Origin of the sequence: Bacteroides sp. LFL-34, from assembly GCF_027257075.1 — a bacterium.
Taxonomy (GTDB): Bacteria; Bacteroidota; Bacteroidia; order Bacteroidales; family Bacteroidaceae; genus Bacteroides; species Bacteroides ovatus.
This window is the reverse complement of sequence record NZ_JAPQKZ010000002.1, coordinates 344,849-460,191: the sequence shown is the minus strand read 5'-3', so window position 1 is coordinate 460,191 and position 115,343 is coordinate 344,849. Positions and strand designations below refer to the sequence as shown.

Sequence of the window (115,343 nt, the reverse complement as noted above, 5' to 3'; positions counted from 1 at the left end):
GGAGGAGGAAGAGCAGAAAACAGATATCCGTTTGAATATTCTCGTGGATGCAACTCCCGATGCCACCATGCGAATCATTATGGACCCTATTGCCGGAGATTATATCAGCGGAAAAGGTACGGGAAATATCCGGACGGAATTTTATAATAAGGGCGATGTGAAAATGTTTGGTAATTACCGGATCAATCAAGGAGTATATAAATTTAGTTTGCAGGAAGTGATTCGTAAAGACTTTATTATCAAAGATGGAAGTACAATAACGTTCAATGGTGCACCTTTGGATGCTAACATGGACATACAAGCTTCATATACAGTGAACTCTGCCTCTTTGAATGATTTGATACCGGATGCTTCGGCTATTATACAACAACCCAATGTGCGTGTAAATTGTATCATGAATCTAAGTGGTATGCTGGTACGACCGACTATCAAACTGGGTATTGAGCTTCCGAATGAAAGAGATGAAATACAAACATTGGTACGTAATTATATCAGTACGGAAGAGCAAATGAATATGCAGATTCTTTATTTGCTGGGTATTGGCAAGTTCTATACGGAAGATGCCCGTAATAATAATCAGAATTCGAATGTGATGTCATCGGTGCTCTCATCTACTCTCTCCGGCCAGTTGAACAATGCACTTTCACAGGTCTTTGAAACGAATAACTGGAATATCGGTACGAATTTGAGTACGGGTGATAAGGGTTGGACAGACATGGAAGTAGAAGGTATTTTGTCGGGACAATTATTGAATAACCGTTTATTGATAAACGGAAACTTCGGTTATCGGGATAATCCGATGGCTAATACTAACTTTGTAGGAGACTTTGAAGCAGAATGGCTGATTACCCGTTCGGGAGATATTCGTTTGAAGGCTTATAATGAGACAAATGACCGTTATTACACAAAAACAAACTTGACTACACAAGGTGTAGGTATCATGTATAAAAAGGATTTCAATAAATGGAGTGATCTATATTTCTGGAATAAATGGCGGTTACGCAATAAGCGGAAACGGGAAGAAGCTGAAAAGGTGAAACCGCAACAAACGGACAGCATCACTGATAAAACTGCTAAATCGGCAGTGAAAAGAAAACGTGTACAGGAGCAGTAAAAAATAATAAACGATGACATATCCCCCAGGAATTATGTCATCGTTTGTTGTTTGTGAGAATTATGTTTCAGAATTATGCACTTTGACCTATGAAAGGACAGTACCGTTCTCGCCTATGTTTACTACTTTATCTACATCCCCCTTCTCAAGTTCAATTCGATAATATATGCTACCATCTGCTTTTTCAATATACTCCGCTTCGTCAAAACGATATTCTCCATATTGATTATTGAGAGTATTGTTTACTGCTTCAGGCAATTCATTCTGACGTATTTCCCATGAAGTAGAATACCAATTTCCAGTCTGGTTGAACAATACATCTTTTGAGATTCCATTATGAATGATATCTACCTCTGTAAATCCAAAATCCCAATCATTTCTATCATCTTCAACGTCTACTTCCATGATTCTTGCATTCGGATACTTTTCATTGATGAAGTTTTTCATAGCTTCAGTCAATTGTACAGGAAGATGTTCGCTGTTATCATCATCAGTGTCTACAATGCTTTTAATCAGAGTTCCATCAGCAGAATAATACAAATCGACCTCCTGATTCTGCTTTTCGACTTCAATTACGAAAACAGTTTCAACGCCTGTCCGTTCCAGTTTGTCTATATCATCCCGCTTCCATGAGGCATATTCGCTGTTCTCAAAAGACATTTTTACTGCTTGTGGTAATGCATTGTAAGGAATGTCCGTTTCTGTCATTTGCCATTTACCATCTTGGGTGAACCATGCAGATGCTTCATATCCGTCATAGAAATCTGCTACATAATATCCAGACTTAGTTTCCCACTTCACATTTGCAGCATTAGGGAATTTGGATGAAAATGCACTTTGAAGTTCGGCAGGAACAGCTATTGAACCATCGTCATCGTTGTCACAACTTTGCAGACTCCATGTGACGCTTAGTGCCAGTAAAAGTGTATAAATCTTTAGTTTCATCTTTGTTCAATTTAAATAGGTTTAGAAATCAATATCAATCAAATTAAATTTCAGGTCAAACTTCAGTTCCGTACGGTTGGACAGTTTTACTTCATAATCTTTCTTATCTCTCTCAATTTTTAGAATTTTAGCATCAGGGTAATTGGTCGTTACGTATTTCTGAATAGCTGCCGGAATAATTGCTGTAGGTACAGAACTATATTTGCAGTTCACTTCTTCCCAGTTGCCTTTGTTGTCAAACTCCACTTTATCGCCATTCGTGAAAATCACTTCATAACTTTTATAAAAGAAATCACTCTCCATTTTGGCTAATGCTACTTTGCTGTCGGCAAAATGCTGTTTGATAAACTGCTGTGCCGGTTGTGGCATTTGAGTTACCTGGATTGGTTTGTCGTCATCTGCACGAGCTACTGTTTGCAAAGTGAAAAGACACACTAATAAGAATACTAACTTTTTCATAATCGTTGTTTTTTAATATTGGTTTTTACTATTATTATTAATTTGATAATGCAAAGATGAGAGGAGAATCTGAAAAGATTTGGGAATTTTGAGAATTTCCGAAAAAAAAATCGAAAAAATATAGTGACGTTATCCGGTTAACATAGCGTCACTATACATAAAGGATACCGTCACCATCCTATAGAGATAGTGTCACTATAATTTCTTCTTGAAATTAGATTCTTTAGGATTCTTTTAAAACTACTAATAGATACATCGTTTATTTTTGCACACACAAATTTGACAATATTCATATTAAACAACCATAAGAACTTTTGTATGACTATGAGAACAAATTATTTTTTATTATTAGCTATTCTATTGGGGATGATCCCTATGAGTTACACGCACGCCAATGATTCAATACCTAAGAGCGTGATTCTGTACACACCTTACACAAAAATCTCCGTATCTCCCGGAGCGTCAATTGACTACAGTATTGATCTTATCAACAACACAGACCAGTTGACGAATGCGAATCTTTCTGTCAGCGGATTGTCCTCCAGTTGGAAACACGAGATGAAATCCGGTGGCTGGAGCCTTAGCCAACTATCGGTACTTCCCAAAGAGAAAAAGACTTTCAATTTAAAAGTCGAAGTCCCATTAAAAGTGAATAAAGGTAATTATCACTTTGTGGTATATGCCGGAAACGCCAAACTTCCATTGGATGTAGTGGTTGCTCAAAAAGGAACATACCAGACTGAATTTACTACCGACCAACCCAACATGCAGGGAAATTCCAAATCAACCTTCACTTTCAGTGCCACTTTAAAGAATCAGACTGCCGACCAGCAGCTATATGCTTTGATGGCTAATGCACCCAGAGGTTGGAATGTAGTTTTTAAACCTAACTATAAGCAAGCCACTTCTGCACAAGTGGAAGCCAACAGCACTCAAAATGTAAGTATAGATATTACTCCTCCTGCCAATGTAGAAGCCGGCAGTTACAAAATTCCGGTACGCGCCGCTACAGGTACCACTTCTGCCGAATTGGAACTGGAAGTGGTTGTTACCGGCTCTTATCAAATGGAACTGACTACTCCCCGTGGGTTATTGAGTACAGATGTCACAGCAGGTGATATAAAGAAAATAGAACTGGAAGTCAGAAATACAGGTTCTTCATTACTGAAAGATATTCAGCTGTCTGCTAATAAACCTGCTGACTGGGAAGTAACTTTCGAACCTTCAAAAATCGATGCACTAAAAGCCGGAGAGACATCAACGGTTATGGCTACTTTGAAAGCTTCTAAAAAAGCATTGCCAGGCGACTATGTGACTACCATCATGGCAAAAACTCCTGAAGTAAATGCAGATGCGCAGTTCAGAGTTGCAGTAAAAACTCCGATGATATGGGGATGGGTAGGCGTTCTTATCATTATTGCCACCATCGGCGTGGTTTACTATCTGTTCCGTAAATATGGAAGGAGGTAAATTATGGGCGAACAAGTGATCGTACTTACCGATTTGACCAAACAATACGGTAATTTCACTGCTGTAGATCATATTCGCCTGAATATCCGGAAAGGAGAAATCTTCGGATTACTGGGACCGAATGGTGCTGGAAAATCAACTACTATCTTAATGATGTTGGGATTGACAGAGCCTACTTCGGGAACAGTTGAAATTTGTGGAATCAATTCTACTACACACCCCATTGAAGTAAAAAGGAAAATTGGGTATTTGCCAGAAGATGTAGGATTCTATGATGATATGACAGGACCGGAGAATTTGATCTATACAGCGCGATTAAATGGTATTTCTGATAAAGAGGCAAAAACCAAGGCTATGGAACTGATGAAGCGGGTAGGCCTTGAAGATCAGTTAGCCAAAAAGACAGGGAAATACTCTCGTGGTATGAGACAGCGGTTGGGATTGGCTGATGTACTTATTAAAAATCCGGAGATTATTATTCTCGATGAGCCGACTTCAGGGATTGACCCTGCAGGTGTTCAGGAATTTATCGAACTGATTCGCTGGTTGAGTAAAGAAGAAGGACTGACAGTGCTTTTCTCTTCCCATCATCTGGATCAGGTACAGAAAGTGTGCGACCGGGTAGGTTTGTTCAGTAATGGCCAATTACTTGCTTTGATTGATATGGCAGAATTGAAAGATAAGAAGCAGGAATTGTCTGATATTTATAACCATTATTTTGAGGAAGGAGGAGAAAGACATGAATAAAGTCAATCATCCTTTTTGGGTTATCGTCAACAAGGAAATTTCCGATCATGTCAAAAGTTGGCGTTTTATTATACTAATAGGTATTATAGCACTTACCTGTATGGGGTCGCTATATACAGCACTCACCAATATTAGTGAAGCCATCAAACCTAATGATCCGGACGGTTCGTTTCTTTTCTTGAAGTTGTTTACGGTTTCAGATGGGACTCTCCCCTCTTTTGTGCTGTTTATTAACTTCTTAGGTCCCCTATTGGGAATCGCTTTGGGATTTGATGCAGTCAATTCCGAACAAAATAAAGGAACATTGAGCCGTATGCTGTCCCAGCCTATTCATCGCGATTGCATTATCAATGCGAAGTTTGTGGCTGCTTTGATTGTGATAGGTATCATGTTGTTTGTATTGGGCTTTCTGGTGATGGGATGTGGGCTGATTGCTATTGGTATTCCTCCTACGGCAGAAGAGTTTTGGAGAATTGTTTTCTTCATCATTACCAGTATCTTTTATGTAGCATTCTGGTTGAATCTGGCTATTCTGTTCTCACTCCGTTTCCGTCAGGCAGCGACTTCTGCCTTAGCATCTGTGGCTGTTTGGCTGTTTTTTAGTGTATTCTATACCATGATTGTTAATTTGGTGGCAAAAGGGTTGAGTCCGTCACAGATGGCATCACCTTATCAGATTATCAGTTATCAGAAGTTTATTCTAGGGTTGATGCGTTTGGCACCGAGTGAACTGTTTAATGAAGCTACCACCACACTATTGATGCCTTCTGTCAGAAGTTTGGGGCCATTGACTATGGAACAGGTACAGGGAGCTATCCCTAGTCCGCTCCCATTGGGACAAAGTCTTTTAGTTGTATGGCCACAGTTGACCGGATTGATTGCGGCAACGGTTATTTGCTTCGCTATTTCTTATATCATGTTTATGAGGAGAGAAATACGATCCCGATAACCTGCTCACTATAAAAGACGCAGAGGACACGGAGAAACAGGTGAATGGATATACCTGACAAATTGGTTTTATGATAACCGACAGGTCGTTCACTTAAAATCCGTGTCCTCTGTGTTTTTCAGATGAATCTTATGATTGGGAAATCTCGAAGCAATGTTCATTCTGCTCGAAGTAATATTTTATATTCAGATGTTGCAAACGACAGATGGAATCGGCTATAGCTAATCCCAGCCCTGTAGATCCTTCTTTTTTGCTACCCTGATAGAAACGTTCGAAGATATGTTCCTTGTTCAGCGGATGTTCCACTCCCGAATTTCGGAAAGTAATACCGTTCTTAGTAACGGTGATTCGGATATGTCCTCCATCAATATTATGTACAAATGCATTTTTCAGGAGGTTAGTGAGCAAAGCAACAGCCAGGGATTCGTTCATTGTCACCTTGAAAACGCCTTGTTCATCTATCGTGACTTCTATGTTGCGATAATCATAAACTTCTTCGTAATCTTGCAGATATTGTTTGAGAAGTACATTGAGTTCCAATTCTTTGGTATCCGTAAACTGACCATTATCAATCTTGGAAAGCAATAATAGGGATTTGTTTAATTTAGTAATGTATTCTAAAGTCTGATGCGTTTTCATCAGTTCTTCCAGTTGTTTTTCTGATAGCGAATCATCTTCCATCAACATTTCCAATCGATTACGGCAGATAGCAAGTGGAGTTTGTATCTCGTGTGAAGCATTTCCGATAAACTGTTTTTGTTGTTCGAACATCTGCTCCGTACGTTCCACATAACGAATGGCAGCCTCATTTAATTTCCGGAATTCCGTGATTTGAGTATCGTTACTCAAAGGTTTATTTCTTTTTCCTGTTTGATAACCGTCCAGCCAGTGTAGAAGTACATAGAGCGGTCGCATATTCCGGTAAAATACCCATACGGAAATGATAATAATGCAGAATAATAAAGCTACATATAGAAATATAATCCACATTTGGATGGCATCTCTCAAATCATCTTTTTCAATGCTGGGGGTCGATACTGTCAGTTCGTGGTATCGTCCTTCATCATCTTTAAAGATAGTAGTAAGAATACGTGCCGGCTCGGTCTCTCCTTTTTCTTCAATGTATACCATAGAGTCTTTATACTGAATATCCTCCCGGCTTTCCGCATACTCTTTGCTTACTTCCATCATATAATATTGATTGTTGGAGCCATTGGTTTTAGAAGGTAGCTCCTCTCCTGCCAATGCCCGGATAATGATGGTTTCCGAATAATCTTCCAAAGCATCATCCACTTCATCGTTGACTTCATCGATCATCGTAACATAAAAGAAGATAGCCCAGACCGTCAGTATGAGAGTCAGAGCAAGGGTAATACGAAGAATGATGTAATATATTAATTTCATGGACAATAATCTCTTTCCTTTTTATTCTACTATCATTTTATACCCAAATCCATAGACTGCTTTAATTTCAATAGTTGCACCCGAATCCTTGAGCTTTTTGCGAAGATTCTTGATTTGTGCATATATGAAGTCAAAATTATCGACCTGATCGATATGGTCTCCCCACACTGATTCGGCCAAAGTGTTTTTATTGATTAATCTCCCAGGGCGATTGATAAAATATAACAGGATATCATATTCTTTTCTATTTAGTTCCACTTCCTGCTCGTTGACAAATACACGATATTTATCCGGTTCTATCCGTACGTTGCCTTGGCGGATATCAATCTCTCCATCATGCTGATGGCGACGAATCACGCTTTTAATTCGTGCATTTAGTTCAACCAAATGAAATGGCTTTGGCAAATAATCGTCCGCTCCCAGTTCTAATCCCAAAACTTTGTCTTCCAGAGAGTCTTTCGCGGAAATAATAATCACGTTCTCCCGCTTATGGAGAGCTTTCAGTCGTTCAAGAAGATCAAGTCCGCTTCCGTCCGGTAGCATGATGTCCAATAAGATACAATCATAGTCGTAATCTTCAATTTTGCGTAGAGCAGAATTGAAGTCACTGGCTGTTTCTACAACGTAACGTTCTTTTTCAAGTGAACATTGAATCAGTTCTCTCAAAGAGGGTTCGTCTTCTACAATCAATATCTTCATAATTTTGTCTCCTTTCTTTTTTACATACTACAAAGAAAAGGGATATTTCTGAAATAAAACTGAAATGGATTGAAAAAAGAGCTTGAAATAACTATTGAATGTCTAATGAACTGTTAGGACAGGCCATAAATAATATAATATGGAAGGAAAAAAAGAAAAGGATGAAAGCGATTGAGCCGTTTCCATCCTTTTTATAATTATGTGCGAATTTTGTTTAATAAGAACGTGCAAATATCACGCGGCAAGCAGATGGTTTACCTGTTACCATACATTTACCAGGTTCTTTGTCTCCCGGAACAAATGACTCGAACGGAATACAACGAATGGTTGCTTTAGTTTCTTCCTTAATTTTTTCTTCGGTTTCAGTAGTTCCATCCCAATGAGCCAGAATAAATCCGCCTTCTTCGATTTTTTCTTTAAATTCGTCATAGGTGTCTACTGTTGTAATCTTGGAGTTACGGTAGTCCAATGCTTTCTTGTAGATATTAGCTTGCATTTCTTCAAGCAAATTCTGAACGTATGTTTCAATGCCTTCACAAGTAACCGTTTCTTTTTCCAGTGTATCACGGCGCATCACTTCCATAGTGTTGTTTTCAAGATCGCGACCACCCATAACCAAACGAACAGGTACACCCTTCAATTCATAATCAGCGAATTTGAAGCCCGGGCGTTTGTTATCTGCATTATCATATTTCACAGAGATACCCAATGCTTTCAACTTAGCTACAATGCCTTCTACTTTAGCGTCAATTTGTTTCAGTTGTTCGTCATTCTTATAGATAGGAACGATTACTACCTGAATCGGAGCCAAATGTGGAGGTAATACCAATCCGTTGTCATCCGAGTGAGTCATAATCAATGCACCCATCAAACGAGTAGAAACACCCCATGAAGTAGCCCAAACATACTCCAACTTGTTTTCCTTGTTAACGAACTGAACATCGAATGCCTTTGCAAAGTTTTGTCCCAGGAAGTGGGAAGTACCACTTTGCAATGCTTTTCCGTCCTGCATCATGGCTTCTATTGTGTAAGTGTCAAGTGCACCTGCAAAACGTTCATTGGCTGATTTCACTCCCTTTACAACGGGAACAGCCATATATTTTTCTGCAAATTCACCATATACATTCAACATTCTGATTGCTTCTTCCTCTGCTTCTTCACGGGTAGCATGAGCGGTATGTCCCTCTTGCCACAGGAATTCGGCAGTACGCAGGAAAAGACGGGTACGCATTTCCCAACGGAAAACATTCGCCCATTGGTTGCAGAGAATAGGCAGGTCACGGTATGACTGAATCCAGTTCTTATAAGTATTCCAGATGATTGTTTCTGATGTCGGACGGATAATCAATTCCTCTTCCAATTTAGCTGCAGGATCTACTACAACTCCTGAACCGTCTTCCGCATTCTTCAAACGATAATGTGTTACTACGGCACACTCTTTCGCAAACCCTTCTACGTGTTCTGCTTCGCGGCTTAAGAATGATTTCGGGATTAATAGCGGGAAGTATGCATTTACGTGTCCTGTTTCCTTGAACATGTCGTCCAATTGACGTTGCATTTTCTCCCAGATAGCGTATCCGTAAGGCTTAATCACCATACATCCGCGCACAGCAGACTGTTCTGCCAAATCAGCTTTTACCACCAAATCGTTATACCACTGTGAGTAGTTTTCACTACGTTTGGTAAGGTCTTTCAGTTCTTTTGCCATTATATTTTTCTATTTAAAGTTTTCTTGAGTGTTAAAACAGGGTGCAAAAATACGAAAAATGCATGAACTGCCCTATTCTTCATGCATTAATTTTCTAAAGTCATGTACTTCTATATTACATATCTCATTTTTCATATTCGTTATATAGTTGCATCCGCGACTGTGCTTGTTCAGCATAGCGCTTTTTTGAGAACTAAAGGCACTATGATCCGATGAAAAAGTTTTACGCAAAAGAAATAAGCCTTTCCTACCCAATTATGGTATTTTACTAATGTGGTAACCTCAATCATTTGTTTTCCTGTTTCCAATGGCGTAATGAAAATATCGACATAAAACAATAAATGTTTATCGTCTTTTCTCATAATTGCTTCTTGCTTGTCTTCCTCTATAATAAGTTCTTCACTTTCAATAGCTTTAGTTTCTATACCGAAAGGTTTGACTAAACAGACCCTTATTGCATACAACATTCGGAGCCAAGCGGGGTTATGAGCAAAGACTTTTAAAATAATATCTTTAGGAGACAAACGATTTTCTGTAACTTCTATGGAAAAACTGTCACTGTAATCTACGGGGAGATATTTCTCTATTTTCTTAGCCATATTGGTTATTCAATTAGGGTTATTCTACAATATGTTCAGTTTAGGTTTCGTCCGATAATAGATAAAACCATAGAAAAGGGGGCTTGAAAAATAAAAAATCAGGCAGTTTTTTTTAAGATAACCACCTGATTTTCAAAAGAGCGGTAAACGAGGCTCGAACTCGCGACCCCCAGCTTGGGAAGCTAGTGCTCTACCAACTGAGCTATTACCGCATATTTACTGCATTTCTCGACTCAAAAGCCTTATGAAATGGTGATGCAAAGGTAAACATAATTTTTATATCTCAAATAAAATCGCAGAAATTTTAATGCAAGAAAAAAGAGAAATTAAAGCCTCTTCAATTCTTTTGTTTTGATGAAAAACAACCGGATATGAAAAAACGCATATTAGTAGCCCGTATAATTAAAAAATATACAGATTGGCGATAGTCGCTATAGAAAAAATTCCAGGATTTCCGGTTAATAAGATTCAGATATAAACTATTTTAGTGAATAATCTATCACTAGGTTCTAAATAGAGAATGAATATTGAATATGTGAGAACAAAGTTGCTTATATTATTTCAAATTAACAGATTTAGTTTCTAGCAAAATAAATAAGATTTAGAGACAAACTGGTACTTTATGGGCTGTTTGGTAGCTTTCTTTTAAAGGGAGAACACGCTTCTCACCGACCAACGGTTGGTTCCATTTAAAGGAACAGAGCTTTTCCTTTAAAGAAACAACTCCAATATGCATTTATATTTTGTATAATCAAGTAGTTTATATCCATTAATAACACGCTTATTGCATATACTTGCATTATTTTATGCATCATTTTTTCTATCTGATAGAAATGATACAAACGTGATTCAAAGAGAAGATGAAAAATAGAACATCTTATAAAAAAGCGTTGAAACCTTCTTTTGTTGTATTGCTATATTCTTTCTGATGAACAAACCTCTCTTTTCATCTGTTAGAATATCTCAAATTCAGATATAACCTAACCAGTATGAAAAAAAATAAGCGACTTTGTATACTATTGACTTTGTATTTTTCCATCGGTCAGATAGATGCACAGATACCATTAAGTTTCGAAGAATCACTGCATCTGTTGAATCAAGGAAATCAGAGTCTGAAAATAGCGGATAAGAGTATTGAGATTGCGAAGGCTGAACGTGATAAGTTGAATGCTTTTTGGTATCCCAGTCTTCAGTCTACAGGTGCGTTTGTACACATGTCGGAGAAGATCGAAGTTAAACAGCCTTTATCGCAGTTTACCGATCCGGCTAAAGACTTTGTACATTCCATTATTCCGGATGACCAAATCATTTCGTCTATACTGGATCAAATTGGGGCAAATACCCTTATATTTCCTTTGACTCCAAGAAATTTGACAACTGTTGATTTATCAGCCGAGTGGGTACTCTTTTCCGGTGGTAAGCGTTTTCATGCCACCAACATCGGAAGAACGATGGTTGATCTGGCACGGGAAAGTCGGGCACAGGCATCGGCCAATCAGCAAAGTTTATTGGTTGAAAGCTATTACGGGCTTCGACTGGCACAACAAATTGTGACGGTTCGTGAAGAAACCTACAACGGATTGAAGAAACATTATGAAAATGCCTTGAAGTTAGAGGCAGCAGGAATGATTGACAAAGCAGGAAGGCTTTTTGCCCAGGTAAATATGGATGAAGCCAAACGTGCATTGGAAGCTGCGCGAAAAGAAGAAACAGTAGTGCAAAGTGCCTTAAAGGTTTTGCTGAATAAAAAGGATGCAGATGCCAATATCATTCCTACCTCTCCCCTTTTTATGAATGATTCATTGCCACCTAAAATGCTATTTGATCTTTCGGTAAACAGTGGGAACTATACACTCAACCAATTACAGCTGCAGCAGCATATTGCCAAACAAGAAGTGCGGATTGCTCAAAGCGGCTATTTGCCGAATATAGCCCTTTTTGGAAAACAGACCTTATATTCGCATGGTATTCAGAGTAATTTATTACCGCGTACCATGGTAGGCATTGGTTTTACATGGAACCTCTTTGACGGACTGGATCGTGAAAAAAGAGTGCGGCAATCGAAATTAACGGAACAAACTCTGGCTTTAGGGCAGATGAAAGCCCGTGATGATCTGGCTGTTGGGGTAGATAAGCTTTATACGCAGCTGGAAAAGGCACAGGATAATGTAAAAGCTTTAAATGCAACGATTGCCTTAAGTGAAGAATTGGTACGCATCCGAAAGAAATCATTTACAGAAGGGATGGCAACTTCTACCGAAGTTATTGATGCTGAAACCATGCTTGCCAGTGTAAAAGTGGCTCGCCTGGCAGCATATTATGAATATGATGTGGCACTAATGAATCTACTCTCGCTTTGTGGCACACCGGAACAATTTGCAAACTATCAACCTAAACCGTAACAAACAATGAAACCAACTAGTAAAACCCTATCATGGGCTTTTGTCATCATTCTTCTGGCTGTCGGTATTTTCACCGGCTTGGGAGTTATATTAATGCATAAACAGCCGCTGGTCTTGCAAGGACAAGCTGAAGCAACAGAAATCCGTATCAGTGGGAAACTTCCCGGCCGTATCGACACTTTCTTCGTTCAGGAGGGAGACTGGGTACACCGGGGAGATACTCTTGTCGTCATTAATAGCCCTGAAGTACATGCCAAGTATCAACAAGTGAATGCCTTGGAACAGGTGGCAGTACAACAGAACAAGAAAATAGATGCCGGAACCCGTCGTCAGATCGTGGCTACTGCACTGCAATTATGGAATAAAACGAAGAGCGATCTTACTCTCGCCCAGACAACTTACAACCGTATTCTTACTTTATATAAGGACAGTGTCATTACTTCTCAAAGAAAGGATGAAGTAGAAGCTATGTATAAAGCGGCTGTAGCAGCCGAACGTGCTGCCTATGAACAGTATCAGATGGCTGTAGATGGTGCACAAAAAGAAGATAAAGCGTCTGCTGCCAGCATGGTGGATGCTGCTCGAAGCACAGTGGATGAAGTCTCGGCTTTGCTGGTCGATGCTCGGTTGACCGCTCCGGAAAACGGTCAGATAGCAACAATCTTCCCTAAACGTGGAGAGTTGGTTGCACCGGGAACTCCCATTATGAATTTGGTGGTGGTGGATGATATACATGTTGTTCTTAACGTGCGGGAAGATCTGATGCCGCAATTTAAAATGGACGAAACATTTGTTGCGGATGTGCCCGCTATCGGTAAAAAAAATATTGAATTCAAAATCTATTATATTAGTCCGCTAGGCAGTTTTGCTACCTGGAAATCAACCAAGCAAACCGGAAGTTATGACTTACGTACCTTTGAGATTCATGCCCGTCCAACCCAAAAGGTGGATGACTTGCGTCCCGGCATGTCCGTGTTATTGACTTTAGATTAATCGACATCAAATAAACCAGAGAATGGATGAATCACAAACATATTCCCCTTTTCGTTCCGTACTGCTCAGAGAGTGGTGGCGAATGACTTCACGGCGCCTTTATTTTGGTGTCTGCATTGTCTTGCCATTGTTCACCCTTTTCTTTATGGCTACGATCTTTGGTAACGGACAGATGGAAAACATTCCTATTGGTATTGTCGATCAGGATAATACTGCTACTTCCCGGACGATAGTCAGGAATATTTCTGCCGTACCAACTTTTAAAGTGACAAAGCATTTTGTAAATGAAGCAGCTGCCCGTGAATCTGTGCAAAAGAAAGAGATTTATGGATATCTTTCCATACCTCCCCAATTTGAACAGAATGCGATTACCGGAAAGAATGCAACACTCTCCTACTATTATCATTATGCATTAATGTCGGTAGGTGGTGAGTTGATGGCGGCATTCGAAACTTCCTTAGCTCCGGTGGCTCTTTCTCCTGTGGTGATGCAAGCGATGGCACTCGGAGTAGAACAGGATCAGATTACCACCTTTTTATTACCCGTACAAGCTAATAACCATCCGATATATAACCCTAGTCTGGATTATTCGGTATATTTAAGTCAGCCCTTTTTCTTTGTGCTGTTTCAGGTTTTGATTCTGTTGATTACCGTGTATGCGGTTGGCATTGAAATCAAGTTCCGCACAGCAGATGATTGGCTGGCGACTGCAAAAGGCAATATAGTGACAGCTGTTTTAGGTAAATTATTACCTTATACCATTATATATATACTGATAGGATGGTTGGCTAATTACGTCATGTTTGGTATTTTGCATATTCCTTTTCAGGGGAGTTGGTGGTTAATGAATATCATGACTGTGCTTTTCATCATTGCAACACAGGCTTTAGGGCTGTTTTTATTCTCGCTGTTTCCGGCAATATCGTTGGTTATAAGTGTAGTTTCTATGGTAGGTTCTCTGGGGGCTACTTTGTCCGGAGTAACCTTTCCGGTTCCCAATATGTATCCGTTGGTGAGGGATGCTTCCAATTTGTTCCCTGTCCGTCATTTTACGGAAATGATGCAAACCATGCTCTATGGAGGCGGTGGGTTTATCCATCTTTGGCCGTCGGCTGTGATACTCTGTATCTTCCCGTTGCTGGCCCTGTCGCTGCTTCCTCATTTAAAACGAGCTATAGAAAGTCATAAGTATGAAAACATTAAGTAAGTTACAACAGTTGTCATTCATCATTCGTCGTGAATTTCTAGCTATCAGTACCAGTTATGCGGTTTTACTGGTGTTGATGGGAGGAATCTTCGTTTACGGGTTGCTCTACAATTATATGTATGCACCGAATATTGTAACCGATGTACCTGTTGCCGTAGTCGACAATTCGCACAGTGAATTGAGCCGTGATTTTATCCGTTGGCTGGATGCTACTCCCCAAGCAGAGATTTTTAGTCAGGCTATGGACTATCACGAAGCAAAAGAATGGATGAAAGAAGGCAAAGTACAGGGAATACTCTACCTGCCTCATGATTTTGAGGAACGGGTGTTCCGGGGAGATGAAGCCGTATTTTCCCTTTATGCAACTACTGATGCCTTCTTGTATTTCGAAGCTTTGCAAGGTGCTTCTTCACGTGTCATGCTGGCTATTAATGATAAATACCGGCCAGATGAAGCAGTGTTTCTTCCACCACAAGGATTGCTCGCCGTAGCTATGGCGAAACCGATCAATGTGGAAGGCACTGCACTCTACAATTATACCGAAGGATATGGTTCCTATCTTATTCCGGCAGTCATGATGATTATAATTTTCCAGACCTTGCTGATGGTTATTGGTATGGTGACCGGAGAAGAATACAGTAGTAAAGGAATCCGTGCATATACTCCTTTGGGGTATGGCTGGGGAGTTGCTATTCGTATAGTGGCAGGAAAAACGTCCGTATACTGTACTCTTTATGCCATCTTTGCCTTTTTTCTATTAGGCTTGCTCCCTCACTTTTTCAGCATCCCCAATATTGGAAACGGATTGTACATCGTACTATTATTGATTCCATATTTGATGGTAACTTCTTTCTTGGGATTGGCTGCATCCAGGTATTTTACGGATTCTGAAGCTCCCCTACTCATGATCGCCTTCTTCTCCGTAGGATTAATCTTTCTTTCCGGCGTTTCCTATCCAATGGAACTAATGCCCTGGTATTGGAAAGTAGTCCATTACATTTTCCCAGCTGCACCAGGCACACTCGCTTTTGTGAAACTGAATTCTATGGGAGCCAGTATGGCTGATATCAGACCGGAATATATAACTCTCTGGATACAGGCACTTATTTATTTTACAATAAGTATATGGGTCTATAAGAAGAAACTGGAATCAAATCTGATTAGTTAAATTAACAAAAACAAAACATGCGCTAATTATAACATATAGCAAAAGAACACTTTCAGATAAATCAACTTCGCAAAGTAAATAATCAACTTTGGAAATAAAAATGTTTCTAAATAGATGTTTTCTTGTAGAATCTCTCCTATTTCTTTGCATTTGTCATTGTTTTTGTCTAGTTTCGTTAACTGTTATGTTTATATGATCGTTAGAAGTAGTTTAAAAAACAACTATTTATATGAAATACATTGTATATATTCTTCTCTTTTTTCCTGTTTGGGTTACAGCACAAACATACAAATATATAGGAATAGAAGATGGCTTGAGCAATCGCCGGATATTCAATATTCAGAAAGATGCTCAGGGCTATATGTGGTTTCTTACAAATGAAGGGATGGACCGATACAACGGTAAAGATATAAAACACTATAAATTAAATAAAGAAGGCACTATTTTGGATGCTCCCATACGTTTGGGATGGTTATATACAGAACCACATATCGGTATATGGGTGGTTGGCAAACAAGGACGAGTCTTTCAATACGAAGCCGACAGAGACGATTTCAAAATGGTATATAAATTACCGGATACCTCTGAAGCAATAAGTTGTGGTTATCTGGATCGCAATGATAATATCTGGATATGTCGTAAAGATACTGTATTGCTGTATAATATTAAAGATGCTCATATAGTTCGATTTCCCAATGTATTGCATAGTAGTATTACGGCAATAGAACAAGTAGATGAGCACCATTTCTTTATAGCAACGGAGACGGGCGTACGATATGTCAAACTGGAGAATGGTATTTTAGAGACCATGCCTGTTGAAACACTGGACTATTTTCATGCACAGGTGAGTGAACTGTATTTTCATCGGCAATTAAAAAGATTGTTCATTGGTTCATTTGAAAGAGGAGTTTTTGTGTACGATATGAATACACAGGAAATTATACGTCCGGACGCTGATCTTAGTGATGTAAACATAGCTCGTATCAGCCCATTGAATGAAACAGAGTTACTGATTGCAACGGAAGGAATGGGGGTGTATAAAGTTAACGTAAATACCTGTGAACTGGAAGATTACATTATTGCTAATTATCAGAGTTATAATGAAATGAATGGAAATAATATCAATGATGTTTTTGTAGATGAAGAAAAGCGGATATGGCTTGCTAATTATCCAACAGGAATTACAGTGATTGATAATCGCTATGAAAATTATCATTGGATGAAACATGCTATGGGTAATGCACAGTCATTAATCAATGATCAGGTACAAGCGGTTATCGAAGATCATGAAGGTGATCTGTGGTTTGGAACTAGTAATGGTATTAGTCTTTATAATTCAAAAACAGGTCAGTGGCATTCATTTCTAAGCTCTTTTAATCATCAACTAAAGGACAAGAATCATATATTTATTACTTTATGTGAAGTGGCTCCTGGCATTATATGGGCAGGAGGATATACTTCCGGCATTTATAAAATAAATAAAGAAACGCTATCAGTTGAATACTTCTCTCCTTACCTTCTTTCTCACGTCAATATGCGTCCGGATAAATATATTCGTGATATAGTTAAAGATTCAAGAGGACATATCTGGTCGGGAGGCTATTATAATCTAAAATGTTTTGATTTGGAGACTAACAGTGCACGTCTATATCCGGGACTGAATTCCATAACATCAATTGTTGAAAAAGACAAAGATAATATGTGGATCGGAACTGCTGCTGGCTTGTATTTATTGAATCGAAATACTGGTGAATATCAGTATATTGAAATGGAGATAGGAATCACTTATATTAATACGCTTTATCAGGCAGATAATGGGTTGTTATATATCGGGACAAATGGTATGGGAGTATTTATCTATAATCCTCAAGATAAGACTTTCGAACATTATTTTTCTGATAATTCTGCTTTAGTTTCAAATAGAATATTTACAATATTGCCGGAAGTAGATGGACGTATAATGATGAGTACAGAGAACGGAATAACCTGTTTTCATACTAAAGAAAAGATATTTCGTAATTGGACTAGAGGAGAAGGCTTGTTGCCTGCATACTTTAACGCAGCGGCAGGAACGGTGCGTAAAAATAAAAACTTTGTATTCGGTAGTACGGATGGAGCAATTGAACTTCCGATGAATGTGAAATTCCCGGATTATAAGTTCTCCAGATTGGTATTTAGCGACTTTCATCTGTCTTATCAACCTGTTTATCCGGGTGTCAAGGATTCTCCTTTACAGAAAAGTATCGATGAGACAGATGTATTAGAGCTGGCTTATGATGAGAATACGTTTTCATTTGAAGTTTCTACAATCAATTATGATTCTCCCGGAAATGCACTATATTCGTGGAAATTAGAAGGCTTTTATGAGAAATGGACTCAACCGGGAGCAAATAATTTGATTCGTTTTACCAATTTGCCTCCAGGTAGATATATTCTTCATGTACGTGCTATATCCAGAGAAGAACATGACATTGTTTTTCAGGAACGTGCTATGAAAATTATCATCACGCAACCTTTTTGGTCGAGTTGGTGGGCTATCTTGTGTTATATTCTGTTGGTAATAGGGGGATTTTATTTTGTTCTACGTGTGATAAATCTAAGAAAACAAAAGAATATATCTGATGAAAAAACGCAGTTCTTCATCAATACGGCCCATGATATACGTACTCCATTAACTTTAATAAAAGCACCTTTGGAGGAATTATTGGAAGAAGAGACGCTTACCGACAATGGAATAACTCGTACGAACATTGCATTGAGGAATGTGGAAGTTCTTTTACGACTGGTCAGCAATCTGATTAATTTTGAGCGAACGGATGTATATTCCTCTAAAATGAGTGTTTCCGAGTATGAGTTGAATACCTATATGAATGAAATATATAATTCATTCTCTTCTTATGCTGCCATTAGGCGTATTGAATATACATACGAGAGTACTTTCAGCTATATGAATGTATCGTTTGATAAGGAGAAGATGGATTCTATTTTGAAGAATATAATATCGAACTCGCTAAAATATACTCCGGAAAATGGAAAGGTCAGCATTTCCGTGTCCGATACGAATGATTCATGGAAAGTGATAATCAAGGATACAGGTATAGGTATTCCTGCCAGTGAACAAAGTAAGTTGTTCAAGCTTCATTTCCGTGCCAGCAATGCTATTAACTCTAAAGTGACGGGTAGTGGTATCGGATTAATGTTGGTAGGAAAACTGGTGAGCCTTCATGGAGGTAAAATTAGTGTAGATAGTGTCGAACATCAAGGTACGACAATCAAAATTGTTTTTCCGAAAAAGAATAAGACTTCTCAAAGTATCAGTGACGAAGCATCTTCTAAATTTGAGGCGTTGGCTCCTGTACTGCCCGCTCCGAATGTACCGGCAAAGACAACCGCTACGATAGATGATCCAAATTTACGACGGATTCTTGTTGTAGAAGACAATGATGAGCTACGCTCCTATCTGGTCAGTTCATTGTCTTCTATATATAATGTACAAGCTTGCGCTAACGGAAAGGAAGCATTGATTATTATCAAAGAATATTGGCCGGAACTGGTTCTTTCTGATATCATGATGCCAGAGATGCGGGGAGATGAATTGTGTGTGGCTATCAAAAGTGATATTGAAATTTCACATATTCCTGTGTTGTTGCTCACTGCTTTGGGAGAAGAAAATAATATTCTGGATGGACTGTCGATTGGTGCGGACGAATATCTCATCAAACCTTTCAGCGTGAAAATATTACGGGCGAATATCGCTAATCTGTTGGCAAACCGGGAACTGTTGCGCATGAGATATGCCAATCTGGATATAGAAGCGAAATCAATGGTTCCATCTGCAAACGGTACTAACAGCCTCGATTGGAAGTTTATATCAAATGTAAAGAAAATCGTGGATGAGAATATAAACAACCCTGAATTTTCCGTTAATGTGCTCTGTGAATCAAGTGGCATGAGCCGTACCAGTTTCTATTGTAAATTGAAAGCATTGACGGGACAGTCTCCGACAGAGTTTATTCGGGGGATGCGTTTGAAACGTGCTACCGAGTTATTGAAAGAGGGTGAATATGCTATTAATGAGATTTCAGACATGGTTGGATTCTCTGAAACTAAATATTTTCGGGAAGTATTCAAAAAATACTATAAGATGAGTCCGAGCAGGTATGCTAAAGAAGGAGGCAATCCCTCTGCTGAACTGGAAGATGACGAAGAAGATTGATAAATAAAAAGCGAATAGATACGTTGTATTTAAAAAAGTTCTCCTCTGTTATGGGTATCTATAACAGAGGAGAACTTTCTTTTTCAAGGCTTATAACTCTTTTCAGGGAAAAGCGGTTATTGATAAGGAAGTTATTTGCGAATCAAATATCTAATGAATAAATAACCTCCGAATACTTGCAGGCACATTCCGGGAATTCCAATGCGGAAATCCTGAATGGCATTGTAGAAATTTCCTATATACATCCACTCTCCCAATGTCCCTACAACTTGATAGGTAAGTACTACGCCAACCAATACCGGGATGGAGATACGTCCGAAACGTTGTGCGGCCCAACCGGCAGCAATGGCGAGCAATACGGACTTTAATAAAATAGCAGGCAGCACCACCGGCATCGGCATACCAAAAAGTGAGGAGTTGATAATAGGGGAAAGAACAGCAGTCAGCAGACCGACTTTCCATCCGTACTTATAAGCTCCGATCAGTGTGAAGAAATAGATAGGCAGCCAGGTTATTCCTCCTTGCGGTATGAGATGAAAAAATTGGGGAAAAAGGATGTTGCCAACGATGAATAACGAGGCTGCCAGATAAGTTCTCACATTGCCGTAATTCAGCGAATAGAGTTTTACAGTAGTTGATTCCATATCATTTTATTATTTAAAAGTTCAAATTAATACCACCCATAAACGTAGCTTTGGGCATGGGATAACCTGCATTTATTTCATAACGCTGTGCCAGCAGGTTCTCTTCTTTTATGAAGAGGTTAGCGAAACGGCAGACACGATAATTCCCACGAAGATTCCATAAAACAAAATGATCCTGTTGCTCGCTACCCTTTACAACAGAAGTATAAAGTCCTTTCACATATTGTACTCCAGTCGATATACTCCAACGTCCGGAAGTATAGTCCGCCCCTGCATACAATTTATGTTCGGGGGCAGCAAGAACGGGATTCTCCATGTGCAACCAGCTATAATTGGCGTTCACATTCCAGTGTGAATTGATGTGGTAGCCTATATTCGTTTCAACTCCCCAATTCTCTATCTCTCCGGAATTGATATTCAATGGAGGAAAGAGTCCGTTTGACATAATCAGATTGTCGCCATTGATATAGTAAAGGCTGATTCCGTAGGACAATGCCCCTTCCAGCAGACGTTGTGAATAGGAAAGTTCATAGTTGATTAGTTTTTCCGGTTTCAATTCCGGGTTGGCAGGAGGAAACATATACATCTCACGAATGGTTGGATTACGGTATCCTTTGCTGACCATTGCTTTAAGTTCTGCATTCTTGGGTAAATGAAAAGCCAGTCCGCCTTGTGGAATCCATTCTGTACCTACGTGTGAATGGTGGTCTACACGAATACCTGCGTCCAGTGAGAACCAACTGCTGATATCCTGACGAAAATCAACGTATCCGGCAAACTCATCCATTTGCTTGTCTACTCCCGGAGTATGTTCACCCGTAGCCAGTACTTTGTTCCATGATTCACCTCCGAAGTGTTGATAATCAAATCCTACGGTCAAACGATTACCGGTAAAGAAAGTGGCACTCTGATACCATGATACACCCAGCATTTTGTCTTTAGAGTTGAAATGTGATTTTTGCGGTTCTTTTCCTATCTGATAGCCATCATTGATTTTATGCCGTCCCCAGTTATAGAAAAAGCTCAAACCTCCTGAAGTCTTTTCATAATGATTTTCCAAAGCGAACGATGTCATTCCATGAGTGATACGAGAATCGTTGTCAATCAGTGGTACTTGGATAGTCCCCGGATTGGAAGCATTAAAATGGGTTACATTCACATCTCCCCATACTTTCCAGAAAGAACTGATATCATAACCTAACTTTGCGTATCCACCATATTGCTCGAATCCCATATCGGGACGATGTCCATCTGTACGATTATATGATCCGGTTACGACGCTACTGAAACGTCCCTTCTTGACACGGTTGGAAAATTCAGTCTGCAACGTGTTATATGAACCGTACCCAACTTGCATATTCGTCTTCACACCTTCTTCCTGTTGCCGACGGGTAACAATATTAATCACACCACCCATGGCATTCGAACCATAAAGTACAGATGCAGGACCACGTAAAACTTCCACTTTCTCTGCCATCATAGATTGATAAGCATCCGCTATCGGATGTCCCATCAACCCCATGTACTGGGGATGACCGTCAATCAGTACCAATAATCCCGCTGTCGGACTACCACCGATACCACGCAAGCTCATGCCACCTGCAGCTCCGGTAGATACGCCATATCCCATGATGCCACGACTGGTAGTGAATAATCCCGGTACCTGCTCCGTTAACAACGGCAAAAGAGAAGGCTCATATCTTTTCTCAATTTGTTGCCTGCCGACTACGGAAATGGTCATCGGAAGATGACGCACATCGGTTTCATTACGTGTTCCGGTGACTACGACTTCATCAATCATATAATTTCTTCCGGCCTGTATACTATCCTTTTTAGTCTGTGCCATTCCCGAGATGGAAAGCAAGCTACCGAACAGGAATAAACAAGCTGTATTTCTTTTCATACTTTATTTCGTGTTTCAAGTTTCTTCTTTTTACTTCTTATTTCTGATCTTTTCCAGAAAATCGCGGATCAGTGGTAATATTTCTTCTGCTGATTCCACTTCGCTGCACATTGTCTCTACAGGACATCCTCCTGTATGGTTACGGTTCCAGATAAAAGGTACTTTCTCTGTAAAACCAACTTTTATATCTGATTTCTGAAGCAACTCCAGAGCTTTGGTACTGATAATATCAGTATATAACTCTTTGATACCTCCCAGAATCATCAGGGCGGCAGCTCCCTTTCCAACCACCTTATCAGCAATCGAGGCTCCTTTAAGAAACTCCGGTTCCTGGGTCAGTAAATCATAGATATCAGCCACACCGCGTTGAGTGAAAGTACGGATTTCTCCTTTGTTGGCAATAGTACAGGAATATCCTCCCGTATGTAGTAAATTGATTAATTCTTCCATCTTTTCTTTTATAAAGTACCTTGTTTCAATTGTTCTACGAATTGATCTATCCGATGCAGCTCTTTCGGAATATCAATGTTCTGCGGACAGTGTGCCACACACTGGTTACAACCGATGCAATGGCTTGCCTGACGAAGTTTGGGCACGCTACGGTCATATCCGACTAGAAAAGCACGCCGGGCTTTCGCATAATTCTCATCCTGCCCGTTCCTGGGGACATTCCCTTCATTGACACAACGGTTGTAATGTAACAACACAGCAGGTATATCCAACCCATACGGACATGGCATACAATATTTGCAGTCGTTGCAAGGGATCGTTGGATATTTCAACATTAATTGTGCCGTTTCTTCGAGAAACTCTTTTTCTTCATCTGTCAACGGTTCCAAAGGAGAATAAGTGCGGAGATTATCTTGCAGATGTTCCATATAAGTCATACCACTTAACACAGTCAGAATGTCCGGAAATGAACCGGCAAAACGGAAAGCCCAGGAAGCGACACTACTTTCCGGACGGCGTTGTTTGAGCCGTGCCACCAGGTTGTCATTCAATTTAGACAAACGACCTCCTAAAAGCGGTTCCATGATGATAGATGGAATTCCTCGTTTATGCAATTCTCCATACAGATATTCAGCATCCGTATTCCGGGTATTGGTTTCTTTGGCATGTTTCCAGTCTACATAGTTCAATTGTATCTGTACGAAGTCCCACTTGAATTCATCGTGCCGTGAAAGCAGATAGTCATACACTTCGATATCCCCGTGATAGGAGAATCCCAAATTGCGGATACGTCCTGCCTCCCGTTCTTTCACTAGAAAGTCAAGCATTCCGTTATCCAGGTAGCGTCCTTTAAGGGCTTCCATTCCTCCCATGCCGATGCCGTGAAGCAGCATATAATCAATGTAATCTACCTGCAGGTCTGCAAACGATTTGTGGTACATCTTGAGCGATGCTTCACGAGACCATGTATCGGGAGAGAAATTGGATAACTTGGTGGCGATATAATATTTGTCACGGGGATGACGGCTCAATGCAATACCCGTTGCCTTTTCGGAAAAGCCCTGTACGTATGCCGGAGATGTATCGAAATAGTTTACTCCGTGAGCGATTGCATAATCAATCAGTCCATTCACGGCATCCTGGTCGATTACTTCACCATTACCGTTGGGAACAGGTTTGAGAGGCCAACGCATACAACCATATCCCAAGAGTGAAACACGGTCACCGGTAGTCGGAGACGTGCGGTAAGTCATTTTATCGGTAGGCACCTCTCCTTCTCCTGTTGCGCTGCTTGAAGAGGAAGTACCTTTTGAAGAGCATCCGTATAATAGCCCTGTCGACGTGGCTGCACTAATACCTACAATCTTAATGAAATCTCTTCTATTTATATCTTTCTTATTTTTATCTTCCATAATCTTATACTGATTTAGATCAAATAATTCTATGCATCTGATGTCCTGTCACATAAATAGCGCTGAAAGGACGGGACGGACAAAGGTTCTCACACGCCCCACAACCGATACATTTTTCTACATTTACTACCGGAATCTTTGGAGAATCTGTTTTTTCAGGATCGGAAGCTACCATCTGTATGGCACCTGTCGGACAATGGCGGGCACAGTTGCCACATTCCATTCCATCTGTCAAAGGTACACAGTTCTCTTTAATCCATACGGCATGCCCGATCTGAATAGCTGATTTCTCGGCAAGACTGGTGAGATGAATAGCACCGGCAGGACAAACTTCCGAACATTTAGTACATTCGGGACGGCAATACCCACGTTCGTATGACATTTCCGGTTGCATCAATGTCAATAGGTTGTCCGATGGGCGCAATACCTGGTTGGGACAAACAGAGACACATAATTGGCAGGCTGTGCAATGTTGAGTGAAATTGCGTGCGCTTAAAGCACCGGGAGGATAGATAGGATTTTCTCTTTGGGGAATCTTTTTATCTTCGATAGTAGCCAATCCTCCGTCTACTTTTTTCTCTTGTGCTTTCAGTACAGAAGTTGTTGCAAAAATGGCCGATGCTGAAAGGAAGCTACGACGGGCATTGTCTACCTGTTCAGTAGTGACAGACTTTGCTTTCGTATCTTCGCTCGTAGCTGTTTCGTTCTTAGGTTTCCGTCTTGTGTATGTAATGGCTCCATGCTTACACTTTCCGATGCAATCCATACAAGTCACACAACGGCTATAATCTATTTCATGAGCTTTCGGATTAATACACGATGCTTTGCAATTGCGGGCACACAAACCGCAACTATTGCATTTGGAAGTATCAATTACCGGTTTGAATATCGCATATTTGGATATAAACCCTAATACAGTACCTACGGGGCAGATCGTATTACAATAGGTTCGTCCGTTGCGCCACGCCAGAATGAAAAGAACAACAAGGGTAACAATGGCAATCAGCATCGTCGAAAGACTCTTTATCCATACATCTACCTCATAAAAAGCATAACTATCCACTCGTTCGGCGAAGTACGCCAACAGGTTGTTTCCCCATTGCCAGACCGGTGCAAAAAGACTGGAAGCTATCCGGCCATAAGCACTATACGGTGCCAGCAAGATAGCCAAAGAGTTCAATCCTGCAACCATCATAATAATGAATACTCCTAAAACGCCATACCGCAACCATTTCATTGCTGGTGAATAACGGAACCGGTTTTTCTTTTGTTTGCCGGATACCCACGAAACAATGTCCTGAAACACTCCCAACGGACAAATAACAGAGCAGTAGATACGTCCGAACAGGAATGTAAGTACAACTAAAAACAATACGACACCTATGTTCAAGGCTAATAAAGCCGGCAGAAATTGAATTTTCGCCAACCATCCGAACCATGTGTGCAATGTACCCGTGAAGTCGAGAAAGAGCAGGGTAATAAGTGTAAAGCACACAATGGCGGTTGTAAGTCTGATAGTACGTAGCATAAACTAATTAATTTTCAATTTATAGTAGTTATATCTAAATGTCTAAAACTGTCAGGATTGAACCATCTATATTTCAACTTTGCAAAGTTAATCAGGGAAATTTGTTTTTCAACTATACAAATTACAGAATGTTTTACCAATTTCACTGATAACAGACGGGAAAACCTTTAGCCGATTGGGTAAAACACTATTTTTCTAATGCCACGACCTCTCCAATCTCCGGAATCAATACATTCAGAGAATCTTTATTCTTCATCTCTTCTGCATTTTTGAGAGGTTCATCCCAACGATGTTTGGCCAACGCATATTTAGAATGATGTACGGTCAGAACTCTTTTCGCTTTTAAATCTCTGGCCGTCTGTGCCATATATTGGGGCATCAGATGAATTAAGCTCCACTCTTCGTTGTATTGCCCGTTTTCAAGAATTGCGAGGTCGATGCCGGGGAACCGGTTGCCTATTTCTGCATAATGCGTATCATATCCTCCGTCTCCGCCAATGTATATCTTTTGTGAAGGAGCTTCTAGCAGGAAAGAAGCCCAAAGTGACTGGTTGGCAGTAAGTCTGCGACCGGAGAAATGACGGGCAGGCAAACAATGTATCATAAAGCCCGGAGCGAGGTTTGCGTCTTCATTCCAGTCAAGTTCTATCAGACGCTCTTTATCAAATCCCCAATATTCGAAATGTTCGCCAACACCCAACGGACAAATCACTGCTCCAATCCGGTCTTTTAATTTTTTGACTGTGTTGTAATCCAAATGATCCCAATGATCGTGACTAATCACGAGATAATCAATGTCCGGCATATCATCCGGTGTATAAAGTTCCGTACCTTTGAATGGCTTGTTGACAAAAGATACGGGAGAAGCCATACAAAATACCGGGTCAACCAATATTCGCTTTCCTCCCGTTTGAATCAGGTAAGATGAATGTCCGAACCATACCAATATTTCTTCATTACGGCCAATCTTGCGTAAATCTGTTTTTATTGCTTTGACAGCCTGTTCGGGGCGCAAACCGTCTATCTTTCTGAAAATGAACTCCCAGATTCCGCTAAAACGTCCCCTGTCGGAAGTCATCAATAGAGTTTCATGCTGATTTTTAAATTCTCCGTTTCTGTAATTAGGAGATTTCATGACTCTTTCCAGCCGTTCCCCACGGGGAGTTCTGCCGAAACTGGCTTGATTGATAAAAACAATGACTGACACCGCCAGCAATGCTATTACAGCTAATATACATCCTACAATCATACGTGCTTTGAATTTCTTGAATATGATACGCATATAATTCATAACTAAATTATTTCACGCAGCAAATATACAGGTATTCAGAGAGCTTGTTAGTATATATATTACAGATTGTTATACCATAATTACTGAAAGCAGTTGCCTGTTGGGTGTCAGTCTATTGTGTGAACAAACCCTTTTCTTGTTCAGTTATTTAGAAATAAATTTTGTAGCTGATGTTCGGAATCAGACCCGCTCCGTCTTTTTCTTCTACTACACTCGTTCTTTCATTGTATTGATAGAAATGCATTCCGGTGCGCATACCCACATTCAGTATTTTCAGAGAAAACTCGTGGGATACTCTTTTCTTATTGATCCGGAAGCTGATCGAAACATCACCGTTTATAGATGGATTGAATCGTTTAGTATATGCTTTGCTCTCGTCAAAAACGATGTCTTTTTCTTCCTGACTTTTTTCTTCATCCACAGGTGTATAGCGTCCTCCTCCCTGAAAGAACAGACGGCCGTTTACACTTAATACATTCTGTTTGAGTCTGCCAACCATCCATTCTTTTCCGGCGAGCAGGTTCACTAAAAAACTTTTATCCAGTCTCGTATTTCGCCAGATACGGTCTCCTCCCCTATATTTCGATTTGAATAATGAAGCTGTAATCATATAGTAGAAGCCGTTTTTCATGTATTGTTCCAGTGTTATATCTATTCCATAGTTTTTGGCTATTCCGGTGTTTGTCAATATGCGGTCTAAATAGAATTCTTCATAATTGATAATCGAAAAGGAGGAGTTTTCCTCAACCGGTATGTGGAACAAGTATTGATAATAGGGTTCTATTTTCAGATGTAGGCTCTGATTGATATTCCAGTCATAAGTGAATCCGAAATGATGTGCCTTTGAGAAGTCCAGGTACCGGTTTGATTCCTTTTTACCATTGATTATCTGTTCAACAAAGTAATAGTCGAGCCTTTCCCGGCGGCTATGCAAGCCGTAAGCTGCTGCTAAAGAATGTGCAGGATTTATTTTCCATTTAAGGGCAACTCTCGGTTCTATCGACCAGTTCTTGTTTAAAGTAAAATATTGTCCGGTAACCCCTAAACTGGTTGTCAGATTGTTGCTCAAGTTTATTACAGAACTACTATATGCCGAGAGGACTGTACTTTCTCCACTGCCTTTCGATATTTGTTCCATAGGTTTGTTTAATCCCAAATAAGGGCTGACTTTGTAATCAAGATCATATTTAAGTTCCGTAATGGTAATCCCTGTTCTGTTGGTATGCCTCGGACTGAATTTCTTATTCAGATATGAATTGAATACTAAATTCCATCTGCTATTCTGAATATCTGCTACATTAATAATAGCGTCGTCGGTATGTAAGTCCGCCAATGAACGGTCTTTGGAATAGGTAGCGGATAGAGAAGAACGGATATAAGTATTTTCATCCAGTACATATTTGTGCGCTAAGCCACCTGCCAGTTTTTCCAGTTTATTATATCCCGACGACCGGTCTCCCATCGTTTCCCATTCGGAACGTTCCAAAACATCTGCTTTATTTCTGTCTATCAATCCTAATCCCCAGATCGAAAAGGTTCCAGCTTTACGTGTGGGAAAATTTAGTTTGAAGGCTAAATCCTGATATTTCAGGTTGATGTCATTACCCGATGCCAGTGAAGTAGTAGAAAAGCGATAATTCACCAGATAGGAACTTCCCCGTTTTTTATTGATAGGACCTTCCGAAGCTAAATCTATGCCCATGAGTCCGACCTGAAAGGCGTGTTCGTACTTCTGATTGTTACCATTGCGCAAATGCATATCGAAAACACCTGATAGGGCATTACTGTATTCCGCCGGGAAAGCTCCGTTGTAGAAATCGGAGTTGCCGATGACTTGCGTACTCAAAGCGGACAGGAATCCTCCTCCCAAGCCTGATAAATCAGCAAAGTGAGTAGGATTAGGTATTTCAATTCCCTCCAGTCTCCATTGTGTAAATTGCGGGGCATTTCCCCGGATGGCAACCGCATTAGTACCGACATCTCCTGCTACACCTGCAAATGCAGAACTTAACCGTGCAGGATCGTCAAAACCATTGGCAAATCGGGACGCTTCTTCAATACTAATCATACGTCCTCCTGTGATAGCCATTGGGTTGACAGTCCGGTCTTTTTTTATTTCCGGCTTGACAAGTACTTCAGCCAAATCTTGTACATTCTCATCCATAGGAATCTCTACAAATACTTCTTTGGATGAAGTGACAGATACTTCGCTGATGATACTTGGGCGATACCCCATAAAAGATGCCTGAATATTATAACGACCCACCGGGACATTATTAATCCGGAAATTTCCCCGTCCGTCAGTCGAACCTCCCCGTGAGGGATCTTCTGCTATACAGACGGAGGCATATTCTATGGGCGTATTGGTTTTGGAGTCAACAACGATTCCTCTTATGGTTTGAGTCAGTTTTTGTGTATCATTGTTGGCGGGCTTTTGCTTGTTATCCTGCGAAGAAATAATAATATGATATCCTTTTATCTTATATACATATCCGGTTTCCTTCAATAGTTGAGCCATAGCTTTGTCAATGGTTACATTTTTGAATGATAAAGAGTGCTTCTTTTCGATATTCAGGTTCGATTGTTCATAAGCGATGCTATATCCGGTTTGTGTTTCAATTTGTGCAAAAGCCTCTTTTAATGAGATATTTTTATTTTGTATGGTAATCTTTTTATCTTTATTCTGTGCAATAGTTGTAAGAGATAGAAAAGTAAAAAATAAAAAAATGGCGAGCTTACCTGCCCGTTTATTTGTATTTATTCGATTCATTATTCTATATTTGTATGTTGATACTTCATTTTACGTCACTTGTTGAATGAGGGTAGACATTTCAGAACTGGGAAGAGGGTCTCAAGCTGCTTCCCGGTTCTTTTTATTCATAGGCTGTTTCTTTTTATTGTCGGGTTAATACTATTTTCTTTTCATATTGCTGATAATCAAAGCCGATGATATCTTTCAATATATTCAGTATTTCATTCAGACCTTCATCTTTCAGAAACTTAACCGTATATCGTTTGGATGCGGGGATAATTGCTGTATTATCAATAGTGGTGTTATAGTGCCTTTCCAAGGTTCGGAATATTTCTCCGGCGCTGGCATTGGTAAATACTAGTTTTCCCGCCATCCAACAATTTGTATCATTCGTATCTATCACTGATATGTGAATATCTGATGATTTTTTGTCGTATGTAAGCTGCTCATCGGGCTTTAGTATATGGGGAGGTTGAGACCGGACACTCACTTCCACCTTACCGCTAGTCAATGTAGTCGTTATTTTCTCATCATTAGGATAGGCTTTCACATTGAACCTGGTTCCAAGAACTTTCACAGAGAGTTGGGAGGTTTCTACAATAAAAGGACTTACAGTATCTTTTTTGACAGAGAAATAAGCTTCACCGTCAAGCATGACCAAGCGTTTATCTTTGGCAAAAGTTTCCGGGTATAAAATGCTACTTCCCGCGTTCAACCATACTTCCGAACTATCCGGCAAGATTAAGCGCTTCTGTTCTCCGTAGGCAACGGATATTTCTATCATTTCGTTGTGAGGAGAAAGATAGTAGAACATCCCTCCCGCAAATAGAAATAAAGGAACAATAACGGCGGCGACACGGGCAAACTTCTGGTAAGAAGCTATGTTGGTCAGATGCTCCTTATTATATCCTGTTCTTAAATTCACCCGTTCCAATGAAGCATAAGTGCTTGAATCGGCTTCTATGTCCAATTCATTCCAATAATCCAATGAGGCTTTAGCTTTCGCCTGCTGATTTTCATCTTTGATGATCCATTTCTGCACTTTCTCTTCCGTTTCAGATGGAAAGCGGGCGGAGAGGAACATTTTGATGATTTTACTGATATTACTTTTCTTCATTTTTGCTGCACTTTACTATATATACAGTTTAGTGGCAAAAAGCTCAATAAGAAAGTGGAAGTTTTTTTTATAAAGCAGAATGAAAAAAAATATAATGCTATAATAGTGATACCAGGAAACATGAAATAACCTTCCGTATTTCTTTCAAAGCAAGACTTAGCTGGCTTTCAACATTTCTTTTGGTAGTATTCAGGCGTTCGGCAATTTCGGCATTGGATAATCCTTCGTTACGACTCAATGTATAAATCATTCTCCGTTGTTCGGGCATTCCTCCGACAAGTTCGTCAATCAGCATTTCCAATTCCTTGGCAATAAGGTCTTCTTCGGAAGTAGAGCTATATCCTGTTTCTTGATTATTGTTCAGATAGGCATCACACACATATTTATGTTTCAGAAAGTTGATTGCTGCATTTCTTGCAATGGTGTGCAAATAAGAATTGAATGATCTGGACGTATCAATCGAATGACGGTTGATCCAAAGATTGACAAATAAATCCTCTGTCAGCTCTTCCGCATCAGGTTCTGATTTTATATATCCGTCAATGAATGTTTTGGTTTTGTTGTAGTATGCTATAAAAATAGTCTCAAAGGCCTTGTGATTCCCATCCTGAAAGGCCTCCAGCGTTTTTATATCAATGTTGTTATTCATACTATCTCCCAATTTTCATTTCATTAGGACAAAAGAAGCAATAATTTATTTTAGATAGATGGTCTTTTTTGAAATATTAATGATATTAGAAAGATTTATTCTATTTTCAAGATTCTCTTCATCTCCGGACGAAAGCTATCACCCCAGATTTCCAGTTGCTCAATCAGAGGAATCAGCGTCTTTCCCAATTCGGTGATAGCATATTCCGAATGGGGAGGAAGCTCCATGAATATCTTTTTGCTGATAATGCCGTGCATCTCCAATTCTTTCAGTTGTTGATTGATGACCCGGGGACTTGCCTCGGTAAATAAACGATGCAGCTCGCTGGGACGTTTCGGACCAGTGCATAATTCCTGAATGATGCAACTTTTCCATTTTCCCCCGATCACTTCCATCGTAATCTTTATCCCACAATCAATATCAAAAGGAATTTTCTTCTTATACATAGTTTTCTGCTTTTCTGCAAAAATAAGGATATCACTACAAAAACAAAAATAATAATCCCCAAATGTAGTATAGGGCTAAATTTATCAGTATATGAATAATTCGTCCCTACTTGCCGATGTTTCAGGTATTCCCTACTTTTGCTTCAAAAAGATGAGAAAGTATTTATTATCACTTGCATTAGTCGTTGGAGTCGTTTCAATGAATGCACAAGAAAAAGTAACAAACAATGTAAATATGGAAAATAAAAAATCAACTCTTCGTTTTATCTATCCTCAATGGCAAGGAGGAATTGTAGATCATTGGATGCCTGATATTCCGGCGGAAGATTCATCCAGAGGCTACTATCTGGGAGCACAGTTATTGAACTATTTAGCCCCACAGACCGGTCAGAATACGGTCGAAGTTCCGGTTTCACTGGATATAAATGACAGAGCGACGGAAAAAGGTATCAGTGCACGCAGTGTCATACTGAAACAAACTAAAGCTGCGCTTGATCTGCTTAAAGAGAATCATCCGGATCGGATTGTCACTTTAGGAGGAGAATGTTCCGTTAGTGTTGTTCCGTTTACTTATTTAATCAATAGATACCCGGATGATGTAGCTATCGTCTGGATAGACGCACATCCCGACATCAATCTGCCTTATGATGAATATAAGGGTTATCATGCAATGGCACTAACAGCTTGTTTGGGAATGGGAGATGAAGAAATAATGGAATTACTTCCGGGAAAAACGGATGCTTCCAAAGCCCTGATTGTCGGACTCCGCTCATGGGATGAGGGTATGCAGGAACGACAAAGAAAGCTGGGAATTAAAGGATTATCTCCACAGGAAGTTGCCAATGATCGTACAAAGATTATGGAATGGCTGAAAAGTACCGGGGTTTCGAAGGTGGTTATACATTTCGATATGGATGTATTGGACCCGGCAGAGATAATCGCTGCCGTAGGCGTTGAGCCTAACGGCATGAAGATTGAAGAAGTAGTTCGTATCATTAATGATATATCCTCCGAATATGATCTGGTAGGACTTACAGTTGCCGAACCTATGCCACGAGTGGCAATCAAACTTAGAAATATGCTCAATCAGTTACCTCTATTGAAAGATTAAATCCCCTTTGACGAGGACGGTAAAGAATACCGAATACATTCAGTAGATACCCCAATAAACACAATAATGGGGCAATACGTATGCGTGTTCCACTAAATATATCGGGATTATAGGCGGCAAGGGTACTCCCCTCGCCGCTCATTAATATATATCCTATGATAATCAATATAGAGCCGATAATTAAGATGACGTAATTTCTTTTGCCCAATACTGTTTTTATTTCTTCTTCTCTTATTCTTTTCGATTTCATATTCTTTGAGTTTAGTTGTGATAATTCATTAGTTGAGTAAAGCGCATATATTTCTTTTCAAATTGCTGATTACTCTGTTCATATCTCTCTTTATCCATACTCTTCAGTAATTCATTACACTGATTCCATTGCCAGAACCTATACAAACAATCCTGTTGAACCATCCCTATCCGGTTATCTCCCAATGAGAAAGCCCAGTCGATATAATTTTCCGATTCTGCTATCAGATGATTCAATAGATCGGTCGCTTTCTGCGTTTCTCCTATGGAAGCATAAGCGGTGGCTATATCATACGAACCACTCTCGTATACTTCAGGAACATTATATGCCGGAATAGCTTGCCCAGCATATTCCAATACTTTTCTGGCACGGATGTCGTCTCCTTGTTTCACCAATTCTTTAGCCAGTTGCGCAAAGAGCCTTCGATGAGAATAACAGATGCGCAGGGTTGTTTCGTCCAGATAAAGTCCGGGAGTATCCAATCCACCGTATTTATATCTGTTCATCACATTCTCGTAGAGCTTCTCCGTATCTATGGCATATCCATTGCCTTCTTCCACGTCTCCCCATTCTTTATAGTTGAAAGGAGTAAACCGGAATGCTAACCCTTCCTGAACAAAGTAGTCATCAAATTTCAGTTTACTGGAGTTGCCTACCGAGATAGCCATGTACAGGGGACGTTCCCAGTTACAGTTAGCCAGGATCTCGAGCATGAGTAAGTCCACTTTAGTCAACAGACGTATATTTTTTAGAGAAATAGACAGTTTATCCGGTATTGCATCTCTTAGTTCTTCCCCTTTTAAATGACGAATGGCTTCAGGCAACATCATTCCAGAACGGAGTACTGCATCCTTATCAATATAAATATTTATAGTATCGGTAGGTATCACATGGAATTCCTGTTTCTCTGCGAACACCCAATATTTCAGGATATTCTTTATTTCATACGGATCATTTCCAAAACTATCACGGGCTTCTTCGGGATGTTTCTGATACAATGCTTCTATCTGTTTCTTCAATTCCGGACGAACAGCCACATATTCGTTCTTCCCTTCCTGGTATTGATTTTGATCCCAACTGATCGGCAGTCCGGGAGCATCGTACAGAGGACATTGTTGCTGATAAATGTACCAGTCGGTCTGCGCATAACTTAAATTGCAGATACGTACATCTCTGCGTACTTCTTCCGTATCCTGATTATACCACAAGGGGAACGTATCATTATCCCCCTCACAGAATATGATCGGATTTCCTTTGTCGGGAAGTGTCATCAGATAATTAGCACCAAAGTCACGACAGGTATACCGGTTGCTTCGATCGTGGTCATCCCAAGTCTGGCTTGCCATTTGTATGGGGACAAACAGGCAAAGCAGCATAAGTAAGCCGACTGGGAGGATTTTTGCCTGTTTCCTGCGAAGCATGTCACAGCATCCGGCGGCTCCCATTCCAATCCAGATAGCGAACGCATAAAACGAACCTGCATACGCATAATCCCGTTCACGGGGTTGTCCGGGAGTCTGATTCAGATAGAGCACAATAGCCAATCCCGTCATAAAGAAAAGGAAAAATAAGACACTGAATTGCTGCTTGCCTTTTTTTCCACGTGTCCATTGCCAATAGATACCGAGTAATCCTAATAATAATGGTAAGCCATAGAACACATTGTGACCTTTGTTCTCACGCAAAGATTCCGGCAAAAGTTTTTGATCCCCCAGTCGCAGATTATCAAGCCAGGAAATTCCTGTAATCCAGTTACCATGTTCCGGTTCACCGCTTCCTTGAATATCATTCTGTCGTCCGACAAAATTCCATAAGAAATAGCGCCAGTACATGTAATTGAGTTGGTATGTGATAAAATAAGTCAGGTTCTCTTTTTGTGTAGGAGCCTCATTCGCACCTCCACCGGACCATCCTTTGTAAGAAGCGGCCGAACGATCATTCCACATTCGCGGAAATAACATATTTTGAGTGTAGCACACGTCTTCCTTATAGCGAATAATTTTATACTTGCCTTCTTTCTTATCCGGCCGATAGATGGCACTACCTTTTTCTGTCTTTACCTTGTAATAGTCTCCTTCGGGCACATACTCCGGTTCGGACGCATAGGTTCTCCCATAAAGTAAAGGAGCACTTTCATACTGTTCGCGATTCAGGTAGCTTTTGAGTGTGAAAATAGTATCCGGTGCATTCTCGTTGAGCGGCGTATTAGCATTGGCACGAATGAGTATGACCGCATAGGTGGTATATCCTATGGTGAGCATGAGTAAACACCACAAACCGGTATTCACGATGCGTTTTCTGAACCGATAAATGGCTCCTATCAGTAAAAACAGGACCAAACCCAGAAAGACGATCAATCCTGACTGGAAGGGTAATCCCATCACATTGACAAAGAATAATTCGAACCATCCTCCTACATCAGCCATTCCGGGTATATAAACAAAAAGAATCAATACAATAAGAATACCGGATAATGCAATGGCCCCGATAACTCCCTTGAGTGATAGAGTCTGATATTTTTGGTAATAGAACACTAATACAATGGCAGGAATACAAAGCAGATTAAGCAAATGCACTCCGATTGAAAGCCCTATAATATAGGCTATCAGGATAATCCAGCGGTCACCGGACACAGAATCTGCTTCATCCTGCCAGCGAAGAATCATCCAAAATACCAAGGCTGTGAGGAAAGAAGAGAAGGCATATACCTCCCCCTCTACCGCACTAAACCAGAATGTATCACTGAAAGTATAAGCTAAAGCTCCCACAAAACCTGCTCCCAGAATGATAATAACATCCATAACAGATAATTTCCGTTCATCGCCCACAAGCAAGGCTCTCACTAATCGGGTAATACTCCAGAAAAGAAACAAGATACAACCGGCACTCAATAGTGCATTTAAAAAGTTGACCATTCCCGACACTTGCGAAGCATCGGAAGCAAACTGGGTAAACAGGTTGCCGACAAGCATATAGAAAGGTGCTCCCGGCGGATGCCCTACCTGTAATTTTTCAGCACAAGAAATAAATTCGGGACAATCCCAGAAACTTGCGGTTGGTTCGATGGTCATCCCATACACAAATGCTGCTATCAGAAAGACCAGCCACCCACCGAAATCATTCCATCTTTTAAATAATAAGTTGCTCATTGTTCTGTACTTTTTTATTTGCAAAGTTACAGGACATACTGCTAAAACAGGCATTTTTTACCGGACGGATACGGACGGTCGTCAATGATAATATGTTGATAATCAATAATAATAAAAGTGAAGAGATAGACAAAAACAGACAGAGGATAAATTAGGTACAAATTAATAATGGCATAGTAAAGTAAATGGCATAAAAATGACAATGTATCAAATATGAAAAAACTATTGGGATATTAGGAAAAACAAGTGCCACTCTTGTTTTTTGCTATTTAATTTCGTATCTTTAATGACTTTCATTCTTCTAAAGACAGATAATCATATTACAGAATGACAAATATCACCTTATAAAGTGACATTTGTCACCCTATAGGATGCCCATCGTCCCGTTATAACGGGACAACTACCCGACTGCATAAAAGATTACTAATTTCTGTACCAAAAAACATTAATCTCTGCAACGAAAAGCCTTAAATGTAGTAAGGAGATAATGAATCATTACCAGATAATAATTAATTTCTTGCACAAAATGAAAGATCCCCCAATGATTTCACAATATCTTCCAGTGACTCTTTAGAATTTGCCAACATCAGTTTCTCCGTTTTTATTCTGGAGATTCTCCGGGTCAGCGTCTCTGTAGTCAGTTTCATTAAATCAGCAAAATAAGCCGGTTGAACTCCTTCCCGTAGAAAAGCACATACCCTTAAATCTTCTTCCGTGAGTTTTGGACTTATCCCTTTCAATTTAGAAACAAGTCCATAGACATTCTCTTGAAGTCGCAGCAACTCTGTCCAGTCTTTCTCGGAGAAAGAAGGGATTTTAGAAGACAAAACATTCCGTTCCTTAAATTGCCGTACTTTTGAGACAACCGGAGAACTTTCATAGATATGTAACTGAAGAGACTGATACTTCTCTTCGAGATGATTACATCGCAACATCAGCTTATCCGATTCGACATCTTTCTTCAGTATTTCCTCTTTGAAAAGATCCAGTTGGGAAAGTGCGTGCCGGTTTTTCTTCCAGAGTAGTCCAAGCAACAAAGACATCACACCAAACATACCTAAAGCAGAAGACAGAATGACCGAAGAATCACTTTTGTTATCATTTAATATCAACTGACTGGCGTATGCCTTTCTTTCCATTTCCAGTGCTTCATCAAAGTTACCATATTTCTGATAATAAAGACTACATCGTTTGCATATTTTTGCCAGATGATCGTATTCCTCTGTTTCTTTGGCAAGTTTGATTGCCTTCTTAAAGTGGATCTCTGCATTCTCTTTCTGTTCCAAATCACTTTCTACACAAGCAAGATAATAATATGCTTTAGATTTTTGATATTCATCACCGTGTTTCTCATAATAAGATGCCGCCTGCCTAATCTGCTTATCAGAGGAATGAGGAATGTTTTTATCCTCGTTGAGCTGGGTACACAATAAATTATACTCTGCCAGTTGAGCTTCATTCATTTGGCTTGACTGAATAGTCTCAAGAATAATGGATGCTGTATCAGGGTCCTGCTCCATCAGTTGCGCAGCCTTGTCCAGCCCTTGCTTCACGCTTGTTCCTTCCGGATGGCAGGCAGCTAGTGAAAGGAGCATCATATACAATAAAATTCGAAGATTATTCATAACTCTATTTTTGTCTTTGCAAAGGATTGATTGGATTTGCAAATATAAAAAATAATCGGCATTTATGCTTCTATAAGTTACACAAAATATAGTGACGCTATCCTGTTCTTATAGTGACACTATCCTTGCTAAATGGCGTCACTATCCTGACAGGATAGCGTCACTATGTTTTTTGACAAATATCAAGCCGATGCGGGCTATTAATTAAGAAGATAAGCCGTATCTTTGTAGCAAACAAGAAAATTATATATCATGATTAAAAACATTGTATTTGATTTTGGAGGAGTGATTGTAGATATTGATCGTGACAAAGCGGTTCAGGCATTTATCAAACTGGGACTGGCAGATGCTGATACCCGGCTGGATAAATATCACCAGACCGGCATCTTTCAAGAACTGGAAGAAGGTAAGTTAAGTGCGGATGAGTTTCGGAAACAGCTGGGGGATTTATGTGGCCGTCCATTGACGATGGAGGAAACCAAACAGGCATGGCTGGGCTTTTTCAACGAAGTAAATCTAAATAAACTCGATTATATATTGGAATTGAGAAAGTCCTATCATGTGTATATTTTAAGTAATACCAATCCTTTTGTTATGTCGTGGGCATGCAGCCCCGATTTCTCATCGAAGAAAAAGCCGTTGAATGATTATTGTGACAAACTATATTTGTCTTATCAGGTCGGTCACACAAAACCTGCACCCGAAATATTTGATTATATGGTGAACGATTGCAATATTATTCCTTCTGAAACTTTATTTGTAGATGACGGCGCCTCTAATATCCAAATCGGCAAAGAACTGGGATTTGAAACGTTCCAGCCGAAGAATGGTGAAGATTGGCGGGAGAAAATGACTGCTATCTTAGAGAAATAATCATATTGATTACTAATTTTTATAGTGTATATATGATAGTATCATACTCATGCTACTATCATATATACTGATTTTCTCTCTATTTTATTTCAGGTAGAGAATCTTTTCGCCAAAATCAAATATTACATTAAATTCTTCAAAAAACTTCAATCCTAAAACCCCGACTGTAGTAAACTTGGGAAGTTGTGGGGTTATTGCTATAGTTACATCATAAAAAGGCACATCAGCCATATAGCATTTTTTTGCTAGAAATGCCTTCACTGGCATCTTTCTTCCCTGACTATCGTTCCCTTGCCGAAGTTCTATATTAGAATTATCGATAAACTCTTTATAGGCAGGGTGTTGTTCCAAGAGAAATAGAAATGAAGCGTTTCCTAGGTCTAATAGAAAATCTCCCTCGAGAGAGTAATAATATTTAGAATTGGAAGCTACTTTTAATTCAGAATCGATTGCATACATATTTCCATATCCATCATTCCTCATGGGGTATTTCTTATATTTACTTTTTTTCAGTTCCAATTCTTGTCGGGTTAGTGGCATCATGTATTTAGATGAAATATTTAGTTCCATAATCTTGCTATTAGCATCGTTTAGATCTCCAAAAAGATGAATGGGATACATAATATCTATCTTTTTAGAAGCTATATTAGCAATGACAGTTTTGCCTTTATAAAATAGACCATTTACAAAAATTGTATCATTGGTTATATGTGTACATTTATACTTGTTTCCCGCTAAATTCAAAGTTGCTTTTGATTCAACCAATGAAATGTTTAAGTCGTCTAAATGATTAAATACAAAGGTGCTATCCATAACCAAGATAGGGACACCGGATTCTATCATTCCCCTCACTGGAAGTTTATTTTGCAAGATGAGATTAGCATGCAAATGCCTACTCTTTCCCTTTTTAAGGGGGATTTTACGATCTACAGATTGAGCTGAAAGAAATCCTGAAACTATAATCAAACAGAGTGTAAAAATACATTTCTTCATCATCTAAAATTTTAGTTTGTGCATTTATTAGATTTAAACATATACAAAAGAAATAATAAAAAAGAGAATATTGCAATCATACACTCTTTATCTGAATTGATTTTAATTACTTTTAACCAGCGCATGCCTCCACTTTTTTTATTGCTTCTATATAGGAATTGCATGTTATGAAACTAAACATTCGGATATTCTCTTTATATTTGCTGGAAATACAAGAAATATGCAACCACAAGTCATACTTATCACCGGAGCATCTTCCGGATTCGGCAAGATTACCGCTCAAATGTTATCGGAACGAGGGCACATCGTTTATGGAACAAGCCGGAAACCTTCCGAAGACATGAATCAAGTAAAGATGCTTGTTGTCGATGTTACCAATTCCTTTTCCGTTTGTCAGGCCGTAGAGCGGATTCTATCGGAGCAGGGACGGATTGACGTATTGATTAATAATGCCGGAATAGGTATCGGCGGCGCATTAGAACTTGCTACTGAAGAAGAAGTGAATATACAAATGAATACAAACTTCTTCGGTGTAGTGAATATGTGTAAAGCAGTTTTGCCATCTATGAGAAAGGCGCGAAAGGGCAAGATTATCAATATCAGCTCTATCGGTGGTGTAATGGGAATCCCCTATCAGGGATTTTATTCTGCTTCGAAATTTGCAGTGGAGGGATATAGCGAAGCATTGGCTTTAGAGGTTCATCCGTTCCATATAAAGGTTTGTGTAGTAGAACCGGGAGATTTCAACACCGGATTTACTGATAACCGGAATATCTCCGAACAGACAAGACTGGATGCTGATTACGGAGAAAGTTTTCTGAAATCATTGGAGATTATAGAAAAAGAGGAACGTAATGGATGCCATCCGCAGAAGTTGGGTGCTGCCATCTGTAAGATAGTGGAACGTACCAATCCTCCTTTTCGGACGAAAGTAGGTCCATGGATACAGGTGTTGTTTGCGAAGAGCAAAAAATGGTTGCCTGATGCAGTGATGCAGTGTGCCTTACGGATATTCTACGCAATTAAGTAAACGATACGATATATAAAAGAAACTGTTCCCAAAGTTTCTAAAAGAAAAATCGTCCTTACTACAACCTATCGTAGTAAGGACGATTTTGTAAAATCAAGGCTTTTTTGAACGGCCTCTTTTTTGATTTGAATATCTTCTATGTTTCCGGATTAACCTTTCGGAACCAATTCCAAAAACATGGTAGTAGTCAGCAACACGGCCAGTCCGACGCAAACGCTTATCAACAGCCAATTGATATATTTTGCTTTCGGCTTGGTGTCGGCATGCAGATTATTCAGGAAATACTCCCTAAAGAAAAGATACAGGCCGGGGATCGTGGCACTTGCCAACAAGAAATCTTCCGGAATCTGAAAGAAATAAGTTTTGGATAATCCGATCAGCGACCAGTGGCAAAGGAACAATACCAAAAACATATTGACCTTTTGCGCAAACAGCAATAACAATCCGATGGTAAACACAACTACCGAACAAGGCATGACCGGAGAAGTCATTTCCGGGAATGAAAGTCCGCGTGCCAATGAAACCAAAGGATATATAAAAGGCATTGCCAACAGGACATAAGACAGTAGATCATATTTGTGGGTACGTTCGAAGGTAGTATATCCCGTAATCGTATCCCATATCCAAATGATAGCCATCACACCCCAAAACATAGCCATCACCCCATTATAGCTACGCTCTTCACAGTAGATATAATAGTAGACCAGAGAAATCCACGTATACAGACCTATCATATAGAACTTCATCGCCATTTTCACCCACGGACGTGGTCTGCCGATAAGCAATCCGGTCAATGCAATACCAATCAGAATGATAACTATCTGTAACAGCCAAGTAGCTGAATTATAATATGCAATTGTTCTCCAAAAAATCTCCATAAAAGTTCGTTTTAGTGTCTTGTTAATGAAAAGGCTCTATGTGGGAACAGGAACATCGGGAACGTAGCTCCTACCGCCAACATGAAAATCACTGTGCTTGCTATCAGAGTATTAGAGAAGAACATCGACATAAACTTGTCCAGCTTATCCGGATCATTCACATTTTGCAGACACATGATAAGTGAAAATACCATGTTGTATGCAAACTTTCCCGGAATCATGGGAAGTAACGCCGGAATGTACAATACCGTCATCGGGCAATATACTTTTTTCCCTAACCACAAACTACCGAAGCCGATGACTAATCCGGCAAACAACGAACCTGTGGCAATATCCACGCCTAAATAGGTCATCAAACAAAAACGACAGGCGTGTCCCAGTGCTGCCAGTATGGCAATCATTTTGAATGCACGCAAAGGAGGATCGGAAATCGCACCAAATCCTATACCTGCTATTGCTGCAAAAAATCCATCCGTAAGAATGTCAAGTGCTATCATATCAAATTAAACTGTTTTTTACCATTAATAATGTGAAGGAAAGTCCGATAGCGATGCTGACAATCAACAAAGAAGCCTCTGTCAGACGGGCAAATCCTGTTAATACATATCCCTCTACCACATCAATCACGCCATTAATCAAAGGCACCCCAGGCACAAGATAAAGCACGCTGGTTGCCATGGCAATCTCCGAAGTTGTGTCGAAAATCAGCGCGGTGGAAGCACACAGGGAAGCAACAAAAGCCGAGACTATAAATACAACATAATGATTGATCTTTTTCGCCTGCATTTGTTGTTTCAGGTAGAATCCTGTAATGGTAGCCGAGAACACAATTCCCATCGAAATTAAATCACCGCCGAACAATTTGCAGAAAGACGCATTGGCAAATCCTACCAGTAGTAAAACGAAAAGCGGATGTATCCGCGGAGCAGAAATAATCTTCTTGTATTTGTCTTTCAATTCTTCCAATGACAAATGATTGTCTACTGCTTCCCAGCTTAATGCGCTTAACTCTGAATTATGTTCAAAACTGATCGGGTGTGCAGGAATGTCTATAACCTCGTTACAAGCCTCGTTTGTTTCTTTGTCTATAATAGTCAGAATGATGTTTCTATGAAATACGCTTAATTTGACATCTAGTCCGAAAGCCTCTCCAATACGCTTTGTGTTACGTACTACCCGCGAGGTGTGTACTCCGGCTCCCATTAAATGGGCTGAATATTCTGCAATAAATTTACCTATGGATAATAAAGATTCGCCTGTCTTCATGAATATGATATTTTTAAATCGGGCGCAAAAGTACAAAAAAAATAGATACCTTTGCCGCGATTAAAAATAAAAAATGCATGAATAACCAATTTACGCATCCAAAAGAGAGAATACGCTTTGCCATATTGACTTTTTTCTTCGCTCAAGGACTTTGTATGGCAAGTTGGGCCAGCCGAATCCCTGATTTCAAAGACGTTTTTGCCGCAAATTATGCTTTCTACTGGGGACTGATTTTATTTATGATCCCTGTCGGAAAATTTGTTGCGATCCCCTTGGCTGGTTATCTTGTTTCAAAGTTAGGAAGCCGGAGCATGGTACAGGTCAGTATCTTGGGATACGCTTCATCTCTGCTTTGCATTGGGCTGGCCCATGAGGTCTATCTATTAGGCTTTCTGCTCTTTTGCTTCGGTGTGTGCTGGAATTTGTGCGATATATCATTCAATACACAAGGCATTGAGGTGGAACGTATCTATGGTAAAACCATTATGGCCACTTTTCATGGAGGATGGAGTCTGGGGGCATGTGCAGGAGCACTTATCGGCTTCGTAATGATTTTGGCAGGAGTCTCCCCCATCTGGCATTATACACTGATATTTATCATCATCCTTATAATTGCACTTTCCGGGCGGAAATATTTGCAGGAGAGCGCACCGCAGGAAACGGAAGTTTCTGATACAAAGACGCAGGAAAGAAATACAGCCAAAGCTCCCAATGGTTTTCGCCTGTTATTTCAAAAACCAGAAATGTTGCTTTTGCAGTTAGGACTTGTCGGACTGTTCGCACTGATTGTAGAAAGTGCGATGTTCGACTGGAGTGCCGTTTATTTCGAATCAGTGGTTCATGTACCTAAATCATTGCAAATCGGTTTTCTTGTATTTATGATTATGATGGCAACGGGCCGTTTCTTGACTAACTATGCTTATCAGCTTTGGGGAAAGAAGAAAGTCCTGCAACTGGCGGGCAGCTTTATCTGTATCGGCTTTTTTGTTTCTGCCCTGTTAGGAGGAGTTTTCGAATCTATGGCCATGAAAGTAATTATCAATTCTTTGGGTTTCATGCTGGTCGGCTTGGGAATATCCTGCATTGTGCCTACTTTGTACAGCTTCGTGGGAGCCAAATCAAAAACACCGGTCAGTATTGCACTTACCATTCTGTCAAGTATCAGTTTTATAGGTTCGTTGATTGCTCCCCTGCTTATCGGTGCCATCTCGCAGGCGTTCGATATCCGTATCGCTTATATGCTTATCGGTATATTGGGCGGATGCATCGTATTAATTGTCAGTTTCAGTAGTGCTTTCAATATTCAGGAATCTAGCGATAAACCTGAATAGAACAAATAAAAAACGCAGCCTTTCACAGTGTTTAAAATTAAACTTCCTGTGAAAGACTGCGTCAATCTTTTAATGCCTTAACTAACCTAACTACTTTATCTTAACTATACTAACCTATCTACAAAATACCCGAAAAATCTTTTATACTACTAATAATCCTATCTTTCAATTCGTTATTTTCAACTATTGAGAAGCCACAGTCTACATTTGCCGGAGCCAATAATACAGCTTTAGCTTCTTCTGCATCTGCCATCTCTTCCGGGTGCTCTCTGAAATAAGTTTCCCATTGGGAAGCTGATTGCGGAGTTACACCCAGCACATAGTTGATAAAATCATCATCCGTCAAAAAATCCATTACCTTTGAGCACATATCGCATCCTTTTTAAGCGTTTACATAAGTAGGACGGCGTTATCCTGTCTATGTACTCAACCCATTTACCTTTTTATTAAAATTAACTTGCCAGACTACGCAACTTTGTCAATCCGCGATGCATCAGGTTGCGTACAGACTGATAATTCATATTCATAATCTCGCAGATATCCTCGTATTTCTTTTCTTCTATATAATATAATGTAAGCGCTTCGCGTTGGCGGGGAGATAATTGATCCAGCAGACGTCTAACCAATGAAAATTCATTCTTGCGTTGCTCTTCTTCCATATAATCATCTTCTACATCTGTAGGAGTGGATATGCTAACTTCTTCTACTGCTGTATCAGACATATACATACGTCTGCGAAGTTCATCACACAACTTATTCTTTAAGGAGATGAATAAATAAGATCTCAAATTATCGATTGTTCCTAATTCATCTTTCTTTGTATAGAGTTTCACGAAGATGTCATGAATACAATCTTTCAGTAACTCTTTATCAATGGTCAACTTCAATCCGTAATTAAAAAGGACGTTGATGTGCAAGTTATACAGCTGTGAAAAAGCTGCCATGTTTCCCGCTTGAAAAGAAGCGAGCAAAGTGTCGGTTGAATGATTAGTCTGTTCCATCATAGCATTAATTCGATTGATTTGATGTTGCAAAACTAAGCAGTATCGACCGCAACTTTGGGTAAAATCTGGTTTGTGGATTGAAAAAACAAGTATCATGTTTTATAACACTCTTTTACTAGAAATTACCAATAAAAAGCAAAAATCCCGCTGAATGGTCTTCAACGGGATTCTTTGCTTTATAACTTATGGAACCAATAAATGCCTTCTTTCTTATCTGGCACCTTTAGATTGTATAAGCCATTTATTTTCAGTGATTTATTTATCGTTTCAATCTTTCCGGAAGCAGGATGAATGTACTTTAATACATACTTTCCGGACGATAATTGAACAGGAATTTCTGTTCCGGACTTGGAATAAATGATACTTCCAATATCAGATTTTACCATTTTCTTGTACTCATCCGTATTTGTTTCTTCCACTTCCATGGCTGCTGCATCCTTCAGGAACGCTTTATCTGTGCACGGAATTACAGGACATGAACCTCCTGCCATGAATACAGCCCATCCCATAGCCGGATAATTCTGTGCGTAGAATGTCACTGCCTTTTGAGGAAATTTCTGACGATACTCATTGACAGCTTTATATGCTTCTGTGAAAGTCACCTTTCCCACTTTCATCTTACGCATGTGCTGACGTGGCGCCATATTCTTTCCACCTTCCGGCGCAAAGATTCCGTCCGTCTTATAATGCCAATACCGGATATCAATAATATCTACTACGGCAGCGCGTTTAGGATCTGCAAGGATTGCATCCTGTACGTCTTTCGTTGTACTCAATGCCACTTTCGCTTTCTTCCCGGTTTCAGTTTCCCATTCAGCTATCACGTCCAACCAAAATTGTACGAAGTGCAACGGGCCTGTAAATTCGGCGCTTGTCAACTGAATAACATTCGAATTGTCTGCGAAGTTATTCAGGCATTGGCGGATATATTGTCTGTGCAGTTCACGACGGACAGGATGAGTAATGTCATAGAACATATCCGCCACAAAGATTCGTTTGTCTCCGGCAAATGGAGCCGGTTCAGGAAATCCGGTCTGATTGATGTTATTGCTGCTTCTCCATGGAGAATCTACCCAATGAGCACCGGCTTCCAATATATTGTGCTGGAAATAGTTTTCATGGAACAACAGCAGTCCGTCCTTATTTCCTTTTTCTGCAAATTCTTTTAAGCGGCTCCAGTACCATGCATTAGGGCGTTTCAAATCATATTTGCTCAATCCTTCCCATGCTGTTCCCTGACCGCTACGACCGAATGGCTGTTCATAGAAAGGTCCCCATACATCACCATCCCGACGGCGAACCCGTTCGTGGTCATCCCGGCGACGATCGTACCAAAGACCGTAATTCTGATCGAAAACAAGAATGTTTTTCTGTTTCATAAAGTCGACTACAGAATCAATGCGGTCGGTTAATCCCAATCCCTCGCGTCCCGGCACAAAGCGGGTGATGGCCGGACTTGCCTTTTTCAGATAATTGGTTTTGAGCTTTCCGTTCCACCAAGGGGTGGTATGACTACCTCCAACCAATAGAGCTCCGTCCATCTGAATACGTCCATTGGTTACAGTTACTTCCGGTTGGGTTAATAATTTAGCAGCAGCAGAATAAGAAGAAGAATTTGCAAGTGCAGCGCTCTTTTTCTCTTTAATATCATCGATTGATTTTACTCCGGCTGATGCCACCGAAGGAGCAAACTTGTTATCGCCGATCCAATGTTCCAACGTCAACCGTGGTTTATATGCTTCTTTAGCGAGTTCCATAGCTACTTCCACTGTGGGACTACTGGTTGCACTTGTATTTCTGGGCAGAATACGTGCACGTTCTGCACATTCTTTGTTCAACCGTTCTCCCAATTGAGCATAAAAAATACTGCGAGGTTGTACATGATTGTTGGATTGTGCCCATTCACCGTCACCGGAGAATTGTGCCCAACAACCGTATGCACGGTTCATCGCATCTTTTGCCGGGGCATAACATTCGATTTCCGCTGCGGTACATTGCCAAAACAAGCTGTTTGCCGTATTCCAACCGGCTCCGTTTTTATCTTGTCCCAAATTCTTGAAAGTCAGGTTATGACCGTCGATATTTACTACGTCAAACAGCAGTCCGCACGCCCAGGCATCAATAGAACCGCTGAATCCCAAAGATTCATACGAATCACATTGTACAAAAGCATTGGGACCGGCTGCACAATATCCGGCAGCAAAGTCATGAATACCCTGTTCCGAATAGCAGCGTTGAAATAAAGTTTGTTGTCCCAGCGTATGGAAAGTGCAACGACGCATCCCTCCGATTTCTGAAACGGGTTCTTTCGAGATACAGTCTTCAACGGTAATTTTGGAACCTGTACGCTGAACAATTACAGCACTTCCTGCAAAATGCTTGAAATTAACCAGTCTCACCCAACAGTTTTCCGCATCTTCAATGGAAATACCTGTCCAGCAATGATCCTCGTCTTTAGAATAACGCTTGTCGTAATCAGAAATCAGTGTCATATTTTCTACGCCACAATCATGAATACGTCCGTTCCATTGATAAGTCAACAGGGAAGAAGTTCCATAGTTAGCATCCAAAGCTACGGTCAGCGGAGCATCCAGTGTTACCTGGTTGCCGTTTACTTCACTGACTGTTCTGTCCCAAGTCAGATCCATGTCACCTTCTTTCCATCCCAAAGCGCTGATACCTCCTCCAAAGATATCACAACCCAAAGAGGCAATCCATTCTTTGCCGGAAGGACGGGTAACCATGACACGATCTCCTTTTTTCAGAGAAACACCCGAAGCGACTTCCAATGTTCTCGCGTTTACCGGAACATAGTGGGAAAGCACCTTCAATGTGTCTTGCACATTCAGGTCGTCCACTCCTTCCATGTAGATAAGCGCACCTCTGTCTACACCCTTTTTCAGCAGTATTGTTTTTTCTTTATCCGTACCCCGCAATACAATTCCGGATGCGGAGATACGAATACTGCCGGACAGGGAAAATTCTCCCTGATCGAGTAATACGGCTCCCCGAAAACCGGAAGCGTCAGGAGTCAGCGAAGCTACATAATCAATGGCACGTTGAATACGTGCAGTATTATCTCCGGCTTTCCAGGGTACAAACACCACATTACGAACAGAAGGAATATCCTGTTCGGAGGATTTATATCCGCATGTAGAGAAATCGAGAATCCGGTTTCCCCGATCATCATTCAGGTAAGTGATCTGGTCATTCTTAACCTGTAAAGCAAAGGTTTGCGCATAACTTTGCACAAACCCAATGCTCAATAATCCTAAAAGGATCGTTCTTACTTGTATATTCATTACAATAAACTTTAATCTCTTTTCATCCGGTTACAACAGACTTTTCCGTTTAGACAATGTATCGTAATTGTTCTTCAAGTCTGTCCAGTCTACCTTCTTCTTGGTGTCTATGCCATTGATGTATTTTTCAATATTGGTATATCCGTCACCGTTGCAGTCCATGTTTGCGTCAGCCGGGTCGTTCGGATTCAATCCGTTGGCAATTTCCCAAGCATCCGGCATACCGTCGCCGTCCGAGTCTACTGCTGCTTCACCTTTATATTCGGGCAGTCCGCCTACCTGACGAATATCTGTGATGATACCTTGTTTGTAAGAATCAGCCGGTAACCGTCTCTTCACGTAAGGAGAGACAAACTCCGGTGCATCTTTCGCATAAATGGCCTTTCCTGTTTGTACGGTCTTAATGACACGTGCATCTACTGCGTCACGTTTCGGAAAATTAGCTCCTACATTATCTAATACAAAGGTATAAGCTTTTTTGGTATCCATTACAGTTACCGGTGGCATTTTGAAAGCCTCGTCCGATTTAATTAGCGGCAGAAACTTTGCGACGTCCACCTCTTCTTTCAGTTGTACGCCTCCGTCCCAGTTATCTTTTGTAACTTTGGCATTGCCATGGATAATATTTCCGTTTACGTATGCTTTTCCGAATGAAAGCGGTCTGTTTTTGTCACGTCCTGCTTCCGGTTTGAGAATACGATAAGAAATCGGTTTACCTATCGGAGTGATCGGACCGGGTTTGAAATAGTTGTTTATCATATTGTAGAAACTGTTGTGATCGCCTCCGTCTACGGAACGGTTCCACCAGTTGAAAACAACATTATTGACGAAGTTAAAGTCGCCGTCCATACCTACCGAACTGTTCCGGCTGATGTTGGAAGCAAAGAGATTACGGCAGAACATACTGTTATGCCCACCGATGGTTGCACCGAAAGCATGATTGTAGGTATCCAATGCTTCAGAGAAAATAGAATTCTGGATGGTAATGTTTACTGTCGGAAGTTTCAGCCCGTGTCCGTCTGCCCCTCTGTTGTATACATGACGGTAGATAGACATGTTTTCATCCAATCCCCAACTGGCGGAGCAATGGTCAATCATAATATTCCCAACCGCATTCCCTCCTACTGCATCATCACGGAAAGCTACGTCCTGCGCACCGCGACGGAAGCGCATGTGGCGAATCACAACATCGTGTGTATCGATCAGGAAAGATTGTCCGGTGACGCAGATACCATCTCCGGGAGCTGTTTGTCCGGCAATCGTTACATAAGGGGCACGTACGCTAATCGGGCTTTTCAAACGAATCACTCCCGCTACATTGAATACAATAATACGTGCACCTCCCGTTTCGCAGGCTTCGCGTAATGTTCCGGGGCCGGAATCTTCCAGCGAAGTGACTACGATCACTTTACCTCCACGACCACCGGGAGTATACATACCTCCGCCTTCCGCGCCGGGGAAAGCCGGGATATTACTTTTTATCAAATCTTCGGGTTTGGAGGCCCAAGGCTTATAGGGACGACCTTTCTTTGCTTCTTCTAACACTGTCGGCAAAGCTTTTTCCCATGCCGCATCCGATTTCCGTTCAAACTCCGCTTCTTGTTTTGCTCCTCTTGCTTTTACCGAGTCCGGAATTACAGGATACTGGGCTGCCACAGGTAGTACACAGGCAACCAGCATCCACGCTGATAATACTTTCTTAATGTTGTTCATTCTTTCGAATCTTAATTAGGTTTCTAAAAGGACGATTAAGAAAGCATTTTGTAATCGGTTATCTCTCTCCTTTCCGCCATTCATTCATATATTCGCGAGGGGACTGATTATATTTTTTCCGGAAACACTTACTATAATATCCCGAATCCTTGAATCCGACAGCAAAAGCAATTTCGGAAACACTTAAATCCGTATTTTTAATCAGCTCGATAGATTTATTCAAACGAATCTCTTTTACCAAGTCAACGGGTGCCAGGCCGGTAAGACTCTTCAGTTTCTTGAAGAATGCCGAACGGCTCAATCCGATACCGGATGCTATGGTGTCAATGTTAAAGTCACTGTCGTCCATATTTTCTTCAATGACCTGATGTATCTTTTCGAGGAACTGTACGTCTTTCTTTACCAAAAATTGTTCGTAGCTGTCTTCTTCGGTCGTTGTCTGGTTTTCCATTTGCTGACGGATTCGTTCACGAAACAGTTTCCGTTCGGCAAGCAACTGGTCGATACGTGCCAACAGATATTCCTTACTGAAAGGTTTGGTAATGTAGGCGTTCGCCCCTAAAGTAATCGCTTTGGTCTTGGCGCCTTCATCATTCTTCGCTGTCAGGATAATGACAGGGATATGACTGATTTGGAAATCTTTGCGGATGGATTGCAACATTTCAAGCCCATCCATTTCGGGCATCATCTGATCGGTCACTACAATATCCGGATGATACAGATGTACTTTCTTCAAACCTTCCACTCCGTTATTGGCAATATGGATATTGAACTTGTCTTCCAGCTGAAGCTTTATCAACTGGCAAAGGTCTTTGTTATCTTCCACCAACAGAAGGGTCGGTAATGAAGCGTCGATTTCCGGTTCTTCTTCCGTACCGTCTTCGGATATGGCATTTGCAACAGGATCTTGTTCTACCGAAACAGGGGCTGTCTCTGTATCTCCCACATAGAAGTCTACTTCCGACGGGCGGTAATGTTCCTTATCCATCAGAAGTTCCACAATAAACACCGCCCCTTGTCCTTCGGGACTTTCGGCACGAATCTGTCCATGATGCAGATTGACGATCTCTTTTGAAAGTGCCAATCCGATACCTGTGCCCTGATAATAGGAGTTTTTCGCGTTCTCTCCTTGTGAGAAGCGTTCGAAAATCTCGGTCAGTTTATTTTGTGGAATACCTACTCCGTTATCTTCCACCCGTACATAACAACGTTTACCGTCGTCTGTCAATCCGGTAGTTATATAAATACTTCCTCCGGAATGAGTGAATTTGAACGCGTTGGATATGATGTTGCGGATAACAATGCTCATTTTTTCCTTGTCCGCCCATACCATAATCGGTTCATCCGGCAACTGGAAAGTAAAACTGATTTCGTTTTCTTCGGAAAGTACCCGGAATTCTTTCTGGAAAGAAGCTATCATCTCATTAAAATCAATTAATGACACATGCAAACGCATCTTGCCGTTCTGAATCTTCCGGAAATCAAGGATCTGATTCACTAATTGCAGCATTTGATTGGTATTCTTCTCCATCAGATCCACATATTGCAATCCTTTCGGAGAGAGTTTTTCGCGTTCTCTTAGTTCCTGTATCGGACCTTTTATCAATGTCAAAGGAGTGCGCAATTCATGGGAGATATTGGTAAAGAACTTGATTTTCATCTCTGATACCTTCTGCTCAATATAAATATCATTCTTCATTTTGAGCATGAAGAAAGCCAGGCGCAGGCTGAAATAGAGAGCTGCCAAACCTAGAATTACATAAATAAGGGTTGCCCACCAGCTCAACCACCACGGCGGAAGGATAGTAATAGCCAATGTACAGTTGGAAACCAGCTCCGGATTGGCTTCATCTACGGTTTCTACACGGAATGTATAGTCTCCGGGAGGTACGTTGGTATAAGAAGCGATACGGTTCTTTCCGTTATAATGCCATTCTTTTTCATATCCTTCGAGTATATATCGGTAAGATACCCGGTTCTGATTATAGAAATTCAATGCGGCAAATTCAATCGTGAACATGGATTGATTGTAGTTCAGTTCGATTGCTTTGGCGTATGTGATGGATTCTTTCAGGATCGGACATTCGCGGAAACTACGCAGATCGCGGTTGGAAACTTTAAAGTCAACAATACGTGTATCGTAGTTCGTATGCAATGTTTCCAGTTTGTCGGGAGAGAATGTCAGGATTCCCTGCCGGGTACCAATCCACAAATCTCCATTCAAGGTACGGAGGGCACTACCCTCTTCCAACTCCACATTCAGGAAACCGTCGTATTTGTCGTAGTTACGAAACTGTTCGGTAGCTTTATTGAAGCAAGACAAGCCAATTTCCGTTGTAAACCACAAGTTACCGTTTTTATCTTCTACGATGGATTTGACTACATCGTTATTCATTCCTTCGCGTATGCCGTATGATTTGAAGATCGGTTCACGCTTTTCTTTATCATAGCGGACTAATTTATTCAAACCGCCTCCGAATACACTTACCCAGATTTGCGAATCAGTATCTTTGTAGAGTACATAAATATCGTTATCCGCTACGTTTGAATTTTCGCTGACCTGGCGGTACGTTTCAAACTGGATTTGTTCGGGGGTAGTGAAATGTCCGTCGAAAGACATCAGGCCATCCATTGTTCCTACCCAAATACGTCCGTCTTCATCTTCCGTCATGGTACGTACCTCCATATAAAGACCGTATGCAGGATATTGTTTCAGGCCATTGTATTTATGTATAAAGGTAATTGCTCCGTTCTCTTCGGAAATTAGATTCAGACCTCCTCCCAGTAATCCTACCCAAATGCGCCCCTGGCTGTCCTGATAGGTAAAGTACACATCGTTGTTACTGATAGAATTCGGATTCTTGGGGTCATTGATATAACGGGTAAAACGCAACCCGTGCGGTGAATTCATGTCCGGTTCGGCTTTAACAAGCCCGTTTCCCTTGGTGGAAAACCAAAGATTACCGTCTTTGTCTTCCATAATATGATATACGGCTCCTAACAGATAGTTCTTATCCGAGAAGATTTGTTTCACTTGTCCGTTACGATCCAGGCGATACAAGGCTTGCCAGCGGGTTCCTACCCAAATATCCCCATTTTGCGCCTGGAAGAGAGCTCGTATTCCTTGATTCCAGGAAGTCGATCTTTCGGGCACTACTGGAGATGGAGAAACTTCTGTCAGCAGTTGGAATTGCTTCTTGGGGAAATTAAGCCTGTATACTCCGCTGCTCGTAGATGCCAGCCAAAGGATACCATCTTTATCCAGCAGAAGATGGAAGAAAAGCTGATTGGGAAGATCGTCGGAGAAAGGCTTCAATTGGTTGATACGGGTCATTTCCAGTTTCTCCCTGTCGAATAGAAGAATTTCTCCTCCCGGAGTCATAAAGAACATGCCCTGTTCGCCGGCATCCTGCATTTCAAAATTGCCGATTGCGTTCTGATTGGGGAATGTAAAGCGGTGATGGCTCCTGTTCAGGGGATCATAATAGGTCAATGCCTGGTTACCCTCCTGAAACCATACCTTATCATATTTATCATAGAATATAATTCCATTGTCCTTTTCGGGGATGGTAAAGGGGAGCTTGGTCAACTGTTTGTAGCCGATATTGTACTCGTATGCTCCTTCGTTAGTGGTAATGTACATCAAACCGGATTCCGTTACCAGCAAATTAGAAACCGGCTGTTTGATTTCCGGTATCTCGTAACGGTTGACCACTCCGTTTTGCGGATCAATGCTATAAATGTGGCCTTTCTTGTCTCCCAACCATAAGAATTTAGAATTATAGGAGGCACAAGTAAACTGATCCGGGTTGGCAGATACTTTTTTCTGTATAAAGTCGGCAGGTTTGTCTTTCAGCGCTTCCCCTTTCCGTAGGGACAGAATCTGATAATCCATACCGATCCAATTGATAAACTCGGCTGTTTCGCAGAATATGTTGTGTTTCAGACGCATGTCGTACACGTTCACGTTAGGACGCGAATCATGCAATTGTTTCATCGTTATTTTACCTTCCTTGTCGGTGTACGCACGCAAAAGGCTTTTATCTTTTGTCAGCAACAATACGTCGCCGTCTTCGGTCGTCTGAATCTTGATAATCTGAATGTTCTCGGAATATTCTTTCACATCGTCGTAGACGGCATGAAAGCTCTCATGCCGTTTATCGAACAGATAGAGTTTACGGTCGATAGTCTTAATCCACAGAAAACCATTCTTATCTTCTACGATACGCTGAATTTTACGCGGCGGAATATCTGTGGAATAAAAGCCGTCATGGTTATCGTAGGAACGGAATTTACTTCCGTCAAAGCTGCATAGTCCATACCAGGTACCAAACCAGATAAATCCGTCTTGTCCTTTTAATGTACAGTTTACGATATTATTAGGCAAACCACGTTCAGCCGTGTAGTGTTCTACAATCATATTTGGATAGGCAAAAGCATACATGCCTATCATGGATAGTAATAGTATTAGAATATTCCGTTTTCTCATTGATGGCTATAATTGGAATTAAACGTACTCAAAGATAGTCTTTTTTTTGAATAGTGCTTTAGTAACATATAAAAAACAAGTTGGCAGGTCACCCCGCTAATCACTAATCACTAACCTGCTAATCACTTTATCGTACTATTTTTCAGTTCCAAATTCAGTTTGTTGACGTTCTACTTCATCCAACACTCGTTGGCGTTCTTCCTCTGTCAGTTGTACTTTTCCTTCAGATGATCCCTTGACCGGGGTTGCATTAAGAGTGGACGGTGTTGTCCTTTGTATTTCATAAGTCTGTTCCTCATAGCAGAAAGGGAATTCTGCAGGAACGCTTTCCAGTTCAATTTCAGTAGCTGTCGGAGCTTGAGTGCCCTCAAACTGTACGCGGGCTTTCACCTTTATTTTTCCGGCTTTCCGGGTAGAACGAATCAATACCGGAGCAGAGCCGAACTCCACCGCACGGGGATTAGCGCCAATAGTAGCATCTCCGATGATTTCTCCTTCACCTTCTACCGTGAAAACGATATTCTCTTTTGCCAGACGGCGCACATTTCCACTATCATCGGTTACTTCAGCAACTACTACGATAAAGTCGGAGCCATCAGCTATCAGGTTCACTTTTTGAGTATCTACATAAAGACGTAGTTTGGTGGAACGTCGGGAAGGCATTTCCTTTTGAGTGCATACCACTTTTCCGTCGATGATTCCTTCGGCAACCATGTTCACTTTTTGCCAGTTTTTTTGAGTATAGCTATATCCGCGTGCTTCCCAAAAGTCCCAGACATTCTCGAATATAACGGGAGCATTCGGCATGTGCCCTTTGGCATGAACCACCGGTTTCGTCCAGGTTTTCGTTCCATCATAAATAGAAAGGCGGACTGAATCACAGTTTGTGAATACAACTACGTCCTTATCGGAGAACTGTGACATTTCATGAGCAATGAATATCATCGGGCCACATTCTGCCAATGGGTGTTGGAGGCTGGCCGGCGACTGGCTACGAAATACTTCATACGCATATTTCTTCTGACGGAAAGCATCATAAATACCGCCCCAATAAGGATCCGGATGGTAACCACGCTGATGATCGAACGGATGCCATTGGGCGCCACCGATAAATAAACCGGTCGTGCGGTACATCTCGTCATAGCTCTTTGCCAAGGACATAGCCTGTACCAGTAACGGGCGTTCTCCCCAACTGCGGCTGGCACGGTTATTATTGTTGTGAGCATACCAGTCGTCTACATTCTCCCCGAATTCACGGGTAAAGATACATTGCTCCGGCTTGTCTTCCTTTTCATCATCACCCGGCCAGCCATAAACAACGTCATAATGCTCTTTCACTCCGGCCGAATGGACATCGGCAGCAGCTACCGGACGTCCCGGATAGGGATATTCTTCTTTGGTAATCTCAAGAGCTTTCAAGGCAAAATCGAGCGGATAGCGGGTTTCATTCAAGATGGGTTCCCACATCAATACGGAAGGGTGATTACGGTCACGACGAATCATTTCGCGGGTATTCTGATGAACCAACTCTCCGAATTTCGGGTCTTTGTTCCAGTACTGCCATCCCGGAGTAGCGACAATCACGAACAGACCGAGCTCGTCACAGGCATCCATAAAGGCAGGGTCTTGGGGATAGTGGGCTACACGAATAATGGTGCATCCGGCATCACGCAGACGTTTGGCGTCACGCCATTGCTGTGAGTTCGGCAAAGCATTGCCTACGTATGCAAAATCCTGATGGCGATTGGCTCCTACCAGTTGTCCGAAAGGTTTGCCATTCAGCCAGAATCCGTCTTTACCACGGAATTCTGCCAGACGAATACCAACACGGGTAACGCCTCCGTCAATGGATTTATTTCCTTTTTTAATACGTGATTGTACCCTATATAAATAAGGTGTGTCCGGTGACCAAAGAGTAGGATTCTTTACTTCCATCTGTTGACGGATGATTTTTTTCTCTCCCGGCTTTAAAGAAAGTTTTCCTGAACTGCGTTTGATTACTTTTCCATCCGCATCTGTCAAAGTCGTTTCTACAGTGACTGACTCGGAACGAACGTCGTCATTCTGAACTTCGGTGTTTACATATACCTGCGCACTCTTTTCACTGATCTTATCAAAATGAACGAATACACCTCCACCGCCAACGGTTTGTGAATCAATAGCGTCAGTAATAGCTACCGGAGATTTGGCAATCATCCATACATCACGATAAATGCCACCATGATAAGCAAAGTCTAATGTGTATTGACGTTTTCCGGGAGGATAGGATTTGTCATCACTGTTGTCCGTGAAAACAGCGAGCAGACAGGAGTCTCCAGCCTGTACACCATTGGCAGTCAAGTCTAAAGTAAAGGGTAGATAACCTCCCAGATGTTCCTGGATGCGTTTACCATTCAGATAAAGGATCTGTTTGCCCATAGCTGCTTCAAAATGAAGCACTACCCGTTGCCCTTTTGTTTCAGCGGGGAGGACAAAGTGCTTACGGTACCAAGCCGGTCCCTGATAATTGCGGCATCCACTTCCTTCGGCCGGCATCAACTCTACGGTATGAGGGGTGGAAACGACGTTCCAAGAACGGTCATCGAAGTTTACCGCTTCTGCTCCCCGGACATCGCCTCTGAAAAAGCGCCATCCCGGATTGAAATTATAGACTTGTCGCCCGCTACCGGGAAGCTGGATGAATCCGGCAACCGATGTCTCGGGACGGTAAGTTTCTGTAGCCTGCCCTTTTTCTATCAAGGAAAATAGCAACAGAAAAGCTGATAAGATGATAAATGGTCTTTTATTCATAATTCTTTATTTATATATTTCATTCGTTAAATGGGAATTTAGCGGTTAAATAGGAATTTTGCAGTTAGGCTGAAAGCCTTACAATTATATATTTATTGGGGTGCCCTGAAAGGGTTTAATTATATAGCGTAGGGCAACGCCCTACGTAAAAACAGCAATCTGAATTTGCGCCCTGAAAGGGCATAATTGTATACGGTTCCGCCCTTTCAGGGCTTGTGGCCGATGTGTCTTTTTCGTAGGGCGTTGCCCTACGCTATATAATTAAACCCTTTCAGGGCACTCCGCAAAATTATCATTTTTCCTTTTCAATCATTATAACAATATCCTTTTTTCTACTTTCCGGTAAAACTTTCAAGTCCGTCACTTTTCCGTTTTTGAGAGTGGCTTCTACTGTTGTTTCGCCCGGAGCATGAAGTTTGAAATGTACGTTCCATTCTTTCGGCCATGCCGGGAAAAGGAGTATTTGTTCTCCATTGGTTTGCAATAGCATTTCCTGAAGTCCTATCATGCCGCTACCTCCCCAGTTGTGATCGGGTGTCCAATCATATCCCGGTCCCCAAAATGCGGGGAAACGATGCGGTCCATTCGATAATTTGGCTAAAGATAGTTTCTTTGCTTCTTCGGTCAGGCCTAAACAGGCAGCCCATATATTATCTTGTTTCCATCCGGTATGCGAACGGAACTTGATGGCATCCGGGTCATAAAAGTAGGTATTACGGGCTATATCCAGATCCTCCTTTCCTACTCCATAAATACGCCATGGAAACACTGGATAAAGTTGTGGCGTTTCAACATTATTAATTCGTTCCCAACTTACGGCGGGCGAAATTGTTTGCTTCAAGACCGGAGCAATAGTCGGATTCAACGTATCTTTTATTTCTATGTATCGCAATGGAATCGGAGGTATTGCTTTTAGCATCTCCTCTTTCTCTCCGTATGTTTCTAATACCACTTTCAGGGCGGCGATGGTGCTGCTTGCGTTATTGGTCATTTTATATGTTTCACAAGCAGAACCCGGGAAAAGAATCAGATGTCCGTTGCCATCCAACGCTTTCCGTCCTCGGCGGGAAGCTAGTTGCTGGTAATGTTCGTCGAAGAATGTCAGCGAACTTTCGATCAGAGGTAAATAAGGGGTAATATCAGCATTTGCATAGTTCTTTGTTTCCAATATCATTTGGCAGAATTCAAGAACCGTATCCCATTCATATTCCAGCCAGGCATTATATTCCAATCCTTTGTCGAACCAGTCCGGTCGTTTGAAACCATATTCTGCGGGGTTCGGCAAACCGAAATTTTCGATCTGCTCGCTAAAGCAAGCTCCATCATGTTGCCAATATATACGGCTTCGCAGTTCTGCATTTTTCAACATGCGGTTATAAAAATCAAACTGGGAAGGCATCATATCAAAGTCTCCGCTTTTCAGCATCGGCCAGTATACTAAACGTTGATTCTGTGCAGTCATTGTGCCACCTCCCCATTTCCGGTAGTCGGGAGTGAAAGATTGTTTTTCATCGACATGGCAAGGATCAAAGGTAAATAGTCCGCCATTGAATTTAGTCGGTACGCTGCCATAAGCATTACATCCTAGCATATAGCGGAAAAGGGTGTAGTTTCTAGTTATTTCTTTTGCTTCCCCTTCTGCTTCGATAAAACTGCGTTGCCAAAAGGAATTCCACCACGAACGGGTCTGTTTTTTATCCTGTATGATAATCTTCGATGAAACTTTACCTTTGGGGGCTATTCTTTGCAAAGCAGTTTGTAGTCCCTGCTCCCATTCTTCTATTGTTTCTGTCTGGTCTGTATGTAACACAATACAGATATGTTCTTTCCGGGCTGCTTTGGAAGAACGAAACTTCCAGGCACGATAGTCTGTGCCGGCATATACATCATCCGCAGTGCCTGCAAATTCTAAGTTTTCGCCAAAAAGAGTTCCTCCGAAAGTCAAGTTTTTCAAAGGATTCATCATTTGAGATTTGACTTCGTTCATTCCTTGTTGAGCTACAACTACATCAAAAACGGTCTGTTCGGGATTGCGATGATAAAACAGAAGTTGGTTCCTTTTTATTGAAGTCCTATTTGTTTCAGCCTTTCCTGTTGAATCAGTAATTTTGTCTAAAGAAATAAAGTCGGACTCCGTCACAGTACCTTTCGGGGGAGCCCATTTGTAGGAACACTGTTGCCCCTCTCCTTTTCTGACAGGTCGTTCCTGATAGCGCCAATTTTCATAAAAGACTTCAGTCTGCAACGGTTGTGCATTTGTTACCTCTACATGTATAATCGGATGAAAAACATCTACCCAAAATTGTATCTGTGTGTTTCCTGCCGCGATTTCTACATATCCGTCTTTCAGCTTCAACTCCTGACGAAAATCTTTAGCGTCTTTGAAAGGATTGGGCGACAGGCGGAGACGTACACGCCCTTGTTTTAACTGGCAGTTTTTTTCGTCGAATGTGCCGCTACGGCTCACATAGAACATAACATCACCGTCTTCTACCCATATATTCATCCCGATATCTCCACCGCCACAGGGCATAGATTCAGAAGAATTATGACTGGGAGTATTCCAAATGACATTGGCATGCTGACTCCAAAGAGCCGACACGCCAACAAACAGTATGGTTATAATCAGATAAAATCTCTTCATATATTTTTCATATTTTACCTTGTTTATTTGCGATTACCAATCATCTGAACGAAAAGACCCTAAAGGCAATCCGTCGCAATATACATCTCCTTCCACATAGTTTTCAAAACAATATCGAACAGCTACCGGGTGCGGCACTTTATCGCTTTTCACTAGCATCTTACTACGTTCTATCCATGCTTTGGCCGGGTAAAAAACTTTATCTTCGCCGGCTACCTGAAAGTTTTTCGATTCGAAACAGTTCTTGCCGCTAATCCACATATTGGCACGTTCGAAGCTGACAACTACGGTGTCGTTCTTTATTTCAATGCTTTTATAATAAGGACTTTCGCCATTCACGCCTTCCACTCCATACGTTTTAGTTAAAGCCAAAAGTGCCAGGCGTTCGCCTGCAACCTGTTTCTTTGCGGGATGGATACCTTTTTCCATTCCTGCATCCAATAATACAGCCATACCGCTGTTAGCTACACGATGTTCTACTTTTGCCTGTGCCTCCCGGAGATATGCCGAATTTATCACTTCCTTTCCTTTTTCGGTAATAATCCCGTAATCATACGGAGCTATCTGGCAATAATAGAAAGGAAAATCCCCCTGTTTCCATTCGGCACGCCAACCGTTAATCAATCGGGTAAACATATCAGCATACGTATGGGCACGATTCCAGTTATCTTCGCCCTGATACCAAATCACTCCTTTCATGGTCATACCGATTAACGGATGTAACATACCGTTATAAAGCACGGTCGGAGTACGGTTTTTAGATTTTATGTCGGCTTCCGTTTGAGGAATCTTCGCTTCCGGAAAGGCTTTCAGCCAGTCTGCCGTCATCCATGCTTCACAGGCGGAACCACCCCAGGCTGCTACAACTAATCCGACCGGAACATCTAATATTTCATTTACCAGTCTCCCGAAATAATAGGCTGTTGCACTGAAATCACGGACACTAACCGGATTGGCTTCTTTCCAGGAACCGATAACGTCATTCTGCGGAGTGAATGTAGAAGTACGTTTCACCGTAAACAGACGGATTTGTGGATTCTTGCTGTGAAGAATGTCCATATTGGCATTTTCTACCGGTTGGTTTTTGAATCCTTTCATCGGCATTTCCATATTACTTTGTCCGGAACAAAGCCAAAGTTCGCCTATCAGAATATTATTCAGTGTCTTTTGGGTTCCATCATCAAAGGTCACAGTATAAGGACCTCCCGCTTCGGGAGTAGCTACTGTCAGTTTCCATGCCCCATTTTTATCTGCTGTTGCTGCATATTGTTTTCCATTCCAACTAGTGGTCACTGTTACTTTTTTATAAGGAGTCGCCGTCCCCCAAAGGTTTGCATTGGTCTGTTGCTGCATCACCATGCCATCAGAAAAAATAGCCGGTAGCTTTACTTCTGCGTGTGTTGACAGGCAGGCAGCAAGCAGAAAACCTGCCAACATTGCACCTGTTTTAATAATTGAACTTTTCATACTTTAGCTATATTATAATGAATTGGGCACGGATTACATGGATTGCGCTGTTACTTTATGTAATACGATTCTCATAAACCGTGTAATCCGCGTAATCCGTGCCTTAAAAATCTATTTTATTCTGTGGTAGAAAAACTCAAAGGTCCGAGTAATCCTGCCGGAAGCAGCGTTTTTTCTGCCCTGCGATATTTTGCATTAGTCCAAATGCCATCAAACGGCGCTTTTCCTTCATCAGCTCCTGTCAGTGCATTCGCCCATGTATTTGTAACCTCTATTTCAAGCTCATTAATTCCTTTTTTCAAGGCACCTGTAATATCTGCACGATAAGGAGCTGTCCAGATTGTGCCACAATCTACACCATTCACACGAACAGTTGCCAAATTATAAACTGTTCCCAGATTCAGATAAATCTGTTGGTCTTTATTCGGTTTATTTTTCCAGCGAAAAGTGGTTTTATAGGTCGCTGTTCCCGAATAATAACGTATCTGTTCGTCCGATTCTTGGCTCCAGTCGAAAAGTTCTTTTCGTGTGAGCGTTTTTTTGTTAGCTGCAAAAGTTATAGTATATTCCTTTGCCTCCAAAGCTATGTTTAAAGGGGCTTTGGCGGTGTCTTTTTTCTCCTTTTGCAGTTGGAGAGAGGACTCTCCATAGCCTTCATCTACTCCCTCCGCAGGATATACGATGAATACGGACTCGTTAGGAGCCAATGTGAGAGTAACTTCCGTCCGGTTTCCGTTGATACGATAGGAAGGATGAATATTCATCTCACCCGTCACCGGATTCCAACATTCCGGTTTCTTACCGTTAATACGCATACTTGCAGTAAACGTGCGTGTTTCGTCCTTTTGGTTGGCTACGAAATAGAGTTCGCCAAGTTCGCCACGACGATGCGTCCAGGCAATATCTTCCGGCACGATCATGTCACGTTCCAAGCCATACACGGAAAAATCTTCTTCTGTATAAGGTAAAGAAGGTACCAAAATGCCAGCTTCTTTTAGTTCATTGATTTTTTTCTGCACTTCCGATGACAATACAGGTTCGGGATTCATTGGACGCGAAAGAGGCAGTACTAACACTTTATAACTTGCTCCACCCGGCAACGTTATTCGTCCGTTTTCTGCTTTCGCCAAACGAAGGATTGCATCTTTATTAAAACTATCGTATGCATATCCACGAAGCGGATTCACCCATTTCTCCGGATCAGCCATGTTAGCTGAATGGGTAACACCTACCGGGCGTACACGTAAAGGCTGTCCCTCATTGGCCAGACGGATGCGTTCACTTTCCACTCGTTCTGCACCGAAGATTCCTGGCAGAGAGGGAACCAATCGTTCCGGTAATATCGAACGCCTCGGAACTTCTTCACCTGTAAAGACTGCGATGTCTGTTACCGGATGCCCATATTGCAATAACGACTGGCAACGGGTAGCATATTCGGAAAAGGCTTTTGCGCCTTTATCCCACCAGGTCTGATCCCGTTGGAAGAAAAGTCCGATGCCATCCAATGTCATGCCAGGCTTGCGGTCCAGCCAGGGATTATGTACATATACATGGTAGAAAAGGCGGTTGATTCCTAATGCGTAATTACGATCCAACAAGGCTTTCAACATTCCGGGGTATTCATCCCACGTGCCACGCACTTCGGTGAATCCTTCAGCCTGAATAATATTCTTTCCGTAGATATGCGCTCCGCTAATAGCATCGAGCATATCATTCGGTTTGTCATGTGTGGGACTGTTCAACCAAAATTCACCCATCGGAAGATCTACTTTTTGATAATGTAGTAGACCATCGCTTACCATCGTCGGAGCTACACATTCTGCCGAGAATTGGCAATCATATTCTTTCGCACAGTTCGCCAATACCTGATAGAACACATCTACGACGAGTTCTGATATGGTAGTACGTACGTCTCGCAGAATCTTTTCACTTTGTTCGACACTTTCCATCGGAATACCTGCCAATAGAGGTAGATAAGGCATCAAATCGTAGCCACGACGTTTCTGAAATTCAATAGCGAAACGTTTATTCCAGTTTTGGCTGCCACATTCCCAGCTATCGACATGCATATATTTCAGTACGCGACGAGCTATTTCGGGATTAGTCTTTGTAAATGCCTGTGCATACCAGTTATCGAATTGCTTCCGTACCGTTTTCGGGTTAAACTTATCACATTCCAATCCTTTTCCACCTCCCGCTGTCGCATTGGTATGCCCGGTAGCTGTATGTCCCATGCGAAGTAATTTCCATTTTCCTTTGGGGAGAGTGGCGGTCAATGTTTTTCCATTCGAATGACCGGTATATTGCTTTGTTAGATTGATGACTTGTGAAAGTGAATAGCAATCCTGTTTCCCGACTTCCTCTTCTTTAGTCGCTTGAGCAACACGCCATACCAGTCCGGCTTTTCCTTCCCATTGGTTCAGACGGGCTTCCCGGTGCAGGCGTAATTCTTTTATTTTCAGATTGGGCTTCCATTTGGCAGCATCCATATCTTCACTTCCCGGTTCGCTCCCTTCAGGAGTCCAGTAGAAACGGAAGAAACGGGCAGTAGTCGGAGGAATACTATGAGTTGAATTCTCATCCGTATTCTGCCATCCCTGACGGGCAGGGACCAACTGCTTAACCAAACGATAATTCACTCCGTCGTCACTGGCCATTACTTTCAAGCGGTGTGCCTGATAATTATTACCAGTTAAAACGATTTCGATGTTCCGGCAAGTGAAAGGTTGTCCGTATTCATACTGGATATAGCAGGGATATGAAGAACGGATCACTCCCGCCGCATCCATATTCACTGTTTGAGCAGCTTTTACGTTTCCTGTCGTAGCTAGGTTGACACAGGTGATTTTTGCCTGCATCTCATCCGCTGCGTCTTCTACCGGCAAAGCGAATAATGCAATATCTTCATAATAGTTTTCATAGGCTTTCGGTTGTGGCAAGCGAATAGCCATCAGCTTTCCTCCGTTTACAATCGTATCGCTCCAAACCACTTTTTGCATAGATTCTTCAGGAGTAATCCAAGGGCCTCCCGCCAATGCGAAACCATCACAGATGTGCATTCCCAATTTCAGTCCCAAACGATCTGCTTCTTCCATGCTGAAACGCACCATCTCCCACCATTCGGGAGTTAGCTGCTGCGCCTTGCCATCGTATTGGGCGCCTTCATGAATACCTTTAATCGGCATCAGATAAGTACCTCCCAATCCGGCATGTTTCATTGCCTCCAAATCGGCTGTAATGCCTTCTTTAGACACGGTGCCATACATCCAATACCAAAAGGTCCAGGGTTTTGCTTCATCGGAAGGACTTAAGAATTGATCGCGAAGCGAGCGTGTTTGCTGTGCATCGGCAGGGCATACGGCTGTCCATGCTAATAGAGAAAGTGCAAATATTCGTTGTTTCAGTCGGCTTTTCATTCCAGTCTATATTTTTACTAAAGTAAAGACGAAAATCACTCTGTTTTGTACTCACTATTAGCTTATGAGATCGGAATATAACAACTTTAATCAAAAAAAGGTGCACCTCCTTTCCTACTCTCGGAAGAAGGTGCACCACACAAACAAAACAAACAATAGACGACCTTCACAGGCGGTATTTCATATATAACTCAACTAATTATAAATCAATTTCATTTTTAACGTAAATTCTCTCCCTGTATTCAGACGGAGTCATACCGGTATGTTCACGAAAGAATCTTGTCATAACAGAGTTCGACTGGAAATTCGTGCGTGAGGCCACTTCTTTTATTTCAAGGTCAGAATCCCGTAAAAGAGCCTTTATTTCAAGAAGGGAGTAATCTATAATCCAGTCTTTTGCCGAACGACCGCTCATATCTGTAATTACCATTGTAAGATGCTTGGCGGACACACACATCTTTTTCGCATAAAACGCAACATCCCGACTTACGGTATGAAATTCGATCACCAAACAAAAAAAGTCGAATAAAAGTTTTTCCTTACGGGTGTATTTTACTAATTCGGCAGCTTTCGGATTTCTTTTATAAGCCACATATATATCCCAGTAGAAAACACGTAATAACTGCATGATAGACTCCCGTCTGAATAAGTTGCGGGGTAAGTTGATACGAAAAATCAAAATATTGCAAAAGTGAATGAAACGTTGGCACTCTTCATCGTATAGCGGAGTACTGAAATTTTTCCGCATATAGAAAAAGAAATCAAGCGTAGGTATACATATCCCGCTTATTGTATCCATAAACAGGCTTTTGGGTACTTTTAGAAACGTCATTGAAAAGTCACTGCTAATCTCCGTGACAGAAGCCAGCTGAAAAGGGAAAATGACTACCAGATCATTGGAAACAATCCGTCGTTTATTACCAAAAACATTGAATAACGCACTTCCTCCCGTGCATATCCCATTTATCCCTTCTTCAAGATACATAGGATTTTCATCAAGAGGTAAATCGTCTATTTTAGTATAGACGTTAAACTCTTCTGTTTCCAATATATTATCGAATACTTTATCCTGCTTATATGGTTGGTTCTTTTCCATGGACTGCTATTTATCAATTATGTTGTTTGCCGTTATTTTTATCATACGGATGTCAGTCGTGCCATTTCGATTGAGCAAACTGTACCACCAAAGATATGGGAAAGATGTATAAAAAACTTTCTTTATCTTTCATCAAAATCATCAGTGCCAGGAAATATTCACCTTCATTAATATCAGGAACTGTCATATAAATCTTATCGTCCGAATATTTATGGATATCGCCACATTCTATCAACATTCTGTCATTGACGGAAGAGACAAGATATAGATTGGTACTTTCCCATGTCAACATATCCAGATTGTGACCGGTGATAACAATGGGAGCTTCCGGTGTAATGTTCCCATTACGCCTTTCATTTGAAGGATCATATATTTCTTTGATGACAGGAAACGGCGCTCCTTCAATCATTAATATTTCGGCTTTTATCGTTTTCATTTGATTGATCAGTTATTTTGTATCTTTTGTAAATGAATGAGCAAACTTATATTTCTATTCTATGGAATATCCCGGATGCAACGGAGATAATAGGAGCTTGCCTTGAGATCTCTGGCAGACTTATATTTCACTCTTGTCGCATCAGGATAAATTGTCATTGACCATGCTTGAGAAGAAGTTGTATTTTCCGTCGCTAACCAATAGGTGGTTGGTTTTATGTCAGATAAGGCAAATGCTTTACAATCGGTACCTTGGGTAGCTGTGGCCTCTAATTCCTTATAATAAATCATAATCAGGCTTCCTTCACGCAGTGTAGGTATCCGCCATGTTCCCGGAGCGTCCTGACCGTCTTTCCCCCGATACATTGCGCATCCCTTGGGAACAGCAATATTCTTCTCCGTACTATAACTATTACTGTTTGCCGTAGCAAGATAGCCATTTGCCGTAGCCCAATTCATTGTTTGCGTTCCACTGTCTTTTCCCTCGCTATCATTGCCATCGCTATATACGATATCCGGAGAGACTATAAAAAATGCAGATACAGTCTTATTGATTTTGCCTGCCTCAGACATGCTATCTATATGCCGGATAATCCTGTCTGTATAAACAGGGTTGCCCTCACTATCGGTAATAGGATTCGTATTTTGACCAGTCGAGGTGTACTCGTATAATTGAATGTTGTTATAAAAGACAGCACTTTTATCTCTGATCCTTTGTTTAGGCAAATCTTTCGAATTAATAGCCGCATACTTGTTTCCTCTTAAATCTTCATAGACTTCTATTGTCTGGGAATATCCCTTTAGCAAGATAAAAAGGGATGCGAAGATTATGACAGTTATTCTTTTCATTTTATTCTTTATATTTTCATTTTATCATTAATAAGTAACGGAAGGGAGAGGGATGTCTCTTACACACCTTGCACCACCCTCAGTCTTATAGTAAGAGTTAAGCCCGTAATACCACCTTTTGGCAGAAGTACCTCCATCTTCTGTAATTGTTTGCCCGCTGCTGGCATCTAATAGACTGCCGATATAGAGGCCAATCAGTTGATTGGATGCCGGTAAATACCATTTTAACTCCTCCCCTTCTATTCGTCCGTTTCCATCTTCATCCCGGTTCTTATCATAGCAAGCCCTTGCACTAAACGTACTAGCCGGGTGTTGATATTGATATAGCAATATATGTCCGGAAGCATCTTTCTGCGGGACAGGTATATTACCACTCCAAGTAAGGTTCTTTATATTCTCGGCCAGGTTTACCGTCGCGTTTTTTCCATAATACACGTCATCCGTCCCGTATGAATGAGCAGCTGTCACAATCCCATCGTAACCATATTCCACTTTACCCGATGATACGTCATACTGGTATACACTACGTTGCGGTCTGTCATGCACCAATCCCATTGTATAGTTTCCGTCAGTGTCTCTTTCTCCTCCAAAACACCCGGCATATACTGCCGGGCGCTGGTCCAGTCTGAATATATGGAAAGTTTGCAATGTTTCTCCTTCACCCTCTGGCATAGTAGTTACTTTAATGTATAAAGAACGCTTTCCTAATTTATCGGATTCACCCGGGTCAACCAGTTTGCCGTCATCATCATAAATGTATTCCTTATTATAGAGATAAAACTTCACCTGAGTGGGAAGTATGGAACTTGCCGTAACACGGGTATCCAATGGCTCTTTAACATTATTGAATGCATCCGTATAGTTGGAAGAGGAAGACAGGAGGAGCCAACTGCTTCCCTTATCGGCTCTCTGCGTACAATCTTCGTCAGTATATATTTCCACTTCCACTTTCCTTCCTTGAGTCTGTATAACTATCGGGCGGACACTATAAGCTGCATCCAGGTCATAAGTGGCACCCGTTTTGTTGTACAGGGTGCTGAATGACGCCCCAGAAGCCTTTACGTTAAGGCTGGAAAAAAATTCCACATACTGGCTGATGGTATATGCCCTGATCCGTTCATCGTTCTTCGCCGAGTTTATCTCTGCGTTTATGGCAGTACGCAAATTATAAAAATGGTTGGGTTCCACATCGAAGTTATTGGTGTTATTATTCCCAACATATATCTGGTAGATCGCGTATTCATTTGTTCCGGTAGTAGGGTATGCCCATGCCTCTATCTGCGTGCCCAGTGGCGGCGCAGCACCTGAAGGCACCTTATTGACCACTTTGTAGTAGCGCTGGCTTTCACTTAGAATAGTTGTAACCGTCCCTTGCCGATTCTGCGCTACATACCATGTTGCCGAGTAATAGCCATTGGAATCGGGCTCACCCAACTGATCCATTTCAAATGTGGCGTATGTATCCGCATCGGTATTTTTTTTAAGATTGGTGAGCCGGATAGTATTGTTCACATTCAGCAATTTCAAACCTTGTAACCGGTAATTTTCCACCTCGAACTTGTAACGTAAGGTAACGCGTGCCATCAACCTCTCGATTTCGATGCCTCCTACAAACCCGGCCGGTTTGTTGTATTCTACCAGACCACGCTTACCACCGTCGATGTCCACCACAGTGACACCTGACACTTCTCCGGCCAGCGGTACTTCATCATCTGCGGTGATAAGCGATTGGGTATGCCCTTCTACATTAATAAGATAGTCAAAACTCCAATTCTTGAGTTCATCAAGAGTGCTCACTCCGCTCATATCATAGTTAAGTTTAGGGCCTAATACCAACAGGTACAAGGTTTGATTCTCTGATACTACGAGGGGGACGTCTATCGTCATCAAATCATTTATGGCTGTTACTGCATCACTCAGTTTATGAGGATTTCCCTTAATGGAACCGTGCTCATCGAATTGGAAAAGCCAAAGGTTGTGTAACTTGGTCGTGCCGTCAGATACCCGGGTAGTTACCTCATGTGGTTCTTGTCCTTGTTCCAAAGCCACTGTAAACGACAACCCGGAATCGTTCCTATCCCTAAAAAGCGACTTAGCGGCGGAATATCCGCTCGTTGATGCAGGCTCTACAGCGGGGGGAATACCGACTTTCAGGCTGACCATAACCACCTTACCGGTAGCGTCACCGGGACCGTACTCTACCAGTTTATCTTTTGCACAGCCCACGAACGCCAGCAACAGCAAGGTGGTGCAGGCTGCCCGGAAATATCTTTTATATTTTGTTCTTAGGTTCATATCGTATATGTTTATTATCAAATTTTCATCCAAGGAGAGGACATCAGTAGCCGTTTTGCGTAATTGACGGACTGCCGAGAGGAACTGTCACTCCGGTATCTTTCGCCAGTAGAATATTAACAGTAAGATTGATAGAACTCGGACTGCTGTTCTCTGGAATTTCTATCGAGACAGAATAACTATACGTATTCGGTTCAGTATTCACTTTAGTACTGAGACACTTTTGGACGCCTCCATAAATAACCTGCAAAAACAGTTTTCCGGCAGGTATGGAGATATCCGTCGGAGTAAGCTGGATACTCACCGTATAAGTACCTCCCGTTTGAGATATATTACCCAGACTACTTAATCCGGTAGTAGCACGTAAATCATATCCGCTTTGCGAGACGGTGAGCAGTATGCTCCTTGTCTGTCCGTCCAAACCGACTCCTTCCACCTTCACTCTGAATGAACGCGGTGAAGCACTTTCTTTACGTTTGACGTATACAGGGATATTTTCCGTATTGCTTCCGTGGGTCGTATGTACGATGGTGCCATCCGATGCGAACGAGAAATCAGTAGGCTCCGCTGTTCCCGCACCTTCTCCCGTGACAAGCGTTGCCGTCCAATAAGGCACATTGGATTTTATACCGAAATAAGCTTTTACACCTTTTTCGGTTCCCTGATAAGTAGGACTGGAGATGGCACCCGCCTCCATCTTGCTTTCCGGTATTTCATTGCGCACGCAGCGAATCATATAGGCACTTTGCCTGTCCTTGCCACTTTGGAAACTTGCACCCGATGAATTACCGGAGAATTCGAATACCGAAGCGTCGTCGTTCCAATACCATCCATTGGAACGGTCCCCCTGAGATACACCGCCCGCGTCTCTATACCGGTTATGCGGGGAAAGCAGCCAATGGAAAGAAGGATAACCGTATGAATTATTCTCGTTATCCGATGCCGCTATCAGGGCTTGGTTTTCATTCGGAGTAGCCATGTGCCACTGCCCGTTATCCACAATGTTTTGAGCCTTGATCTGGGTTTCGGAAAGTCCGGCCAACTTGCAGGGATCTCCCACCCCGGCTTTAACTTGGTCTACGGTGTTATTTGCAGGAATTCCGTCTGTGTTTAGGTAGGGAATATCTGTCCACCCGCTGATGCTTAAGGGATCGTATGAACCGGGATACCAGAGTACATCGTTCAATGCACTGGCATTGGTAGGAGCTATAAAACCCTCACCCGCACTTGTGCCGCTGTGCACGGCTATCAGGCTGCCATATTTGAACAATACATCCTTATATCCCGTCTCCGAATGATATGCTTTCAGTATACCTGAATAAACGCTGACATCATTCCAGATATTCACATTTCTGGATGTATCGGCAACCGCGTCATAATCTGCTGCCTTGTCACTCACTATGACCAGTCCGTCGATAGGTTTCCAGTTGATGGTGATATCATGTTCCTCCATTGCCACTATTTCCGCATATAACCCCATTGCACCCATACCGGTAATGGTGGCGTATATCTGATAATGGTTGTTTCGTGTCAGATTATAGTTTTTGGGAGGCTCTTGACCGATATTCAAGAGGTAAACGCAGTTCAGCACCTGAGAACTTCCGTTTTTAAGTACGCACTGCGCGTCAATCTTAAGGTAGGTTGCCTGAGAAGCATTTTCAGGTTGGGATAGCAAGTGTTCAGGAATATATGTGGCAGGAATTGTTATAAAATCCACTGTGTCAGGAATAGTATAGTTATTATCTTTTATAATATAATCGCCATTTTTGTCAAGCTCGCCTGTTCCTGATATCGTAAGGTCATCCGACCAAATATCTTCCGTATATGCCCGCCCTTCTTCTATAGGAGTGGCGGCCGGCATACGACATACTTTAACAGTGAGCTTGGTTACTTTGAAATCCTCATTCGGATTAGTTATATTTTTAATAGCTGTAAAGCTGATGCGGGATACCATGCGGGTTACGCTAACAGGCAATTCCGTCATTTTAATATTATTAATTGTTACTGTGGCGTTTTTTCCGTCACTGCGGGATTCCACATAGGCACGTGCCACATTTCCATACATGGGCGGAGGAGCAACGATACCTACGGCAGAGAATGTCACTTTTTCTATTTCATTTTCCAGTGTAATAGCAGCGAGCTTTTCGGCAAGCTCCGATGTTTCATTGCAGATGATATAAATGTTGTTATATCCCCGTGCCGCTCTTATAGAAGCGGTGTATGTGCTATCGACATTTATGGAAGCATCAGAAACGTCGTTGTATACCAGCTCGTTCTTGTCATTAAACACAATTGCACGTACGGAATTTATGACTTCATCTTTGTCGGTGGTAGCATTGCGCGTTCCCATTTTAATACTCATCGGTATCTTTTCTCCTTCGTAAATACGTGCGCCTGTTACTTCGTTCTCTTTTGTACAAGAGTAAGTAAACAGGGCAAACATTGTCAAAAGCAGGATATTTGCCGAAAATTTTATGTTGATAGTTATATTCATCCTTAATCGTGCCATAATTCCGTTTCAAAAAACGATTTACATATCTGTTGGTTGGAACCAGTAGGTCCAATTATTGATGGTTATACTTAATGCAATGTAGCCATTCTCTTCCTTATCTCCGATTCGAATGTTGATATCCCATTCGTATCTGCGGTCGAGGTATTCTTGATCGCCCATCATTTTCGGTTTGCTCATCAACAGGTAGTCAATAAGGTTTATAGTTGTTTTTCCTCCGATGTCTATTGTTTTTCCTGACGCTTTTTCGGTGATAGAAAAAGTCGTATCAGCATCCTTAATAAATCTAAGAGTATGGAGGCGGGTTTGTAGGGCGGTCTTACTGTCTTCCTCTTCAACTGAACAAGGATGGTAAATTATATTCTTGCTGCTCTCACCTACATTATTTTTATAGTCATAAAAATTGTTTGCAGTTATTAGTTGTATGTCATATTTTGAAGCATCCACCGGATTATTTCCTCGCGTAATGCCTATCGTTATATCATTAGTATTGCGCACCAAGCTGACATTTTCTGTATTACTGATATTTTCCGAAGAAAACATTAATAGAGGACCGCTATGCCATAATGCATCAAGATGGTTGTTACTTATGTTGTTTTCCGGCTCATATTTCAGCGTTAATTTATTTATTGGATCACCTGTATCCATTGTCGGAAGCTGATAGAATTTATCCGTTTTTCCAGCCCATACAACAGCTGTACAGCCTTTCAAACGATAGGGTATCAGCATACGATAGTCCGGACTTTTTAGCGAATGGCCATTATCAGTAAGTGTCTGTATATATTTTCCTTGCGTATCGAACACGAAAACCTTTACTTCTTCCACCTGTTCGGCGAACCAATCTTCATTTGCCATATTATAGTCATATCGGAATTTTAGAAAGAGGTCACATTGATCAAGGTCGTCATGAAGGACATCGCAACCGGTAATCCCTGCCACTATAAAAGCGGCAAGGATTATTTTGTATTTCTTTATGTGTCTTTTAATTCCCATTTATCAATGCAAATCAACACCTTGTGTCCAATAAGTCCATGGATTGATAGTGATTTTTACAGAAATATATGCATCTGCTTCATCATCATCGGTACCCGGAGGTGTAGGATTGTCAGGATCAGACGGATCGGGAATCCACGGTGTTCCGGGGCCGCTCACGCTTTGAAGTTCAAGGTGATACCAGTTGTTACGCACTACTCCGTATCGGCCTAAAGCCATCTTTTCAGTTACATTCTGATCGTGACGGATCAGGACGTCATAGTAACATACGGATTCATGATAATAACGTACGGCACAGAAGCGTCCGATAATACCAGTTTTTGCATTTAATTGAGTAGCTGTAGCACCTTCCGAAAGACTAGCGACTACAGAATTTTTTGTATCTTGATCACCATCGAATTGCTCCTGTGTCATAATTCCCGCTTTCTTTAAGAATATGGGTAGGTCTACTTTTAGCCCGGAACCATCACTATGTTTTAAATATTCAGTTTTAAGCTGGTCTAATGTATAATAGTTTCCTTTCCAAGAGAAATAACTACTATTTTCGTTCAAACCATAGGGAGTGTACTTAGCCTTTACTACCACCTTGGTGGTGAATCCTAATTGCTGTGCCTTAGCTTCCATTGTATTTTCAAGACAATACAGACTTGTTCCCTTACTCTGTGCAACAGCAGGCATCTCCTCACTTTCGCTGTCTATATTTTTTAGATAATTGAAAGCTGCATCCATATTCGCTTCCATAGTACTCTCATTTGATACATCAGGTTGCTCGTCAGACAAGTAGTTTTTATCCCGACGATAAACTGCTCCAATCGTGGCATTATCGTAAGTGATACGTTCACTATACAGTTTCACACTCTTATTGGTAACGCTTAATTCCCAACCACTGAAAGCAAATGTAGCACCGTCAGGTTTTGTAGAAAAAGACTCCTTAACTGCAAGCTCTACTTTTGCGCTCAATCGATCCACAGAGATTTTAGCTGGATCGCTCTGTGCGTCCGTTTTTGCCTGATTGATGGCCTCACTGGTATATGCAGTCGGCTTATGTACCTTTACTCCCGTCAATGCCCCTTCTATGCCAGCTCCTTCGCCTGCACTCGCCATCATGAAATTTTCATTGGCAGCGATGTTGGCAATAGCTGCCTCAATAGCAGTGTTAATTGCAGACCAAGGTTTACCTTTTACAGTTTCTGAAGTTAAATCCCACCCGTCGGTGTAAGGATTGATAACCACAAATACTTTTTTTGTTTTCTCTGGTACTAATTTTGCATCGCTAGCTACAGCTTCCGGGGTCCCTGTTCCACCGGATTCTCCTCCGCTATTCCCAACGGTCAAACCATCAAAATCAGCCACATCAAGGCACACATCATCCTCGTCAAATAATAAAACTTTGACGGCCCCTGCTTTACTTTCCCCAGAACTTCCCGGTTTTTCTTCTACATTCACTGCTCTTGAAGTAGCTGTGTGACTTTGCAGCGAAAGCGACAGATACGCTTTGCCATCCAGTTCACCACCCGGAATATTCCCTTCCCGGGCATCTTCACTACTACAGCCGGCAAATATAAAAACTGCCAATGTAGATAATAGAAAACTTCTTGTTTTCATCATTGTTAAATGTTTAAATGTTGTAAATAAAAAGATAATTATAATATATAAAAAATCAATAATCTAGTTTACTCATCAATTCGATATTCTCTTCTTTTTTGGCTAATTCCTCCAGATTGAGATTTGCTTGTTTCAATCCGGATTCAGCAGCCTTATTTAGATGTAACTTTGCTTGTTCATAGTCACCTCTTAGCAGATGTAATACTCCCACGGCATTTTCGTATTCCGGTGTGGAAGTCTCTGCTCTCTTTAAGTATTTTTCTGCCAAAAGAGTGTCTTTACGTGAAAGTGCAGCCGAAGCGGCATTCAGATTGGCAATCTTATCATCAGGAAAGACGCTAACGGCTGTTTCAAATAATTCGATAAACTCTGGTGAACCATTTTTGTAAGTTAGAGCAACCAAATAAATTTCATTCAGACTCAAATTTTGTGGCCGACTATGAATCAGCACTTTTGCTTGTTCTATATTAAAATTCTGAACATCGTACTCTATTTTACAGATTGCTTTACGCAGATGTGGGTAATACTCACGCAACATAAACCGATAAGGATTGCCATGTTTATATAACATCAACGATTTCTTGCGACTGGTATTCGTTCGGTAGTTTATTTCAACTGGTATGTGATCTATAATATGAAGAATTCCATCCTTTTCTGCCATGTCAGACCTTGCAACCATTTTACGTAGTCCTTCCCAGTTTTCGCCACCATATTCCACCTTGTATAATTCTTTAGAGAAAGGGAAACGAGGGAGAAGGTAATTAACAAGTGCCTTTGCACGTCCTTCGGAAAGCTGTTTGTTAAAAAGGACAGAACCCTCCGGTGAAGCATAACCAATGACTGATATTCCACGAATGGTAATGGCTGTATCATTTTTCACTTCGGCAAGCATGGAGGATATCTTTTTTAGTTCAATCGGATTATTCATATAGTCCGGTTTAATGTCGGTTTTTGATACGACAAAGTCCAGAAATGCTTCACATGACATCTCACGACTTTTGACTGGTTCAACTTTTGGCTGTACGTAACTAATATGTGGAGTGATTTGATAAGGGACGGGAAGTTTCTCCAAAGTAACAGCACTAAAAAGAGGAATAGCTGATAGTAACCTGCCTGGCCTGCAACAGCCCATCACTTCTTTCTTTACATTCAGATATGCATCCTTCATCCATGGCTCGAATGGAATTATCAACGAGTACCGAATCTGTTCTTTTCCAGTCATTCCATACCCTTTTAATATGGAGTATGGAGCTTCTGACTGGTAAAAAGCACGTTCCTGCGTATTCATCAAAGCAAGTTTACGTTTCAGATTCTGATAGTTCTTACGACCTTTAATGGATATTTCCGGCAATTCCATCTGATGGTTTGCAGCAATCAATACTGGTATCAGTTCTATAGAATGATTGGAGCTGACTTGTATATTATCAAAGTTGTAAAGTATTTGAATATGCAATGAATCTCCCGCTTGCTGTAGTTCAAGAGCTGTTGGCTGTATAATTCCTGTATACCATTTCTTGGGATTTTCTTCTCCGTATGATAAAGAAGAAATGGTCAGGAATATGATTAACAGGTATAGGAATGATTTTAATTTTGCCATGGTTGTATTATTTTATAAGAAATATAAGTGAGATTGCAGCTTTAGTTGGTCCAAAATAGTTGCGGTTTTCTGTTCCGACCTTTTCACCACAAGTCTTACACCGGAACTTGTCATAATGTAGCCGCACATATCCTGCACCTATATTTGCTTCAAGGCTCCAACGATTACTAAGAAGGAAGTGATAACCATACGAGATGCCTCCTCCTGCTCCCCATCCTTCATATCGGTAATGGCTGGAATTATCTCCGAATAAAAGTGGCAAGTGATGACCCGCTATGTTATATTGTGTTCCTATTATATGTATTCCCCAAAAATGTCCGCTAAATCTTTCACATGTCCAATAACGATATTCCATTGTACCGAGCCAGTGCACCAGTTTTTTATTTGAAGATGCTTTATTGGGTGTAAACCAGTTAAGTCCGGAGCCAAGTTCTATTGTAGTGCGTGGAGAAAGTCCCCACTCTACTCCCAAGTTAGGAGTACCTGAATATGCACCGTAGAACAGGTTTGTTTTTACTGCTACCTTTTGGGCCGAACATTTTAAAATGCTTCCCCAACATATCAAAAGTAGAATTGCTATATATTGTATTTTCATCAGATGCGTATATTGAATATTTTGCTTTTGCTTGCGTTAATAAATGATTATCGGATGCGAAATTACAAAATAAATATATATTAAAGTAAAACGTTCTGAAATTGCACATTGATTCCGAAGTTTCGTCCAAAATAGTTCTATAAATCACTAAAATGAGGGTTAGATAACTATAAAAAGGACTTATCGGATAAACATTGTTAAATTATTATCCAACTTATTCAATTATCTTTTGTGACATACTAAACGTTTATACACGCGCAAAACAAACGATGTGTAAGGGTGGTTATTTATATTTACATATTACTTGTGGTATTTCAACTATGCGTTTTGAAAGATCAGAATATTACAGCTAGTTTTGTTCCCGGATTTTAAGGAACCATCCGTTTCTTTAAAAGGAACAAGGCGTTCCTCGGTGAGAAACAGGTCGTTCCTTTAAAAGGAACGGCTCCTTGGTTTTAAACCAAAAAACAGTATCTATAATACACTGTATATCAATTTATTATAAAAAGAAGAATTCCGTCCCGATAACCATGGGAATATTCTCAATAAACCAAACGGAATTCACAGTCCAAGGGGCTGTATATACATACTTTTTTATTACAAACTTAAAAAAAATCCCATGGTTACAGTTACAATTAATATCAAGCCATATTTGGCTGGATATATGTATGTCCGATATCGACAAAGTTTAGAACCCGATCCAGAGAACCAGTCTCATTCCTCCTCTCCTTCTTCTTCCAAACGACTTATCCCTATCCATCTCTCCCACATTACTCCAGTTTATCACTTCCTTCATCAACTATCTGTCCCTCATCCGCAAAATACTTCATGGAAAGAAATTGGAAATATTTGCTTTGTACTGCCCAAACCGCGTAATGGGAAGAATCCGGAAGTCTATAACTATATCGGAAACGATAGTGCATTGATTATAGAAAAGGAAATAGAAACGGAGATGAAAGCGGAATTATACTCCTTTCTATTGGAAAATAAGTTCAATAAAGGAGTGATGTTTAAAAAGTCAATAGAACAATTCGTAGAGCACTACGAAATGGTAGGACTGGTACAGGAAGAAACGCTGATGAGGGCATTTCAAAGATGGAGGAAGTTGGTGAAAGAAGAAAAAGCTATAAAGCTATAATGGAAGTATATTGATTTTGATTTAATATTCCATAAGGAAACGTGATATACTATACTAATTAATTGGAAGAAAGAAGGAACTTTTCTATCTTTGCTAATATTAATCTTTTTCGCTAATGGATTAAGATAAGAAAGGAGAAAATAATATGACCCTCAAAGAAAAACAATTAGAGTTTATTATCTATTGTATAGAGAATACAGCTGAACGGTTAGGACGCTATAGTGCGGATGTATATAATAAACTAAAAGAATTAGGTGCTATAGACGGCTATATAAATGCTTTTTATGATACTTTGCATACCCAAGGCAAAGCCTACATAGTAGATTCTTTATTAGAATATATCTATCATCGTGATCCACAATGGTTACCGGAAGATTATCGTCCTTTTCAAGTTTCGACACAGCAAAAAGGAGATAAGTCATGTTAACTGTTTATCATGGTTCTACTTACCGTGTAGAACAACCATTAGCTGGCGTATGCCGACCGAATCTTGATTTCGGAGTGGGCTTTTATCTTACTGATTTAAAGGAACAGGCAGTTCGTTGGGCTCTTCGCACAGCTGATATTCGCCATGAAAATAGTGTGTGGCTCAATATTTATTCATTGGATATAGATGCCTGCCGCAACTCTTCTTTTAATTATTTGCACTTTACCACTTACGATGCACATTGGCTGGATTTTGTTGTAGCATGTCGACAAGGGAATGTTATATGGCAGGATTATGACATAATAGAAGGCGGTATAGCAGATGACCGTGTGATACGTACTATTGACCTTTATATGCGTGGTGATTACACTCGTGAAGAAGCGTTGTCACGTTTGATTCATCAAGAGCCTAACAATCAAATTTGTATTACGAACCAAAAAGTAATTGACGAACACTTACATTTTGTGGATGCTATACTTTTGCCTTTCCCATCTCTCTCAAAAGAAATCCCCAATGCTGATATTGTAATGCAAGGCAAATATTACAGCATTGTAGAACTTCTTGCTACCCGTCTGCATATTTCCAGTCTACAGGCACTTGATATATTTTATAATAGCGAAAGCTACCAGCGCATTGTCCACCGACTTGGAGATCTATATCTCATGAGCGATGCATATATTGTAGATGAATTAATGAGAGAGCTACAAAAAAGACAAGGTTAATATCAACCTTGTCTTTTTTGTAGGTTAGAATATTCTATATAAGAAAATATTAGATATTTATCGCTTAATGATTTCTGAATAAAATATGATACTGTGGATTATAACCAGCGCACAAACTTCTTAATATACCAATTCTTCACGATCTGCGTCAAAATGCAATAAGAGAGCAAAATCCCAACCAGCCAGGGGAAATAACTCAAAGGAAGAGCTGTCAATCCGATGGAACGCCCGAAAGCGGTGAAAGGAATAAGAATACCTATTGCCATGATTAAGAAGGTCAGTCCCATCACAGGCCATGTGGCACGGCTTTGTATGAACGGTATCTTGCGGGTACGTATCATGTGGACAATCAATGTCTGTGATAACAGACCTTCCACAAACCATCCGGTTTGAAACAGTGTCTGATGTTCGGGGCTGTTGCAGCTAAATACGTACCACATAACCAGATACGTTATAATATCAAAGATAGAACTGATGGGACCTACATAAATCATAAAACGACTTAGATCGGACGCATCCCATTTACGGGGTTTCTTCAGGAACTCCGGGTCCATACGGTCAAAAGGAATGGTGGTCTGCGATATGTCATACAACAGGTTCTGGATCAATAGATGTATCGGCATCATGGGCAGAAACGGCAGGAATGCACTGGCAAACACCACACTGAACATATTCCCAAAATTGGAACTGGCAGTCATCTTTATGTACTTATTGATATTGCCGAATGTCTTTCTTCCTTCGAGCACTCCGTCTTCCAATACCATCAAATCTTTTTCCAACAAGATAATATCTGCGCTTTCTTTGGCTATATCCACAGCAGAATCGACTGATATACCAATGTCCGACTGACGCAATGCACCTGCATCATTAATTCCATCTCCCAAGAACCCTACCGTATTGCCTTGCTCCTGCAACAGAGAGATGATTTGCGTCTTTTGTAATGGAGTCAGTTTTGAGAATAAAGTGGTATCCTTTACCGCTTTTTTCAATGCTGTTTCGTCCATATTCTCTATTTCTATCCCGGTAAGAAAATGACTGGTATCAATTCCTACCTGCCGGGCAATCGCTTTCACTACGACATCATTATCTCCTGATAGAATTTTCACTGCTACTCCATGCGCATATAACTGTTCAATGGCTTCGGCAGCAGAAGGTTTCGGAGGATCAAGAAAAGCAAGATACCCGATCAGTACCATTTCTTTTTCATCTTCGATGGCGAAATTACAATCTTTCTCGATAAAACTTTTCTGGGAAACTGCCAATACTCTCATCCCCTGCTGATTCATTTCTTCACTAATCATCTGTGCTTTGATTTTCAAGGCATCAGTCAAGGGATGAATCTGCCCGTTGAACTCGGCATAGGAACAGACATCGAGAACCTCTTCTACTGCTCCTTTGGTGATGATTTGCCGCTTTCCCTGCCTGTCTTCTATTACAACAGACATTCTTCTGCGCGTAAAGTCGAAAGGTATTTCGTCCACTTTAGTGTAGTCATCCTTCAAATGTTCCAGACTCAAATCTCTTACATGAGAAAGAATCGCTTTATCCATCAGGTTTCTTAAACCGGTTTGGAAATAACTGTTAAAGTAAGCATGACGAAGAATACGTTTACTGTTATCGTTACTGCCATCTGCATTGATATATTTCTCCAATACGATTTTATCGCAGGTCAATGTACCGGTTTTGTCAGTGCAGAGTATGTCCATCGCTCCAAAATTCTGAATGGCATTGAGATTCTTTACGATTGTTTTCTTTTTAGACATGGCTATCGCTCCTTTAGAAAGGTTGGCAGTCACAATCATCGGTAACATTTCCGGAGTAAGACCAACCGCAACGGATATGGCGAAAATGAAAGCTTCAAACCAATCCCCTTTCGTAAAGCCATTTACGAAAAACACAAATGGAACCATAACCAGCATGAAACGAATCAATAAGAAGCTAACCTTACTAATGCCTTTGTCAAAAGCTGTAGTGGCACGATGCCCGACCAGGCTCTTTGCAATAGTACCCAGATAGGTTTTGTTCCCCGTTTCAAAAACGATTCCTTTTGCCGCACCACTTATCACATTGGAACCCATATAACAAATATTGTCCAACTCGATGACACTTCCTTTCCGCAACTGTTGTCCCCGTACCTCCGGAAACTTTTCTATCGGTTCGGACTCTCCTGTCAATGAAGCCTGACTGATGAACAGGTCTTTCGAATCGATGATCCGAATGTCAGCAGGAACCATATCCCCGGCTGCCAAATACACGATATCTCCCGGAACGAGTTCCGTAATTTCGATCTCTTCTTCATGCTCTCCCGCACGTTTGGCAAGACATGTGTTTTTTACCATTTTCATTAAAGAATCCGTAGCCTCACTTGCTCGCCATTCCTGCCAAAAACGCAGGATAGCACTGAACAGCACCATGGATGAGATGATGATGACTCCCGTCCATTCCTGCTCGCCAGGATCGGCCATCAATACATCCAAAAATAAGGATATTATGGCGAGCCCGGTCAGAACGCCAATGAAAGGATTGATAAACGTTTTGATAAATAGGATAAACGGATTCTTTTTCTGTTCATGTACCACTTCGTTTCTTCCATAAATGGATTGTCGCTCCTGCACTTCTCCCTGTGTTAATCCAAGCTTTGTTGTCTGCAAGTATGAATAGATTGACTTACCGGGTTGTGTGGCAACCAAAAATACTTTCTCTGAATTGAATATGTACTGTGATGAACGCAGTTTTTTCTTCCATACCATACTCTCTAATTTTTTTTAAGTTACTAACTGCATTTGTTAATTCGATGCAAAAGTAAGGAAGACTTCACCGGGAAGCTGTTAGAGAATGATTAGAGTGGTATTAGAAAGCTATTAGAATTTCTTAAATATGCGGAAGTTTCACCACAAAAGTAGTGCCCTCATCCTTATGGGAAGATACGGTCAGTTCGCCTTTGTGAAGGTGGATAATCTTCTGTGTCAAGGCCATGCCTATACCATTTCCAGGAGCAATATGTTTGTTCTCTCCACGATAAAACAGTTTAAACAGGTTTTCTTTATCCGTATCAGACATACCTACACCGTTATCAGACAAACGAATGATTGCCCATTGCTCCCAATAGGCGATCAGGACTGATGAAGCCCGGTTGGAAGAGTACTTGCAGTTATTTTCTATCAGATTCACAAAAGCGGTGGTCAGTAAATAGCTGTTTCCGATTATTGTCAGCACATTATCTTCTTCGGCTTCCTGCTCAAATACTAATTCGATGTGATAATCCGGATGAGCTTTTAGTACCAGCTCTCTGGCGTCCAGCAACAGTTCGTCCAGACGGACTTCTTCCATAGTTATCTGTTCCGACTGATAGTCAGCTTTTGCCAGATTCAATAATCCGTCGATCAGATTAACAATCCGACGCGAATCTTGCAGTGCATTGCCGATAGCCATCTGATATTGTTCGGAGCTCCGTTCTTTCAATAAAGCTAAATCCAATTCGGCTGTAAGAGCTGCCATGGGGGTACGCAATTCATGAGATACATTACTGACGAACATCTTTTGTGAATTGAAAGACTTTTCCAGGCGTTCCAACAATGCATTGAATGTCGTACTCAATTCTCCCAGTTCATCCTGTTCATTTTTTACGGGTAATCTTTTATCAATATGCGATGCTGTGATTTTCTCCGCTTCTTTCACTATATTACGTATCGGTTTTAAAGTGCTTCGAGAAAGGATATACCCCACAACCACTAATACGCTCAATCCACCGATAAATAGGAGAATAAGCATATTTCTTAGCGCATCTCGGTTGGCGTATCCGTAACCGTCGTAGGCTGCGGCGGTAACCACATAGTCTTTGCCCTCAAACGGATACACCAGTCCTATAGCCTGATATTCGTCCACATAGAAATTGATATTCTTTCGCTTCAGGATACGTTTTATCATCTCCGGCGTTTCTTTAACAATATCGTTTTGCAGAGCATCGTGATATAATATTTTAAAATCTGTTGTATAGACAGCAACCTCTACTTCATTAATAAACTTCTGATTATTCAGGTAAATAGACTGCATGGTTTTGGCATCTACTTGATCCTTAAGGAATAAATGTGCTTTGGTTATAGCTTCACTTTGAAGATTACGAAAGAAAGCATTGCTACGCGAATGTTCACTTACATAGTAGACAGCCATCACAAATACGAAGAATACCGCAGCTGTAAGCCCTGCATATTGTAGAGTCAACGTTGTCCTGATCTTCATATTTTATCAGTCAGTATGAAACCCATTCCGGCTTTGGTATGAATAAGTTTCGGTTCAAAATCCCGGTCTATCTTTTTGCGAAGATAGTTGATATATACATCTATGAAATTCGTTCCTGTATCAAAATGGGTGTTCCATACTTTCTCCGCTATTTCAACCCTGCTTAATACTCTTTCGGCATTTTCTACCATATATAACAACAGGTTGTATTCTTTAGGAGAAAGTTTAATGGATATACCATTCCGTTCTACGTCTTTCCGTTGAAGATCAATACGCAAATCTGCATAGACAAGTTCCTGCGGTAATTCCTGCGCATTACCTGTCACACGTTTCAACAGCACTTTGATTCTGGCATTTAACTCTCTGAAATCAAAAGGTTTCACCATGTAATCGTCTGCACCGGCATCGAAACCGTCCAGTTTATCGTTCGTTGATCCTAATGCCGTCAACATCAATATAGGGATATTGGGATTGGTTTTGCGAATTTCTTTCGCCAGTTCAAATCCGTCCATCTTAGGCAGAACGATGTCGGATATGACCAGATCAAATGTATGCGTTTGAAAAAGCCGTAATCCCATCAGTCCGTCATAAGCCACCATTGTCTGATAGCCATTTTCCTCCAGTCCGTTCATCAGCAAACTTGCAACCCGGGGTTCATCTTCTATAATTAGTATTGTGTACATAGGAAAGAATTCATTAATCTGAATGTATAAAACGAAACAAAAATAATGATTATTCCCCACTTATAGCCTTTTTCCTTGAAAAATCGGTGAGAAGGCCAAATAAAAAAGGTACCCAACGCAATGTGGATACCTTTATATGATTCATTTACATAAACCGGAAAATGACTCGTCCGGTTTGTGGACCATTTACCCATTTCGGTTGTGAAGAGGGACCACACAAATCGGTGGAGTTTACTTTATTACGTACCGGAGGAATCACGTTCAGGACAGAGATTCCGCTTTCGGGAAGAGTATAAAGCAAACGGTCGCGGCCATCACGAGGCTGATATACTCCGATATATGCGTCAGGAGTTTCGTTTGTCAGGTTGATAGTGCCTTCTTTCGTTTGGATATTCATCCAGGAAACATCTGCAAAATATCCTTTGAATTCTGGATAAGTGAAGGTTTCACCCGGAATAGGATCGTTATAGTCGTTTTCCCAAACATCGTATTGTGTTCCGTGAATACGGTTTTGCCATACACGGTAAGGTCCGGCACCTAACCAGCGTTTGCTGATTACTTGATCTTCAGGATAGTCGAAACAAATACCCATCAAGTCTACGACACCGGAGAAATTGTAGGTATAATCCAAAGCCAGTTCTCCACTCGGGTTAATTGTCCATTGGGCTTTATCCAGATTACCCAGTTTATAATTGGCGGTAACAACCAGATTACCCCCGTCTTCTTTCACATCCAGTTTCGTAAATACGGCAGCATCGGGGAATTCGCTGTATGTGCGGTCTTTTTCTTTTGCTTTCTCATCATCATGGTTATAGAACTGATCCAATGAGCGGTCTGCACGACGGGCTCCGATGAAACGGGGTCCATTGGCGAAGTTAATCTTACGGTTATCTACAGATACCCCTTTCAGTTGTCCGTCTTTCTTTGAGAAGATGAACGCACGCTTATTCGCTTTCACAGTAAGATCATTTTCTGTCTCCGTATAAGTAGGACGACTGGACAAGGGAGAAAGCTGTTCAGTCTGCTGATTCAGTTTGTTGACCGGGAAAGTCCAGCGCCAAAGTTCATGGCCGTATGAGTCGATTGCTGTCAGGAAGAGGGCGTCTGCATTGGGGAGGATATTTGTTTTTATATCCAAAATGCCTGCCGAATGAGCAACCACGTCACTGCCTTGCACTTCACCCTCTTTCAACACTTGAATAGCAGCATTGGAAGCATCTGTTGCCAGCGGGAATTTTACTTGCTTCCAAAGGAAACGGCAAGTATTCAGATTCAGATAATCGTAACGGTTTTCTACGGAGAATTTGCCATCAAATTGCTTGTCGATAGAAGTATTCATGATTTGTACCGGACTCCATAACTGCTTGATAGTGTAGTAGCTACCTTCCTTTTCGTGATGTGGTCCTACAATACCGTCTGCTCCAAAGTTTCCCTGGTTATCGATGAATCCGTCCATATCTACACGCTTCACACCTTCGTCTGCCAATACCCAAAGGAATCCACCGATACAACGGGGATGCTTGCGCATCATTTCCCAATAATCATATAATCCCGCACCATGGCCACCATCGTACAAACCATGCAAGAATTCCGTAGGCATAAAGATTTCCGGTAAACGCATGTAGTTCTGACTTTCTCCGTAAGAGCGGTAATGCATGGTTTCAAAACCGGAGAAATTGCCTTGAGGGTGAATAACCGGACGTTTCTGCGGATCGTATTTATGAAACTCTCCATCCAGTTCGGTATTCCATCCTTTTTCATTACCATTACTCCACCAAATAATAGACGGATGATTCACGTCACGTTCTATCATGCCTTCAATCAGACGTACTCCGGTGGGGGTATCATACTTGCCATGCCAGCCTCCCAATTCGTCCATCACATAAAGTCCGAGAGAATCACAGGCTTCCAAAAATTCCGGGTCAGCCGGATAGTGGCTCAAACGGACAGAATTCATATTCATGCCTTTCATCAAAAGAACGTCTTCGACATTCTTCTCTTTACTCAATGTACGGCCACTTTCAGGACGGAAACTATGGCGATTGACACCACGTACATTGATGCGTACTCCGTTTATATAAAGTCCGTCGCTTTCGCGTACTTCAATCGTGCGGAAACCAAAATTTTCTGTTTCACTATGCAAAACCTTACCGGTCTTATCCAATAGAGAGAATTGCGCTTTATAAAGATTCGGAGTTTCCGCTGTCCATAATGCGGGGTTAGATACATTCAGTTGCAGGGAAGTCCAGTCGCCTCCTGCTTTTACGGGTACGGTGGTTTCCGTTATCTTTTTCCCTTTTTTATCTAAAATCTGTGTACGGATGCTCATTCCGTCATTAGAGATATTTGTGTAGCAGTTGGCACGGAAAGTTCCATCCATCTTTGCGTCAATGGCAATGTGCCGCAGGTTTACGGCTGGTTTCACCTCCAGGAACACCGGACGGAAGATACCGCCAAAATTCCAATAATCAGCACGACGTTCGGCAAGGTTCACACTGGCATTTTCACTCTCTTTGGCAACAGTGACTTCCAATAAATTCTTTTTGCCATATTTCAGGAAATCCGTGACGTTGTATGAAAAACGATAGAAGGCTCCCTGATGTTTGGAACCAACTTTGCGTCCGTTCACTTTTACTTCCGTGTCTGTCATCGAAGCTTCGAATACAAGATTGACCTGTTTGCCGCGAAACTTTTCCGGAACTTCAAACTCGTACTTATACATACCTTTTTCATCGGCAACGCCTTCAGGAAATGGCTTTCCATAGAAAGTGATCCCATACTGATAAGTGCCGAAGCCTTGCAATTCCCAACAGGAAGGTACGCCGATTTTCGTCCATTTGCCGGAATTGCGTCCGTTGGTACAAAAGAAGTCCCATTCAACCATATCGTCGCATCCGTGACCGGAGAGATATTGCCTTTCCGTTTGTGGAAGGTTTTGAGCAGCCAGGGTAGTTGCCAACGCCAAGGTTGATAATAAAGTGGTTACTTTTTTCATTGTTACTTTTATTATTGTGTTAGTTATTTATTGCTATTATTGTTTACTACTGATACGGAGATGCAACGTATGTTCTTTTTTCTCTATGGCATATTTCTTCAATACACCCGGTCCGCAACTACTGTTTCCTAATCCAAGTACGGCAGCATCCATACTAAGAATAACTTCTGCACGTGGTTTTAAATCGCAATCGTGAGTTTCTTCATAGATGTCTTGTACGGTGTAATGCAGGGCAGATGCAGAAAATGCGTTTTCTACCGCGTCAACACGAATGCCTTTATTCTGTTTGTCGGTCAAGGTAAGATAATGCACTTCTTCTTTGTTTCCACTGTCCTGCGGACGTGGATAATGTACGTATTGGTCTGCAACGCTTCCTTTCCAAAGCCCTATCATAGCAGATGTTTTGCGGTCAGGATAGTTATCCTGTGGTCCTCTGCCATACCAGGTAAATGTATCATAAGCAGGCGCCAGACAGAATGCGATTCCTAAACGGGGAATTTCAGGAAGAACTCCTTGTGGCAAGAAAGTTGTTTTCAGATCAATCGTTCCATCTGAAAAGACCGTATAGACAGAAGTCGTCACCACTTTTCCTTCTTTATATAAATTACTTGTTTGAATCCGGACAATGACCGCCCCGTCTGCACGTTTTTCATGGTGGAAAGATTCCAAATTTATCTGCGGATGATCCATTCCATGCAATTTCCAGTCTTTAGCCAACCAGTTTCCGAAGCTCTTGTCATTATCTGTCGGAGCACGGAAAACTTGAGTGACAGGCTGAACCGGAAAATCATCGGAGTGAGTCAGCATTTCTTTGCCCTTATATATAAGGGAAGTCATACTTCCGTTCACTTTCTTTTCCCACTGAACAGAAAAACCACGTCCGCTAATCAATAAAGAATTATCATCCTCTTTCACCTGAAGCGCTCCTTTATTAATTAAATCAGCAGAAGCTAAATCTCCTTTCTGCAAACAGAATTGTTCCCAGGCCACTTCATGTCCTGCCTTTGCCCAAAGAGCATCCGATTTCAAAACAATGCTTACTTTCAGTTGGCAATCGGAAAAAGGTTTCAATGATCGGAAAGCCGGCAAATCAATTGTTTTACTTTCCCCTGGAGCTATTTCCGGCAATGTTATTTCTCCCCGTTCTTTCTCCTTACCATCCACTGATAATGTCCACAGACAACGATAAAGTGATAAATCAATATGATGATTCCGGTTGGTTACTCTCAACTCTCCATTCTCAACTCTCAACTCAACCGGTGCATATACTTTTTTTACCTCCCAATATTTAGGCGTAGTTTCACGGTCACTCATCAGTAATCCATTAAAGCAGAAAGCTTTTAAATTCGGCTTATCGCCAAAGTCACCGCCGTAAGCCACCATGGTACGGCCATCGGGTAATGTCTTGTAGATTCCCTGATCTACCCAATCCCATATAAAACCACCCAGCATACGGGGATTACTATATATCTCATCCCAATATTCTTTGAAATTTCCTAATGCATTCCCCATGGAATGTGCATATTCACTCGTCATCACCGGACGGTCGTCATTGGTACGCTCCGCAATCTCCAGCAACCGCTCCCAACGTGCATTTTCAGCGCGTTCCTTATCTTCTCCCTCTGCAATGCCGGGATTTAAGTATTCTTGTTTCACCCGGGTATAAAAGCGACTGATAACATCGACCGTCTTCGGGTCAGGATTTCCGTCCACTCCCTGCGCCCCCTCATAATGTACAGGACGAGTGGGATCGAAATCATGCAGCCATGCCGAAATAGCAGCGAAGTTCGGTCCGTAACCGCTTTCGTTTCCCATGCTCCACATTACAATACATGGATAATTCTTATCACGTTCCGCCATACGGACCGCACGGTCCATAAATGCTGCATGCCAGTCAGGGGTACTTGCGAGTGTTCCACGCAATCCGTGTTCTTCTATATCCGCTTCGTCCATCACGTACAATCCCAAGCTGTCGCATAGCTCGTACCAACGGCTTACATTCGGGTAATGACTGGTGCGCACAGCATTTATATTTGCCTGCTTCATTAAAAGAATATCCTGAAGCATCCGTTCTTCGCTCATGACACGTGCCGTCCGTGGATCATGTTCGTGGCGGTTCACTCCACGAAAACGAACCGGATTACCGTTCACTAACAGTTGTCCTTTTTTGATTTCTACAGAGCGGAAACCTACGGCCTGTTCTATCTGTTCTACGACTTTTCCTTCTCCATTTTGGAGAGTTAAGTGTAATTTATAAAGATAGGGTGTTTCTGCCGTCCATCTTTCCGGCGATTTTATAATGGCTGACAAACGTCCCATCTTACGCGGGCCACGCTGCGGATACCATTCATTCATCCGGCTTGCTTTATGCTCCAAATCAAGCATATTTTCCACATCGCCTTTCAATGTGGCAACTTCTTTGCCTGAAGCATCCTTTAATACTCCCTGTAAGACATACCCTTTTCCAGTCATCCCTCGATATACACTGAATTGCGGATCAATCTGCAAAATAAAATCTTCATAATCACCAACAGATGCGGGAAGAGTGCGTACCGCATAATCACGGACATGAATATCCGGCGTATGTATCAGATGAATACTACGATGAATACCACCAAAACGCCAGAAATCCTGATCTTCCAGATAAGAACCGTCACTATATCGGTAGACTTCCAGTGAAATCTGATTTTCTCCGGATTTCAGATACTTCGTGACATTAAATTCACTTGGTTCCATACTGCCTTGGCTATACCCTACCCGTTCGCCATTGATCCAAACATAAAAGGCGCTCATTACGCCCTCAAACCGTAGAAAAGTCTGTCCATTCGCTTCCCATCCGGCCGGCAAGACAAAGGTACGCCGATATTGCCCTACCGGGTTTCGTTCTTTATACGTGGTATAGTCAGTTTTCGGTTCTCCCATCACCCGTGGAGGATCTATTTTAAACGGATAGCCTGCTGAAACATAGATAGGCGTGCCATATCCGTTCACTTCCCAATTGGCGGGAACAGGAAAATCCGTCCAATCTTTATCATTAAAATTTGTTTGATAGAAATTCACGACTCTTTCATTGGGAACGGGAGTCCAACGGAATTTCCAGGTTCCGTCTAAAGAGATTGAGCCGTCTCCTTTCTGTACAGAGAAAGGGATAAAAGCAGCTCTTGCCGGTTCACGATTGATCTGGAGAACATGATGATTCTCCCAATCATGCATTGTTTGTGCCTGTGTAGGACTTACAAACAATGCGCCAAGCAGTAAAGTATATATTTTCATTCGTTCTTTTTTCTTCATATCAAGTAGACGGACGAAAGGGGATTTTGTACCCCTTTCTTTTACAGAAATATTAAAGAACAATAAAAGGAGTAACACTCTATGAAGAAAATCTTTACCTTGTGGCGTATAATTACTTCTAATATTATGATGATGAAAAAACTACTATTTAGCAGCTTCTTTTTATTAGGCAGTCTCGTTTCACAAGCACAACACGAGTACACAATTAAAGGTGAGGTAAAAGGAGTGAAAGACGGAACTCATGTTTCCTTATTTTTGACGGATGGACGCGTAGGAAGCATAGTTGGTACGGATACGATACGTAATGGAACTTTCTTTTTCAAGCGAAATGCAGGAGAAAGCGGTATGGATCAACTGTCTCTCATGTGTCGCGATACAGATTTCCCTCCAATGTCGTTAGATATTTATGCAACTCCGGGCGCAAAAATAAAAGTAACGGGCACAAACCCTCTGATTTATACATGGAGGGTAGATAGTCCGGTAAAAGAACAACAAGAACATAATAGATTCATTGAGGATTCCCGTGACTTATGGGACGAATTTCAACGCTTGGCTATCAAAGAAAGAAGTATGCGTTCAGCTTCAGAAACCGAACGAAAAGCACTTCGAACAAAGAGTGATAGTATATCTTCCATTATTAATCAACGGGAATTAAAGTTGATGAAGGAACTCCCTATTTCTAATGTCTGGATGGAAAAATTGCTCCGTTTGAGTATGTCATTGAAGTACAATCCAAAGTTTACCAATAAGGAAGAAATACTGGCTTTGTATGACAGATTAAACGAAGAACAGAAAGCTTCCATTGAAGGACAAGAAATCAGGGTTAATCTCTTCCCTCCTAAAACGGTGAAAGAAGGAGATGACATGGCAGATGCCGATCTTTTTGATTTAGATGGAAAGGTGCATCATTTGGCTGATTTCAAAGGAAAATATATGTTACTTGATTTCTGGAGCAGCGGTTGTGGTCCCTGCATCATGGCTTTGCCCGAAATGAAAGAGATTCAAGAGCAATATAAAGACCGACTCACCATCATCAGTTTGAGTTCGGATACACAAACTAGGTGGAAAGCTGCTTCTGCACAACATGAAATGACTTGGCAAAACTTAAGCGACTTGAAACAGACTGCAGGACTATATGCTGTGTATGACGTTAACGGTATTCCGAATTATGTTCTTATCTCTCCCGAAGGCAAAATCGTGAAAATGTGGTCGGGCTATGGTAAAGGCAGCTTGAAATTAAAGATGCGTAGATATTTGGATGCACCAAAGCGTGAGATGAGTATCACCGGGGACACCAATAGAAAAGTAGTTAACTATCCAAGTTTTGAATCAACCAATACTGATATTCTTGAAGTGAAGCAGGTAGAATTGACTGATACAGCCACTATCGTTCATTTTTATGCATATTACATACCCAAATACTGGATACAAGTAAGTGTAAATGCCAAACTAGTAGACGAGCAAGGTGCATCATACACATTACAAAAGGCTGACGGCATTACTCCCGGTAAGCATTTCTTTCTGCCTGAAAGCGGAGAAGCCGAATTTTCCCTAACTTTCAAACCATTACCTCTCAAAACTAAATCATTCAATTTCACAGAAGGAACAGCCAAAAACGATTGGCAAATAAATGGGATAAAGCTTACTAGATAAAGAAAAAGAAATGTGCCAAAATAAAATCATAAAGGAGTTTTGGCACATTCTCTCTATTAATATTTGAATATCGAATATTAAAATAAGAATATTGTATTAACATTAAATATCTTGCAATTTAAAATAACCGTATAAGTCGCTCAAAAAGAGCTGTAAATATGTTATAATCTTCACAGAAATGGTTTTCTTTGTTATAAGATATGTCTCATATATCTTATATTCAGTACAAAACAATAAAAGAAATGGAAGATTACAAACAGACACTCTATAACGATGAATTATTAAACATTTTACCCGACGGAGTGATTATATTTGATACAAATGGAGAAGTTATACAACTCAATCAGCAGGCTTTTGCAGAACTGCATGTTCATCCGTCGGTCAATGATATGCTTCCCTTTCCTACCAATCGTTTATTTAAACTGCTAAATAAAAAGGAAGATATACTTTCGACTATTCTGGAAAAGATTCGTCAGGGAGAAAATACGTATTCATTACCTGAACATACCTTCATGCAAGAACAGGTTGATTACACACAATTTCCTATAAGAGGAGAATTTGCAACGATCAGGGATAGAACTAATTTAAACAAGATCTTATTCTTTTTCCGCAATATTACAGTAGAGCTTACACAGGAATATATTCTGAATACTGCTTTGCAAAGAACCAGAATCTATCCATGGTATTATGATATAAGTCGGAGTGAATTTACTCTTGACGATCGTTATTTTGAACATTTAGGTATTCCGGCAGGAGAAAATAATACTTTGACAATGGAGGAATATGTGAATATGATTCATCCGGACGATCGGCAACCTATGGCTGATGCCTTTGTTGTACAACTTAGTGGTAATACAACTTTTGACAAAACAGTTCCATTCCGTTTGCGCCGGGGAGATGGTACTTGGGAATGGTTTGAAGGGCAGTCAACTTATATTGCAAACATATCCGGCCATCCCTATCGGTTAGTGGGAATCTGCTTGAGTATTCAGGAATATAAAGACATAGAAAACACCTTAATCGAGGCACGTAAAAAAGCAGAAGAAAGCGATCGTCTTAAAATGGCGTTTCTGGCTAATATGAGTCATGAGATCCGTACGCCGCTGAATGCAATCGTCGGCTTTTCTGATGTTATAGGTTCCACTTATGATGAGTTAAGTGAAGAGGAACGTGCCGATTTCGTGCGACTAATCAGCATCAATAGCGAACATTTAGTACGATTGATTGACGACATACTTGATTTGTCCAAGATTGAATCAAATACGATTAAATTTACTTTCTCCAACTGTTCCCTTAACTCTTTAATGATGGACATAGAGAAAGAACAGGCAATGAAACCTATTTCCGAAATTGAAATAAAGTCATTATTACCGGATGAAGATGTTTATATCAACACAGATATTACACGCCTGAAACAAGTAATATGCAATTTCATTAATAATGCCCGGAAATTCACCCAAAAAGGATATATTCATTTTGGGTATACGCTTGATAACAGAAATGCGGATTCAGTACAAATATTTGTAGAAGATACCGGTTCGGGAATTCCGCAAGAATGTTTGAATGAAATCTTTGATCGTTTCTACAAAGTAGATACTTTTAAACAGGGAACCGGTTTAGGACTTTCTATCTGTAAAACGATTGTAGAACATCTGCAAGGAGATATCTCCGTTAAATCAGAGATTGGGAAAGGTAGTTGTTTTACCGTTACATTACCATTTGATAGAAAAACAGAAGATTAGCGTCCTCTATATTCTTGAGGGGTAATACCAGTATGCTGCTTAAAAAACTTATTAAAGAAGGAGATATTATTAAACCCTAAAGATAGAGCTATATTTTTTACAGGTTCATCGGTCGACTTTAAACGGGATTTAGCTTCCATCAAAATGACAGAAGCAATCACCTCTAATGGAGTATTTCCTGCCGCCTTTTTAATTGTAGAACAGAAATGGGGCAGGCTAAGTCCTAACTCATCAGCATAGAAAGATGTTCCGTGATGGATTGTATAATGTTTCATGACTAATTTTAAAAACTCCTGATAAATCTCATACTTTCTTGATTGAGAAGACAAATACCAATTATTCTGTAACTTATATATTTCTGTAGCCCCTTGGATAAACATGGTAAGAACAGCTTTTACTATCTCCTTATTTTCGCGCGTCCTAAGTGAAGCGTATGAAAGAATAGATGATTCATAAAACATTTTATAACTACAGGCCTGAAGTGGAGATAAAGCAACTATCGGATTCTCCATAATTACCGGAAGAAGGTGCTGGGTAGCTTTCATCAAATTTATACTTTCTATAAAATGAGATGAAAAGCCTGCATAATAAATCTGGATATCGGATGAGAATGTGTGCACCTCTAATATGCAATTAGGCGGCAAAGTTATTAAATCATTTTCACTAATATGATGGGTATTGGTATTGATCGTCACCTCCATAGTGCCTTTTATACAAAGAATAAATAAGCCGGATTCAATCTTACATGGAAAATTCTTATAGCTCTTCAGTAAATCTTTTGCGAATCCCTCTCCTACAATATAATCAACCGGCAAATCATACTTTGGTATATTACTTTCCATTATTGCTCTTTTTGTTTGTCCTCAAAGATAGAGATTATTTAATTCCTATCTTTTAAATAATTAAAATCGGAACATTGAATCATAAAAAAATAACATCTATATTCTATTTCTAAGAAAATGATCCGAATATAAAGAAACGGGATGCGGAAAGTTTACCTTATCCGTATCCCGTTTTATTGAAATCAATTGATAGAAAGATTTATTGAATATCCAATGCATCAAAAGCAATTCCGTCCATATTTTCTGCCGAAAGTAATACTTTGTAATGTCCGGCATTGATAAAGGTTCCGGTGGTGGTGCTCATCATCTTCCATTTATCCGGTGTTTCCGGGAAGCTCAATACGTCCTCTTTCAATACAACTCCTTTTGAGTCAATGAATTCCATTAAGACAGGTATTGGCTTTCCGGTAGTGTTCATATATTTAAAGCGAAGCGCGTACACTTGCGCCAACCCGGTAGAAACATTCCATTCAATACTGTTGCCTTTTCCTTTACCAAAAAACACTCCCATCTGTTTGCGATGTTCTTTCTTTTGGAATTTGCCTTTCAGCACTGCCGTTTCCGCTTCGTATGATATACTGACACGAGCATTTTTGTCTTCCGGAAGTAACTCTTTCGGAGTCTTTTCCATTACTTCTTTATCCGCCTTTTCCCAACTCCAGCCGGACGCAGGGAATACCGTCGGTTTCAGTTCCCGATCTGTGCTGGCAATAGCAATGCCTGAAATCAAGGCTTGTCCTGCTTTCACTTCCGGGAAATGAATTTTCAACATCCCACCTTTCACTGTGGCATATACCACTTTCTTACAAACTCCATCGTGACCGCTTTCAGCCCAAATATCCAAGTCATCTAATACAACAGAATCATTCACGGCAACATCGAATATGCGCAGTCCTTCACAGTCGGCAGAAGCGCTTCCGCCCGTGCCATGCCAAGGCTCTGTGAAATACAGTTCAATACGATATGTTCCGTCTGCCACAGGGAAACGATATTCCAGCTGATGACGTCCGAAGCGGAAATGTTGGAATAACGTCCAGTCACGAGTGCCATGAATCGGATCATTGGTGGTACGTTGACTGGCAAGATAAGGATTCAGATCCTTGAAATTCTCCGCCCATGAACGGGAATAATTCGTATTGTCCTGCAACCAGAGCTGTCCGAAACTATCTGTATAATCATCCCCTCCACAGTTGAGACGATACAGATAATTATATCCTACCTCTCCTTTCAATATCTTTTTATCATCCTGATAAAGAAGTTCGAAGTTAGGGGCTTGCTCCAGACCATTCAATAGGATCAGGTCTTCTGCTACCGGTTTACCTTTATAATATCCTACAGCACGAAGTACGTTATAACGAATATCCCGGTTTTCCCACATAAAATGAGTGCCTGTTCCGTTGTTCTTTTTACGTCCGAGGAAGGTTGCCTTTTCATTTGTCAGATCGTTGTATAGCAATACAGAATCACAATTGCTGTAAGCCTCGATAGTGGCACGGCGACGTCCTTTTTCAAAGCGGTTGGCCCATGTATGTGATACCAGGTAAACCATCGGATCTTTTGCAGCCGGAACATAGTTGGCGCGATACATATAATATACGTCTAATGGTTCTTCCCACGGAGTAACCAATCCTTTATAATTGAACGGACCTACTTTATCTATCTTGCGATACGCTTCATCCGGTTGACGACGTCCGGGATTATCATGACTGCTGTATATCCACTGGAATTGTCCGCAAACACTATCTTTAGCCTGTTCTGCCAAACGGATTTTAGTTTCCATCAGCTGACACATACGGTCTTCACTCCACACTCCGTTCACCTGGAAATCTCCCGGTTCCGTATGCAGGTCGATGCTTCTCCACGCTCCATATTCTCCGTTCAACAATTGGTTTGCTTGAGAGAGTTCACGACCGTATTTCTTCACATCTCCTCCATACGTACCACTCCAATTTTGAATTACATTCCAGTCTGTACCTTCACCGCCATTACAGGTTGTTATGACACGCATTGTCTTGGCAGTCGGGTCCATCTCCCGGATAAGGTCACTGCACTCTTGTGCAAACTCACGAGGCAAAGTGCTTTCATTCTGCAATCCCCACATCACCACTGACGGAGAATTACGACGCTCTTTCACCCATTGACGAAGCAACTTTTTAAAGTTCTCACGAAACTCCGGAGTGTCATACCACACGTGGGCGGAAAATTGTGTCCAAAACAAGATCCCCTCTTCATCCCAATACTTCTGATAATCGAGATGATGGGGCTGATGAGCATCCCGGAACGCATTGAAACCGGCTGCACGTATCTGTTTTACCCTTGCGGCAACCTGTTCATTACTGAACGCATGGCTTTGTCCGAACTGATGTTCATACTCGCATACTCCATTGATAAACACCGGCTTTCCATTCAGGTAAAAACGTCCGTCTCCATCGTTTCGTTTTACCGGCCAGCTAATGGTACGAATACCGAAGGGTGTCGAAATTTCATCTGTCGTCTTCGTATCACGCTTAATCATGCTGGCTAATTTATAGAGATATGGATTTTCCGTATTCCACAAGACAGGATTCTCAACAGGAGCCTGTTGGCGGATCACTTTCATTTCTCCCGGAGCTAAAGTAACTTTCTCAACCAAACGGAAAACTTGTTTTCCATCAGCATTGCTTAGTTTATTGACTAACTCTACCGTTTCTGTTGCTTTACTATAATTTTTTATCTCTGTTTCAACAAATACGTTAGCAGCTTTTTCGTCATTCCAAATATGTACACCAAAAGGTTCTATGCGAATCTCATCTGTTACTTCCAATACCACAGGACGGAAGATTCCTAACGGCTGGGAACCCTCACTGAATCCCCATTCCGACGAACATCCCCCGCATACCCAAGGCATATCGGCGATCATTTCAGGATGCTCGGCTTTCACTTCCAAGCGATTTACTCCCTGTTTTAATTCATCTGTGACATCCAAAGTCAATGTGGTGCGCCCTATGGGGTGGCGTCCGAAGTCCTTTCCGTTCACTGTAATGGTGGCGTATGTACCCACTCCGTCAAAACGAAGGAAATATTTTTTAAGTTGAGAGTTGAGAGTTGAGAATTGAGAGTTGTTGAGGGTGAAGTCCTTTTTGTAAAGAACGGTTCCGTGAAGATTGCCGTGAGTCAATTGACGATACCCATAATAATCATCCCAGTTATGAGGTATATTCACAGTCTTTTCACTCTCAACTCTCAACTTTCCATTCTCAACTCTCCAAGTTTTCCAGCCTTCATTTAATTCAATAATTTGCCGGCGGTTCTTGATTTCCGGTTTCGGGAAACGGACAGCCGAACGTCCCATCGGTTTACTGGTAGCAATGGCAATGCCACGTTGCTCTGCGTTGTTTACCGCACAATAGAAATGATAAACCACTCCGTCATGTTTCACTACATAGCTCTTATGAGCAAACAGTTCATCGTAGTTCTTGGAGGGGATAATCAGGTCGGCCCCTTTCCAGTCGGTCCAGTTCACCAAATCATAGCTGGCGGCAAATGTATTGAATGCTTTATATTTACGCGAAGGTTCAAAAGCAGAGAAATAGAACATTACATACACATCTCCCATCTTTTGGATATGCGCATCTCCTGTAATGGTTCCATCAGCTTCATGCGCAAAGACCGGATTTCCGGAGTAGCGTTTCCATGTTTTCATATCTTTGGAAAGCGCAATGCCGACACGTTCGCCCTTTAAATTCGTTTCCGGATGATGCCCGCCCGCGTTGTAATACATCACAAACGGAGCTCCCAATGTTTTATCTTTATCCCAATAAACGGTACTCTTATATTGAGTCAGTTTTTCCCACCATTGGGCATCTTTATCATGGATGCTCAAAATCGGTTTGTCCAGAGATTCCCATTCATGTGCCGTAGAAATATCTCCTTTCGTCCATGCCAGTCCGACATAAAGCGGAGCTTTTACAGCTTCGTAGCCCGTTCCTTCACCACCGATATAAGTCATCCAATGGCGACCTTTATAAGTCTGAAGCTCATAGCTTCCACCCCATTCCATATCCGGCAATGCAGGAAATCCGCCACGCTGATTGCAGTCCCATTTTCCATCCCGATAAGAAAGAACCCGTCCCAAAGTGCGCCATTCGAGCAAATTATCACTTTCTGCTATCCACGTTTCATAACCACGACCATCGGTTCCACCTTTACCGTTGTAAACCACATAAGTCATCAGCCACTTGTCTCCCTGGCGAAAAACGGTAGGACAATCAATCTTATGATAATTGTCTGCCGGGGCAACTGCGAGCCCGTACTTGTATGGTGTCTTTACTTCCTCGTAAATCTGCTCCATTCGTTCCTGCGGAACTTCCCTTTGCGCATACAGAGAGAAAGTGGTGGCTATACTAAAAACTGCCAGCAATAACTTCTTCATGATACTTTTTCTAATCGTTTAATACTTAAATAGTGCATAACCACTAAATGATAATTTTGCGGAGTGCCCTGAAAGGGTTTAATTATATAGCGTAGGGCAACGCCCTACGTAAAAGCGACAATCTGAATTTGCGCCCTGAAAGGGCATAATTGTATATGGTTCCGCCCTTTCAGGGCTTGTGGCTGGTGTGTTTTTTTCGTAGGGCGTTGCCCTACGCTATATAATTAAGCCCTTTCAGGGCACCCCAATAAATATATAATTGTAAGGCTTTCAGCCTAACTGCAAAATTCCCATTTAACCGATAAATTCCCATTTAACTGCTAAATTCCCATTAATAAAACAACCAATCCATTGTCTCTTCATCCCCGGCAAGCCCGGCATTACGAACTTTCGTTTCCGCAGCCGTGAATCCTAACACTTGCAGATAACCTTTGGGTAACATCAATGTATGCTTTCCAGCCGGAAAACTATATGCATGCACATTTGCCAAAGGCATTCCGTTGATACGGACAGCATTCGTCAACACGGGTTCCGCCTGACCGTAATCATTGGCTGACGCATCGATTTCCAGTTTCGGAGCTTTTGCATACTTTTTCTGGTCGTCTTTGAAATAAGCGACTAACAATTTCACCGGAGCATCCGTTTCGAAAGTGATGCTTGTGCCTTTCTCTCTCTGCTCATTTCCATTAAAGCGGAGCGCCTTCATTCCTTTCAATTCCGGAGCTACTGCTTCTATCTTACCTGGAACATCCACAAATAAAGAAATACCCTCATCTACTTTCACTGTCGGATAATTAGAGATCAGTTTCACGTTTGCAGGAGTCCAGGCAGCAATCTCGACAGTTTCAGTCACTGCGTTTCCATTCTGTTTTTCTTTCAACAAAGCGAGGTTGGCTTTGAAATTCTCCAATTCCTTCTCATAGTGTACCAGCAGTTCTTTCCATGTCTTGTTCTTTCCATCATCTCCACCGATAGGAATACGACGTTGGGCAGTCTGCATACTGTTGGCATACAAGTAATGTTCGTCCGTCAGTTCCACCAATTTGCGATAGTGCTCTAGGCTTTGTTCCATCAAAGGAATAGCTTCTTCAAGATTCTTAATCTCTTTTCCCCATTGATAATCCAATACCAGTTTGGCAGCTTTCACTTTCAGGTTGAACGCATACGCAAATTCACGATAACAATGCATATCATTCTGCAAACGTGCAAATTCATCCTTATTTGAAGAGACGGAACCTGCTGCTTTATCAATAGCCGCTACTGCTTTATCTCCATGTTCTATTACTTGAGCAACAATATCCAAAGGCATTTCACCTACATGAGGTTGCTTTTTCCATTCTTTTTCTACATACTCTATCAGCTTCTCTCCTTCTGGTCCGCAGCTTTCATAGAATCCCGGATAAATCGTATATTTGTACGGATTGACAAGCTGACTCATAAACATACCCAATAATAACGTTTGGCGATTTCCCTCTGTGATACCGAAACGACGTAACAACTTCGGAGCAATTTCCCCGCTTTCTTCGTATGCTACACGGATATTACTTGCGTTTTCGTCAGAGGTTCCGTAGAACTTGCCCAACTGATGGTTCCAGTAACCCATTTCATCTGTACGGTCGCGGTGGCAGTTCCACGCATAGCGTCCCCAGGTCTGATACCAGATCCAATCACGATCCAACTGGAATTCGCGTTCATTGTTCGGTAATTTGTCCGCCGTATAAGGCCAATCCCAATATGAAGCCTGCGGATAAAGGTGTAACGCATTGGCACCGTGTACATTGTGCATGGCAGTGACCGCCTTTTGTACGAAATCTGGAGAACCCCAGCGAAACGGTTCCAAATTTGCCAGGATATGTACGTTACTGATATGAATGGAACCCAACGAACTCAAATCCGTATGAATTTTCGACCAGGGGCCACGAGGTTCGTAGGTAGTCAACGATTCACCATTGTACTTATGCATCGTATAAAGATTCTTATAGAGCGGCAAAGCAGCATCCATCACCAGTTTGCAGTCCGTGTCGTGCGCACGCAACAAAAGAGGCGGTTCATCCGTACGTCCCAATGCCTGTAATCCGTCTTTCACTCCCGGAATTATTGTTTTGGTAAACCATTCCACATCGTCCTCCACTGTACACATCGCTTCACCCAGACAAACCAGTAATCCTACATTGGGATACTTTTCAATGAAAGCGGCAATACTCTTGCGTGTATAATCGGCAATCAGAGGAGTAATGGGACGGTTACGGTCCTGTGTTTTCAGTCCGTAATGTTCAGCAAAAGGTTTGGAAAGAATGATATTATAAAACATCTGTATGACAAAGATACCGCGTTTGTCCGCTTCTTCTGTGAGGAAAGAGAACATTTCTTCATTCATTTTGAATGTTTCTTCATCTACTTCCAGCGCAAACGGATAATCTTCCAGTTTCACCAATGACGCAAACGGATGGCCATTCCAAAGGTACAGTGAATTCATGCGGTTGGCAACCAGCATATCCAAGTATTTAATCCACTGCTCTTTATCATAAAACCAGGGGAAACTTTCCGGCGTATACGGATATTCGTATACACCATGTCCCGGCAGGTAGGTCATCTTCTGTAATCCTACACATGCACCACGCAATACCATTTCAGGACCGTCTTTCAGTTCCTCCGGGAAGTTCAACTTACCATCCGAATCATTCACACGGTCAATCAGTTCACGGCATCCGTAAATGACACCACTCCCATCCCTGCCGGACACTCTGGTCAGATTGCCCGTCGTCGAAATATGAAAACCTTCTTTCTTGAGCGTCGTGTCATTTACTTCCGTCAAGAGAATCGTTTTGATTTCGGGATCGGAGAATGTCGTGTCTCCCTGTTGCATCATTACCTGATAACCGGCTTTATCCAAGGTAGTCTGTAACTGCTCCGCACCAAACAAAACACGATTTGACGCATCCGGCGGAGTCATAATCTTCACGGTTTGCCTGCCACACGCTGCAAAAAAAAGTGTGCATGCCGCAAACATGAATAATCTGGTATTTTTCATTCTTCTGATATATATTATAGATTATATAATTCACTTCTTCACTAAGAGAAAGACGAAATAATCCCCTGTTTGTACTCATTTGTCTCTTTTTCCACTTTTCAGCACCAAATTTCCACTTTCATCCTGCTGTGATATGCAAATTCCTCATTATTTAAAAGTTATGCTTATCTTTGCCGGCTAGCTTATAATATAAAACAGAAAACAAGAGCAAACAATATGAAAGAACAAACAAATTATGACTATGAAAAATACGTTCAGATAGCACAAATGGCCAAAATGGGATGGTGGGAGTCAGATTTGAAAAATAAAGAATATATCTGCTCTGACTTTATTGTTGACTTACTCGGCCTTGAAAGTAACCGCATCAGTTTCACCGAATTTCACCAAAGAATACGTGAAGATCACCGGCTGCGTCTTAAAAATGAATATATGTCTCTTTCTTATCTGGAGACATACGAACAAATGTTCCCAATCCGGGCAAAAGACGGGGAAATATGGGTGTACTCTAAGATTAATTTCCAAAAGCCCGATAAAGAGGGATATAGGAATATGACGGGCTTTCTGCAATATATTGACAGACCGATCGATACTACGAATGAAAACATTGATTTCTTTCAAGTGAGCAATTTGCTTTATCAACAAACTAATATTTCATATTCATTGCTTGCTTTTCTGCAATGTGATGATGTTACTCAAGTGGTTAACAAGACGTTAGGAGATCTCCTTCACCAATTTTTGGGTGATCGTATCTATATATTCGAAATAAACAGAAAAGAACAACGCCAGGATTGCACTTATGAGGTTACCGCCGAAGGAATATCCAAGGAACAGGAGTTCTTGAGTAATATTCCCTGGGACCCTTCTACCTGGTGGAATCATCAGATAGCCGAAAGAAGGGCTATCATACTGAACACGCTGGACGACATGCCCGAAGAAGCTGCGGAATATCGTCAGACGTTGGAGATGCAGGATATCAAGTCGCTGATGGTAGTTCCGCTAATCTCTAAAGAAGAGGTATGGGGCTATATGGGAATTGATATGGTAAGAACGCAGCGTAGCTGGAGCAATGTGGATTATCAATGCTTTTCCTCTCTTGCTAATATTATCAGTATTTGCATCGAATTGCGAAAGTCGGAGTTACAAGTCAAAGAAGATCGTCTTGCTTTGGACAACAGCGAGAAGATATTGAGAAACATCTATAAGAATCTTCCGGCAGGCGTCGAACTTTACGACAAAGACGGTTATTTGGTAGACATTAATGATAAAGAGCTTGAAATATTCGGCTTGTCTGACAAGCATGAGGCATTGGGAGTTAATCTGTTCGACAATCCCAATATTCCTTTAGAGGTTAAAGAGAGATTGAGAGCGAAAGAAGATGTAAACTTCTCCATCAATTATGATTTCTCAAAAATAAATCAATATGTAGATAGTCGGAGAAATGGGATTATTAATCTTACCACTAAAGTTACTGCTCTCTATGATTCTCAAAATCGATTTATCAACTATCTGTTTATCAATATAGATACGACGGAAACGACCAATGCATACACCAAGATACAGGAGTTTGAGAATCTGTTTCTTCTAATCGGTGATTATGCCAAGGTAGGATTTGCTCATTTCAATGTATTGACAAGAGACGGGTATGCCCAAGATACATGGTACAGGAATTTGGGAGAGAAAGAAGGTACTCCCATGCCGCAGGTTATCGGAGTATATACACATGTGGTTCCTGAAGATCAGGCTGTTCTGAAAAACTTTGTAGGTGAAGTGAAAACGGGAAAGGCAACCAGTTTGCGTAAAGAAGTTCGTGTATGCAGGGAGAATGGCAAATATACATGGACTAGCATTAACGTTATGGTCAGAGATTATCGTCCGCAGGACGGTATTATTGAGATGTTGTGTATCAATTATGACATCACGCCTTTGAAAGAGACTGAACAGAAATTGATTATTGCCCGCGATAAAGCGGAAGAACTGGATCGTCTGAAGTCGGCTTTCCTAGCTAACATGAGTCATGAGATCCGTACTCCTCTCAATGCTATTGTCGGTTTTTCCAGTCTTCTGGCAGAAACGGACAGCAGAAACGAACGGCAGGAATATATCAAGATTGTGCAAGAGAATAATGAACTTCTCTTGCAACTGATATCGGATATTCTCGATCTTTCGAAAATCGAAGCGGGAACATTTAATTTTGTATATACCAATGTGGATGTAAATGAGACGTGTGCTGAAATCATCAAATCAATGAGTATGAAAGTGAGTAAAGGTGTTGAATTGATTTTTGAGGAACCATTCCCGGAATGTTATCTCTACACTGACAAAAACAGATTCACTCAAGTTATCAGTAACTTTATAAATAACGCATTAAAGTTCACCCAGCAAGGCTGTATCACCCTGGGAATATGAACAAGTATCCCATCAGAAAATAAAATTCTATGTGCGCGACACCGGAATGGGAATACCGGAAGAAAAGCAAAAGAGCGTATTTGAACGTTTTGTGAAGCTGAATACTTTTGTTCAAGGTACAGGACTCGGACTTTCTATTTGCAAAAGCATTGTTTCCCAAATGGGAGGAGAAATTGGCGTGGATTCGACCGAAGGAATAGGTTCCTGCTTCTGGTTTACACACCCGTACCATGCTGCTGATTAGACTGACTATAAAAAGAGTTGTCCGCATGTTTGGTTTCTCAATATTAATATGATCAATATATTCGGGCAGTTTGTGGATTCTAAATGAATAGAACTATTGACTTTGCCCTTTTTATTTTGTATATTTGCAATAACCAATTAGCTAACATCAAAATGATATATACAAAAATAGATACATAAAGTAGTTTTTCAGATACATAAATATATGTCTGAAAGAGTAAAAACGGGGTGAAATTTTTGCTAATTTCACCCCGTTTTGTTTAATATATTCAGTGCCGTTTGACGAATTTCTATGAATGTCGTTTATAATAAATACAAGAGACGTTTATAATAAACTATTTCACTTTTTATTATAAACGTTCTATGAGTTTATTAGCATCTTGTATGAGAAAAAGAAAACAGTGTAAAGGCCGAAACAACACCAATGCGATATATACAAATATATCTATACACTTATAGTAATGAACGACCTTTACAACTTGTTTTTTATAACTATTCAAATGTTTATTCCTTTTCTCATTTCAGTAGCGCTTCCACCATTACAGGAAAATGATCTGAAGAGTACTTATTATACTTTATATCATCATCAATGGTGTGATAAGAAAGTATTTTTATTTTTGGAGTCACAAAAATAAAATCTATGCGCTTAGCTGTTTTTCCAGTTTTGTCATAGGCATAAAAACTACCGGACGGTCCTTTAGGAGGCGTCAAAGTACATTTATATGAATCCAGTAATAAACTATCTTTCAGGAGAAGTTGTACCGGTTCTTCGTCCGGAGTGGCATTAAAATCACCGGTGCAAAAGGTTGGTCTGCCTTTAGCGATTTTCCTTACCTGTTCCAACAACATGAACGAAGATTGCCGTCTTGCTTCTGTTGCTTCATGATCCGTATGCGAATTAAATACATAGAATTTCTTCCCGGACCGGAGGTCTTTAAAATATCCCCAAGTGCAAATCCGGCGACAACGTGCTCCCCAACCATAAGAAGGTATATCCGGAGTTTCCGAATACCAGAAATCACCATGTTTCAACACCTTAAAGCGATCTTTTTTATAGTAAATGGCACAATGTTCTCCTTTATTATCCCCGTCACGATCACGACCGATATAAGAATATTCGTTCAGAATCATCATATCTTTTAATTGAGAGGTACGTCCTTCCTGTATGGCAAACATATCGAACTTATTCCGTCGCACAACATCTACCAATGCGTTCAGACGGACTTCCCAAGCCTTATCCCCCTTGTCTCCTTTGGTACGGATGTTATAAGATGCAAGGCGAATAATATCTTCCGGTTTCGTTTTGTCTAAGTTGGAAGATTTTGCCGGAAGACCTCCGGCAAAAAGTAAAATCAAAAGTAGAAAATAATATTTCTTATTTATAGAACACTTCATATTACAAATCATTAAATATCAATTTATTTACTCCATTTAAATACCGGGTAGCCGTTGCCTCCTTCTTTCCAAAGAGAAGAATCCCAGTTTATGACAGTGTTTTTCAGCTCGTTAGCAGATTTAGCTACTCCCTGGAAACTACTACCGGACGGTGATGTCTCATCTGAAACGGTAAATGTAGCCTCTCCTGCTTTCAAAATCATACCGTCATGAGCATAGCAGTTTTCATAAGTAGCATTGGCAGTACCTCCGACTATACGTCCCACCTTTGCTTTATCGGTACTAACCAACATACTATTCCAAGCAATACAATTTTTTATGACTAGTTTACCGCCATCCACTTTGCCGACTATACCTCCGGCATTTCCTCCACCTATGGCATTGATATCACCACTAGTATAACAGTTTTCAATACTGCTTCCACTGGCATTGCCATTCACCCTTCCGATGATTCCACCGGCTTTACCTGCATTGTTAGCAATTTGATCAATAACAGTAGCACTGGAATAGCAATTTTTGATATATCCCGAACCACCAAGTACACCGCCAATTCCACCTGCTGCTCCCGACCCCTTCAGTACTCCGGTAGTATAGCAGTTTGTTATCTTTCCAGTATAATTCTCTGCACCGGCAGCCAATCCTACATAACCGGCTATGATGCCAATACCAGTATTCGGAGATGAGATATTTGCATCCACAAATCCCACATTTCTACATTCTCCACACAATACCCCGAAGAAGCTTCTATATGTGCCTGACTCACAAGTAAGGTTTTTAATTACATGATTGCGTCCATCGAAATCAATCCATTTATGGTAACCATTAGCATCATTTAGAGGTGCCCACTTGATCCCCTGCATATCAATATCCGCACTCAAGACAAAATAAGTCGTTTGTTTTTCAATGAGGGCTTTGCTCATATTCTGAATATGGATAGCATTAGCAATCACATAAGGATTATTTTGAGTTCCGTCTCCATTGGCAAAATCTCCTTCCGGTTCGTTGTCATGTCCTCCATAACTAGCATAATCTTCTCTATCCAACTGCCACTCTAAAATAGGGAATCCCATATCTATATTCCCAACATTATGCCATGGGGTCCCCCAATTAGCAATGCTATTCTGCAAAGTCAGAGCACTTTCACTCACTCCATCATATTTTCCTGTCGAAACGGAACCTGCATTATCCTCCGGAGTAAATCCTGTACAAATCATATCCTCCCATGCATAACATTCAGATGCGACGGGATCCGCCTGATGTCCATTTTCACCTTGAGACAAAACTCCACTGATACGTCCAGATCTGGCAGCAGGACCTGTTATTTTCCAGTTCCAAGCAACACAGGACGTAATTTTAGCTCCTTCGGAAGGAAGTGCAGCAATACCTCCCACTGAATTGGCTCCAATTAATACACCTGTAGAATAGCAATACGACACTTCACTGTTTTCATACATAGAACCTACAATACCTCCACATTCATCTCCTGTAGATATAACCTCTGCTGTGGAATAACAGTTTTTGATATAACAAATCTGTCCTCCATACGGTCTACCCATACGGGAAGCTATTCCACCAGCATACTTTCCTTTCACTTTTCCGGAGACGTAACAGTTTTCCACCTGCCCTGTCTTCTCTACAGCGTTCGGAGCTTTCACTCCGATATAACCGCCGATAACCCCTGCCCCACTATTAGTAGCTGCTTCTACATGGGCATTATAGAAACCGACATTTTTACAAGTCCCGGCCAAAATACCAAAAAAACTAGCATACGCTTTGTCTGTACAGGTGAAATTCTTTATAATATGGTTATTTCCATCAAAATAGATATAATAGTCACCGTTTGAGTTCAATGGTTCCCAATTAGATACAGACTTCATATCAATATCAGCCCCCAACTGAAAGTAAATCATCTTTCCTTTCACCAAGGCTTCACTCATATTCTGAATCTGTATCACATCCATAACGAGGTAGGGTTTGTTCATTGTTCCATAACCTTTTTCAAAAAGCCCGCCTGCTCCGTCACCCTCATCTCCGTCATCTATGTCTGTGTTTCTATCCGGCGGAATACGGCTATAGGAATCCATCGGATTAAAATCAGAGCATGAGAAAGATAAAACAGCCATCCATAAAATGGTCCAATATCTCATTACCGAATATGTACTTATATGATAAAATTTGTTTTTCATAATCTTCATTTTTATTTTAGATTTCTACTACAATCACCATAGGATAATGATCGGATAAAGAACTGACAATAGTGCGGGTAGAAAGCACCGTAGCATGTTTCACAAAAATAAAATCAATTCTGGTCTTTTTAGAAGGAAATGTAAAGAGAGCTCCGTGTTGAACGGCCGCTTCCCGATACGCATCTTTCAATATACCACTTTGGCAAATCGTAGTGGCTATTTCGGGAGCATCAGGAGTCGCATTAAAGTCGCCGGTACAAAATGCGGGAGTATTGTCTTTTGCTTTATCGGAAACTGCATCCACCAGCATTTGGCATGCATGTTTTCTGGCATTATCAGCCAAAGGCATGTGAGTTTCAAAAAGATAAAATTCTTTTTGAGTCTTGCTATCCTTGAATTTTCCCCATACACAGAAACGTTTGAAATTTGTTTCATCCCATCCGTTGGAAGGAATTTCCGGAGTTTCGGAAAACCAGAAACGTCCGGCATCCAGTAATGTGTAGCGGCTCTTCTTATATAAAATGCCACTCATCTCTCCTGCCTTATTATCGTCATTTCCAGTGTCACGACCATAAGCGAGAATCTGATAATCACTCGCAAGTTGAGTTCCTAAGTAGGAACGTTGTTCCCAACTGGCTTCTTCGAATCCACAAATCTCAAAATCGTAGTCTTTGATTAATTGTGCCACACGTTCCCGTCGGTTAGTCCATCCTGTACCAGTCTCCACCTGTAAGTTATAAGTTGCTACACGCATGGACGTTTCAGTCACGGGGTCTTCGTCTTCCTCGCCATCTCCTGTATCCCACGTGAAATCAGGATAGTACAATGAATTGTCTTTATTATCTTCACAACTGCTGGCGAAAACAGAGAATATGAAGGTAATCAATGTGTATATTACTATCTTTTTCATAAATCTATTATTTATATCTTTTATACTTGTTATTCATTCCATCCCGGATTCTGGGTTACGACACCATTAGATAAGGTTATTTCCTGTCTTGGTATCGGATATAGATAATCACGGTTCTCATTCCAGGTACGGTCGATCCAACTGTAACACAATAAATTGCCATAATTACCTTCTGACAATGAGGTGCCGCTTCCATCGGAAGCCAATTTTACATACGTCACACTTCCAACATTGGGTTGCGAAGATGTGGTGTAGAAACAGACATCATTTGTTCCGTCTCCATCGATATCATACGCTTTATTGATAGCTGTAGCAGGAAGATAAAATCCTTTAAAGGATTGGGCCATACATTGCCCCTCTTTCCAGCGCATCAAATCATAATAACGGAAGCCTTCCATGACCAACTCTATCGCACGTTCCCGGCGGATTTCCAGAATCACCCCTTTATTATCTCCTGTGATATTCACATAACCGGTTTCCAGAGCACACATATAAGGGTCCGGAGAAAGGTTTGCTGCGTTCATATTCAGTTTTCCCGTAACTCCTGCACGTGTCCGCAATTTGTTTACCGTATTGTCGATATCAGTTTGCGTCAGTGTGCCTAATTCTGCCTTTGCTTCGGCATAGTTCAAATAAACTTCTGCCAATCTGAACAGAGGAAGGTCATTGCTTGAATCACCTGTATAGCTCATATTATCATTTGCATATTTCAGCAAGTGGTATCCGGTCATCGTGACATTCATATTTATATTTGAAGTACGGATTGTTTGCGCTAAACGCGGATCACGATTGACTATTTCATCCTTGAATTCCATTGTTGCATAATTGGGCTGGTCGGTGAAACGGTTGCCGTTCTTCATTAAATAATAATTGACCATTTTTTTCGAAAGTCCGGGGCGGCCTAATGTCGGAGAATTCTCAAAAGCCTGTACTTTATGAACCAAACTCAAATCATTATTATAATCCCTTGCCAATATGATTTCCGCATCAATCGCATTCTCGGATTTAAAGAGATTACGATAGGACTGTGAGCCGGATTGATACAATGAATATCCTCCGGAAGCAGTCATAATTTCATTAGAGGCACTTACACAGTCATTCAAGTATTTCTCATAATCACCCAATCCATGATATTTACGATAAGTACCTTCAAATAATCCTACACGTGACTTTAATGCCTGGGCAGTCCACCAGGTTACACGATAAAGTTCTTTTGTCCGGTTGGTTTCTTTAAAAACCTCTATGGCAAAATTAAGATCTTCCATTATCTTTCCCATCACAAATTCTCGTGAATCCCTGGCTTTGTATAAATCAGCATCATCCGAGCCGAGTACTTTATCGTACCAAGGTACATCTCCAAAACGTTTCACCTTTTCAAAATAGAAATAAGCACGGAAGAAGCGTGCCAGGGCTTCATATTTATCGCGCACTTTCTGATCTTTACAGTTTCCCAGATTATCCAATAAAAAATTAATTGATCGCAGTGCACTCCAACTCCATCCTCCACCCGTTTCCGGAATGACACGTTGTCCGCTCACTTCATCGTCCAAAGGTGATACGATCAACACATCAGCATTATCCTTGTAAATATCGCCATCACCCGGGAAGTTATTCGAATAGAATTGATTACTGTATAATCGTAATTGCTCTTCATTCGTAAAATAATCCTTAGTCGTCAAGCGATCTTTCGGATTTATATCCAATATGCTTTCACAAGAAGCAAATAACAACGACAGACCAACAGTCGCCCACAATGTATATTTCATTATTTTCATACTATATTCCTTTATATTCGTTATTATCAGAATGTTATATCTACACCAAAAGAGTATGTCTTTGCCCAGGGATAAATATTTGCGTCACTTTTACTTGTTTTCCAGCTGTTACTTGCCGATGCTTGTTCCGGATCAATATAATCGGAATGTAGCTTAGTAAATGTCAGCAAGTTCTCACCACTAAAGTAAACACGTATTTTCTCGAAACCTATTTTAGAAAGCCATTTATCCGGCAATGTGTAACCAATAGAAAGATTCTTCAACCGACAATAAGCGAGGTTCTGCAAATACTTAGTATTAACCACTGCTAATTCACGATTACTTCCGAGAGCCACATATCCTCTGGGACGTGGGAAATAAGCATCTGTATTTTCTTCACTCCATACCTGGCTCATAAAGTCGGAAGGAATAAAACTAGCGTATGGTCGGGAATAAGGTCCCCAAAACATGGACGTTTCAGCACCAGGATACCAATTTTGTTTGCCAATGCCCTGAAAAAGAACTGAAAAATCAATTCCATACCAATCTGCAGAGATTCCGAAATTATAATTATAGCGCGGCAATGAGTTACCGATCACTTTCATGTCTTTCCGGTCATTAGCCGATGTTGTCTGCTCAATCTTGTTGTTACCATCCAAATCGACAAATTTGAGGTCACCGGCATGAAGTCCATTATCCAAAGCGCTTGCATTAATCATTTGGTTAACGAACGATTGGTCTACTTTATAATTCCTTGCTTCTTCATCCGTTTTAAAATAACCGTCTACTACGTATCCCCATATTTCGCCTAACTGCTGTCCTTCGTAAGGATCGGTCAGCGTCCGGTTGGGATTATCATATTTTGTCACTTTGGAGGTGTTATCTCCGATACCAGCCATTACCCGGTAGTTGAAAGGCTTGCTTGCCAAAGTAAAACTATCTCCCCAAGTAATAGATGCTTCCCACCCTTTCGTACGCAAGTCTGCCACATTCATTCTGGGAGAAGAGGCACCATATACGCCAGGCAAAGTCTTTCCTGCCATCAACATATCTTTGGTATCACGAATATATGCATCAAAAGATACATTCAAACGATTATTAAGAAAACCCAAGTCCAAACCTATATTTTTTGTGATTACAGTTTCCCAGGTCAAATCGGTAGAGTTCGGAGCTGACTCATAGGCATAATCGCCTTTCGTAGTATCTCCGAAAGCATAGTTCATTACCGCTCCGGTATTAATCAGTTGCAGATAGTCATAATAGCCTACTGTTTTCTGATTTCCCAATGATCCGTAAGACAGTCTTAGTTTCAGATTACTTACATAGTTTTTGGCTTGTGTAAAGAAGGCTTCTTCACTGACACGCCATCCGGCAGAGAATGACGGGAAGAAACCGAAACGATGTCCTCGACGAAAACGGGAACTACCATCATAACGTCCGCTGGCTTCAAATAGATAGCGGTCTTTATATCCATAATTCAAACGATAGAAAAAGCCAAGAATCGCATATTCCTCTTGTCCTCCGGTTATGGATATATCATCACCTTTTGCCAGGTTAAAATCATCGAGAGATTCAGAGAGTAACCCGTTACGTTTCATTCCCAGTTTCTTGAAATACTTATAATCATAGTTACCTCCCACAATGACCTTTACCGAATGTGCATTTGCGAAGGTATTGTCATACGTTCCGTATAAGTTGAAAGTTTGGCGTATCTGGTTGTTTTGTATTTCCGACAAATAATTGCCTCTGGTACGTCCGTTATCCATTGTGATTGTTTCTCCCGGATTTCTGGAGTATAATACATCTACGGAACGATTCAAATTCTGCTGGTTGTAATGTGCCCAGCTGTAATTTGCACGAACCTCAAAATGCTTGATGGGTTTCAATACGGCTTCGAACGTAGTTACAAACTCATATTCACGATCCTGGTTATGGTGGCCGCCATTCAATAATACGGCACTAACACCATCTGCCACTTCTCCTGTATCTGTCAGACCTGTTCTATAAACCAGGGTTCCATCCGGATGCATCGGCACAATACTTGCCAAAGCATGCCGCCCGGCTCTGGTGAAAACGTCATTTACTCCCGATAGCCCCGGATAAGTATATTCAGAATGATAATAAGAAGTATTGTTACTTAATTCAAACCAGGAAGTAATATTGGCAATGATCTTTGAACGGAACGTATATTTCTTAAAACGGTCCGGATCTATTCTGATAATTCCTTTCTGATTATAGTAGTTGCCTGATAGCATATACTTCACTTTTTCGGTTCCTCCTGAAACCGTCAAGTTATGTTCCCAAGTGGGGCGGGTATTATCAAACAAACAATTATACCAGTCAAAGTTGCCATAATATTTATACTCTCCGTTTTTTTCTACCACCCATGGTCGGGAAGGATCTTCCACTTTATCATTACGGCGAATCCATAATTCATGGTAATCTTCTTGGGTATAATGTGTATAAGGGACGCCCTGATATGTTTTGTAGAACATATCATTGATACCGGCCGAATAATAACCACGCGTCTCAAAATCCGTAGAAGTTGTCGTTTCACCAAAACTAAAACGACCGTTGTAGCTGACATTGGTCTTGCCGACCTTTCCATTCTTGGTTGTAACCAAAATAACTCCATATGCAGCACGGGCACCATATACGGCAGCAGCCGAAGCATCCTTTAAAACACTGATGGATTCTACGTCATTGGGGTTTACCTTATTTATATCTCCCTCAATCCCATCAATGATAGTCAGAGGTGCCGCGTCCGCACTAATGGAGTTGACTCCACGGATATTGAAGCTTCCCCCTTGTCCGGGACGTCCCGAACTAAAGTTTACGTTCATATTCGGTACGGAACCTTGCAGAAGCTGTGATAAGTTGGCAGCAGAACGGGTCGTCAGTTCATCACCCGAAACGATAGCAACAGCACCAGTCAGGTTTACTTTCTTTTGCGTACCATATCCCACCACTACCACTTCTTCCAGTGTCTTACTATCTTCGCGGAGAACTACTTGGGATAGATTTCTGCTGGTAGCAGCGTAATTAACCGTAATATATCCGATGTATGATACTGTAATCGTACTGTTTTCGGGAACATTAGCCAAAGTATAACGTCCGTCTACATTCGTTATTGTACCCAAAGAACTGCCTTGCACCATCACACTGGCGCCAATAATCGGCTCTCCTTTCTCATCGACCACCCGGCCGGATATATTTCTTTTGTTCGTATTACTGGTCTGTTGTTCAGAAGCCGTAACTTTCTCCTTCAAATAAATTTTTGTTTTTCCGATCTCATAGTTCACGTTAGTACCGAGAAACAAATCATTCAGTACTTTAGATAATTCCTGATTCTTTGCTTCTACCGTCACTATTCGATCCGGATTGACGATCGTACGGCTATAAGCCACCGTAAGACCAGTTTGCTGTGTAATAGCAGAGAATACTTTCTCCAGCTTTACTTGTTTAAGATTCATTGTCACCTTTTGGGCAGAAGCGGACACGCTTATGATTATCCCCAGCAACAATACGAGCAGAACTTTGTGTTTCATACTACTTGCTTTGATTAAAGTTAAACTTAGATTTAAAATCTCATTTATGCTTAGTAGACACACAAGTCAAAAAAGCGGGTGAGAGAAAAAAGAGTTTTTTTGCATAAGCCTAATTTATTTCATAACATTCTTATTCTAAAACAGTAAAGG

72 protein-coding genes, 1 tRNA gene and 1 pseudogene (1 of these 74 cut by a window edge) are annotated in these 115,343 nt (G+C 41.1%); 19 read left to right on the top strand and 55 right to left on the bottom strand.

What is annotated here, in order from left to right:
- Positions 1-1,114: the final stretch of a translocation/assembly module TamB domain-containing protein gene (locus N5O98_RS02115; protein ID WP_074559649.1), read on the top strand. Its footprint begins 3,341 nt before the window's first position; 1,114 of the gene's 4,455 nt are visible here — the last part of the coding sequence; the start codon falls outside the window, past its left edge; its stop codon occupies positions 1,112-1,114.
- Positions 1,115-1,201: 87 nt separating this feature from the next.
- On the opposite strand, the gene N5O98_RS02110 is transcribed toward N5O98_RS02115, so the two are convergent.
- Both N5O98_RS02110 and N5O98_RS02105 read right to left on the bottom strand, forming a co-directional pair.
- Complete coding sequence (locus N5O98_RS02110; protein WP_004318250.1) at positions 1,202-2,059, bottom strand: PepSY-like domain-containing protein; 858 nt, start codon at positions 2,057-2,059, stop codon at positions 1,202-1,204.
- Positions 2,060-2,080: 21 nt separating this feature from the next.
- Positions 2,081-2,518: a PepSY-like domain-containing protein gene (locus N5O98_RS02105; RefSeq protein WP_004306079.1), complete on the bottom strand. Its 438-nt coding sequence runs from the start codon at positions 2,516-2,518 to the stop codon at positions 2,081-2,083.
- A gap of 318 nt (positions 2,519-2,836) precedes the next feature.
- Here N5O98_RS02105 and N5O98_RS02100 point away from each other — a divergent pair, with 318 nt between their 5' ends.
- Genes N5O98_RS02100 through N5O98_RS02090 form a run of 3 tightly spaced genes read left to right on the top strand, consistent with a single transcriptional unit; the run spans position 2,837 to position 5,684 of the window.
- The gene (locus N5O98_RS02100) at positions 2,837-3,988 is read left to right on the top strand and encodes a COG1470 family protein (protein ID WP_009041127.1); all 1,152 of its coding nucleotides are present in this window, start codon (positions 2,837-2,839) and stop codon (positions 3,986-3,988) included.
- 3 nt (positions 3,989-3,991) lie between these two features.
- Positions 3,992-4,735, top strand: a complete 744-nt coding sequence (locus tag N5O98_RS02095) for an ABC transporter ATP-binding protein (protein WP_004295990.1) — start codon at positions 3,992-3,994, stop codon at positions 4,733-4,735.
- Entirely contained in the window at positions 4,728-5,684 is a 957-nt protein-coding gene (locus N5O98_RS02090; RefSeq protein WP_004295992.1) for an ABC transporter permease, read from the top strand. The genes N5O98_RS02095 and N5O98_RS02090 overlap by 8 nt, the downstream gene beginning before the upstream one ends.
- Before the next feature lie 129 nt (positions 5,685-5,813).
- Here N5O98_RS02090 and porY read toward each other — a convergent pair whose 3' ends face one another.
- From porY to N5O98_RS02065, 5 genes are all read right to left on the bottom strand, one after another.
- Positions 5,814-7,088 (bottom strand): sensor histidine kinase, encoded by a 1,275-nt coding sequence (gene porY, locus N5O98_RS02085; RefSeq protein ID WP_004312440.1) that lies wholly within the window; start codon positions 7,086-7,088, stop codon positions 5,814-5,816.
- A 21-nt stretch (positions 7,089-7,109) separates the two neighbouring features.
- The gene (locus N5O98_RS02080; protein ID WP_004295994.1) at positions 7,110-7,787 is read right to left on the bottom strand and encodes a response regulator transcription factor; all 678 of its coding nucleotides are present in this window, start codon (positions 7,785-7,787) and stop codon (positions 7,110-7,112) included.
- Between the two features lie 214 nt (positions 7,788-8,001).
- The gene (gene proS / locus N5O98_RS02075) at positions 8,002-9,495 is read right to left on the bottom strand and encodes a proline--tRNA ligase (RefSeq protein WP_004312439.1); all 1,494 of its coding nucleotides are present in this window, start codon (positions 9,493-9,495) and stop codon (positions 8,002-8,004) included.
- Between the two features lie 170 nt (positions 9,496-9,665).
- Entirely contained in the window at positions 9,666-10,094 is a 429-nt protein-coding gene (locus tag N5O98_RS02070) for a DUF2867 domain-containing protein (protein ID WP_118160936.1), read from the bottom strand.
- A gap of 139 nt (positions 10,095-10,233) precedes the next feature.
- Positions 10,234-10,306, bottom strand: a tRNA-Gly gene (locus tag N5O98_RS02065).
- Positions 10,307-11,083: 777 nt separating this feature from the next.
- Between N5O98_RS02065 and N5O98_RS02060 the strand changes: the two genes are divergently transcribed.
- The 5 genes from N5O98_RS02060 (at position 11,084) to N5O98_RS02040 (ending at position 20,080) form a co-directional block, all read left to right on the top strand.
- Entirely contained in the window at positions 11,084-12,496 is a 1,413-nt protein-coding gene (locus N5O98_RS02060; RefSeq protein WP_008022329.1) for a TolC family protein, read from the top strand.
- A gap of 6 nt (positions 12,497-12,502) precedes the next feature.
- The gene (locus N5O98_RS02055; protein ID WP_004312436.1) at positions 12,503-13,489 is read left to right on the top strand and encodes an HlyD family secretion protein; all 987 of its coding nucleotides are present in this window, start codon (positions 12,503-12,505) and stop codon (positions 13,487-13,489) included.
- Between the two features lie 22 nt (positions 13,490-13,511).
- Entirely contained in the window at positions 13,512-14,696 is a 1,185-nt protein-coding gene (locus N5O98_RS02050; RefSeq protein ID WP_004312435.1) for an ABC transporter permease, read from the top strand.
- The gene (locus N5O98_RS02045; RefSeq protein WP_118160937.1) at positions 14,680-15,864 is read left to right on the top strand and encodes an ABC transporter permease; all 1,185 of its coding nucleotides are present in this window, start codon (positions 14,680-14,682) and stop codon (positions 15,862-15,864) included. The genes N5O98_RS02050 and N5O98_RS02045 overlap by 17 nt, the downstream gene beginning before the upstream one ends.
- Before the next feature lie 229 nt (positions 15,865-16,093).
- A complete protein-coding gene (locus N5O98_RS02040; RefSeq protein ID WP_008775682.1) occupies positions 16,094-20,080 on the top strand; it encodes a hybrid sensor histidine kinase/response regulator transcription factor in 3,987 nt (1,328 codons plus the stop codon).
- A gap of 131 nt (positions 20,081-20,211) precedes the next feature.
- Here the strand turns inward: N5O98_RS02040 and N5O98_RS02035 are convergent, their stop codons facing one another.
- The 10 genes from N5O98_RS02035 to N5O98_RS01990 all read right to left on the bottom strand — a co-directional run bounded on the left by N5O98_RS02035 (position 20,212) and on the right by N5O98_RS01990 (position 32,272).
- On the bottom strand, positions 20,212-20,724 hold the full coding sequence (locus N5O98_RS02035) for a hypothetical protein (RefSeq protein ID WP_004296005.1): 513 nt from the start codon (positions 20,722-20,724) through the stop codon (positions 20,212-20,214).
- 13 nt (positions 20,725-20,737) lie between these two features.
- A complete protein-coding gene (locus N5O98_RS02030) occupies positions 20,738-22,627 on the bottom strand; it encodes a TonB-dependent receptor (protein WP_195664312.1) in 1,890 nt (629 codons plus the stop codon).
- Between the two features lie 30 nt (positions 22,628-22,657).
- Positions 22,658-23,077 carry a DUF1893 domain-containing protein gene (locus N5O98_RS02025; protein WP_004306090.1) on the bottom strand — a complete coding sequence of 140 codons (420 nt, stop codon included), beginning with the start codon at positions 23,075-23,077 and terminating at the stop codon, positions 22,658-22,660.
- An 8-nt stretch (positions 23,078-23,085) separates the two neighbouring features.
- Positions 23,086-24,489 (bottom strand): aldo/keto reductase, encoded by a 1,404-nt coding sequence (locus N5O98_RS02020; protein ID WP_008775686.1) that lies wholly within the window; start codon positions 24,487-24,489, stop codon positions 23,086-23,088.
- Positions 24,490-24,508: 19 nt separating this feature from the next.
- A complete protein-coding gene (locus tag N5O98_RS02015; RefSeq protein WP_022198943.1) occupies positions 24,509-26,017 on the bottom strand; it encodes a 4Fe-4S binding protein in 1,509 nt (502 codons plus the stop codon).
- A gap of 187 nt (positions 26,018-26,204) precedes the next feature.
- Entirely contained in the window at positions 26,205-27,308 is a 1,104-nt protein-coding gene (locus N5O98_RS02010; RefSeq protein ID WP_004318262.1) for an MBL fold metallo-hydrolase, read from the bottom strand.
- A gap of 148 nt (positions 27,309-27,456) precedes the next feature.
- Positions 27,457-30,078 carry a carboxypeptidase-like regulatory domain-containing protein gene (locus N5O98_RS02005; RefSeq protein WP_009039583.1) on the bottom strand — a complete coding sequence of 874 codons (2,622 nt, stop codon included), beginning with the start codon at positions 30,076-30,078 and terminating at the stop codon, positions 27,457-27,459.
- 124 nt (positions 30,079-30,202) lie between these two features.
- On the bottom strand, positions 30,203-31,177 hold the full coding sequence (locus N5O98_RS02000; RefSeq protein ID WP_118160938.1) for a FecR family protein: 975 nt from the start codon (positions 31,175-31,177) through the stop codon (positions 30,203-30,205).
- A gap of 97 nt (positions 31,178-31,274) precedes the next feature.
- Positions 31,275-31,826: an RNA polymerase sigma-70 factor gene (locus tag N5O98_RS01995; RefSeq protein ID WP_004296013.1), complete on the bottom strand. Its 552-nt coding sequence runs from the start codon at positions 31,824-31,826 to the stop codon at positions 31,275-31,277.
- A gap of 95 nt (positions 31,827-31,921) precedes the next feature.
- A complete protein-coding gene (locus N5O98_RS01990) occupies positions 31,922-32,272 on the bottom strand; it encodes a winged helix-turn-helix transcriptional regulator (RefSeq protein WP_004296014.1) in 351 nt (116 codons plus the stop codon).
- A 91-nt stretch (positions 32,273-32,363) separates the two neighbouring features.
- Here N5O98_RS01990 and N5O98_RS01985 point away from each other — a divergent pair, with 91 nt between their 5' ends.
- The gene (locus N5O98_RS01985; protein ID WP_004296015.1) at positions 32,364-33,383 is read left to right on the top strand and encodes an arginase family protein; all 1,020 of its coding nucleotides are present in this window, start codon (positions 32,364-32,366) and stop codon (positions 33,381-33,383) included.
- Here the strand turns inward: N5O98_RS01985 and N5O98_RS01980 are convergent.
- From N5O98_RS01980 to N5O98_RS01970, 3 genes are all read right to left on the bottom strand, one after another.
- Complete coding sequence (locus N5O98_RS01980) at positions 33,355-33,633, bottom strand: DUF3098 domain-containing protein (RefSeq protein ID WP_004296016.1); 279 nt, start codon at positions 33,631-33,633, stop codon at positions 33,355-33,357. The genes N5O98_RS01985 and N5O98_RS01980 overlap by 29 nt on opposite strands.
- An 11-nt stretch (positions 33,634-33,644) precedes the next feature.
- Positions 33,645-36,782: a glycosyltransferase family 117 protein gene (locus N5O98_RS01975; protein ID WP_008775691.1), complete on the bottom strand. Its 3,138-nt coding sequence runs from the start codon at positions 36,780-36,782 to the stop codon at positions 33,645-33,647.
- Positions 36,783-37,291: 509 nt separating this feature from the next.
- Positions 37,292-38,407 (bottom strand): tetratricopeptide repeat protein, encoded by a 1,116-nt coding sequence (locus N5O98_RS01970; RefSeq protein WP_004309742.1) that lies wholly within the window; start codon positions 38,405-38,407, stop codon positions 37,292-37,294.
- Between the two features lie 252 nt (positions 38,408-38,659).
- On the opposite strand from N5O98_RS01970, the gene N5O98_RS01965 reads away from it, so the two are divergent.
- Positions 38,660-39,280, top strand: a complete 621-nt coding sequence (locus tag N5O98_RS01965) for an HAD family hydrolase (protein ID WP_004306105.1) — start codon at positions 38,660-38,662, stop codon at positions 39,278-39,280.
- Positions 39,281-39,364: 84 nt separating this feature from the next.
- Here the strand turns inward: N5O98_RS01965 and N5O98_RS01960 are convergent, their stop codons facing one another.
- A complete protein-coding gene (locus tag N5O98_RS01960; RefSeq protein ID WP_004309743.1) occupies positions 39,365-40,276 on the bottom strand; it encodes a hypothetical protein in 912 nt (303 codons plus the stop codon).
- A gap of 217 nt (positions 40,277-40,493) precedes the next feature.
- Between N5O98_RS01960 and kdsR the strand changes: the two genes are divergently transcribed.
- Positions 40,494-41,303, top strand: coding sequence for a 3-ketodihydrosphingosine reductase (kdsR, locus tag N5O98_RS01955; RefSeq protein ID WP_004309745.1), 810 nt, complete (start codon positions 40,494-40,496; stop codon positions 41,301-41,303).
- A gap of 149 nt (positions 41,304-41,452) precedes the next feature.
- Here kdsR and N5O98_RS01950 read toward each other — a convergent pair whose 3' ends face one another.
- From N5O98_RS01950 to N5O98_RS01940, 3 genes are read right to left on the bottom strand one after another with little or no spacing between them, the layout of a single operon-like run.
- A complete protein-coding gene (locus tag N5O98_RS01950) occupies positions 41,453-42,181 on the bottom strand; it encodes a DUF6064 family protein (RefSeq protein ID WP_004309746.1) in 729 nt (242 codons plus the stop codon).
- Positions 42,182-42,192: 11 nt separating this feature from the next.
- Complete coding sequence (locus tag N5O98_RS01945; protein ID WP_004309747.1) at positions 42,193-42,678, bottom strand: threonine/serine exporter family protein; 486 nt, start codon at positions 42,676-42,678, stop codon at positions 42,193-42,195.
- 1 nt (position 42,679) lies between these two features.
- Positions 42,680-43,447: a threonine/serine exporter family protein gene (locus tag N5O98_RS01940; RefSeq protein ID WP_004296023.1), complete on the bottom strand. Its 768-nt coding sequence runs from the start codon at positions 43,445-43,447 to the stop codon at positions 42,680-42,682.
- 77 nt (positions 43,448-43,524) lie between these two features.
- Between N5O98_RS01940 and N5O98_RS01935 the strand changes: the two genes are divergently transcribed.
- On the top strand, positions 43,525-44,778 hold the full coding sequence (locus N5O98_RS01935) for an MFS transporter (RefSeq protein ID WP_008640300.1): 1,254 nt from the start codon (positions 43,525-43,527) through the stop codon (positions 44,776-44,778).
- A gap of 118 nt (positions 44,779-44,896) precedes the next feature.
- Here the strand turns inward: N5O98_RS01935 and N5O98_RS01930 are convergent, their stop codons facing one another.
- The 18 genes from N5O98_RS01930 to N5O98_RS01845 all read right to left on the bottom strand — a co-directional run bounded on the left by N5O98_RS01930 (position 44,897) and on the right by N5O98_RS01845 (position 77,577).
- Positions 44,897-45,148 (bottom strand): hypothetical protein, encoded by a 252-nt coding sequence (locus N5O98_RS01930; RefSeq protein ID WP_004309749.1) that lies wholly within the window; start codon positions 45,146-45,148, stop codon positions 44,897-44,899.
- 82 nt (positions 45,149-45,230) lie between these two features.
- Positions 45,231-45,782, bottom strand: coding sequence for an RNA polymerase sigma factor (locus N5O98_RS01925; protein ID WP_004296026.1), 552 nt, complete (start codon positions 45,780-45,782; stop codon positions 45,231-45,233).
- Positions 45,783-45,958: 176 nt separating this feature from the next.
- Positions 45,959-49,084 carry a DUF6298 domain-containing protein gene (locus N5O98_RS01920; RefSeq protein ID WP_008640303.1) on the bottom strand — a complete coding sequence of 1,042 codons (3,126 nt, stop codon included), beginning with the start codon at positions 49,082-49,084 and terminating at the stop codon, positions 45,959-45,961.
- Between the two features lie 30 nt (positions 49,085-49,114).
- A complete protein-coding gene (locus N5O98_RS01915) occupies positions 49,115-50,797 on the bottom strand; it encodes a polysaccharide lyase (RefSeq protein ID WP_008640305.1) in 1,683 nt (560 codons plus the stop codon).
- Positions 50,798-50,855: 58 nt separating this feature from the next.
- Positions 50,856-55,286, bottom strand: a complete 4,431-nt coding sequence (locus N5O98_RS01910; protein WP_004309752.1) for a hybrid sensor histidine kinase/response regulator transcription factor — start codon at positions 55,284-55,286, stop codon at positions 50,856-50,858.
- A 135-nt stretch (positions 55,287-55,421) separates the two neighbouring features.
- A complete protein-coding gene (locus tag N5O98_RS01905; RefSeq protein ID WP_022198934.1) occupies positions 55,422-58,076 on the bottom strand; it encodes a glycoside hydrolase family 2 protein in 2,655 nt (884 codons plus the stop codon).
- Between the two features lie 292 nt (positions 58,077-58,368).
- Positions 58,369-60,720, bottom strand: a complete 2,352-nt coding sequence (locus N5O98_RS01900; RefSeq protein ID WP_008775703.1) for a DUF5703 domain-containing protein — start codon at positions 60,718-60,720, stop codon at positions 58,369-58,371.
- A gap of 33 nt (positions 60,721-60,753) precedes the next feature.
- Positions 60,754-62,187 (bottom strand): sialate O-acetylesterase, encoded by a 1,434-nt coding sequence (locus N5O98_RS01895; protein ID WP_008640309.1) that lies wholly within the window; start codon positions 62,185-62,187, stop codon positions 60,754-60,756.
- Between the two features lie 116 nt (positions 62,188-62,303).
- Positions 62,304-65,603, bottom strand: coding sequence for a glycosyl hydrolase (locus tag N5O98_RS01890; protein WP_118160939.1), 3,300 nt, complete (start codon positions 65,601-65,603; stop codon positions 62,304-62,306).
- Between the two features lie 199 nt (positions 65,604-65,802).
- The gene (locus N5O98_RS01885) at positions 65,803-66,699 is read right to left on the bottom strand and encodes an AraC family transcriptional regulator (protein ID WP_022198993.1); all 897 of its coding nucleotides are present in this window, start codon (positions 66,697-66,699) and stop codon (positions 65,803-65,805) included.
- 52 nt (positions 66,700-66,751) lie between these two features.
- Positions 66,752-67,135: a DUF4469 domain-containing protein gene (locus N5O98_RS01880; RefSeq protein WP_004310750.1), complete on the bottom strand. Its 384-nt coding sequence runs from the start codon at positions 67,133-67,135 to the stop codon at positions 66,752-66,754.
- A gap of 59 nt (positions 67,136-67,194) precedes the next feature.
- The gene (locus N5O98_RS01875; RefSeq protein ID WP_008022262.1) at positions 67,195-67,983 is read right to left on the bottom strand and encodes a hypothetical protein; all 789 of its coding nucleotides are present in this window, start codon (positions 67,981-67,983) and stop codon (positions 67,195-67,197) included.
- A gap of 27 nt (positions 67,984-68,010) precedes the next feature.
- Positions 68,011-70,278 (bottom strand): DUF4906 domain-containing protein, encoded by a 2,268-nt coding sequence (locus N5O98_RS01870; protein WP_008022261.1) that lies wholly within the window; start codon positions 70,276-70,278, stop codon positions 68,011-68,013.
- 43 nt (positions 70,279-70,321) lie between these two features.
- Positions 70,322-72,787 (bottom strand): fimbrial protein, encoded by a 2,466-nt coding sequence (locus tag N5O98_RS01865; protein WP_008015971.1) that lies wholly within the window; start codon positions 72,785-72,787, stop codon positions 70,322-70,324.
- Positions 72,788-72,808: 21 nt separating this feature from the next.
- The gene (locus N5O98_RS01860) at positions 72,809-73,780 is read right to left on the bottom strand and encodes a FimB/Mfa2 family fimbrial subunit (protein ID WP_004314794.1); all 972 of its coding nucleotides are present in this window, start codon (positions 73,778-73,780) and stop codon (positions 72,809-72,811) included.
- A gap of 3 nt (positions 73,781-73,783) precedes the next feature.
- A complete protein-coding gene (locus N5O98_RS01855; RefSeq protein WP_118160976.1) occupies positions 73,784-75,385 on the bottom strand; it encodes an Mfa1 family fimbria major subunit in 1,602 nt (533 codons plus the stop codon).
- A gap of 55 nt (positions 75,386-75,440) precedes the next feature.
- Positions 75,441-76,982, bottom strand: coding sequence for a DUF3868 domain-containing protein (locus N5O98_RS01850; protein WP_061448342.1), 1,542 nt, complete (start codon positions 76,980-76,982; stop codon positions 75,441-75,443).
- A gap of 7 nt (positions 76,983-76,989) precedes the next feature.
- On the bottom strand, positions 76,990-77,577 hold the full coding sequence (locus N5O98_RS01845; RefSeq protein ID WP_118160940.1) for a DUF3575 domain-containing protein: 588 nt from the start codon (positions 77,575-77,577) through the stop codon (positions 76,990-76,992).
- Between the two features lie 619 nt (positions 77,578-78,196).
- Here N5O98_RS01845 and N5O98_RS01840 point away from each other — a divergent pair.
- The 3 genes from N5O98_RS01840 to N5O98_RS01830 all read left to right on the top strand — a co-directional run bounded on the left by N5O98_RS01840 (position 78,197) and on the right by N5O98_RS01830 (position 79,864).
- Positions 78,197-78,715 carry a hypothetical protein gene (locus tag N5O98_RS01840; RefSeq protein WP_008775715.1) on the top strand — a complete coding sequence of 173 codons (519 nt, stop codon included), beginning with the start codon at positions 78,197-78,199 and terminating at the stop codon, positions 78,713-78,715.
- A gap of 145 nt (positions 78,716-78,860) precedes the next feature.
- Positions 78,861-79,142, top strand: a complete 282-nt coding sequence (locus N5O98_RS01835) for a DUF3791 domain-containing protein (RefSeq protein ID WP_004296045.1) — start codon at positions 78,861-78,863, stop codon at positions 79,140-79,142.
- On the top strand, positions 79,136-79,864 hold the full coding sequence (locus N5O98_RS01830; protein ID WP_022198995.1) for a DUF3990 domain-containing protein: 729 nt from the start codon (positions 79,136-79,138) through the stop codon (positions 79,862-79,864). Before N5O98_RS01835 ends, N5O98_RS01830 begins: the two co-directional genes overlap by 7 nt.
- A gap of 98 nt (positions 79,865-79,962) precedes the next feature.
- On the opposite strand, the gene mgtA is transcribed toward N5O98_RS01830, so the two are convergent.
- The 5 genes from mgtA to N5O98_RS01805 form a co-directional block, all read right to left on the bottom strand.
- Positions 79,963-82,614, bottom strand: a complete 2,652-nt coding sequence (gene mgtA / locus N5O98_RS01825; protein ID WP_118160941.1) for a magnesium-translocating P-type ATPase — start codon at positions 82,612-82,614, stop codon at positions 79,963-79,965.
- A gap of 121 nt (positions 82,615-82,735) precedes the next feature.
- A complete protein-coding gene (locus N5O98_RS01820; RefSeq protein ID WP_009039601.1) occupies positions 82,736-84,103 on the bottom strand; it encodes a HAMP domain-containing sensor histidine kinase in 1,368 nt (455 codons plus the stop codon).
- On the bottom strand, positions 84,100-84,786 hold the full coding sequence (locus N5O98_RS01815) for a response regulator transcription factor (protein WP_004312802.1): 687 nt from the start codon (positions 84,784-84,786) through the stop codon (positions 84,100-84,102). Before N5O98_RS01815 ends, N5O98_RS01820 begins: the two co-directional genes overlap by 4 nt.
- A 145-nt stretch (positions 84,787-84,931) precedes the next feature.
- Complete coding sequence (locus N5O98_RS01810; RefSeq protein ID WP_074704733.1) at positions 84,932-87,781, bottom strand: glycoside hydrolase family 2 TIM barrel-domain containing protein; 2,850 nt, start codon at positions 87,779-87,781, stop codon at positions 84,932-84,934.
- A gap of 36 nt (positions 87,782-87,817) precedes the next feature.
- A complete protein-coding gene (locus N5O98_RS01805) occupies positions 87,818-91,072 on the bottom strand; it encodes a glycoside hydrolase family 2 TIM barrel-domain containing protein (RefSeq protein WP_269495437.1) in 3,255 nt (1,084 codons plus the stop codon).
- Between the two features lie 126 nt (positions 91,073-91,198).
- Here N5O98_RS01805 and N5O98_RS01800 point away from each other — a divergent pair, with 126 nt between their 5' ends.
- Complete coding sequence (locus N5O98_RS01800; protein ID WP_149948968.1) at positions 91,199-92,725, top strand: TlpA disulfide reductase family protein; 1,527 nt, start codon at positions 91,199-91,201, stop codon at positions 92,723-92,725.
- Positions 92,726-92,967: 242 nt separating this feature from the next.
- Positions 92,968-94,467, top strand: coding sequence for a sensor histidine kinase (locus N5O98_RS01795; RefSeq protein ID WP_004314671.1), 1,500 nt, complete (start codon positions 92,968-92,970; stop codon positions 94,465-94,467).
- On the opposite strand, the gene N5O98_RS01790 is transcribed toward N5O98_RS01795, so the two are convergent.
- From N5O98_RS01790 to N5O98_RS01780, 3 genes are all read right to left on the bottom strand, one after another.
- Entirely contained in the window at positions 94,464-95,309 is an 846-nt protein-coding gene (locus tag N5O98_RS01790) for an AraC family transcriptional regulator (protein WP_004314666.1), read from the bottom strand. The two genes, N5O98_RS01795 and N5O98_RS01790, sit on opposite strands and share 4 nt — an antisense overlap.
- Positions 95,310-95,508: 199 nt before the next feature.
- On the bottom strand, positions 95,509-99,720 hold the full coding sequence (locus N5O98_RS01785; protein ID WP_118160942.1) for a beta-d-glucuronidase/beta-L-arabinofuranosidase: 4,212 nt from the start codon (positions 99,718-99,720) through the stop codon (positions 95,509-95,511).
- Positions 99,721-100,051: 331 nt separating this feature from the next.
- Entirely contained in the window at positions 100,052-102,751 is a 2,700-nt protein-coding gene (locus N5O98_RS01780; protein WP_182423437.1) for an alpha-d-galacturonidase, read from the bottom strand.
- A 216-nt stretch (positions 102,752-102,967) separates the two neighbouring features.
- Between N5O98_RS01780 and N5O98_RS01775 the strand changes: the two are divergent.
- Positions 102,968-105,401 (top strand): annotated as a pseudogene (locus tag N5O98_RS01775) (sensor histidine kinase).
- 515 nt (positions 105,402-105,916) lie between these two features.
- Here the strand turns inward: N5O98_RS01775 and N5O98_RS01770 are convergent.
- Genes N5O98_RS01770 through N5O98_RS01750 form a run of 5 tightly spaced genes read right to left on the bottom strand, consistent with a single transcriptional unit; the run spans position 105,917 to position 115,193 of the window.
- Complete coding sequence (locus N5O98_RS01770; RefSeq protein WP_004310323.1) at positions 105,917-106,807, bottom strand: endonuclease/exonuclease/phosphatase family protein; 891 nt, start codon at positions 106,805-106,807, stop codon at positions 105,917-105,919.
- A gap of 11 nt (positions 106,808-106,818) precedes the next feature.
- Positions 106,819-108,981, bottom strand: coding sequence for a hypothetical protein (locus N5O98_RS01765; protein WP_004310322.1), 2,163 nt, complete (start codon positions 108,979-108,981; stop codon positions 106,819-106,821).
- 16 nt (positions 108,982-108,997) lie between these two features.
- Entirely contained in the window at positions 108,998-109,891 is an 894-nt protein-coding gene (locus N5O98_RS01760) for an endonuclease/exonuclease/phosphatase family protein (protein WP_004306172.1), read from the bottom strand.
- Positions 109,892-109,920: 29 nt separating this feature from the next.
- Positions 109,921-111,666 (bottom strand): RagB/SusD family nutrient uptake outer membrane protein, encoded by a 1,746-nt coding sequence (locus N5O98_RS01755; protein ID WP_004310321.1) that lies wholly within the window; start codon positions 111,664-111,666, stop codon positions 109,921-109,923.
- Between the two features lie 26 nt (positions 111,667-111,692).
- Positions 111,693-115,193, bottom strand: a complete 3,501-nt coding sequence (locus N5O98_RS01750) for a TonB-dependent receptor (protein ID WP_004310320.1) — start codon at positions 115,191-115,193, stop codon at positions 111,693-111,695.
- Between the last annotated feature and the right edge of the window lie 150 nt (positions 115,194-115,343).

Excerpts from the sequence above, each read along its gene's own strand:
- N5O98_RS02110 (WP_004318250.1), bottom strand. The coding sequence starts at position 2,059 with ATGAAACTAAAGATTTATACACTTTTACTGGCACTAAGCGTCACATGG.
- N5O98_RS02105 (WP_004306079.1), bottom strand. The coding sequence starts at position 2,518 with ATGAAAAAGTTAGTATTCTTATTAGTGTGTCTTTTCACTTTGCAAACA.
- N5O98_RS02100 (WP_009041127.1), top strand. The coding sequence starts at position 2,837 with ATGACTATGAGAACAAATTATTTTTTATTATTAGCTATTCTATTGGGG.
- N5O98_RS02095 (WP_004295990.1), top strand. The coding sequence starts at position 3,992 with ATGGGCGAACAAGTGATCGTACTTACCGATTTGACCAAACAATACGGT.
- N5O98_RS02090 (WP_004295992.1), top strand. The coding sequence starts at position 4,728 with ATGAATAAAGTCAATCATCCTTTTTGGGTTATCGTCAACAAGGAAATT.
- porY (WP_004312440.1), bottom strand. The coding sequence starts at position 7,088 with ATGAAATTAATATATTACATCATTCTTCGTATTACCCTTGCTCTGACT.
- N5O98_RS02080 (WP_004295994.1), bottom strand. The coding sequence starts at position 7,787 with ATGAAGATATTGATTGTAGAAGACGAACCCTCTTTGAGAGAACTGATT.
- proS (WP_004312439.1), bottom strand. The coding sequence starts at position 9,495 with ATGGCAAAAGAACTGAAAGACCTTACCAAACGTAGTGAAAACTACTCA.
- N5O98_RS02070 (WP_118160936.1), bottom strand. The coding sequence starts at position 10,094 with ATGGCTAAGAAAATAGAGAAATATCTCCCCGTAGATTACAGTGACAGT.
- N5O98_RS02060 (WP_008022329.1), top strand. The coding sequence starts at position 11,084 with ATGAAAAAAAATAAGCGACTTTGTATACTATTGACTTTGTATTTTTCC.
- N5O98_RS02055 (WP_004312436.1), top strand. The coding sequence starts at position 12,503 with ATGAAACCAACTAGTAAAACCCTATCATGGGCTTTTGTCATCATTCTT.
- N5O98_RS02050 (WP_004312435.1), top strand. The coding sequence starts at position 13,512 with ATGGATGAATCACAAACATATTCCCCTTTTCGTTCCGTACTGCTCAGA.
- N5O98_RS02045 (WP_118160937.1), top strand. The coding sequence starts at position 14,680 with ATGAAAACATTAAGTAAGTTACAACAGTTGTCATTCATCATTCGTCGT.
- N5O98_RS02040 (WP_008775682.1), top strand. The coding sequence starts at position 16,094 with ATGAAATACATTGTATATATTCTTCTCTTTTTTCCTGTTTGGGTTACA.
- N5O98_RS02035 (WP_004296005.1), bottom strand. The coding sequence starts at position 20,724 with ATGGAATCAACTACTGTAAAACTCTATTCGCTGAATTACGGCAATGTG.
- N5O98_RS02030 (WP_195664312.1), bottom strand. The coding sequence starts at position 22,627 with ATGAAAAGAAATACAGCTTGTTTATTCCTGTTCGGTAGCTTGCTTTCC.
- N5O98_RS02025 (WP_004306090.1), bottom strand. The coding sequence starts at position 23,077 with ATGGAAGAATTAATCAATTTACTACATACGGGAGGATATTCCTGTACT.
- N5O98_RS02020 (WP_008775686.1), bottom strand. The coding sequence starts at position 24,489 with ATGGAAGATAAAAATAAGAAAGATATAAATAGAAGAGATTTCATTAAG.
- N5O98_RS02015 (WP_022198943.1), bottom strand. The coding sequence starts at position 26,017 with ATGCTACGTACTATCAGACTTACAACCGCCATTGTGTGCTTTACACTT.
- N5O98_RS02010 (WP_004318262.1), bottom strand. The coding sequence starts at position 27,308 with ATGAATTATATGCGTATCATATTCAAGAAATTCAAAGCACGTATGATT.
- N5O98_RS02005 (WP_009039583.1), bottom strand. The coding sequence starts at position 30,078 with ATGAATCGAATAAATACAAATAAACGGGCAGGTAAGCTCGCCATTTTT.
- N5O98_RS02000 (WP_118160938.1), bottom strand. The coding sequence starts at position 31,177 with ATGAAGAAAAGTAATATCAGTAAAATCATCAAAATGTTCCTCTCCGCC.
- N5O98_RS01995 (WP_004296013.1), bottom strand. The coding sequence starts at position 31,826 with ATGAATAACAACATTGATATAAAAACGCTGGAGGCCTTTCAGGATGGG.
- N5O98_RS01990 (WP_004296014.1), bottom strand. The coding sequence starts at position 32,272 with ATGTATAAGAAGAAAATTCCTTTTGATATTGATTGTGGGATAAAGATT.
- N5O98_RS01985 (WP_004296015.1), top strand. The coding sequence starts at position 32,364 with ATGAATAATTCGTCCCTACTTGCCGATGTTTCAGGTATTCCCTACTTT.
- N5O98_RS01980 (WP_004296016.1), bottom strand. The coding sequence starts at position 33,633 with ATGAAATCGAAAAGAATAAGAGAAGAAGAAATAAAAACAGTATTGGGC.
- N5O98_RS01975 (WP_008775691.1), bottom strand. The coding sequence starts at position 36,782 with ATGAGCAACTTATTATTTAAAAGATGGAATGATTTCGGTGGGTGGCTG.
- N5O98_RS01970 (WP_004309742.1), bottom strand. The coding sequence starts at position 38,407 with ATGAATAATCTTCGAATTTTATTGTATATGATGCTCCTTTCACTAGCT.
- N5O98_RS01965 (WP_004306105.1), top strand. The coding sequence starts at position 38,660 with ATGATTAAAAACATTGTATTTGATTTTGGAGGAGTGATTGTAGATATT.
- N5O98_RS01960 (WP_004309743.1), bottom strand. The coding sequence starts at position 40,276 with ATGATGAAGAAATGTATTTTTACACTCTGTTTGATTATAGTTTCAGGA.
- kdsR (WP_004309745.1), top strand. The coding sequence starts at position 40,494 with ATGCAACCACAAGTCATACTTATCACCGGAGCATCTTCCGGATTCGGC.
- N5O98_RS01950 (WP_004309746.1), bottom strand. The coding sequence starts at position 42,181 with ATGGAGATTTTTTGGAGAACAATTGCATATTATAATTCAGCTACTTGG.
- N5O98_RS01945 (WP_004309747.1), bottom strand. The coding sequence starts at position 42,678 with ATGATAGCACTTGACATTCTTACGGATGGATTTTTTGCAGCAATAGCA.
- N5O98_RS01940 (WP_004296023.1), bottom strand. The coding sequence starts at position 43,447 with ATGAAGACAGGCGAATCTTTATTATCCATAGGTAAATTTATTGCAGAA.
- N5O98_RS01935 (WP_008640300.1), top strand. The coding sequence starts at position 43,525 with ATGAATAACCAATTTACGCATCCAAAAGAGAGAATACGCTTTGCCATA.
- N5O98_RS01930 (WP_004309749.1), bottom strand. The coding sequence starts at position 45,148 with ATGTGCTCAAAGGTAATGGATTTTTTGACGGATGATGATTTTATCAAC.
- N5O98_RS01925 (WP_004296026.1), bottom strand. The coding sequence starts at position 45,782 with ATGATGGAACAGACTAATCATTCAACCGACACTTTGCTCGCTTCTTTT.
- N5O98_RS01920 (WP_008640303.1), bottom strand. The coding sequence starts at position 49,084 with ATGAATATACAAGTAAGAACGATCCTTTTAGGATTATTGAGCATTGGG.
- N5O98_RS01915 (WP_008640305.1), bottom strand. The coding sequence starts at position 50,797 with ATGAACAACATTAAGAAAGTATTATCAGCGTGGATGCTGGTTGCCTGT.
- N5O98_RS01910 (WP_004309752.1), bottom strand. The coding sequence starts at position 55,286 with ATGAGAAAACGGAATATTCTAATACTATTACTATCCATGATAGGCATG.
- N5O98_RS01905 (WP_022198934.1), bottom strand. The coding sequence starts at position 58,076 with ATGAATAAAAGACCATTTATCATCTTATCAGCTTTTCTGTTGCTATTT.
- N5O98_RS01900 (WP_008775703.1), bottom strand. The coding sequence starts at position 60,720 with ATGAAGAGATTTTATCTGATTATAACCATACTGTTTGTTGGCGTGTCG.
- N5O98_RS01895 (WP_008640309.1), bottom strand. The coding sequence starts at position 62,187 with ATGAAAAGTTCAATTATTAAAACAGGTGCAATGTTGGCAGGTTTTCTG.
- N5O98_RS01890 (WP_118160939.1), bottom strand. The coding sequence starts at position 65,603 with ATGAAAAGCCGACTGAAACAACGAATATTTGCACTTTCTCTATTAGCA.
- N5O98_RS01885 (WP_022198993.1), bottom strand. The coding sequence starts at position 66,699 with ATGGAAAAGAACCAACCATATAAGCAGGATAAAGTATTCGATAATATA.
- N5O98_RS01880 (WP_004310750.1), bottom strand. The coding sequence starts at position 67,135 with ATGAAAACGATAAAAGCCGAAATATTAATGATTGAAGGAGCGCCGTTT.
- N5O98_RS01875 (WP_008022262.1), bottom strand. The coding sequence starts at position 67,983 with ATGAAAAGAATAACTGTCATAATCTTCGCATCCCTTTTTATCTTGCTA.
- N5O98_RS01870 (WP_008022261.1), bottom strand. The coding sequence starts at position 70,278 with ATGAACCTAAGAACAAAATATAAAAGATATTTCCGGGCAGCCTGCACC.
- N5O98_RS01865 (WP_008015971.1), bottom strand. The coding sequence starts at position 72,787 with ATGGCACGATTAAGGATGAATATAACTATCAACATAAAATTTTCGGCA.
- N5O98_RS01860 (WP_004314794.1), bottom strand. The coding sequence starts at position 73,780 with ATGGGAATTAAAAGACACATAAAGAAATACAAAATAATCCTTGCCGCT.
- N5O98_RS01855 (WP_118160976.1), bottom strand. The coding sequence starts at position 75,385 with ATGAAAACAAGAAGTTTTCTATTATCTACATTGGCAGTTTTTATATTT.
- N5O98_RS01850 (WP_061448342.1), bottom strand. The coding sequence starts at position 76,982 with ATGGCAAAATTAAAATCATTCCTATACCTGTTAATCATATTCCTGACC.
- N5O98_RS01845 (WP_118160940.1), bottom strand. The coding sequence starts at position 77,577 with ATGAAAATACAATATATAGCAATTCTACTTTTGATATGTTGGGGAAGC.
- N5O98_RS01840 (WP_008775715.1), top strand. The coding sequence starts at position 78,197 with ATGGTTACAGTTACAATTAATATCAAGCCATATTTGGCTGGATATATG.
- N5O98_RS01835 (WP_004296045.1), top strand. The coding sequence starts at position 78,861 with ATGACCCTCAAAGAAAAACAATTAGAGTTTATTATCTATTGTATAGAG.
- N5O98_RS01830 (WP_022198995.1), top strand. The coding sequence starts at position 79,136 with ATGTTAACTGTTTATCATGGTTCTACTTACCGTGTAGAACAACCATTA.
- mgtA (WP_118160941.1), bottom strand. The coding sequence starts at position 82,614 with ATGGTATGGAAGAAAAAACTGCGTTCATCACAGTACATATTCAATTCA.
- N5O98_RS01820 (WP_009039601.1), bottom strand. The coding sequence starts at position 84,103 with ATGAAGATCAGGACAACGTTGACTCTACAATATGCAGGGCTTACAGCT.
- N5O98_RS01815 (WP_004312802.1), bottom strand. The coding sequence starts at position 84,786 with ATGTACACAATACTAATTATAGAAGATGAACCCCGGGTTGCAAGTTTG.
- N5O98_RS01810 (WP_074704733.1), bottom strand. The coding sequence starts at position 87,781 with ATGAAAAAAGTAACCACTTTATTATCAACCTTGGCGTTGGCAACTACC.
- N5O98_RS01805 (WP_269495437.1), bottom strand. The coding sequence starts at position 91,072 with ATGAAGAAAAAAGAACGAATGAAAATATATACTTTACTGCTTGGCGCA.
- N5O98_RS01800 (WP_149948968.1), top strand. The coding sequence starts at position 91,199 with ATGATGATGAAAAAACTACTATTTAGCAGCTTCTTTTTATTAGGCAGT.
- N5O98_RS01795 (WP_004314671.1), top strand. The coding sequence starts at position 92,968 with ATGGAAGATTACAAACAGACACTCTATAACGATGAATTATTAAACATT.
- N5O98_RS01790 (WP_004314666.1), bottom strand. The coding sequence starts at position 95,309 with ATGGAAAGTAATATACCAAAGTATGATTTGCCGGTTGATTATATTGTA.
- N5O98_RS01785 (WP_118160942.1), bottom strand. The coding sequence starts at position 99,720 with ATGAAGAAGTTATTGCTGGCAGTTTTTAGTATAGCCACCACTTTCTCT.
- N5O98_RS01780 (WP_182423437.1), bottom strand. The coding sequence starts at position 102,751 with ATGAAAAATACCAGATTATTCATGTTTGCGGCATGCACACTTTTTTTT.
- N5O98_RS01770 (WP_004310323.1), bottom strand. The coding sequence starts at position 106,807 with ATGATTTGTAATATGAAGTGTTCTATAAATAAGAAATATTATTTTCTA.
- N5O98_RS01765 (WP_004310322.1), bottom strand. The coding sequence starts at position 108,981 with ATGAAAAACAAATTTTATCATATAAGTACATATTCGGTAATGAGATAT.
- N5O98_RS01760 (WP_004306172.1), bottom strand. The coding sequence starts at position 109,891 with ATGAAAAAGATAGTAATATACACATTGATTACCTTCATATTCTCTGTT.
- N5O98_RS01755 (WP_004310321.1), bottom strand. The coding sequence starts at position 111,666 with ATGAAAATAATGAAATATACATTGTGGGCGACTGTTGGTCTGTCGTTG.
- N5O98_RS01750 (WP_004310320.1), bottom strand. The coding sequence starts at position 115,193 with ATGAAACACAAAGTTCTGCTCGTATTGTTGCTGGGGATAATCATAAGC.